Raw genomic sequence first — 101,745 nt, 5'->3', positions numbered from 1 at the left:
ATATCGGGACTACAACAGTGTGGAGGCGAGCATAGGCACAGGTCCCTTTATACTCACCTCCTACACGCGGGGCGTGCAGTATATCTTCAAGAAGAACCCGGACTACTGGCGGAGGGGCCTGCCCTATGTGGACGAGGTGCGGGTAGAGATCGCCGCTGACTACAGCACGCGTGTGGCGCTGTTGCGGACGGGGCGGGTGCATCAGGCCAACTGGGTGCCTACCATAGAGGACGCCGAGTACTTCCAGTTGCAGCGCACGCGCCCTGACCTAGTCTTGGGCACAGGGTATAAGTCTTTGACACTCAACACCATCTACTTCAACACCACCAAGCCGCCGTTCAACGATGTGCGGGTGCGCCAGGCCGTCTCTCTGGCCATTCACCGTCAGGCGTGGATAGACACCCTTCATTATGGTGAGGGGTGCCTCTATCACGGCCCCATCCCCTGCGCCTATGAGGCGTGGCAGCTGCCTATAGAGAAGTATCCTCCTGAGAAGGCCAAGATACTCATTGGCTACGACCCCGACTTGGCCCGGAAACTCCTGGCCGAGGCGGGCTATCCCAACGGCCTCTCTACCTCCCTGCGCTATGCTGCCGTCTTCTATGGGGCGCTGTGGGATTCGCGGTATCAGTTGGCTGCCGACAACCTGACGCGGGTGGGGATTCGGGCGGAACTGCGCCCGCAGGAGTATGGTCTCTACATCTCCACCACCTACCTGGGGCGCTTTGACGATGCTGCCATTGGCCCCGTGACGCCCTACGCCGAGCCTGACTACTTCCTCTACGCCCACTTCTACCCCGGCCAGGCGGGCAACCGCAGTAGCGTGAATGACCCAGCGCTGAACCCCCTGTTGGAGCAGCAGCGAATGGAGATGGATCCCAAGAAGCGCCTGGAGACGGTCTACAAGATTCAGGAATACCTGGCCGACAAGGCCTACTACGTCTACCTGCCCGCACCCATTATTAGGACGGCCTGGCAGCCCAGCCTGCGGGGGATGGTGTTCAAGATTCTCGGCTCCTACGGGGTGGGCAAGATGTATATGTATGCCTGGCTCGCCCAGTAGCCCACTTGCAGCGTGCAGAGGGGGCGGAGGATTCCTCCGCCCCCTCTTGTTTTGGGTGCGGTCAAAGGTTCTATCACCCCTGCACTCGGCTTGACGCTCCCCTGGGGGATGCCTAGCATGAGGGGTAGCACACCACCGGCAGGGCGGCACCTTGGCACAGCGGCAGGTGGAACATCTGGTGTCGGCGGGAGGGGTGGTCTACCGCCGACGGGATGGGCAGATAGAAATTGTCCTGTGTGGCTGGAGGGAGCGGGGGGGCAAGGCGGGGTGGGGCCTCCCCAAGGGCACTCCCAACCCCGGCGAAAGCCTCCCCGACGCCGCCCTGCGGGAGACCGCCGAGGAGACGGGCCTTCAGGTCGTCCTGGAGCGTCCCCTGGGGAAGATTGAGTACTGGTTCATCCGCCCTACCGACAAGGTCCGCTGCCACAAGACCGTCCACTTCTACCTCATGCGGGCTGTGGGAGGCGATGTGGCCCTCCACGACCAGGAGTACGACGAGGTGCGCTGGTTCCCCGTGGAGGAGGCGCTAAAGGTGATGTCCTATAAAAACGAGCAGAAGACGGTAGAGGCCGCCGCCCGCGCCCTGCGGGAGGGGGAGCCGTGAAGACCAGCAAGGTGTGGAAGGGGCAGAAGGTCATCCTGCGGGAGAAAAGCCTGGCCGATGCCGCCGACGACTACCGTTGGCGTAGCGACGAGGAACTGGCCCGTCTGGATGCCGCCCCTCCGTTGCGCATGCCCTTCCAGGATTTCCTGCGCCTCTACGAGGAGGAACTGCGCTATCCCTACCCCTGGTCCCGCCGCTTCGCCATTGATACCCTGGACGGCAAGCACATCGGCAACTGCATGTACTACGACATTGACTACACCACAGGTGAGGCCGAACTGGGCATCATGATCGGCGAGAAGGAGTACTGGAACCGTGGCTACGGCACCGACGCCGTCAAGACCCTCCTGGCCATGATCTTCACCGAGACCACCCTCCAACGAATTTACCTCCACACCCTAGAGTGGAATGTGCGGGCTCAGCGCAGTTTTGCCAAGGCGGGTTTCGTGCCGGTGCGCACCGTGCGCCGTAACGGCCAGGTGTTCCTGCGCATGGAAATCAGCCGGGAGCACTGGCTCCGCCTCCAGCGCGAGGAGCAGGCCCAGCAAGTGCCTTCGACCCCACCCCAGGGGTAAGCCTATGCTGATCCTCGGTATTGAGACCTCCTGCGACGAAACGGGTATCGGGCTGGTGAGCGAGGGGCGCACCCTCCACGCCAACACCATCGCCTCCCAGGTGGAGCTGCACGCCCGCTATGGGGGGGTGGTGCCCGAGGTGGCCTCTCGTCAGCACGTGCTGGCCTTGGTGCCCACGCTCCAGCGCGCCTTGCAGACAGCCAAGGCCACCCTCGCCGATGTGGATGCCATTGCCGTAACCTATGGCCCTGGGTTGGTGGGGGCGCTGGTGGTAGGGGTGAACTTCGCCAAGGGCCTGGCCATGGCCCTGAACAAACCCCTTATCGGCATCAATCACCTGGAGGGGCATATCTACGCCGGGTGGCTGGAGCCAGACCTGCACCCGGAACGGGAGCCGGGCTTCCCCTTGCTGTGCCTGCTGGTGTCGGGGGGGCATACCGACCTGGTGGTGATGCGCGGGCACGGCGACTACACCCTCCTGGGGCGCACGCGGGACGACGCCGCCGGGGAGGCCTTTGACAAGGCGGCGCGGGTGTTGGGATTGGGCTTTCCGGGCGGGCCGGAAATCCAGCGGGAGGCGCAAAAGGCCCAGGCCCCCGAACCCCTGCCCCGCGTGGTGCTGAAGGAGGGGTTGGAGTTCAGTTTCAGCGGGTTGAAGACGGCCCTGGTGCGCCGTGCCCAGGCGGCGGGGGTCTACCCCGCCCAAGAGGGGATGCCTGCCCCCCTTACCGGCCCCCAGCGCCAGCAAAAGGTGGCTGATCTGGCCGCCGGCTTCCAGGAGGCGGTGGTGGAGGCCTTGGTGGAGAAGACCCTGGAGGCGGTGCGTTCCACTCAGGTGCGGGGCATCCTGCTGGGCGGAGGGGTGGCGGCCAACGCCCTTCTGCGCCAGCGCATGCGGGAGCGCAGCCCTGTCCCCGTGCTGATTCCCCGCCCGTCCCTGTGCACCGACAACGGGGCCATGATTGCGGCGGCGGCCTATTACCGTCTGCGTCGCGGGGAGCGCCACCCCTGGAACTTGGATGCCGACCCCTCCCTGCGGGTGGGGTAAGGCTCCGCCTTCGTGCCCACTGCACAGGCGCACACCCGGTGGACTTCCCTACGCCACCAGACGGTACCCTCAAGCCGTGGGGCTATCCCCTGTGCGGAGCAAGGGAAGGGGCTGCAGCGCGTTCCACCCACTCCCCCTGCAGGTGCACCTCCCCCCGCTCCGCCAGCACCTGCACCGCCGCCTCCGCCAGCATACGGGCGCTCCCCACGTCCAGGGAGGGGTCCCGCTCCGCCACCCGACGGGCCAGGTCGCCCAGGGTGCGGGGGCCGTCGGCCACCGCCTCCCGCACCAGGGCATACATGGCAGAGGCGGTGAAGTTGGCGCACATGCTGTCAATCAGGTATTGCAGGGAGGGCATCGCCCCACGCCCCCTTACCACAGATACTTGCGGAAGAAGGCGAAGGTCTTCTGCCAGGCGTCCATGGCCTGCTGGGGGCGATAGGCGGGGCGGTCGTAATACCAGAAGCCGTGCCCAGCCCCATCGTAGCGGTAGAACTCGTAGGTCTTCCCGTAGCGCTTGAGGGCCTCCTCGTGCTGGTTGACCTGGGCAGGGGAGGGCGCCTGGTCCTCGTTGCCGAATAGCCCCAGGAGGGGGCAGGAGAGGTCTTTCGTATAGTCAATGGGGGCAACGGGCTGGGCGGGAGTCAACTCGTGGGGGGCCATGACCACCCGCCCGCCCCAGCAGTCCACGGCGGCGCTGAAGCCCTGCACCCGACACGCCACCAGGAAGGCGTGGCGCCCCCCCGAGCAGGTGCCGATGATGCCCACCTTGCCGTTGCAGTAGGGCAGGGAGCGCAGGAAGTGCAGGGCCGCCTCGCAATCCCCCACCACCGAGTCATCAGGAACACCTCCCGCCGCCCGTACCCGCGCCGCCACCTCCTCGGGGGTGCCGTGTCCGAAGCGGTAGTAGAGGTTGGGGCAGATCACGATATAGCCGTGGCTGGTGAAGCGCCGGGCCGTCTCCCGGTAGAACTCGTCCCAGCCAGGGAGGTGGTGCACCAACACGATGCCAGGATATGGCCCCGGCCCCAAGGGGCGGGTGAAGTAGGCGTTGATCAGGTCGCCCTTATAGCCCCTGTAGGTGATGACTTCGGCCAGCATCCCTTCATAGGCGTCGGTGCGCCACTGGTTCCACATGTGCTATGTCCCCCTTGTGCGTTTCTGCTCGTGGCCTATTATAGCGCCCGTGGGGAGGGCTTCACCCGTGCCTCAGCCTCCCCCGTGGAGGGAATCGGGGGTGTCTCTACCCCTTGTCCTCCTTCAGGAGGCGGCGGAGCACCATGTTCAGCACCCCCCCGTGACGCAGGTAGCCCACCTCCACGGGGGTGTCCACACGGGCGATGACGGTGAAGGTGCGCTCTTGGCCGTCCTTCTGGACGCGCACGGTCAGTTCTTGGTGGGGGCGCAGGGCGTCGGACAGGCCCAGGATGTGGTACACCTCCGTGCCCGTGAGGCCCAGGGTCTGGGCGCTCTCCCCCGGGCGGAACTGGAGGGGCAGGATGCCCATCCCCACCAGGTTACTGCGGTGGATGCGCTCATAACTTTCGGCGATGACGGCCTTGATGCCCAGCAGGGCTGGCCCCTTGGCTGCCCAGTCCCGCGAACTGCCTGAGCCGTATTCTTTGCCGGCGAGCACCAGCAGGGGCACCCCCTCCTTCTGGTAGCGCTGGGACGCCTCAAAGATGCGCATCTGCTGGCCCGAGGGGAAGTGCACCGTCCAATCCCCTTCGGTGCCGGGCACCAGCAGGTTCTTCAGGCGGATGTTGCCGAAGGTGCCCCGCACCATGACCTCGTGGTTGCCCCGCCGTGCCCCGAAGGTGTTGAACTCGGCGGGGGGCACCCCCTTGCTGATGAGATACTGCCCCGCCGGGCTTTTGGGGGAGATGCTCCCCGCCGGAGAGATGTGGTCGGTGGTGATGGAATCCCCCAGCATCACCAGCACGCGGGCATTGCGGATGTCGCGCAGGGGGGGCGGGTCGGTGGGCAAGTCCAAGAAGAAGGGGGCCTCTTGAATATAGGTGGAGGTGGCATCCCAGGCGTACAGGTCGCCGGCGGGGACGGGCAGGCCCTTCCAGCGATGGTCGCCTTCAAAGACCTGGCTGTAGCGCTGGCGAAAGGCCTCAGGGGAGAGGGCGCTGGCCACCGTGTGGGCAATCTCCTCGGGAGAGGGCCAGATGTCCTGCAGGAACACGGGGCGTCCCTGGGTGTCGTGGCCCAGAGGCTCGCGGGTGAGGTCCACATCCATGCGCCCCACCAGGGCGTAGGCCACCACCAGCATGGGAGAGGCCAGGAAGTTGGCCCGCACCTGGGGGTGGATGCGCGCCTCGAAGTTGCGGTTGCCGCTGAGCACCGCTGCAACCACAAGGTCGTGGGCGGTAATCGCGTGGGCGATGGGGTCGGGCAGGGGGCCACTGTTGCCAATGCAGGTGGTGCACCCATACCCCACCACATGGAAGCCCAAAGCCTCCAGATAGGGCAGAAGCCCCGCCCGCTCCAGGTAGTCGGTTACCACGCGGGAGCCTGGGGCCATACTGGTCTTCACCCACGGCTGGCGCCTCAAACCCCGCTCCACGGCCTTCTTGGCCAACAGCCCCGCCCCCACCATCACCGAAGGGTTAGAGGTGTTGGTGCAACTGGTGATGGCGGCGATGACCACGCTCCCGTGGGAAAGGTTGACCTGATGCCCGTTGAGACGCACGGGGACGCTGGCGGGAGCGGGCTTTTTGTAGGTCTTCTCCAGGGCGATGTGGAAGGTGCGCTTCACCTCGGTGAGGGGGATGCGGTCCTGAGGCCGGCTGGGGCCGGCCAGGCTGGGCACCACCTGGGAGAGGTCCAGGGTAAGGGTCTCGCTGTACACCGGGTCGGGGGTAGAGGCGTCGCGGAACAGGCCCTGGGCGCGGCAGTAGCGCTCCACCAGGGCTATCTGGGCCTCGTCCCGCCCTGTGCCCCGTAGGTAGCGCAGGGTCATAGCATCCACGGGGAAGAAGCCGCAGGTGGCCCCATATTCGGGGGACATGTTGGCGATGGTGGCGCGGTCCTCCACGGTGAGGGCATCCAGGCCGGGGCCGAAGAACTCCACGAACTTGTCCACCACCCCCTTCTTGCGGAGCAGTTCGGTAACGGTGAGGACCAGGTCGGTGGCCGTGGCCCCCTGGGGCAGACGCCCTAGCAGTTTTACCCCCACGACGGGGGGCATGAGCATGAAGTAGGGCTGGCCCAACATCACCGCCTCGGCCTCTATGCCCCCCACACCCCAGCCCAGCACGCCCAGGCCGTTGACCATAGTGGTGTGGGAGTCGGTGCCCAGCACCGTGTCCGGGAGGGCGGTGGGACGGCCTTGGACGGGGCGCAGGGCGACCACGCTGGAGAGGTATTCCAGGTTGACCTGGTGGCAGATGCCCGTGCCGGGGGGCACCACGCGGAAGTTTTGGAAAGCCTGCTGGGCCCACCGCAGAAAGGCGTAGCGCTCCCGGTTGCGCTCATACTCCCGCTCCACATTGAAGGCGAAGGCCTCGGGGTGAGCGAATATGTCCACCTGAACGGAGTGGTCAATGACCAGGTCCACGGGCAGGAGGGGGTTGATGCGTTTGGGATCGCCCCCCTTGCGGGCCATAGCCGCACGCATGGCGGCCAGGTCCACCACGGCGGGCACCCCTGTAAAGTCCTGCATCAGCACTCGGGCGGGGAGGAAGGGGATGTCCCGCCCGGAGGGGCGGGCCGCATCCCAACGGGCAGCCTGGGCCAGGTCGTCCTGACTGCACAGTTCCGGTTGGGTCAGGTGCAGGCGCACAAGGCTCTCCAAAAGGACACGAATGGAGAAGGGCAGACGCTCCAGGCGCGTCCACCCCTGCTCTTCCAGGTAGGCCAGGCGGTAGTACTGCACAGGCCCCTGGGGCGTGGGGAGAATGCCCAGGGCCGGATGGGAAGGGTGTGTGGCCATACCACCTCCTTAGCGTGGGGAAAGGTCCGCCTACTATCGTGGCACAAGTGGGGACAGGACGCAACCACAGGGGGAAGGGGGTGCCCTCGGCTGGGGTTGCCTGCCCGGCGGGGATAGGTGCTGGGGTATCCTCGGACGCCTTCCCCTGAAGGTACCCTAGGCCCTGTCCTCCAGGGCACATCCCCCCGTCGCTCCCCACGAAGGTGCCGCTACCCCTAATCTGACGCCCCGAGGTGCATAGTATCATGGGGAGCGGGACAGAGAGGTGGCCTATTCCTGAGGAACGCCTTCCCTATCGCCGTATCCTTTTGCCTGTGAAGGAGGCACGGGCAGACAGTCCCCTTTTCCTGCTGGCCTCCTCCCTGGCGCGCCAGAGTGGGGCGCGGGTGTTTTTGGTGTACATCATCGAGGTGCCCCGGCGCTATCCCGTGGATGCCGAACTGCCCGAGGAGACCCGCCGGGGGGAGCAGGTTTTGCAACAGGCGGAGAGCCTGTTGCGGGGAGCCCGAGTGGAGGTGGAGGCCGATATCCTCCAGGCGCGGGACGCCGGCCCCGCCATCGTGAAGGAGGCGGTGGAGCAGGGGGTCGACCTCATTCTCATGGAACTTCCCTATCGGCAGGAGCATGGGGGCTTCTCCGTGGGCCACACCACCCTCTTCGTGCTGGAACATGCCCCCTGTCCGGTGCTGGTGCTCCGCCAGCCTAAGAGGGAGGAGGCCTCGCCTCCCTCGGACCTGCCTCGTGCTGTATCGTCGCGGAGGCCCGCTTCATGAAGGTGCTCATTATGGGGTGTGGGCGTATCGGGGCGTTGGTGGCTTCTGCCCTGTGGCGGGAGGGGCATCAGGTGCGGGTGATGGACACCGCCCCCCAGCGCTTCCTGGCCCTGCCCCCCGAGATGCGGGAGCAGGAGGGCACCACTTTCTTGGGGGACGGGACACGGGCGAGCGACCTGGTCGCAGCGGGTATTGAAGGGATGGACGCCTTCCTCGCCGTGTCGGACGACGACAACCGCAACGGCCTGGCGGCGCAGAAGGCCAAGTACATCTTCAAGGTGCCCCAGGTGGTGTGCTTAGTGCAGGACCCCGCCCGCACGGACATCTACCGCGCTCACGGCATCGTAACCGTCAGCCCCACCAAGGTAGTGGTGGGTTTGGTGCGGGAGGCTTTGATTCCCGACAGGTCCCCCTCGCGCCGTTCCCCAACCTCATAGAGAGAGGAGGCGACGATGTACGTGGTGATCGTGGGAGGGGGGCGCATCGGCTTCCACCTGGCCCAGGCGCTGCTGAACGCCAAACACGAGGTGGCGGTGATTGAAAAACACCCCGCCAAAGTGCAGGCCCTGAGGCAAGCCCTGGGGAACATCGCCATCCTGGGCGACGGCTCCGACACGGGGGTGCTCCACGAGGCGGGGGCGGAGCGGGCCGACCTGGTCATCGCCACGACCGGCGACGACGAGGTGAACCTGGCCGTGTGCCAAATGGCCAAGCACCTGTGGCATACCAAACGCACTCTGGCGGTGGTGCACAATCCCGAGAACGAGGAGTTGTTCCACATCCTGGGGGTGGACGATACGGTGTCTGCCACGCGCTTGCTGATGGCGGAGATTGAGAAGGAGGTGCCCGCCCACCTGACCATCCAGGTGATGCCGGTGAGCGGGGGCCTGGAGGTCATATCGGTGGAGGTGCCCGCCGAGGCGGGAAGCGCCGGCCGTCCCCTGGGGGCGGTGCATCTGCCCCCAGGCACGGTGGTGGCGGCCATCGTCAACCGGGAGGGGCACCCCAAGCCCGTCACCCCCCACACGGTGGTGGAGGCTTACGACCACATCATCGCCGTGGTGCACCAGGACAAGGCCGAGGCCTTCCTGGAGGCCCTGGCCGGAGAGGGATAGTCCATGCCCAAGCGCTTGGCCTTTTTAGGCCCTCCTGGCACTTTTAGCGAGGAGGCAGCCCTGCTGTATGACGCCTCGGCCGACTTGGTGCCGGTGCCCTCCATCCCCGCTGTGGCCACGGCGGTGCTCACCGGCATGGCCGAGGAGGGCATCGTCCCCATTGAGAACAGCCTGGAAGGCTCCGTCAACGAAACTTTGGACTTGCTCATTCAGGAGCCGCATCTGCGCATCTGGCGGGAGGTGGTGCTGGCCATTAGCCATTGCCTTCTGGTCAAGCCCGGCACCCGCCACACGGACATTCAGGTCATCTACTCCCACCCCCAGGCCTTGGGGCAATGCCGACGCTATCTGGAGTCCCTGTTCCCCAAGGTGAAGCGGGAGCCGGCCCTGTCCACAGTGGCGGCGGTGGAGCAGGCCTTGCAGAGCAGTGTGCCGGCGGGGGCTATTGCCCCAGCGCGGGCGGCGGCGCTGTACCCGGTGGAGGTGCTGGCCCAAGGGATCCAGGACAACCCCAATAACTTCACTCGCTTTGTGGTGCTGGCGCATCACGACCACCCGCCCACCGGGGACGATAAGACCTCCCTAGCCTTCACCTACGATACGGATCGCCCCGGCCTGCTCCACGAGGCCCTGGGGTTTTTCGCCACGCGGGGCATCAACCTGGCCAAGATAGAATCCCGCCCCACCAAGCAGGTGTTGGGGCGTTACATCTTCCTGTTGGATTTGGAGGGGCATCGGGAGAGCCCCCAGGTGAAGGCGGCCCTGGACGACCTGGGGCGTCAGGCGGCGTGGGTGCGGGTGTTTGGGTCGTACCCCCGCTGGCGGGGACCGACGCAGGCTAGACAGGGCTCCCCGGCAGGCCCTGCATCCCCTTGAGGAACCAGATCTCCCCCAGGTGGCCGTAGCCGTGGGTGAGGAAGGTGGTGCCCAAGAAGAAGCGGAGGGGATGCTCGCCCAGGGGCCGCACCAACACCTTGCGCTCCAAGTCAGCATCCGAGAGGCCGGCCACGAACTGCTCCGTCTCCTGGAAGACGAGGCGGGCATAGGCGAGGAACTCGTCCACCGAGGGGAGGCGCACCTGCTCGGCTTGCTGGGGGGTGAAGCCGGTGCCCTGGGATTTGCTGTCCAGGCCGAAGCGCTTATCCCAGCCCCCCTCCATCCAGATGGTGGGCATGCGGCGGAACACAAAACGGACGCAGTTGTCCTCGGTGCGCACATAGTGCCAGAGAATAAAGGCGATGTGGTTGACATGGGGGGCGGGCTTGTAGTGGAGTTGCGCGGGGGTAAGGCCCTGGACGGCCTGGATGAGGTTGCGGTGCAGGTTTGCCAGGTTTTCGGCCAGGAAGGCTTGCAAGGTGGTCATGGGCGCCTCCTCGTAAAGGGTTACGGTTTCCTGGGCGCGTGTTACCCTGGGTATAAAGATATCCCCGTCGCCAGAGCTCCGCTAGACCCGCTCCGCCAGACGGGAGAAGTCCTCAGCACTGTCCACCACCTGCCCGTCTAGGTGGCGACGCATTTGCCCTCATGGTGAGCGCGCAACTCTTTTTATGGGATTCGGGGAAAGCCATCGCCCCCTGAAACTGTGGGATTTCTGTGAGCGCTGGCTTGTGCGCCCCTAGCATATGCAGAGTGTAAGCAGAGTCTGCCTGAAGTCTCTCACCCCATTCCCAAGGATAGCCGTCTAATTTTGTGCCAGGCAGGGTAGTGCTATCTTACCGCGTGGGTGGGGGCAGTGCAACCCCCTGTGGCGGCCAGGGCAGGTCCAGGGGCTTGTCCAATCCCAGGGCGGGGGCCACCTCCTGCGCAAACAGCACCATCCCCTCCACCGCCGGCGCATCGGGGAAGGAGAAGATGAGGTAGTCCAGCCCCGCCTCCAGCAACCGGGCGCACCGTTCGGTTACCTGGGCGGGCGTGCCCATAAGGGGGTTCCACGATGTGAAGTCCACCGCTCGCCCCAGGCGCTGGGCGAGGCGGGCCACCTCCCTCTCCGTGGGGGCGAGGAGGAGGCCTCCCAGGCGGGTCTTGAGCACGGTGGACGGGTCGCGCCCGACGGCCTCACAGTGGCGGGCCAGCACCCCCAGTTTGTGGCGGATGGTGGGCGGGTCGCCGAACAGGTTACACGCTGTGGCGTAGCGCGCCACCAGGCGCAAAGTTACCTGCTCCCCTCCCCCGCCGATGAGGAGGGGGGGCAAGGGCCTCTGCAAAGGCTTGGGTGCGCACAGAGCGTCCTTGACCTGGTAGTAGCGCCCCTGGAAGGTGGCCCGCTCCTGCGTCCACAGGGCCAGGAGCACCTGCACCGCCTCGGCCAGGCGGCGCGCCCGCTCCGAGCGCGGGGGAAAGGGCCACCCGTAGGCGTGGAACTCCGTTTCATACCACCCGGCACCGATGCCCATGAACAGCCTTCCCCCGCTCACCAAGTCCAGGGTGGCCCCCATCTTGGCCAGCAGGGCGGGGTTGCGGTAGGGCGTCCCGCTCACCAGTGTCCCCAAGCGCACCTGACGGGTTACGGAGGCCAGCGCCCCCAGGGTCGTCCACGCCTCGGGCATGGGCGTGTCGGGCGGGGCGACGAAGGGAATCTGGATGAAGTGGTCCATCAGCCAGAAGGAGTCGTAGCCCGAGGCGTCGGCGGTGTGGGCGAGGGTCATCAGAGCGGGGAAGATGCCCTCGGCGGGCACACCCCAGGCGAAGGAGGGTTGCTGAATGCCGAAGCGGGAGCGGAAGCGCACCACGCCAGTCCCCTATGTGGCGGGGGAGGGGGTGGCCTCCAACACGGTGCGCAGGTTGCGTACCAGGGTCTCATACTCCTGGCGCACAGCCTTGCTCAGAAGGACGGTGGGCTTGGAGGTGTCCCTGTAGTCGGGGCGCAAAGCGAACCGCCCCAGGAAGGGGAGGCCCAAACGCTGGGCCAACTCCTCGCCCCCGCCCGAGCCGAACACCTCCCCCGAGAAGTTCTCCACCACCCCCAAAACCCGCTGGTTCAAGCGGCGCACCATATTGATGGAGCGCAGGGCGTCCACCAGGGCCAGTTCCTGGGGCGTGGTAACAATGATGAAGCCGTCCAGGGAGGGGAGGGTCTGCATGATGGTGAGGGGCGCATCGGAGGTGCCCGGGGGCAGGTCAATGATCAGGTAGTCCAGTTCTCCCCACTGGGTCATCTCCAGGAATTGGGTGAGGGCGTTGTGAATCATCGGCCCCCGCCAGATGATGGCCTCGTCCTCCTTCTCTTGGAAGAAGCCCATGGAGAGCACCTTCACCTTCCACTTCTCGGCGGGGAAGAGGTGGGTGCCGTCGGAGGTGGGCTTCTCATCCACCTTCATGGCCTTGACCACATTGGGGCAGTCAATATCGGCATCCAGGATGCCCGCCCGCTGGTTGAAGAAATTGGCCAGGGCCACCGCCAGGTTCACGGCCACCGTGGTTTTGCCCACCCCGCCCTTCCCGCTGTAGACGGCCACCTTGTAGCGGATGGCTTTGAAGGCCTGGGCCATGCGTTTGCGCTGTTCAAACTGGCGCTTCATGGCCTCCAGGCGGGCGCGCTCTTGGGGGGTTGGGGTGTGGGTGGTGCTCACAGGGGCCTCCTCCCCACGCCGCACAGGGCGGGGGACGCCTCACCAGCCGACGACGCTATCACGCCTACTCGAGGCCCAGCAGTTTCTTCCCCTCGGGGCGAATCATCTCGGGCGTCCAGGGGGGGTCCCACACCAACTCCACCTGCACATCCTCCACGCCCTCGATTTCGGCGATGCGCCACTCGGCCTGCTGGGCGATATAGGGCCCCATGCCACAGCCGGGGAAGGTCAGGGTCATGGCCACATACACCCGGTTCTGCTCGTCCACCTGCACATCGTAGACCAGGCCCAGGTCGTAGATGTTGACGGGGATTTCGGGGTCATAGACCTCCCGAAGGGCTTCAATGACCTGCTCGGTGGTAACCTTGGGCTTCTGCTGGGCGGCCGGCTCGGGCATGGCGCCTCCTTTCCCCTCGTTCGGTGCCCATGGTAGGGGATACCTGGGCGGGCGTCAATAGTTGAGAAGCTGACTCGCTTTCCTGCTATTTAGGCGGGAAGGTGGAGGCGATGGCGCGGTCGGCGTCCTCGGGGCGTGGGGCGGCTGCCAGGTAGAAGATGTTGCCCTGCGCCCGCAGACGCATGTGGATGCCGTCCTGTTGGAGGGCGTAGACCGTCTGTCCCTCTACGGTATGGGGCTGAAGGCCTGCTTGACGCGCCACAACGCCCAACGCCGCACGGATGACCACAGCGGGCACGCTCGCCCGCCCCACCGCAAGGGCGACGGCCTTGTGCTGATCCAAGAAGGCCAGGGGGCCACCTTGCAAGGGGCGGTCTAGAGCCAACGGCTGCGATACATACAGGGCAAAGGCGACCACCTCTATGCGCGCCGTGCCCAGGGCCTGTTGGAGGCCCCCCACATCGCCCCCCGTGCGCCGGGACAGGGCCTCCAAAAACTCCCGCGTGGTCAGGGCAAAGCCCGCCGCGACAGGGGTGCCGGGGGGTTTTTCGGGCAGACGGCGCAGGGCGTCCCACGCCTTGGGGTAGGCGTCCTGCAGGCGCACCTGCCGACCGTTTTGGATGGCTTGGCGCAAGGCGTCGGCGGCCGAGCCTTCCCCCCGTACCAGATACACCCTTTGCCCCGAACGGAGCGTCCAGATGGGGGGTTGGACCTCCCGCAAGATGTCCTCCACCGCAGTGGCGTCCTGAGGATTGGGGAAGAGGCCAGAGGCTCCGAAGGTTTGGGCGTCGGGGGCAAGCCACGCCGCCAGGGAAGACAGACGCACTGCCTCCTCATCTTGGGCTTCGGCGGCGAAAGCGCCCGGGTGCAGGCGCAGGGGCTCCTGCTGGGCAAAGTACACATAGGCCGCCACGGGGGCGTCGGGCAGGGGGGCGTCGGCGAAACCCGGGGGCAGGGCGGGGTTGCCCGGGGGCGGGGCGCTCCGACACGCCCCCAGCAGCAAGAGGAGGGGCACGACCCATAGGAACAGCCTTCCGCTGCGCCACACCGCTCCCCTCCACCCTCGGCAAAGAAGGGAGGTTCCTCCAAAATCTTGTGGCGGGGGCACCGACACGACTTTGTTCATGTGCGCACCTTCCGTTGCACCGGGTCGGCGTCGTCCAGTAGGCGGCGCAGGTCGTAAATCTGGTCCCGCAGGAGCGCCGCCTTTTCAAACTCCAAGCGGCGCGCTGCCTCCTTCATCTGGCGCTCCAGTTCCTTGATGAGGCGGGCGGTCTCCTCCTTGGTGAGGGACTGGCGGTGCACTACATAGGGGGCCTTGCTCTCGGCCACCGCCGCCTGGCGCACCCGTTCGGTGATGTCCCGCACCGCCTTGCGGATGGAGGTGGGCACAATGCCGTGCTGGCGGTTGTACTCCTCCTGGATGCGCCGACGGCGCTGGGTCTCCTCTATGGCGCGCCGCATGGACTCGGTGATAGTGTCGGCATACATAATCACATGCCCCCGCTCGTGGCGGGCGGCGCGCCCCATGGTCTGGATGAGGGCCGTTTCGGAGCGCAGGTAGCCCTCCTTGTCGGCGTCTAGGATGGCCACTAGGCTCACCTCCGGCAGATCCAGCCCCTCCCGCAGGAGGTTGATGCCCACCACCACATCGTACACGCCCAGGCGCAGGTCGCGCAGGATTTCACTGCGCTCCAGGGTCTCCACCTCGGCGTGCAGGTAGTGGGCCTTGATGCCCACCTCTTGAAGGTAGTCGGCCAGTTCCTCGGCCATGCGCTGGGTGAGGGTGGTCACCAGCGCCCGCTCTCCCCGCTCCACGCGCTGACGAATTTCGCCAATGAGGTCGTCCACCTGGCCGGCCGTGGGGCGCACCTCCACAGTGGGGTCCAGGATGCCGGTGGGGCGAATAAGTTGTTCCACCACCTGCTCGCTGACGGCCAGTTCGTAGGGGCCGGGCGTGGCAGACACAAACACCACCTGGTTGAGGCGCTCCTCGAACTCCTGGAAGGAGAGGGGGCGGTTGTCCATAGCCGAGGGCAGGCGAAAACCGTAGTCCACCAGGGTCTGCTTGCGGGCGATGTCGCCCCCATACATGCCCCGGATTTGGGGCACCGTCATATGGGACTCGTCTATGAAGCAGATGAAGTCGTCGGGGAAGTAGTCCAGGAGTGTCCAGGGGGGCGCGCCACAGGCGACGGCCAGTTTGCCGTGGACAGGGTGGTGCCGCCCCTGCAGGTGGCAGGAGTAGTTCTCCACGCCGGTGCAGTAGCCCACCTGCTCCAGCATCTCCATATCAAAGCGGGTGCGCTGTTTGAGGCGCTGGGCCTCCAACAGTTTGCCCTGAGCTTCCAGGTCCCGCAGGCGCTCCTCCAGTTCGGCCTCAATGCCCTTGATGGCTTGGAGGAGTTTCTCCCGCCCTGTGACGAAGTGCTTGGCGGGGAAGATTTCTATCTCCTCCAGGTCGGCCAGCACCTCGCCCGTGAGGGGGTCCAGGTGGAGAATCCGCTCCACCTCGTCCCCCCAGAAGGAGATGCGCACCGCCAGTTCCTCGTAGGCGGGGAAGATGTCCAGGGTATCCCCCCGCACGCGGAAGGTGCCCCGGCGGAAGTCCACATCGTTGCGCTCATACTGCATGTCCACCAGGGAGCGCAACAGGCGCTGGAGGGAGCGGCGCTCGCCCTTCTGCACCTTGGCCACGAAGGAGTAGTACTCCTCGGGTGCGCCCAGGCCGTAGATGCACGACACAGACGCCACGATGATCACATCCCGTCGGGTGAGGAGGGCGCGGGTGGCAGCGTGGCGCAGGCGGTCGATCTCCTCGTTGATGTCCGTCTCCTTCTCCACATAGGTATCCGTCTCGGGGACATAGGCCTCGGGTTGGTAATAGTCGTAGTAGGAGACGAAGTACTCTACGGCGTTGTGGGGGAAGAACTCCTTCAACTCGGTGGCCAGTTGGGCGGCCAGGGTCTTGTTGTGGCAGATGACCAGGGCGGGGCGCTGCACCTGGGCGATGACATGGGCCATAGTGAAGGTCTTCCCGCTTCCGGTAACGCCCAGGAGGGTCTGGTAGCGCAGGCCCTTGCGCAAGCCCTCGGCCAGGCGCTGGATGGCCTGGGGCTGGTCTCCCGTGGGCTGGAAGGGGGCGACCACTTGGAAGGGGGGCATGGGGGTGTCCTACCCAGTTCCGACCGTAAGGTAAACTTGCTCTTTGGGCACCGAGCGCTTCTCCACGAAGTCGACCGTCAGCAGGAAGGCTTCCACCGCGGGCGCCCCCAGGAGGGGGACGGAGCCGGGCGGGCCGAAGATGCACAGGATGGTGCGCTCCTGCCCGTCCAGACGGGCCACCACCTCGGCCATGGGCCACTCCCCTTCCTTTCCGTCGGCCACGGCTGGACGCGCACGCCAGCAGAGGCGGACGCCCAGGCGCTTCAGGATGGGTGCGGGGAGGGTGGTAAAGGTTGCGCCCGTGCCCACCCGGGCCTCCAGACGCTCGGTTCGCCCTGTAGGGCCGATGAGGGTGAGAAGATAAGGGAAGGTGCCCATGTCACCTCTATGGTAGCGCAGGAAAACGGCTCCCCGGTTTCGGGGAGGCCTTTCGCCATCATCAGGACGGGCACGGGGACAAGCCGTCGCCCACGGGGTCAACGGCGAGGCGAAAAATCTCCAGGGTTACCACGCCCAGCAGAGGGGTTATCCCTTCTTCCCCGAACACCACCGGGCACATCTGCGACCGCCCCTCTAGGCGCAGGCGCGCCATCCCGATGGCATACTCAGCCTGCCGGCCATCGGCCAGAAGGAAGGGGTGGCGCTCCCACACCTCAACCCCCAGGCGATGCAACACCGACGCGGGCACTACCGTATAGGTTGTGCCTGTGTTCACCAGGGCCTCTACCTTCTCCCGGCGTTGTCCCTGGGGGTTGCCTATCTCCAGGGGGACACGAAAGGCTCCCACGCCCCTATGGTAGCACGGGGGGCACCTCCAGCCATAGGAAGAACTCGCGGTTGCCCTTGTCTCCCAGGATGGGGGAAGGGGTAATCCCCCGCACACGCCACCCCTGCCCAATGGCCCACACGGCGACGGAGGCGATGGCCTGGGCGTGCACTGTCGGGTCGCGCACCACGCCCCCCTTTCCCACCTTCTGCCGTGGTGCTTCAAACTGGGGCTTCACCAGGCAGAGCACCGTTCCCCCTCGTCCCAGGTGGCGGGCCACGCTGGGCAGCACCAACCGTAGGGAGATGAAGGACACGTCCACGGTGATGAGGTCTACGGGTTCAGGCAGGGGGAAGGGGTAGCGGGCGTTGACCCCTTCCATGACTACCACGCGGGGGTCCCGGCGCAAGCGCAGGTCCAACTGCCCCCGCCCCACATCTACGGCATAGACCCGTCGCGCCCCCCTTTGCAGGAGGCAGTCGGTGAAGCCCCCGGTGGACGCCCCCACATCCAGGCACACCTTCCCCTCCACGGAGATGCGGAAGGTGTCCAGGGCGTGGGCCAGTTTGATGCCTCCCCGGCTCACATAGGGCAGGGGGGCCAACACCTCCACGTGGGCCGAGGGGTCTACCGTCTGCCCCGGCTTGCGGGCGGGCTGGCCGTCCACCAGCACCTGGCCCGCCAGCACCAGGGCCTGGGCCTTCTCCCGTGTGGGGGCCAGGCCCCGCTCCACCAGAAGGGTATCCAGGCGCGTGCGGAGGTGGGGCATGGGGGCCTCCCCTCTATCATAGGGGCCCCCGTGCTCCCTTGCGCTGGTATAATGGGCGCTGGTACCCGCGCCAGAGCCTGCGCGAGGAGGGGCTATGGTCCAGGAGCAGGAGCGCCTCTACGAGTGGGAGGTGGCCCGTATTGGGGATGAATCGCCCCCCATCCGCATAGAGGTTACGGCTGATATGATACGGGAGTATATGAAGGTGTGCCGTTACGAGCATATCCCCCCTGCGGATGCCGACCTGGTGGCACCGCCGGGGATGGTGTTCGCCTATGCCCCCATGCGCCGCGACCAGGCCATCGCCGCAGCGGGCTATGTGGCCCCCGAGCAGGCCAAGACCAACCCCCGCGCCACGCCCTATGTCGGCTCCCAGGTTACCCTCTATCGCCCCGTGCGCCCTGGCGATGTCATCACCAGCACCACCAAGACTTACGCCAAATACGAGCGCAAGGGGAACAAATTCATCGACTTCCTTATCACCGCCTACAATCAGCGGGGGGAGAAGGTGGCGGAATACATCTACACTTGCCTGTGGCACTACGCCAAGGGGAAGGTGTCTCCCCCGGGGGGAGACGGGGGACGCTCGGAGGGGCGGTAAAGGCATAAGCCTCCCAGACTACCCATAGGAGGGAAGATATGGTCGTCCAGGCCAAAGGCGTCACTTGGGAATCCATCCGCATTGGGGATGCACTGCCGAGCCAGACCAAACGGGAGACCCAGGAGACGATTGACGCCTTCGGGGCCTTTCGGCGCGCCATTCTGGGCCCTCGGCGGGAGTGGAAGGACCTACACAGCGACCCTGAGTTCGCCCGCGGGGGTATCTTCGGGGCCACGGTGAACATGGGCATCGCCACGGCCGATTACTTCTTCCAGGTGTTGGAGCAGGCCTTTCCCCACCAGGCCCTGTTCAGCCCCCACAGCCGCTACACCTTCAAGGCGGTGGCCCCCATTTACGCGGGCGACACGGTAACCATCACCGGCAAGGTGGTGGACAAGCGCCAGGAGGAGGGGCGCAACCTGGTGGTATGTGAACTGACGGGTGTCAACCAGCGGGGGCAGGTGGTCTATGTGGGGACGGCCACTGTCCATTTCCCCTAATCCCCTGGGCAAGCCCACCCCCTGCGCGCCTCTGTCCCCGTCTTCTCCCGCCAGAGGGGGGCTGGAGCAAAGAGAGGTGTCGGCACACCCTGGAGTGCGTCTATGGCGTTAGGGCCCTTGCACGGCATTCGGGTGGTGGAGCACACCCATATGTACGCCGGCCCCTACTGTTGTGCCCTTTTGGGCGACCTGGGGGCGGATGTGATCAAACTGGAGCCGGTGGAGCGGGGCGACCGCATTCGGGAGTTGCCTCCCTTTACCCCCGAGGGGCGGTTCTCCTACCCCTTCGGGGTGCGCAATCGCAACAAGCGGAGCCTAGCCGTGGACCTGGCCACCCCCGAAGGCCAGGCTATCGCCCACCGCCTGGTGGCCACCGCTGATGTGTTCGTGCACAACATCCGCCCCCAGACTTTAGAGCGCCTGGGGCTGTCCTACGCCCGTCTGCGGGAGATCAACCCCCGCCTCATCTTCGCCGGCATCTCCGGCTTTGGACAGCACGGCCCCTTCAAAGACCTGCCCGGCCAAGACCTGCAGATTCAGGCTATGAGCGGCATTCTGAGCGTAACGGGCTATCCCGACCTGCCTTCTACCCCCATCGGCGACCACATCGGGGATGCCTCGGGGGGTGTGATCACCGCCTTGGCCATCCTGGCCGCCCTGTACCATCGGGAGCGCACGGGCCAGGGGCAGGAGGTGCATGTGTCCCTCTTGGCCAGCCTCATGGCCCTCCAGCACGACCGCTTCTCCATCTTCCTCAACACGGGGATAGTGCCCCCGAAGCGGGGGATGGGATCCCCGGTCAGCCCGCCCCCCTATGGCATCTGGCGGTGTCGGGATGGCCAGGAACTGGCCCTCTCCTCCTCCCGCGACGACCAATGGGCCGATTTCTGCACGGCCATTGAACGCCCCGACCTGGCCCAGGATGCCCGTTTCGCCACCCGGGAGCAGCGGGAGGCCCACCGAAGCCTTTTGGCCGCTATCCTGCGGGAGGTGTTCCTCCAGAAGGACAGGGACACGTGGGTGGCTCTTCTGCGGCGGTATAACCAATGGGTGGTGCCTGTGCGGGATTATGCCCACATCGTGGCCGACGGCGACCTGCAGGCCAATGGACGCATCGTGGAGACGGTGCATCCCCAGGCGGGGCGCATCCGTGCCCTGGCCTTTCCCGCCGATCTCCACGAGTCCCCGGCCACAGTGCGTCGCCCTGCCCCCTTGCTCGGAGAGCACACCCGCGAACTTTTGCGGGAACTGGGCTACACCAACGAAGAGGTGGACGCCCTCTACCAACGGAAGGTGGTGCGGTAAAGGTGGGCTCGGCTGTGTGCTATGCTGGGCATGGCGTGGCTTGGGATGGAGAGGGGCTTGTCCCCCAAGGGTGAGGAGCAAAGGGATGTGCCCCCGCCCGGACTATGCCCTTGTGTGGGCTTCTCGTGTACGCCAAGCCCAGGAGCGCTTGGCTACGGCCACCACGCCCCAGCAATCCGAGGCCGTGCAACGCGCCCTGGAGGACCTCCTGGCGCAGGTGGAGGACCGCGTCATCCTCGCCTACGAGCGGGGGCACCGGGAGATGGAGATGCTGCACGCCCTAGGGGAGGTGCTCGCTTACGCTCTGGAGATGCTGGTGGAGGGGGACAGGGCAAAGGCCCAGCGCGCCCTGGAGCGGGCGGCCCACATGCTCGCCTCTCCGCACAGGCCGACCTCGCCCCGAAAGGAGGGGAGACCCCATGCCACTTCCACTGGAGGGCTACCGCGTCATTGACCTGTCCCGTTTGGCCCCGGGGCCGTTCTGCACGATGGTGCTGGCCGACCTGGGGGCCGATGTGCTGCGGGTGGAGGAGCCGGGCGGGGGACGGCGCACCCGCATGGAACGGGACCTGGGAGGGGCCGATGCCCAGGCCCAGCGCCGACAGGTGGCCTTCAACGCCCTCCACCGCGGGAAGCGCAGTATCGCCCTCAACCTGAAGCACCCCGAGGCCCAACGCATCCTCCACCGCCTGGTGGAGCGGGCCGATGTGTTTGTGGAGGGGTTCCGCCCAGGAGTGGTGAAGCGCCTAGCGTGCGACTACGACACCCTCAAAGCGGTCAACCCCCGCCTGGTTTACTGCTCTCTCTCGGGCTATGGGCAGGATGGCCCCTATGCGGGTCTGGTGGGGCACGACATCAACTACATCTCCATTGGGGGGGCTTTGGGCATCATCGGCCCCCAGGGGGGGCCCCCCGCCATCCCGTACAATCTCCTGGCCGACTATGCGGGCGGGGGCCTGCTGGCCGCCCTGGCCATTGTGGTTGCCCTGCTCCACCGCGAGCGCACGGGCCAGGGGCAATACATTGACATCGCCATGACCGACGGCGTGCTGTACCTTTTGGCGGCGGTGGTCAGCGAGTACCTGCTGGTGGGGAAGGTGCCGGAGCCGGGCACCATGCGCCTCAACGGCGGCGTGCCCTACTACAATGTCTACCCCTGCAAGGATGGGCGCTACATCAGCATCGGGTGCATCGAGCCGTGGTTTTGGGAGAACCTGTGTCGCGCCCTGGGACGGGAGGACTTCATTCCCCACCAGCACAACGAGGCCACCTACCCCGACATCTTCTCCGCCTTCCGCCAGATTTTCCTGACCCGCACCCGGGACGAGTGGTGGGCCTACCTGCGCTCCCAGGGGGACATCGCCGTGGCCCCCGTGTATACCCTGGACGAGGTGATGCGCGACCCCCAGGTGCGCCACCGACAGATGATGGTGGAGGTGGGGCAGGTCAACGGGGAAACCGTGCGCCAGGTGGGCATTGCCCCCAAGTTCTCCGCCACGCCGGGGCGCATCCGGAGTCTGGGAGCATCCCCCGGCCAGCACACCGCGCAGGTTCTGGCCGAGTTGGGCTATACTAGCCAACAGGTTCAGTCCCTGCGGGAGCAGGGGGCGATTGAGTAAACCCCGCAGGATGCGCCTTTGGGGGGATACCCCGCCAGCCCAGAGGTGGAGAGGATGACGATGCAGACCCCGCCCCGCCGCGTGGCGCTGTTCGTAACCTGTCTGGTAGACCAGTTCTTCCCCCAGGTGGGGGAGAGTGTGGTGAAGGTGCTCCGCCACCTGGGGGTAGAGGTGGACTTCCCCCCAAACCAGACCTGCTGTGGCCAGCCCGCCTTCAACAGCGGGTTCCGTCGGGAGGCGCGGGCTGCCGCCCGCCACTTTCTGGATGCCTTCAAGGATGCCCCCCTTATCGTCGCCCCCTCCGGCTCCTGCGCCAGCATGGTGCGGGTGTTTTATCCCTCCCTGTTCCCCGATGACCCCCAACGCCTGTCCCAGGCCCGTGCCCTGGCATCCCGCACTTACGAGTTCAGCCAGTTCCTGGTGCGTGTGCTGGGCGTAACCGATATCGGTGCGCGCTACGCCAATGGCCTCACCGTTACCTATCACGACTCCTGCCACTCCTTACGGGAACTAGGGATACGGGACGAGCCCCGCGCCCTCCTGCAGGCCGTCAAGGGTGTGCGCTTCGTGGAGTTCGCGCACCACGAAGTGTGCTGTGGGTTTGGCGGAACCTTTTCCGTCAAGTATGCCCCCATCTCCTCGGCCATTTTGCAGGACAAACTGGAGAACATCGCCCACAGCGGTGCCCAGGTGCTGGTGGCCACCGACAGCAGTTGCCTGATGCACATGGGCGGGGCCATGCGCCGGCGGGGGATGCAGGTGCGCCCTATGCACATCGCCCAGTTTTTGGCGGAGGGCCTCCCGTGAGAGCGGTGCGCATCGCCATCCTGGACAACGCCAGCGTCTACCGGGAGCACCTGCTTCGCCAAGTGCGCCTGGCCGGTGCCGAGGTAACGGTGCTCCCCCCCAGGACGGATGCCGACTGGAACGCATTTGACGGGGTAGTGGTGAGTGGGGGGTCGTGGGGCACCGACCGCCGCGAGGAGCGCCGCCTCTACATCTTGTGGTACAAGGAGGTCATCCCCCACATCCGCAAGCCCCTCTTGGGCATTTGTCAGGGGGCGCTTTTGCTGGCCTACACCTACGATGGGGGGAGGCGGGCGTTCCTGCGCCTGCCCCAGCGGGTGAAGGGGTATGTGCCTGTGCGTTTTGCCCCCTCCTTCCCCCTGGGGCAGGGGGAGGCCCTCCTGTACCACAGCACCCTGACGGTCATCCAGGCGGTGGACGAGGAGCACCTGGTGCCCTGTGCCACCTCGGCGGTCAGCAAGGTGGAGGCCCTGATGCACCCCACCCGTCCCCATTTCGGCCTCCTCCCCCATGTGGAGGTAACCCCCCAGGGGGAGCCGTCGCCTATCCTCCAACGGTTCGTGCAGATATGTGGTGAGTATGCCGCTACGGAATAGGGAAGGTGCGCCGTGGGCGAAGTATGGACCCAGCAGTTCCCCCACAGTGCCCAAAAGGCGTTGCAGGACGCCTTCATCCAGCGCTCCTTGCGGCGTTTGTCCCACTTCCACGAGGCCCGCGCCCATGCCCTGGCCGAAATCGGCCTGGAGCGCTGGGAAGCCTTGCGGGAGCAGGGCCGCCGAATCAAGGCCCATACCATCCGCCACCTGGACCACTACCTAGAGATGCTGGCCCAGCAGGTGGAGCGCCACGGCGGGAAGGTGTGCTGGGCCTCCACGGCCCAGGAGGCCAACACCTATGTCCTGCAGGTTGCCCGCCGGCACGGGGCGCGCCTCATCATCAAGAGCAAAAGCATGGTCTCCGAGGAGATGGGGCTGACCCAGGTGCTTGAGGCGGCGGGCATAGAAACGGTGGAGACCGACCTGGGGGAGTACATCATCCAACTGGCGGGGGAGCGCCCCTTCCACATCATCGCCCCGGCCATCCACAAGTCCAAGGAGGAGGTGTCCGACCTGTTCGTCCGACGCCTGGGTGCCGAACGGGTGAGCGACATCCCCGCTCTCGCGGGCATCGCCCGGCGCGTTCTGCGCCAGAAGTTCATCCAGGCGGATATAGGCATCACAGGCGTCAACTTCGCCGTGGCCGAGACGGGCACCATCGTCCTCGTGACCAACGAGGGCAATGGGCGCATGTGCACCAGCATGCCCCGAGTGCACATCGCCATAATGGGAATGGAGAAGGTCATCCCCCGCTGGGAGGATCTCGCTGTTTTCATTGCCCTGTTGACCCGCGCCGCCACGGGTCAGCGCATCTCCTCCTATGTAACCTTCGTCACCGGCCCCCGCCGCGCCGACGAGGAGGACGGCCCCGAGGAGTTCCACCTGGTTATCCTGGACAACGGGCGCAGCCGTATGCTGGAGGACCCCGAACTGCAGGAGGCCTTGTTCTGCATCCGCTGTGGGGCGTGTTTGAACGCCTGCCCTGTGTATGGCAAGGTGGGGGGGCATGCCTACGGGTGGGTCTATCCCGGCCCCATCGGCTCCATCGTGACGCCTATGCTGGTGGGCCTGCCCAAGGCCAAAGACCTCCCCAATGCCTCCAGCCTATGCGGGGCGTGTCGGGAGGTGTGTCCCCTGCGCATCAACATCCCGCACATGCTGTTGGCGTTGCGCCAGCGCCTTTCGGAGGGCCCCCCCACAGAGCGCAAGGTCAACCTGCTGGAGAAGGCCCTGATGCGGGGGTGGCTGTTCTTGGTGGAGCACCCCTGGGCCTTCACCTGGGCGGGGCGAGTCGGCTCCCTGCTCCAGCGCCCCTTGGTGCGGGGGGGGCACATCCCCTGGCTCCCGCCCCCTTTGAACGGGTGGACGCGCTCCCGGGACTTCCCGCCTGTGGCCCACCGCTCCTTCCGTCTCCGCTGGAAAGCCCTGGCTCAGGGGAAAGGGGGCCGTCCATGACCACGCGCCAATCTTTCCTGGCCCATGTGCGCCAGGCCCTGCACCGCGCCCAGGGGCGGGAGCACCAGGGGCAGCATGCCCCCGCTGGAGAGGATCCTGCCCGTATCCCCAATACCCTCGCCGCCTGGCAGACGGAGGCCGACCAGGTGCGTCGGCGTCTACAGGCGCGGCGGGAGGACCTCCTCCTGCGTCTGGAGCGCATGGCGGGGCTGATGAACTGGAAAGTGGTGCGAGCGGGCGACCACAAGGGGGCGGCGCAGGCCGTGGCCCAGATTGTGCAACAGGTGGGTGCCCGCTCTGTGGTGCGCACTGCCCATCCCATCTTCACCCGCGCCCCTGTGGAGGACGCCCTGCGTGGCTTAGGCGTGGAATGCACCCTTATGGCCTATGATTCTGACGCCCCCCAGGAGAGCCGACGCCGCCTGCGCCAGACGGCCATCCAAGCCGACATCGGCATCACAGGGGTGGACTACATGGTGGCCGAAACGGCTACGGCCATCCTTCTGCCCCGGCGGGGGGTGAGCCGTTTGGCCAGCCTCACCCCCCCACGCCACATCGCCATCGTGGAAGCCGAGCAGGTGGTGGAGACCCTGGCGGACGCCCTGACCCTCCACAAGGCCCAGTTCTTGGCCCAGGGCGACCCGGGGGGCTATTGGTCGCTCATCAGTGGCCCCAGCCGCACGGGGGACATTGAGCAGACCATCGTCGTCGGTGTGCACGGCCCCCAGGAGGTCTACCTGGTGGCGGTGTGGTAGCCTCACGGGGCACGGCCTTTGCTATACTCCCCTCGGAAACGAGGAGGTGTGCCGTGCCGGTGTCGCCCGATGCCTATGTGCTCCCCGAACCCCTGCGCATGCTTCGGCAGGCGGTGCGCGACTACATCCAGAACGAGATTATCCCCCTGGAACGGCACCTGGACCCCGAGGCGATAGAGATTCCTCCAGAGGACTACCAGCGCCTGTCGCGGAAGGTGAAGGATATGGGGATGTGGTGCCCCACGGTGCCGGAGCATCTGGGAGGTGCGGGGTTGAACTGCTTCTGGGAGGCGGTGGTCCATGAGGAGATGGTCCAGCATCGGGCAGGGCTGTACCTGCCGGGCTATGGCACCTTCGGCACCCCGCCCCCGCCCGTGGCCTGGGAATACGGCACCCCCGAGCAGATAGAGCAGTTCGTGAAGCCCACCATTGAGGGGAAGCGCCACGCCTTCTTCGCCATCACCGAGCCTTCGGGGGGATCCGACCCGGCCCGCGCCATCCGCACCACCGCCCGACGCGACGGCGACGACTGGATTCTGAACGGGAGCAAGATCTTCATCTCGGGGGCGCTCCAGGCCGATTGGGGGCTGGTGTTCGCCCGCACCGACCCCCAAAGCCGACGGGGCATCTCCTGCTTCATCGTGGAGAAGGGCATGCCCGGCTTCACCTGGCAGCCCATCCCCGTCATCCGTCCCTACTATCCCGCCCAACTGTTCTTTGACTCGGTGCGGGTGCCCCACCGCTACCTGGTGGGGGAGGTGCACAAGGGGTGGGACATCTTGGCCAATCGGCTGTTGGCGCGGGGACGCATCCCCTACGCGGCGGCCAACCTGGGAGTGGCGGTGGCTGCCCAGCGCATGGCCGTGGACTACGCCCAGAAGCGGGAGACCTTCGGTGCCCCCCTGTCCACCCGCCAGGCGATTCAGTGGATGCTGGTGGACAGCGAAATGGAGATACGCGCCTGCCGCTGGCTGGTGTGGGAGGCGGCCTGGAAGTACGACAGCGGGGAGGACTTCCGCATGGAGGCGGCCATGGCCAAGGTGTTCTCCTCGGAGGTGCTGATGCGGGCAGTGGACCGGGCGGTGCAGGTGCACGGGGGGTATGGGGTGAGCAAGTGGCTTCCCCTGGAGCGGTGGTATCGGGAGGCGCGGGTGCGCCGTATCGGCGAAGGCCCCTCGGAGGTGATGCGTATGGTTATCGCCCGCTACCTGTTCAGCGGGGGGCACGGGGCACCCGTGGGGACGTGAGGAGGGGAGTTACCGCCTCCCGAGGCTCTCCCTCATCGGCAGGGAGATCCTCCGCCCTCTACGAGCCCCAACGGCCCGCGCCAGGAGGCGGAGGGGCAAACGATGCTGGCCATAGACCATAACTGGTGGCGAACGCCCAAGTAAGGCCCGTCAAACCCGAGGAGGCATGCCATGACCACCAACACCCTCATCTACGAAAAGAAGGGCCACATCGCCTACCTGACCATCAACCGCCCCGAGGTGATGAACGCCATGGACCCCGACACCTATAAGGCCCTGTCGCGGGCGTGGATGGATGTGCGGGACGACCCGAATATCTGGTGCGCCATCATCACCGGGGCGGGGGATAAGGCCTTTTCGGCGGGGGCCGACCTACGCCGCACCATCGGCCGTCCCCAGGAGATGTGGGAGTTCTGGCAGACCCAGGCCGACCCCATCCTCAACCGGGGCCTGGAGGTGTGGAAGCCCATCATCGCCGCCGTCAACGGCTACTGCCTAGCGGGGGGGATGACCCTCCTCCTGGCCACCGACATCCGTATCGCCGTGCCCGAGGCGCGCTTCAGCCTGGCGGAGGTGAAGCGGGGCATCCTCCCCGGCAATGGGGGCACCCAGCGCACCATTCAGCAACTCCCCTACCCCATCGCCATGTACATTTTGCTGACGGGGGAGATGATCGATGCCCAGGAGGCCTACCGCATCGGCCTCATCAACAAGATTGTGCCCCGGGAGCAGTTGATGGCCGAGGCGGAGCGCATCGCCCACCTGATTTGCGAGAACGCCCCCTTAGCCGTGCGGGCCATCAAGGAGTTGGCGGTGCGGGGGCAGTATTTACCCATTGAATATGGCCTCCGCCTGGAGCAGGCGATGGCCAAAATCCTCTCCTTCACCGAGGACGCCAAAGAGGGACCCCGCGCCTTCGCCGAGAAGCGCAAACCCAACTTCCAGGGGCGATAGGGTTTGTCAAGGGTATCCCCAGGATATAGGCGGCTGGCTCGGGGGCCTTCCCGCGCCGTTGACGCCTCCCCACCTGCGGGAACATAATAAGAGGGTGCTGATATCCCTGCATCCGTGGGGGGCACCGTATGCCCAGCATACCCCTCCAAGAGACACCTGCCATGGTGTTCCGTGAGGTAACCCTCGCCCTCATCACCTTCGGGATTGCCCTGGGCATCGCCCTAACGGTGAACTTCGTCCTCCAGCGGGTGGTCTCTCTCTTCACCCGCCGCACTTCCACCACCCTGGACGACCGCCTGGTGGCGGCGGCGCGTCTGCCCGTCGTGCTCATCATCCTCGTCATCGGCTCCTACCTGAGCCTGCTTCACATTGAGTTTCTGGGGCCTTACCTCGGCATCATCCGCAGCGCCACGGTTGTGATCGTTATCTTCAACATCGCCTCGTTGGTCAACCGGGTGGCGGGTGCCCTCCTCACCTGGTACGGCACCGAAATGGCCGCCCGCACCAGGACGGATATTGACGAGAAACTTCTGCCTATCCTGCGCCGTGTCGCCTTTGTGGTCATTTGGGGCATTGCCCTCATCATCGCTTTGGACCGCTTGAACATCAACATCAGTCCCCTGGTGGCGGGCTTGGGCATCAGCGGTCTGGCGGTGGCCCTGGCTCTGCAACCCACCCTGTCCAACTTCTTCGCCGGCACCTATATCCTGACCGATGCCGCCGTGCGCCCTGGCGACTTCATCCAACTGGACAGCGGCGTCATGGGCACGGTGGTGGAGATCGGCTGGCGCACCACCAAGATTCACACTGTAGAGAACAACCTGGTGATTATCCCCAACAACCGCCTGGCCGACTCGGTGGTTACCAACTTCTTCCAACCCAACAAAGAGGTGAATGTTACCGTTACCTGCGGAGTGGCCTACGAGTCCAACCTGGAGCAGGTGGAGCGCGTCGCCCTGGAGGAGGCGCAAAAGATTCAGAAGAGCCATCCCGGTGCTGTGTCTACCTGGACGCCCCTCTTCCGCTTCCGGGATTTCGGCGAGTCTAACATCAACTTCATCGTTGTGCTGCGCGCCATTGACCGGCCCAACAGTTTCCCCCTAGTGCACGAGATGATCAAGGCCCTGCACCGGCGCTTCGCCCAGGAGGGAATCGTCATCAACTACCCGGCCCGCACCCTCTATTTCGCCGACGGGAAGGCCCTGCGCGTCCGCGTGCAGGAGGCGCGCCCCGTGCCCGCCGGCGGGGAGGATGCCTCTCCCCCCAGCACCGCCTAGACCTTTTCCCCCTTCGGGCGGTAGGCCTCGGCACTATCCTGGGGGGCATAGCCCAGCCAACGGCGGGCGTATTCAATATCCCGGTAACGCCAGGGATTGTCGGACAGTCCGTAGAAGATGGCGAAGCGAAGGGTGGGCGGAGCCTCCACACACCGCTCGATCAACTGCCCGATGTCCCGCTGGCTACACCAGTTGGCCCAGTCGGCGGGTAGGCGGGTGGGGCGGTCCTCCGCCGTAACATGCCCGATGCGCAGGCACAGCACTGAGATGCCGAAGGCGTCGGCGTAGTAGCGTCCCAGGATTTCCCCCCACGCCTTGCCGCATCCGTACAGGCTCCGGGGGCGGATAGGTGTCTCGTGGTCCACCAAGCGCCAGGGGAAGGGCACATCCGGGTAGCGCCCCTCTACCAGGGCCTTATAGGGCTCCTCTCGCTCCCACCCCCCGATAACGGCCCCGCTGCTGGCGTAGATAATGCGCCGAACGCCGTGCTGGCGCGCTGCCTCATAGACATGGTAGGTGCCGATGATATTGGTATGGAGGTTGCCCTCCCAGTCCTCCCCCAGGTGCCCTGCCAAGTGGATGACCACTTCTTTCCCTGCAAAGGCGGGCAGGATGGCGCTCAAGTCGGCGATGTCGGCCTGGTGGGTGGGGATGCCCTCCACCGGACGGCGGTTGAGGGCGTAGAGGGTGTGCTTCCCCTCCAGGCGTCGGCGCACGATGCCCCCGATAAGCCCGCTCATCCCCGTTACGAGAATGGTCGCCATATGCCACCTCCGTTGCAGGGGGAGAACAGACACGAAACCCCCCCTGGCGCTAGGATACGCCCGTCACCGTCGCCCAGGGAAGGAACGCGCGGGGGTTTAGAAGTGGAAGTGGCGGAAGAGTTGGATAACCGAGATGACGATAGCGGTGCCCACCGTCATGCCGAAGGCGAAGATGCCCGCCAGAATGGGGGTGTCATACTTGAGGTGCATGTAGAAGGCGGCCACCAGGGCGAACTTGCCCGCCCCTAACAACAGAAACAGGGGCACCAGCACCGGGCGCATCGCCTCAAAGTAAAGGGGGTAGCCGGGGAACATGCCCACCTCAATAAGGGTGATAACGGTCAGCACCAGGGCCACAAGGGCGCAGGTCTTGGGGCCGGCCTTGTGCACCACGTGGCGCTGTTCGGGGGTGTGGGATGGGTGAGCCACAATGCACCTCCCGCCCTAGTAGAGGGCTGCGCCGATCAGGTAGACCACGGCGAAGATGACGATCCACACCACATCCACAAAGTGCCAGTAGAGGCCCGCTACCTCTACCCAAATGGCGTTCTTCTGGGTGATGCCGCCGCGGAAGGACGCCAGGAATAGGGCGAGCAGCCACAACACTCCCACCGTGACGTGCGCCCCGTGGAAGCCCGTGAGGGTGAAGAAGGCCGACCCCACGGGGTTCACCCGGGGCGTGAACCCATCGTGTACGAAGTGGTAGAACTCAAACCCCTGGTTGGCCAGGAAGTGCACCCCCAACAGCACCGTGGCCAGCAGGTAGATGCGCATCAGGCGCATCTTGCCCGCATGGGATGCCCACACCGCCAGCGCCATAGTTACACTGCTCATCAGGAGCACGAAGGCACTCCACGAGGTGAGGGGGATGTTGAACACCTCGTGGAGGGGTGTGTGGGGCACCCGTTGCACATAGGCGACGAAGGTGGCTATCAGGGAGCCAAAGAACAGCACATCCGAGGCCAGGAACAGCCACATCAGGACTTTGCGGTTGTCCTCCCCTGTATTGGTGGGGGGATGCACCGCCTCATGGGGAGCGGGAGACACGGCCCTCTGCATACCCGTCTACTCCTTGCTGCGGATAACGCCGCGGATGGGAGGCTCCAGAACCCAGGCCACAATGGCCCCCACGGTGATGGCCAGCCCCAGGGCGATCAGCGCCCGCGAGTAGATGGTGCCCAGGCCCGCCACCGCCAGGCCCAAAGCCAGGATGAGGGGAATGATAGATGGCTTAGGCAGGTGAATCTCCTCCCCCCCGCTTGTCCCGTGGGCGTGTCCCTGGGCGTGGGTGGGCGTGGGGCCGTGTCCGTTGGAGCCCCCGCCCACAGGGGCGATGCGCCGCTGGCGCTTCTCCTCCCACCAGGCGTCGCGGCTGTGCACCACGGGGATCTTCTCAAAGTTGTATTCGGGCGGAGGTGAGGGGATGGACCACTCCAAAGTGCGCCCATCCCAGGGGTCGTTCCCAGCCGGCTGACCCTTCTGCAGACTGCGGAACAGGTTATAGGCGAAGAACAAAGTCCCCACCGCTGTGATGAACGCCCCGATGGTGATGAGCAGGTTGAGGGTGCCCCAACCCGCCTCGGCCGGGTAGGTGTAGATGCGGCGGGGCATCCCCAGGGCCCCCAGGAAGTGCATGGGGAAGAAGGTGAGGTTGAAGCCGACGAAGGTGAGCCAGAAGTGCACCTTGCCCAGCCCCTCGTCCAGGAGGCGCCCTGTCAGTTTGGGGAGCCAGTAGTAAATCCCCGCGAACACAGCCATCACCAGCCCCCCAAACAGCACATAGTGGAAGTGGGCCACCACGAAGTAGGAGTCGTGTTGTTGGGCGTCAATGGGCGGGGAGGCGTGCATCATCCCGCTCAACCCCCCAACCACGAACAGAAGCACCGCATTCCCCGCAAAGAGCATGGGCGTCTGCCAGCGGATGCGCCCGCCCCACATGGTGGCCAGCCAGTTGAACACTTTCACCCCTGTGGGGATGGCGATGAGCATGGTGGACAAAGAGAAGGCGAAGTTGCCCACCGGCCCCATGCCCACCGTGAACATGTGGTGCGCCCACACGCTGAACCCCAGGAAGGCGATGGCCACCATGGCCAGCACCATCGTGGTATAGCCAAATATGGGCTTGCGGGAGAAGGTGGGGATCACCTCCGAGAGGATGCCGAAGGCGGGCAGAATAAGGATATAAACCTCCGGGTGCCCGAAGATCCAGAACAGGTGCTGCCAGAGGAAGATGTTCCCGCCCGCCGACACATCGAAGAAGCGGGTGCCATAGAAGCGGTCAAACCACAGGAAGATCAGCGCCACCGTGAGCACAGGGAAGGCGAACAGCACCAGAATGAACACAATGGCCAGCGCCCATACGAAGAGGGGCATACGCATCAGGGTCATCCCCGGGGCGCGCATGTTGATAATGGTTACGAGGAAGTTCAAGGCGCTGGCCATGGAGGAGAAGCCCAGCACAATCAGCCCCATCACCCAGAAGTTGGCCCCGATCCCCTCGGTGAAGGGGCGGGTGGACATGTTGGCATAGCCCGTCCACCCCACATCAAAGGCCCCACCTGCCAACCACCCCGCGTTCAACAGCAGGCCCCCGAACAGGAAGATCCAGTAACTCAGGGCGTTCAGACGGGGGAAGGCCACATCCCGCGCCCCGATCATCATCGGCAAAACCATATTGGCGAACACCGAGGCGACAGGGGTGCCCACCAGGAACACCATCGCTGTGCCGTGCATGGTATACAACTGGTTATACACAGCGGGGGTGAGCACCTGGGCATCGGGGCGGGCCAGTTGCAGGCGCATCAGCAGAGCCTGTGCCCCCGCCAACAGGAACCAGACGATCACTGTCCAGAAGTAGAGTATCCCGATGCGCTTGTGGTCCACTGTGGTGAGCCACTCCCACACGGTGGACCAGAAGGTGGCTTCGGCAGGACGACGGACGGCACCAGTGCTGACAGCCATAGGCGCCTCCTACTTGAGGGCGGCCATAAAGGCCACCAGGGCGGAAATTTCCTCATCGGTCAGGTTCAGGTTGGGCATCTTGGCCCCGGCCTTGACGGCTGGCGGGTTGCGCAGCCAGCGCGCCATAGCCTCTGGGGTATTGGGCAGGGCCATGGCGGCAATGCCGTCCCGACTGGCCATGCCCGTCAGGTTGGGGCCGATGATGCCGCGGGCGCTAGTGCCATCGATGGTATGGCAGGCGTTGCATCCCCGTGCCTGGAACACCTCCCAGCCCCGCTGGACGTCCCCGACCAGGGGCGGAAGGGTATGGGCCTGCCGCCGCTGGACCCACTGCTGGAACTCCTCGGCCGGCAGCACCTTCACCCGAAAGCGCATGAGGGCGTGGGAGAGACCGCAGAACTCGGCGCACTGCCCGTAGAAGGTGCCCGTCTCGTGGGGTGTGAAGGTGAGACGGGTGGTAACGCCGGGGTTGGCATCCATCTTCCCGGCCAGGCGGGGCACCCAGAAACTGTGTATCACATCGGAGGAGACCAGGGTCAAAGCAACAGGCTGCCCGACAGGCAGATACAGTTCATTCCCACTCACGATGGGGTTGCCATCGGGGCCACGGTGATTCAGGTAGCGGAACTCCCACCACCATTGGTGGGCCACCACCTGCACCTGCAAGGCGTTAGGGGGCGGGGCTTGTCCGAAGCGGAAGATGGTGCGCCACGAGGGGATAGCCACAATGAGCACGATGATGGTGGGGATAAGGAACCAGGCAATCTCCAGGCGGGTGTTGCCGTGTACCTCTTGGGGTTCGCCGGCACCAGGGCGGTGGCGGAAGCGGAAGAAGGCGTACAGGAGCATGGCGATGACCACCACCCCCACGAACGCCGCCGCCCCAATGAGAAGCCAGTACAGGCCCAGGATGGTGCGGGCCTGGTCGCCTTGCCCAGCGAAGGTGTTCTGGGGGGCAGTGCATGCCGTGAGCAGCAGGGGAATCACCAGGAATAGTCCCACACCCACCAGGCGGGGGCAACGCAGAGGTAGGCGAGAAAACATCTTTTCACGCCTCCAGGGGCGACGGCCCGCCCCAAGGTAGAGGGATTTGCTCCCATTTTCACATAGTAGCACACCCACCCCTCCTTGTCAACTGTACCCCTGGGCGGGGCACCCACAGGCGCCTGGCCTGCGCCTGGCAAGAGTATAGCACTGCTCCCCCGGACTCCACGGGGGGCTCACGCCCGTCCTGGCGGGGCCTGGAGGGGTTCGGCCAGGGGATGGCGGGTGATGCCGTGCACCCGCCGCATCCACAGCAGCAGGGACAAGAGGTGCTTCCCTACCACAGGCAAAGCAAGGAACCAGCGGAGGGTGGCGTTTTCATCGCCCCGCACCAGGCGGTCCCCGCGAAAGCCCACCTTGGCCCGGTAGGAGATGAAGTAGGTGAGGGGGTGCACGGGGTTGGCCACCTGGTCACAGAGCAGGTGCCCCAAAAAGCCGACGCTTGCGCCTATCGCCAGGGGGTTCCAGCCCGACAGCCAGCAGGCCGCCGCCGCCAGGGGGAGCCACTCGTAGGCGTGGAAGGCCAGCCACAGGCGCAGGGGCTTGTCCAGCACCCAACGCCGGTAGAAGTCGGGGGTGTGGTCTATGTCTATGAGGACGCCTACCCCAATGGTGGCGGGGAGGGCCATAGGCTCCCCCGTTACGGCCCACACGCCCCCGCCCAGAACGGCCGAGATGGCCAGGTGCTGGTGAGGCTTCACGGCTTACACCACAAGGGAGAGGGGGTTCTCCAGAAGGGCCTTGATGCGCCCTAAGAACCTGGCTGCCTGGGCACCGTCGGCTACCCGATGGTCCACCGAGAGGGTGGCGGTCAACATTTGGCGCACCACCACCTGCCCGTCGCGTACCACAGGGCGGGGGCGCACCGACCCCACCGCCAGCACCGCCGCCTGGGGCGGGTGGATGATAGCGATGAAACTGTCCACATCATACATGCCCAGGTTGCTGATACTGAAGGTGGCTCCCCCATACTCCTCGGGGGTCAGGTGGCCTCGGTTGGCGCGCTCCACCAGGTCTTTGGATGCACGGGCAATATCGGCCAGGGATTTGCGGGCGCAGTCCAGCAAAGCGGGGACAATCAGCCCCTGGTCGCCCTCCAGGCTGATGGCGATGCCGATGTGGATGTCTTTGTGCATCCGCAACTTCCCGTCCTGGAAGGAGGCATTGAAGGTGGGGAACTCCTTCAGCGCCAAAGCACACGCCCGCACCAGCATGTCGTTGATGCTCACCCGGGTGCCCTGGGCTTCCAGGGCCTTGTTGATCTGCTGGCGGAGGGCCACTGCCTCGGTCATATCTATCTCCACCGAGACATAGAAGTGGGGGGTCTCCTGCTTGGCGCGGGTGGTGAGGCGGGCGATGGCCTGGCGCATCTTGGTAAGGGGCACCTCCTCCTCGGCGGGAGGTGCGGGCGGTGCAGGGGGAGGAGGTGCGGGTGGCGGGGCCTTTGCCCGTTCGGCGGCGCGGCGCACATCCGCCTCAGTGATGCGTCCCCCGGGGCCGGTGCCCGTTACTGTGCGCAGGTCCACCCCCAGTTCCTCGGCCAGACGGCGCGCCAAAGGTGAAGCACGCACCTCCCCGGCAGGAGCAGGCGTAGGGGGAGGGGTAGGCGTCGGTGGAGTGGGGGCAGGCGTGGGTGTAGGGGCGACGACCTCCGCCATCTCGGGCAGGGGTTCGTCGGCGGTGCCGATGATGGCGATGGCCTTCCCTACGGGCACCGTCGTCCCCTCGGCCACCAGGATTTTGCGCACCACCCCCTCTCCGCTAGCGGGCATCTCCACCACCGCCTTGTCCGTCTCAATCTCGGCAAGGGGCTCTCCTCGGCGCACCGTCTCCCCTTCCCGCTTCAGCCATTTCACCACCTTGCCCTCGCGCATGTCGTAGCCCATTTGGGGCATCACTACCGTAACTGCCATGGGTGCTCCTCCCGTCTCTGTTAGAACACCTCTGACAGGGGCACCCGCAGGCCGGGGAGCACATCCTCCCCGTCCAGGGTGTCGTGTTCGCGGAGCAGGCGTGCGGAGCCATCGGGGCGGTAGACGGTGATGGTCTTGGCCCTGGGGGCGACCACCCATACCAGGCGGGTGCCGGCCTCCAGGTAGTCGCGCACCTTCTGCTGGATCTCAATGGGGTTGTCGGAGGGGGAGAGGATCTCCACAGCCAGGTCGGGGGGGCCGTCCAGGAAGCCTTCGGGGAGGCGTCCCTGGGGGAGGCGGTGGGCGGCGAGGAAGGCGATGTCGGGGGCGCGCACCCGTTCGGGGTCATAGGGCAGGCGCAGGATGAACCCCACATCCCCGGAGAGCACCTCCCCGCTTTTGTTGGCGCGAGCAACTTGTGCCATGGCACTGGCTAGACGGGTCACAATACTCCCGTGCACGCCACCTGCTGGGGGCATCTCCACGACCTCCCCGTTGACCAGTTCGCGGCGCGCATCCCCTGCGCCCATACGCCAGAGGTCTTGGGCAGTGAGGCGGGTGTGGCTGGTCATCTGCCTGCTTTCCCCGTGTCGCCTTCCATTGTAAGGCCCGCGCCCTGGGAGGGAAAGGGGCTGTGTGCTGGGGGGCCTAGCCCCCTTGACAGACCCTCTCACCCCCTCTAGGGTCATGGCAGGAGGTGGTGTGGTGCGTTGGCCGGTTCCCCCAGAGGTGGATGGGGAGGGGCGATTCCTTATCCCCCGCAAGGAGTTCGTCCCTGCCTATGTGCGCGCCTACGAGGACGGCTCCCTGAAGCGCAAGGTAGAGGAGGCCCTGGCGTTACTCGGCCCCTCGTGCCGTGTCTGCCCCCGCTACTGCAAAGGTGTAGACCGTCTCGCCGACAAGGCCGGCGTCTGCCGCATCGGGCGCTATGCCTGGGTGGCCAGCGCCTTTCCCCACTTTGGCGAGGAGGATGTGCTGCGGGGATGGAACGGCTCGGGCACCATCTTCTTCTCGGGCTGTAACCTGCGCTGTGTGTTCTGCCAGAACTGGGATATCAGCCAGTTCCGTGTGGGGCAGGAGTGCACCCCCCGCGACCTGGCCCGCCTGATGCTCTCCCTGCAGGAGAGGGGGTGCCACAACATCAACTTCGTCACGCCCGAGCATGTGGTGCCCCAGGTGGTGGAGGCCCTCCCCTATGCGGTGGAGATGGGGGTGCGCCTTCCCCTGGTCTACAACACCAGTTCCTACGATAGCCCCGAGAGCCTACGGGTGTTGGACGGCCTCATAGACGTGTACATGCCCGACTTCAAGTTTTGGGAGCGGGAGCACGCCCGCACCTACCTAATCGCCCCCGATTACCCCGAAGTGGCCCGCCACAGCATCGCCGAGATGCACCGGCAAGTGGGGGTGCTCAGGGTGGACGAGGACGGCCTGGCCCTGCGGGGGGTGCTGGTACGCCACCTGGTGATGCCAGGGATGTTGGAGGACACCGCTTACATCCTCCGTTGGCTGGCGTCCCTCTCCCCCGATACCTATGTCAATGTGATGGAGCAGTATCACCCCGCCTGGAAGGCCGCCGAAGATCCCCGCTTTGCGGCCATCAACCGCCCCGTTACCGATGAGGAGATGCAGGAGGCTTACCGTCTGGCGCGGGAGGCGGGCCTGTGGCGTCTGGACCGGCGGTGGCGTCCCCTGGGACGGGCGCGTCGCCTCCTGCTGGTGGGGGGATAGGCTTCCGAGACCCTGGGAGGCCCAGGGCCGCGCCGCGGACGGCTCACCAGCGCTCGGCGCGATGCCATCCCAAGCCTGGGAGGGTGGGGCGGGGTGCACCTCCACCCCGTTCTACCCAGCCCACACCACATCCCCACACAGGTCGGGCGGGTGGGGACGGCTGGCAAAGACGGCATACTCTGCCCGCGCCCGGCCGATGGTGGTGGCCGCCCCGTGGCCGGGCAGGACGCGGGTGTCTTCGGGCAGGGTCAGCAGGCGCTGACGGATGCTCTCCACAATCTGGCGGAAATCCTGGGGGGTGCGGGTGCGCCCCGGCCCGCCCGGGAACAGGGTGTCCCCACTGAACAGGAACCTCCCCCACAGGAAGCAGGTGGACCCCGGCGTGTGGCCCGGGGTGGCGATGGCCTGTAGGACATGCCTGCCAAAGGGAAAAACCTGTCCATCGGCGATGAGGATGTCAGGAGGGAAGGGGAGGCCCTCCGCATCGGCGGAGCCGATGGCTACAGGCACCCCAAGGGCGCTCTTGAGGGTAGCCAGGCCTGCCCAGTGGTCGGGATGGCGGTGGGTAAGCAGGATGGTGCGCACTGGGATGCCCCCGAGGGCGTCCAGCACCTTGTGAGGTTCCTCTGGGGCGTCAATAAGCAGACCCTCCCCCGTGGCACGACAGGCCAGGATGTAGGCGTTGTTGCTGTAGCGCCCGCACACTACCCGCAGGAGGAGCGCTGTATCGTCCTGGTGTATCGTCTCCACACCTACCCCTGGAAGCGCACAGGGAGCACGGGGTCCAGGATTTCCACTCGTGCCCCTTTCACCAGGCTCTTGAACTTGTGCGGGTCGCCCCCTGTGGCATACCCATAGTGCATGGGGATGGCCACCTTGGGCTTGATGAGGTCGTTGACGGCGGCGGCCGCTTCCGTTTCATCACAGGTATAGGTGCCCCCGATGGGCACCAGGGCGATATCCACCGGGCCCAACTGCCCCATCTCGTCCACCTTATTGGTATCCCCGCAGTGGAGGACGATCTTCCCTCCAATGGTGAACAGGAACATGGTGTTGAAGCCTTGCTCCTTGGGGTGGTACTGGTTATAGCCAGGGAAGGCCTTGATGTGGCTCCCCTTCTGGTCGGTGGACTGGCCAGCCTTGATGGCCACCACCTTCCAGGTGTTCTTGACATCCTCGGGGAGGTGGCCGGCCACCACGGGGTTGGTAACGATGACCGTCTCCTTCTTGGCGCATGCCTTGATGGAGGCGGGATCCAGGTGGTCAAAATGGGGGTGGGTGATGAGGATCAGGTCAGCCTTATCGGCCCCCACCTCCTTCTCGCCGACGCGGTGGGGGTCCACCCAGATGGTCAGGCGGTTGCTCTTGATTTTGAAGGTGGCTTGCACATAGCGGGTGAACTCTACGCCGTCAATGGAGACGGTGCTGGGCACAGAGCACCTCCTCAGGGTAGAGGCTTGTGGCGTTCCTATTATAGCCAATGGGGGGGAGGGTGTGCACAGGGGCGTGGGAGGGGGGATTTGTGCCCCTTGACACAATTCCCCGAGGTGGGTTACCATAGGTGCCTGTGGGCGGGGGGCGGGAGCGGCCCCCCGGGGGATGGTGGGCATGCAGTTCAATGTGGCAACCCTGTTGAAGGAGCCGGTGGGGTCGGCGCGGGTTTATACCCTGGACGAAGAGCAGGTGCGCCTGGATGACCTTTTGGTGGCCCCTTTCCACAGTTGGGTGCGCTTCACCCGCACGGAGAAGGGCATCTGGGTGCAGGCCCGTGTGGATACGGCGGTGGCATCCACCTGCAGCCGATGCTTGGCCGAGTTTTCCCAGCGTTTGCAGTTCACTTTTGACGAAGAGTTTTTCCCAACGGTGGATGTGCATACGGGCGCCCGTTTGCCCCTCCCTCCTCCGGAACAGGAGTCCTTCACTATCGATGCCCATCACCTCCTGGACCTGACCGAGGTGATGCGCCAATATGCTTTGGTGAGCATCCCGATGAAGCCCCTCTGCCGCGCCGACTGCCGAGGCCTGTGCCCCACCTGTGGGGCGGATTTGAACAGTGGCCCCTGCACCTGCCCAGCCCCCGTCTCTGACCCCCGGTGGGAGGCCCTTCGGCGTCTCCTGCCACCCGATGCGGCAGACAAACCCTAAGGAGTGCTATGCCCCCTCTTCCGAAAAAACAACTCTCCAAATCTAAGCAGCGCAAGCGGGCTGCCCATTACCGCTTCCGTGCGATGGCGGTTGTCCCTTGTCCTCAGTGCCGGCGTCCACGCCTGGCCCATCATGTCTGCCCCTTCTGCGGCACCTACAAGGGACGGAAGGTGTTGCAGGGGGAGCACCAGCAGTAGGCAAGGGTGGCGCTCCCATCCCAATACCTGATACCCGGAGGCAACAGAAGCCGTGAGCCAAGGGCTAACGCCAGCACCGTTTGCTTTCCTCTTCCCCGGGCAGGGGACGCAGTTTGTGGGCATGGGGCGGGACCTGGCCGAGGCCTCGCCTGCGGCGCGCGCGCTGTTCCAGCAGGCCGATGAGGCCCTGGGATTTCCCCTTTCCCGTCTGATGTTTGAAGGCCCCCAGGCCGATCTCACCCGCACCGACAATGCCCAGCCTGCCATCCTGGTGGCCAGCCTGGCCTGCCTGGCGGCCCTGGAGGAGGTGGTGGGCAAGGGGGCCCTGCCCCCACCCGCCTACGCCGCCGGCCACAGCCTCGGCGAATACACCGCCCTGGTGGCTGCCCGCTCCCTGACGGTGGAGGACGCCGTGCGCCTGGTGCGCCTGCGGGGGCGCCTGATGCAGGAGGCCTCCGAGCGCTGCCCCGGCACAATGGTGGTGGTGCTGGGGCTGGATGAAATGACGGTGGAGGAGGTCTGCCGGGAGACGGGTGCCCAGATCTCCACCGTCAACACCGAGGAGCAGATCGTCATCGCGGGCGATCATTTGGCGGTGGCCCGTGCGGCCGACCTGTGCGCCCTGCGGGGTGCTCGCCGCTTGGTGCCCTTGCAGGTGGCTGGGGCTTTCCATACCACTTTGATGGCTAGCGCGCGGGAGGGGTTGGCGCAAGCTTTGGCCCAGGTTCCCATCCGCGACCCCCAGGTGCCCATTGTGGCCAACGCCTCGGCCCGCCCCATCACCACCGCCCAGGAGGTGCGCCAGGAACTGGTGGAGCAACTGTGCGCCCCCGTGCGCTGGAAGCACTCCATGCAGTTCCTCCTCTCCCGTGGCATCAAGACCTTTGTGGAGTTGGGGCCGGGGAGGGTGCTGAGTGGCATGCTCCGCCAGATGTCCCGTGAGGTGCGCCTGCTCCCCATCGCCGATGCTCGGAGTCTGGCAGGAGTAACGGCCCCGTGGTGGTAATCTCCCAAGAGCCGGACCAGGAGATAGAAGAAGAGGGTTTGGGGTGCGAGGGGTTCTCCCTGCGCCGCCGGGCCCGCGCCGTGGCCTTCCTGGCCCTGTGTGAGGTGGACTTGGCCCGCCACGACCCCCACAAGGCCCTGGATTGGATCGCCCGGGAGGCAGGTCTGGCCCCGGAGGGGGTCGCCTTCGCCCAGAGGCTCTTGCTGGGCACTCTGGAGCACCTCCCCAGCATTGACCAGACCATTCAGCGGTGTGCTCCTGCCTGGCCCGTGCCCCAATTGGCCACTGTGGACCGTAACCTTTTGCGCCTGGCGATTTATGAACTCACCGCAGACATGCAAACCCCGCCCAAAGTGGTCATCAATGAGGCGGTGGAGCTGGCTAAGGTCTATGGGGGCGATAGTTCCCCCCGCTTTGTCAATGGGGTACTGGGATGCGTGGTAGAGGCCTCCCAGCGCCTCACCTCATCCTCGTAGCAGAGGCGTGCACCGGCCATTCCGCATATACCCGAGGCTTGACCACAGATACGACGCACGGAGGTGAGTGCCCATGCCCGATGTCTACACCCGTGTGAAGCAAATCGTGGTAGACCGCCTGGGCGTGGACGAGGCCCAGGTGCGCCCCGAAGCCTCTTTCCGGGATGATTTGAAGGCCGACTCCCTAGACCTGGTGGAACTGATTATGGCTATGGAGGAGGAGTTCAGCAAGGACGGACAGAAGATAGAGATCTCCGACCAGGAGGCGGAGAAGATTATCACCGTCCAGGATGCGGTGAACTTCCTGAAGGCTAAGGGCATCAAGGATACCCCCTGAGAGGAAAGGCGCGCCCATTCCCCGCCGGTGGGTAGAGTTCTCCCTGACTGTTTCTCCTGAACTGGTAGACCCTCTGCTTGTGGCTTTCGGGCGAGTGGGCGCCCGCACCTGCGTGGAGCAGGAGGGGGGCTGGAACCCCGATGAGGGGGAGTCCCCCCCGCCTCACGCCCCCCTCACCCTCCGTGCCTACCTCCCTGCCGATAGGACCCTCCCCCGACGGCGCGCCCGTCTGGATACTGCATGGCGCCTCCTCTCCCTTATTACACCCCTGCCCCCTTTGGCGGAGCGTCTGGTGGAGCAGGCCCAGTGGGAGAAAGTGTGGAAGGAGGGGTTCCAAATTGTGCGGGTGGGGCGGATCGTGGTGCGCCCTGTGTGGGAAACCCATACCCCCCAGCCGGGCGACTTGGTGCTGAGCTTGGAGCCCGGCTTGGCCTTTGGCACAGGCCACCACCCCACTACCCGTCTCTGCCTGGCGTGGATGCAGGAGTTGCCCGTCGCTGGCCGGCGCATTCTGGACTTGGGGACGGGCTCGGGGATTCTCGCCATTGCGGCGGGTCTGCTGGGGGCGGAGCGGGTAGTGGGTTTGGATATTGATGCGATGGCGGTGCGTGCGGCGCGGGCCAATGTGCGCCTCAATGGTCTGTCGGGTTGCGTGCGGGTGCAGAGGGGGAGCCTGCCGTGGCGTGAGGGGGGGCAGTTCCACGGCATTGTGGCCAACATCTCTGCCAAGGTGGTGTGCCGTTTGGCTGCTGCCCTGTGGGAGGCGCTGTATCCTGGGGGCTGGCTCCTGGCCAGCGGCATCCTCCAGGAGCAGCAGGAGGAGGTGGCACACGCCCTGGGAGGTGTGGGTTTCCCTCCGCCCCAGGTGCGTCGGGAGGGGGAGTGGGTGGCCATGCGGACGGGGCGTCCGTCGGAAAAAAGCACGGGGCAGGGAGGCACCTCCCTGCCCCGAAGGATGGAGTGTGGGCCCGACGCAGGTAAACGCTAGCGGGCGTATTCCACCGCCCGCGTCTCCCGAATGACCACCACCTTCACCTGGCCGGGGTAGACGACGGTCTCTTGGATCTTCTTGGAGATGTCCCGGGCCAGTTTGGTGGCCCCGATATCGTCCACCTCCTGGGGTTTGACCATTACCCGCACCTCGCGCCCGGCCTGGATGGCGTAGCACTTCTCCACGCCGGGGAAGGAGGAGGCTACGGCTTCCAGCGCCTCCAGGCGTTTGACATAGTGCTCCAGGGTGTCCTTGCGGGCCCCGGGGCGGGAGGCGCTGATGGCATCGGCGGCGGCCACCAGGAAAGCCTCCACCGAACTGGGCTGGTCGTTGTGATGCTCCAAGATGGCGCGGCGCACTGGTTCGGGGACGCCATATTTGGCCGCCACCTCGGCACCGATTTCGGCGTGGGGGCCCTCCTGTTCGTGGGTGAGGGCCTTACCGATGTCGTGCAGAAGCCCCCCCACCTTGCAGGTCTCCACATGGGCGCCGATCTCCGCGCCCATCATACTGGCCAGGAGGGCCACCTCTATGCTGTGCTTGAGGACATTTTGGCCGTAACTGGTGCGGTAGTGGAGCACCCCCAGCAGGCGTACCAGTTCGGGATGCAGACCACCCACCCCCACGGCGAACAAGGCCTGCTGCCCCGCCTGGCGGATGGTCTCCTCCACCTCTTGCCGGGCCAGGGCCACCGTCTCCTCAATGCGGGCGGGGTGGATGCGCCCATCCTGAATCAGCTTCTGCAAGGCGATGCGGGCCACCTCCCGCCGCACGGGGTCAAAGCAGGAGATGGTGACGGCGTCGGGGGTGTCGTCGATGATGAGGTCCACACCCGTGGCCTGCTCAATGGCCCGGATGTTCCGTCCTTCGCGGCCGATGAGACGGCCCTTCATCTCTTCGCTGGGGATAGGGATCACGGTTACGGTGGATTCGGCGGTGACATCAGCAGCAAGGCGGTGGATAGCCTGAGCGATGATGCGGCGGGCCTTCTCGTTGGCCTCCTCGTGGAACTGCTGCTCCAATTCCCAGAGGCGGCGGGCGATATCACTTTCGGCCTCGGCCTCCACCCGTTTCAGAAGTAGGGTGCGTGCCTCGTCCACCGACAGGCCCGCCAGGCTTTCCAACTGCTTGAGATATTGAGCCTTGGCTTCCTCGGCGTGCGCCAGGGCTTGCTCCACCTCCTTCTCCTTGTGGGCCACAGCGCGCTCCCGTCGCTCCAACACCTCCGCCCGCCGCTCCAAGGCCTCCTCCCGGTTGTTAAGGCGGGCCTCCAGGCGTTGGAGCTCCCGCCGTTGCTCCCGTAGGTCGGCCTCTGCTGCTGCCCGCGCTTTGAGGGCCTCCTCCTTGGCCTCCAGCAGAAGGCGCTTATGCTCCTCTTGGGCCTGGCGCTGGACCTCCTGGAGCCGGGCCTCCGCCTCGGCCAGGCGTCGGTCGGCGCGGGCCTTGTGCACAAGATAGCCGCCGACAACTCCTATCCCCATGGCCGCTAGGACGGCAAGGACGAGCAACACAAGGGGTATCATAGGCTCACCTTCCTTCCGTCCTATGCTGTTAAGGTGCTTCCCCCGAAGGATGGGGGGACGTTTCCATGCTAGCCCAACGGGGACGGGGGGGTCAAGGGTAGGGGCACCACCACTCGGCGCTGCGGCCCGAGCGCCAATATGACAAGGGCAGAGGCCCCTCGCCCACAGCCTCTGTTGGCCTTGACAGTAAAAGGGGGAGTTTGCTAAATTCGGGGCGAAGTGTCGGCTGGAGGTGGTGGATATGAAAGCGACGAAACTCCTTTTTATTCCCCTCGTCTTTTTAATCGTCTTCGTCGTGATAGCAGGGGGATGTAGACGTCAACCTGAGCCGGCGCGCCAGCCCGCTGCTCCTGCCTCGGTGCCTGGGACCCCTGCTCCAGCAGCACCCCCTCCGCCTGCACCTGCCGCCCCTGCTGCCCCGGCTGCTCAGCCGATTGAGTGGGTGGTGCAGAGCACCTTCCCCACCGGTATCTGGGACTACATGTGGGGGGAGAACTTTGTCAAGCGGGTGAACGAGGCGGCCAAGGGGCGCTTGGTCATTAAGTTGCTCCCTGCGGGGGCGGTGGTGCCCGCCTTTGACGTGCTGGATGCGGTTCACAAGGGAGTCTTGGACGGGGGAATCTCGTGGAGCGGGTACTGGGTGGGGAAGAACACCGCCTTCTCCCTCTTTGCCAGTGCCACGGGGGGGCCCTTCGGGATGAACAACTGGGACTTTACGGCGTGGCTCCTCGCCGGCGGGGGGATAGAGCTCTATCGCGAACTGGTGGCCAAGTTAGGGTATCAGGTGGTCTGGTTCCCTATCTGGGGAGAGATGCCTGAACCCCTGGGATGGTATAAGAAGCCGATTCGCTCGGTGGCCGACCTGCGCGGGGTCAAGATGCGGGCCGCCGGCCTGGCCTCCGAAGTGTTTAAGGAATTCGGGGCGTCGGTTGTTACCCTCCCCGCCGCCGAGATCGTCCCCGCCCTGGAACGGGGCGTCATCGATGGCGCGGAGTACAGCGACCCCCACTCCGACTACCGCCTGGGCTTCCCCAATGTGGTCAAGTATTACCACATCCCCGGTATTCACCAGCCCACGGGGGTGGGGGAGGTGATCTTCAACAAGGCCAAGTGGGACCAACTGCCCGATGACCTCAAGTTGATCATCGAAATGGCTGCCCACGAGGCCTTGGTGCTCAACTGGAGCAAGGCATGGCGCATGAACTATGAGGCGCTGGAGGACCTGCGGACGAAGGAAGGCGTTACGGTGGTGGAAACCCCACGGGAGATCCTTCTGGAGATGCTCAAAGCGTGGGACCGTGTGGCTGCACGGGAGGCGGCACGCAACCCCGACTTCGCCAAAATTTACGAGTCCCAGCGTCAGTTCGCCTCGTGGTTCGTCCCCTACCAGCGTCTGATTAACCCGCCCTACGACCTGGCCGCCGACTACTACTGGCCCCGCAAGTAAGACGCCAGGACACCACACACGCCCGCCCCGGGGGAGGGGGAGTTATCCCCCTCCCACGGGGCGCACAATTTCCAGAACATCCCCATCCTGCAGAACCGTAGTGGCCCACGCCTGGCGGTCCAGCACCTCCCCGTTGTATCCCACCGCCACGATGGCTAGGTTCACTCCTAGGGACTGGAGGAACTCCAGGATGCTCATGGGGCGCTCTAGGGTGCGGGGTTGCCCATTGACCGTCAGGCGCAGCATGCCCACCCCCCTTTCTCCCAAGCCTGGCGTATGGCCTCCTTCAGGCGCTGGGCCGCAGCGCGGGGGTCGGGCTGGCCCAGGATGGCCGTGATGACGGCCACCCCACTGGCTCCCGCCTGAATGCACGCCCCCGCGTTTTGGGGCGTTACCCCCCCAATGGCCAGCACCGGCAGGGTAACCGCCTTCTGCAGGTCTGCCAAGAGGCCTACCCCCACCGCCTCCTGGCCGGGGTGGGAGCGGCTGGGGAAGATGGTGCCGGCGATGAGCAGGTCAGCCCCCTCCTGCTGGGCGCGCAGGGCGGAGGGGACGCTGTGCACCGACGCCCCGATGAGGAGGCGCGCCCCCACCAGGCGGCGCACCCCCCTTGGCGGAAGGCCCGCCTCCGGAAGATGCACCCCATCGGCACCGCACAGCAGAGCCACATCCACCCGCTCATTCACAAAGAGAAGGGCGCGCCCCCGCGTGACCTCCCGCAAGCGCTGGGACACCTCCAGCAAGGGGCCGCCGGGCAGGTCCTTCTCTCGCACCTGGACCAGGTCTACGCCCCCCTCCACCGCCTGGGCCACCGCCTCCACCAGGGTTTCCAGGGTGGGGTAGAGACGACGGTCGGTTACCAGGGCCAGGCACGGCCGGGGCAGGGGCATGGCGGGGGGCTAGGGGCCGCGCCGCACGGGCTGGGGCACCCCCTCCAAGGGGCTGGTGGCCGAGGCGTAGGCCCGCTTGGGGATGCGCCCAGCCAGGTAGGCTTTGCGCCCGGCCTCCACCCCGAGGCGGAAGGCCTCGGCCATCAGCACGGGGTTCTGGGCTTGGGCAATGGCGGTGTTCACCAGCACCGCATCCGCCCCCAGTTCCATGGCCAACGAGGCGTCCGAAGGGGCGCCCAGGCCCGCATCCACCACCACAGGCACCGTCGCCTGCTCAATAATGATTTCGATCTCCTCTTTGGTGAGGATGCCCCGCCCCGAGCCGATGGGCGAGCCCAATGGCATCACCGTGGCGCACCCTATCTCTTGCAACTGGCGGGCCAACACCGGGTCGGCGTGGATGTACGGGAGCACCACAAACCCCTCTTTGATCAACTGCTCGGCGGCCCGCAGGGTGCCCACCGGGTCAGGGAGGAGGTACTTGGGGTCGGGCACCACCTCCAGTTTCACCCAGGGAGAGCCTGTAACCTGGCGCCCCAGGCGGGCGATGAACAGGGCCTCCTCCACCGTGCGGCACCCCGCCGTGTTGGGGAGGATGGTGTAACGCGTCCAGTCCAGGTAGTCCAGGATGGTCTTCTGGTTGGGGTGAGACAGGTCCAGGCGGCGAATGGCCACAGTAACGATCTCGGCACCCGAGGCGGCGATGGCGTCCACCATCTCCTGGGGGGTGCGGAACTTGCCCGTTCCGACCATGAGGCGGGAGCGGAAGGCCTTGCCAGCAATGACCAGCGGGTCGTCCATAGCGCCCCTCCCCGAAACGACAGCGCCGCTGGGCATGCCAGCGGCGCTGTGGTCTCTCGCCCCAGGTCCCTGCGCTGGCATTACCCAGATCAGGTGATGACGGTCGGCAGCGGTATCAGCCACCCTCTCAGCCGGGTTCCCCCAGCTCCCGTCGTGCCCTCTGCGCTTGTCCGCCCCCACTATAGCACAGTCGCCCTGGGGTGTCAACGCGTGCAACCGTTGACGCCCTCCGCCCCCTCTGCTACCCTGGGAACGATACCGTCAAGGAGGGGGCGTGTCCACTGCCGACCTTTTCGCCACCCTGCGCCGGGAGGGGCGCACCCTCCTCACCGAGGTAGAAGCCAAAACCTTCTTGTCTCCCAGTGGCATCCCCATCGTCCCCACGCACCTGGCCCGCTCCGCCCCCGAGGCGGTGCGCATCGCCCGCACCCTGGGATGGCCCGTCGTCCTCAAGATCGTCTCCCCCGACATCGTGCACAAGAGCGACATCGGCGGGGTGAAGGTGAACCTTACCAGCGGGGCGGCCGTTGCCCGTGCGTATCGCGATGTGATGGAGAGCGCCCGCACCCGAGCTCCCCAGGCCCGCCTGCATGGTGTCTCCGTCCAGCGCATGGCCCCGCCCGGCGTGGAGGTCATCCTGGGCGCAGGCAAAGACCCCCAGTTCGGCCACTACCTGATGTTCGGGCTGGGGGGTGTGTTTGTGGAGGTGCTGAAGGATGTCTCCTTCCGTCTGGTGCCCCTGACCCCGCGGGATGCCCGCCAGATGGTCCGGGAGATTCGGGGCTTCCCTCTGCTGGCGGGCTACCGGGGACAGCCCCCCGTAGACCTGGAGGGCTTGGAGAAGGCGCTGTTGGCCCTCTCTGCCTTCTTGGAACAACACCCCGAGGTGCGGGAGATTGACCTCAACCCTGTGTTCGCCTATCCCCAGGGCTGTCTGGCTGTGGATGCCCGCGTGGTGCTGGAGGAGAGCGCTATCCTGACCCCCACAGGAGGGTAGGGATGGGCTGGACCTTTGAGGAGATGGACCGCATGTTCCACCCCCGGGTGGTGGCTGTGGTGGGGGATAAGAGGGATCGGGACTACATGTGGCTCCGCTCGGTCAGCACTATCCGAGGGCGCGTGTACTCGGTGCAGGTGGACCCCCAGGAGATAGAGGGCATCCGCGCCCTGGGCTTCCCCAACTATCCCAGTTTGCGGGACATCCCCGAGGCGGTGGACTATGTCATCGTGGCGGTGCCCCGCCATGTGGCCCCCCGCGTGCTCCAGGACGCCATTCACAAAGGTGTCCACGCCGTGATGTTCTTCACTGCGGGCTTTGCCGAAACGGGCGAGGAGGAGGGCATCCGCCTCCAACAGGTGCTCACCGAGATGGCCCGTGCGGCGCGCATGAAGGTCGTTGGCCCCAACTGCATGGGGCTGTTCAACCCCCGCTGGGGCCTGCGCCACCATGTGGACCAATACTATGGCGAGGGGGGGCCGGTGGGCTTCATCTCCCAAAGCGGCACCCACGCCAACGCCTTCAGCCTGGTGGGCTACCAGCACGGGATCACCATCAGCAAATCGGTGAGCATGGGCAACGGCATCATCCTCCACGCCGACGACTACCTGGACTACCTGGGGCAGGACCCCCAAACCCAGGTGATCGCCATGTATCTGGAGGGGGTGCCCCACGCCCGCAGGCTCTTTCACCTGATGCAGGCGATTAGCCCCCGCAAACCCATCGTGGTGTGGAAGGGGGGGCAGACCAGCGAGGGGGCACGGGCAGCGCAGTCCCACACCGCCTCCTTGGCTGCCTCCACCGCTTTGTGGCAGGGGGCGGTGCGCCAGGCTAACGCCCTCTGGGCCGATTCCTTCGAGGAGACCCTGGATCTGGTCAAAGCCCTCTGCTACCTGAAGGAGCCGGTGGGGCCTCGCCTGGGGCTGGTGGCCATGACCGGGGGGCAATCGGTGGTCATCACCGATGCCTTCGCCAAGGCGGGGCTGCAGGTGCCCCTGCTTTCGTCTGCTTCTTACCAGGAGTTAGCCACCTTCTACAGCACGGTAGGGGGCAGTTACCGCAATCCTATGGACATGACCCCCACCATCCGCAACCTGGACCTGGTGCAGAGGGTGTTGGACATCCTGGCGCGGGATGCCCACATTGACGCCATCTGCTACGAGGTGAACCTGGCGTTTGTGCCACGGGGGGAGAGGGGGTTAGACCGCCTGGTGGACCTGCTGGGGGCGTTTCGGGAGCGGTATGAGCGCCCCTTCCTGTGCGTCCTGACGCCGATGCATCGGGAGGGGGAGGAGCGGGAGGTGCGCCTGGCCCTGGCGCGACGGGGGGTGCCGGCCTTCCCCTCCTTCCTGCGGGCGGCCACCGCCTACCGCAAGGTGTGGGACTACTACAGGGAGCGGCGGGAGCGTCTGGTTACGCCCCAGGCTCCCGCTCTTGCACAACCCGTCCCCCCAGGGTCGTGATCCGGTCCACCCGTATCAGGACGGCCACCCCCTTCCGCTCGGGGTCGCGTTCCAGTTCCTCGGGCACGGTGCGGGCCAGCACCGCTTCCCGCACCGGCCCGGCCTCGTGCACCGTGGCGGTGCCGTAGAACTTCCAGCCAATGCGTTTGACGGGGTCGCGAAAAATGACCAGCACCCGGGGGTTCTGGCGCAGGGCGGCCAACTCCCGCCCGTGGGTGCGTTCCCAATAGGCCAGGTGCTCCTCGTCATAGACCATCATGCTCCCCCGGAAGCCGGCGGCGGGCCACCCATCCTGCCACGCCGTGATGAGCAGGCAGGGCATGCCTCGGGCCAGGGCGGGGTTGATGGCCTCCCGCATCTCCTCGGTCAAGCGAATCACGACGCTCCTTTCCCCTCAGGGAAGTTGGGGGTTTGTACGGAGTCTGGGGCACCCCTGGTGAGGACTATGATAAGGAAAAAGACGGGATCCTGCACCAGGGGGCAAAGGTGAGCGATGATGCCCTGCTGCGAACGGTTATCCTGGACAGCCACACTCCCGGTGCCCTGTCTATGCCCTTCGGGGGGGATGGTCTGATGGACGCATCGGGGGTCTGGCGCATCCTCATCGTGGAGGACCAGGAAGACCTGCGCGACCTGTTGGCCCTGACTTTCTCGGGGGGCCCGTTTGAGGTGCACCTGGCGCGGGACGGCCAAAAAGCCCTGGAGATGGCCTACCACATACGCCCCCACTTGGTCATCACCGATCTGCGCATGCCCCGTATGGACGGTTTGGCTCTTACCCGTGCGCTGCGCCAGGATCCCGTGCTGGGGCGGGTGCCCGTGATTGTGATAACCGCTTGGGCAGACCCGGGTGCCGAGTTACAGGTCTATGGGGCGGGGGGGAATGCCTTCTTCGCCAAGCCCTTCAGCCCCTTGGCTTTGTTAGAGCGGGCAGAGCACCTCTTGCGCGAGTACAGGAGGGGTGGGTAGGGGGTTACACCCCTTCTTCGGCCTCCTCTTCTTCGGGGGTCTCTTCGGCACCCTCGTCTGGGTTTTCCGATTCCTCTGCCACGGGGGATGTGGTCTCCTCCTCCAGGTCCACCTCCTCCAAGGCTTGGGTCAGAGGGTAGTCGCTGAGGGGGAAGGGGGTTTCGCCCGAAGGGGTGGCCACCGCACGCACCAAGACGGTCAGGCGCTGGTCGCCCACCGACGCCACCGCTGCACTGAAGCGGTCGCCCTTCTCCATCAGGGTGCGGATGCGATGGGCGATGCGGGGTTCCAAATACCCCAATGTCAGCCCCTGCGCTGTGGCCACAGATACCAGGTTGCCCTGCACCCGCAGGTCTAGGGGGTCGCCCGGGTCCAGTTGCAGGAGCACCTCCCGAGAAACCTGGGGGCGAACGGCCGTTGTGGTGGCCTTGCCTGCCTCTTCCAGGAAAACGGTGGTGGGGGCGGCGCTAGGGGGCACTTGGGGCTGGGTGCCCTGCAGGTGCTTCAGGCGCTCCAGATTCTTGCGGGCGATGGTGTTGCTGGGGGAGATGTCCAACACCTTCTGGTAAGCCTGGGTGGCCTCCTCGTAGCGCCCCAACTCCATCAGGGCGCGCCCCAAGCGGTTCCACGCCTCCACATCCTCGGGGAAGCTCTGGAGGATTTCCCGATTAATGGCAACCGCCTGCTCCCACTGGCCCCGCAGGGCCAGGTCTATGGCCTCCTTGCTCAACTGCTGCCGCCGACGCGAGAGAACACCTTTCTCCACCGATGCTCCTCTCCGGTGCCCTGGGGATACGGTGCACAGACAAGGTTGGCAAAGGACAAGGATAGCGCATCGTGCCCCCTCTGCAAAGGGGGTACACCACCTTTTGTCTCCCCTCCAAAGAGGTCATGGTAGCATGAAACGAGAGAAAGGAGTGCCTATGCCGCGCAAACGCATCCTTGCCCCCAAAACCCTTATGGCTTTGCGCACCGCCCTGGAGCAGGAGCAGGCCCGCCTACGCACCACGCTGGAACGTGTCCAGCGCGACCTGCAGGCCATGGCCGAGGCCCACGGCGAGGAGAACGGCTACGGCACCCACCTGGCTGATGTCTCCAGCGAGACACACCAGCAGGAGGTGCTTCTGGCCGAGCGCCAAAGCTTGGAGACGGCCCTGGTGCAGGTGCAGGAGGCTCTGGAACGCATGGACGCCGGCACCTACGGCTACTGTGTGGACTGCGGGGAGCCTATTCCCCTCGCCCGTTTGCGCGCCATGCCCACGGCCTTGCGCGATATTCAGTGCCAACGCGCCTACGAGAGCAAGGCCCAGGTTTCCCCTGCCCCCAGCCCCCTCGGACGCTTCCCCAAACCCCTGGTAACCCCCGAACCCGAAGGACGGCCCACCACCCCATCGGAAGAGAAGTAACGCCGGTTGTGTGCACAGGAGTATGCCTATGATCTCCGTGGAAGAGGTACGCGCACTGGAGCATCTGCACCGTCCTGGGGTGTGGGTGCTCTCGGTGTACTTGACCGTGGACCCCACCCACACCGTGTGGCCCGCACCCCGGACGAAAGTCTCCAACGCCATCAAAGCCCTGGAGGCGAGCGCCCCCACCCCCACCTATCGCAAGGCCCTGCTGAAAGAGTGGGAGCGCCTGGACGAGTGGTTCGCCCAGTGGACCCCCCAGGGGCGGGGGCTGGTGCTGTTCACCGCCGAGCCTCTGGACCTCTGGCGCACCTGGCACCTGCCTGTCCCCGTGCCCGACCTGGTGCGCTTCCAGGAGACGGCCTACACCACGCCTCTGCTGAACCTGCTGGATGAGTATGAGCGGTATGGGGTGGTGCTGGTGGAGAAGCAGAGGGCACGCCTGTTCCTGGTGCACCTGGGGCAGGTGGAGGAGGAGGCCCTGGTGCTTACCCCCGTCCCCCAGAAGCACGCCCAGGGGGGATGGTCGGCCCCCCGTTTCCAACGCCACCACGAGGAGTCCGTCAAGGAGCATGTCCGCGCCGTTGTCCAAAGCTTGGAGGAGATGCTCCGCCAACGGCGTTTTGACCGCCTAATTCTAGGGGGGCCGGTGGAGGCCCGCACCGCTTTGGAGGAGGCTCTCTCTCCCGCCCTGCGCCAGCGGGTGGTGGGCACCCTCTCCCTTCACCCCAACCAGACCACTCCCCAAGAGGTGCTGGAGGCATCCCGCACCATTGAGGAGGAGGTGGAGCGCCGCCGCGAGGCCGACCTGGTGGAGGAACTCATCACCGCCGCCGCCAAACGGGGGGCGGCGGTGCTCTCGCCCGAACGGACGCTTTTTGCCCTGCACGCACGTCAGGTGCACCTGCTGGTGGTGGCGCACGGGTGGCATCCCTCGGGGGCGCGGTGCACGGGGTGCGCACTCTTGACCCCCTCCATGCGGGGGCCGTGCCCCCTGTGTGGCGGGAACCTGGCACCCATCCCCGACTTGGCCGACGCCGCCGCTGAGCAGGCCATCGCCCAAGGCGTCGGGATTGAGTGGGTGAAGGGGCCCGCACGGGAGCGCCTGCTGGGTGTGGGGGGGATGGGGGCCTTCCTCACCTGGGAGCCACGCCACAGCTTGCGGGCGCGCCGCCTGGCCCGCCAGCAGAAAGGCGCGGGCTAACCCTGCGGGGGCGGTGCCCCCACTAACCCCACGATGCGCACCATGCTCCTGCTCCCCTTGTAGATGCGGTTGATGTTCAGGAGCAGGGCCACCATCTCCTCCACATAGCGGGCACATTCCAGGCCGTTGGCGTCTACCGCCCGCACACCGGGGATGCGCTCCGCCAGAGCCATAACGGTGCGCTTGGCTTCGGCGTCGTCGGCGCATACCAGCACATCGCAGGGGATGGGCGCAGGGGGGTGGAGAAGGTCGTGGGCGCTAATGGTGTGGAAGGCCGCCACCACCCGCGCCTCGGGCACCACCGCCTGGGCCTGCTGGGCCGCTGACCCCTCGGGCACCAGCACCGCCCGCGCCCGCCCCCGTATGAAGGTCAACGGGGCCACCACATCCACCAGGATCTTGCCCGCTAAAGAGGGGCGTAGGGCTGTCAGCGTCTCCTTCTGCCCCTCGTAGGGGACGGCCACCACCACCACCTCCGCCTGTTGGGCCACGGCGCTGTTGAGCATCCCGTGGACTTTGCCCCCTGGGCAGAGGGCCAACACCTCCTGCACAGCCTGGTGGGCGCGGGTGGCATCCCGCGAGCCGATGAGCACCTCCTCTCCCGCCAGGGCCCAGCGCACCGCCAGGCCTTTCCCCTCGGGGCCGGTGCCTCCCAGAATGCCGATACGCATATGCCTCCTTCGGTCGCCACGGTGCACACCTCTATCCTACCAGGGAGGGGTGCGCTATACTCCCCTTCCGAGGAGGTGCTGTGCAACCCCTGGACGGTCTTCTGGTGGTTGACATGGGCAAGGCGTTGGCCCCCCGGTATACCGCTCTGCTGCTGGGGGATATGGGGGCGCGGGTGGTGCGCCTGGAGCGGGGGGAGCCACCCCCCGCCGGCCTGTGGCACCCCTTTTTGGCCCGCTTTTTTGACCGGGGGAAGGAGAGCGCCTTGCTAGATGTGCACGCCCCCGCAGGACGGGAGGTGCTGTATGGCGTGCTGGGGCGAGCGGATGTGCTCCTGCACGATCTCTCCCTGGCGGAGGCCGAAGCCCTGGGCATCACGGGACCGGCTCTGACCCAGCGCTTTCCGTATCTGGTCGCCTGTCGCATGCCCCCCTTTCCCTGGGGATGGCCCCAGGCCTCCCAGCCTGCCGACGATGCCATCGTTTCCGCCTGGACAGGCATCTATGGCGACCAGGGCGGGGTGGAGAGTCCCCCCGTTTGTGTCTTTCTCCCTCTGCCCAGTTACGGGGCGGCGCTCCAGGCCGCTATCGCCGTTACCGCCGCTCTTTTGGTGCGCCAGCGGTGTGGGCGGGGGCAGGAGGTGGAGGTCTCCCTCGTGGATGGCGCCCTGGCGTTGCAAACGGGCACCATCGTGGCGGGGCCACGCATCCGCCCCCTGGCGGGAGGCAAGCGCTCCCCCCAGGGCATCAACCCCATCTACCGCCTCTACGCGGGGAGCGATGGGGAGTGGTTCTTCCTGGCCTGCGGTAACACCACCTTCTGGAACAAGTTGTGCATCGCTTTGGAGCGGATGGATTGGGCGGCGAATCCCGCCCTGGCCCACGCCCCGTGGGGCTTGCCCCCCGACGCCTATGAACCCCTCACCATTGCCCTGACGGACATCTTCCGCCAGAAGCCCCGTGCCTTTTGGTTGGACCTGTTGCGGCGGCATGACATCCCCTGTGCCCCGGCCCTGACCCGAGAGGAGTTCCTGGAGCACCCACAGGTGGCCCACAACGGCATCCTGCTCGCGGTGGAGGACCCCCTGCTGGGGGCCACGCGCCAGATGGGGGTGCCGGTGGCCCTGTCCCATACGCCGGGGCGGGTGCGGGGGCCAGCCCCCCTGCCCGGCCAGCACACCGCCCAGGTGCGGGCCGAGGCGCACCTGCCTCCCCAGCCTGTGCCCCCTGCCCGTCCCTTCCCCTCTGCGCCCCTGGAGGGCATTCGTGTGGTGGATCTGGCCATGTATATCGCTGGGGCCTACTGTTCCGCTTTGCTGGCTGATCTGGGGGCGGAGGTGGTGAAGGTGGAGCCCCCCACAGGCGACCCCTTCCGCCCCAATGCGGGGGCCTTCCAGGGGTGGAACCGGGGCAAGCGAGGGATGGTGGTGGATTTGACCCGTCCCCAGGGGCGGGAGGTGCTGGCCCGTCTGGTGGGGCGGGCGGATGTGGTGGTGCAGAACTACCGCCCCGGCGTAGCGGAGCGCCTGGGGGCCGACGAAGCCTCCCTGCGCCGCATCAACCCGCGCATCATCTACTGCACCGTCACGGGGTATGGCCCCCACGGCCCCTTTAGCGACCGCCCTGCCTTTGACCCCCTTCTGCAAGCCCAAAGCGGGGCCATGCGCGCCCAGGGGCATCCTCCCGTGTTCCTGCGGGTCGCCATCACCGACTACGCCGCCGCCATGCTGGGGGCGTGGGGGGTAGTGCTGGCCCTGTGGCACCGCGCCCGCACGGGCCAGGCCCAGAGGGTGGACTCCTGCCTCCTCAATGCAGCCTTCGCCATCCAGGCGGGGGAGTTCTTCTTTGCCCCAGCCAAGCCCCGCCCCACGCCGATAGACCAGGTGGGCACAGGGCCGGGCTATCGCCTGTACCAGGCTAGGGATGGATGGCTGTTCGTCGCCTGCACCGAGGCGGCCCAGTGGCGTGCTCTGTGGCGCACGCTAGGGATGGAGCCTCCGCCCCCTGCCGAAGGGGATACCCCCGAGGGGCGGCGCCTGTGCACCCTGCTGGAGGAGCGCTTCCGCCAGGGGGAGGTGGCCCAGTGGCTCTCCCTTCTGACCCAGGCAGGCGTGCCCTGTGCCCCGGCGCGCCTGTCGCAGGACCTCTTTGGCGAGCGGGTGCTGTGGGAGTCGGGGCGTCTGGTGGAGCACATTGCAGCCGAGGTGGGGACGGTGCATCAGGTGGGGTTGACCTTCCACTTCTCCCAGACGCCGGGGCGCTTGTGGGGCGCGGCGCCCGCCCTGGGCCAGCACACCGACGAAGTGCTCAGGGAACTGGGCTATACCGAGGCGGAGGTTCACGCTCTGCGTCAGGGGCGGGCTGTGGCATAATGCTGGTAGGGATGAGCCCCCTCTCCCAGAGGCATAAGCATACGGGGGGATAGCATGGGTGTTGAACGCTACCTCCAAGCGGGCGAAAAGGTATTGGCGTCCTGCGGGGCTTTCCACGCCACCGACCGTCGCCTCATCCGCTACACCGATGACCCCACCGCCTCCGAGCCGGTGCAGTCCCTGACCTATGAGCAGATCACCGGCATTCGCCTGGGGGTGCGGACGCGCTTGGCCCTGCTGTTCGGGGGGCTGGGCCTGGCGTTGGTGGGCCTGCTCTTCCCCCAGCCCGAGGGCCAGCAGGTCTTCCAAACGCTTGCCCTGGTGTTGGTGGTGGCGGGGGCGGGTCTAGTGCTCTACGGCTTCTTCACCCGCAAGTTCTTCCTAGAGTTCCGCAGCCCCACCCTTACGAAGGAGCAACAGGCGCTCTGGCGTCTGGACGACACCCGCAGTGAGGCCGCCCGCACTTTGGCCCGCACCGTCTATGAGCACATCCAGAAGGCCCGCAAAGCCGCCCGGGCGCAGGAGCAAGCCAAACAGAAGAACAAGGACTCCGCTTAACCCCTGCGCTCCCCCCGCCACCGCAGGGCCAGGAGCAGCAGAAGTCCCACCACCGCCCCTGCCCCCAGGATTCCGCCGATGAGCACCACTGCGCTCGCCCCTGTGCGTCTCATCGGGGCTTCGGGAGGGGGTGTTGGGGCGGTCGGCGTTGGGGTGAGGAGGACGGGGAGTGTCTCCGCAGGCGGGGCTGGGTCCGGCACCAGGCGCACCACCTTGTCATCCCCTGGGCGGGGGCTTGCTCGCCCGTCCCGATTGCTGGTGGTGATGTACAGATAGCCGTCCGGCCCCTCCACGATGTCCCGCAGGCGTCCCAAAACACCCGTCAGCAAGGCCTCCTGTCCCAAGAGGGTGCCGGCGTCGTCCAGGTCCAGGCGGCGCAGGTGAGATTGCCCGCCCCCGAATCCCAGGGTTACGAAAAGGAAATCGCCCCGCCACTGGGGGTAACGGGGGCTGGTAAGGAAGGTGGCCCCGGCTGGGGCAATGCTGGGGGTGTAGGCGGCGACGGGGTCCGCAAAGCGGGGGTCGCCCGCTCGTCCCTGCACCCGAGGCCAGCCGTAGTTCGCCCCCGGCGTCAGGCGGTTGACCTCGTCGTTACCTATGGGGCCGTGCTCGGTGATCCACGCCTCCCCCGTGCGGGGGTGAAAGGCCAACCCCTGGGGATTGCGATGCCCCAGGGTATACACCAGGGAGCCGAGGAAGGGGTTGTCCGACGGGGGCGAGCCATCCTTCTGCATGCGCAGAACTTTGCCTGCCAGGGAGGTGGGGTCTTGGGAGAGGTCCGGGCGGCGGGCGTCCCCTGTGGTGGCCCATAGCATCCCATCGGGCCCAAACTTCAGGCGACAGCCGTTGTGGATGTCCGCCCCGGGGATGTTGTCCACCAGCACCTGCTCGTTGATGCCCCGCCCGTCCTGCTCCTGGAGGCGCACGATGCGGTTGGCCAGGGAGCCGTCGGCGCGGCGATAGGTGTAGCACAAGTAGATGAAGGGTTGGGCAGGGAAAAGGGGGTCCAGGGCGATGCCCATCAGCCCCCCTTCGCCGATGGCTGCCACGGGGAGCACCGCCCACGCCTCCTCCCGCAGACGCCCCCCCTCCACCACCCGCACCCGCCCCGGCCGCTCCGTCAGGAAGAGGCGTCCGTCGGGGGCGAAGGCCAACGCCCAAGGCACCTCCAGCCCCTGGGCGACCACCTCTATAGCGAGGGGGGAGGGGGGCTCGGGCTGGGGTGTGCTGTGCGGAGAAAGGGGGACAAGGGCACCGCCTACCACCAGCACCAGCAGGATGAGGCTCCACCACGACCGATGCACACCCCTATCATACCTCGATACCACTCTGGCAAGCCCGTGGGCGCCAATGAAGAGCATTTTGGAGTATAATTGCACTGTTCCCGCCCATGCCGCCCAAGGAGCGCCGTCTCTACAGTTGTGTCCACTGCGGGTGGGAAAGCCCCCAATGGTTGGGCTTCTGTCGGGCGTGTGGTGTTCAGGAGCCCCTGGTGGAGGCTTCTCCTTCCACGCCTCCCCCTTGGGTAACAGCGGGTGGAGCGCCCATAGAACTGGCCCATGTTGAGGGAGAGGGAGCACCTCGCCTCCCCTTGCCGCTTCCCGAGGTCAACCGCGTCCTGGGTGGGGGGATAGTGGCGGGGAGCATCATCCTTCTGGCAGGCGAGCCGGGCATCGGCAAGTCCACCCTTTTGCTGCAGATCGCATCTGCCTTAGCCGCGCAGGGGCGGGTGGTCTATCTAGCGGGCGAGGAATCCCCCCAGCAAATCGCCTCCCGCGCCCGGCGTATGGGCATCCCCGGCCAGGGCATCATCCTGATTTCTGACACCTGCCTGGACACCCTGGGGAGCCACTTGGACACCCTGTCGCCCCGCCTGCTCATCGTGGACTCCATCCAGACCGTGTTCACCCAGGAGGCCGAGGGGTTCCCGGGGAGCATCGTCCAGGTGCGGGAGTGCACGCGCCGCTTTCTGCACTGGGCCAAGCCCCGTGGGGTGCCGGTGCTCCTGGTGGGGCATGTAACCAAAGAGGGGGATGTGGCCGGCCCCCAGGTGCTCCAACACATGGTAGACGCTGTGCTGTTCTTGGAGGGGGAACGGCGCACCGCCCTGCGCCTGCTACGGGCCGACAAGAACCGCTTCGGCTCCACACAGGAGGTGGCGGTGCTGGAGATGACGGCCCAGGGCCTGCGGGAGGTGGCCGACCCCTCCCGCTATCTGTTGGAGGGGCGCTCCCTTGCTCCCGGCTCGGCGGTGGCACCCCTGCTGGTGGGCGACCGCCCCCTCCTGGTGGAGGTGCAAGCCCTTACCAGCCCGGCCAGCGGCTCCTCCCCACGGCGGGATGCAGTGGGGTATGACGAACGCCGCTTGCGGAGCATTGTTGCTACCCTCTCCCAGCGCGCCCATTTCCCCATAAGCGACCAGGACATTACGGTGAAGGTGGTGGGGGGCCTGCGGGTGGATGATCCCGCCGCAGACCTGGCCGTGGCTCTGGCCATCGCCTCCAGTGCCCGGGACACCGCCTTAGACCCGCACACCGTCTTCCTGGGGGAGGTGGGGCTAACGGGGGAACTGCGGGGGGTGCCCCAGACCGAACGCCGTCTGCGGGAGGCGGCCCGCCTGGGATTCACCTCCGCCCTGGTTCCCCCTGGGGAGGGGGGAGCAGTGCCCGAGATGACGGTGCACCGTGTGCGCACCCTGCGCCAGGCTCTGGCGCTGGCCATTCCCCCCAAAAAGCGAGACCCTGTGGATCCCCTTGTTGCCCTATTCCGCAAGGATGCAGAGGCCATGCGCATCGCCCGCAACGCTTTGGCTCTGGAGGAGAGGACGCCAAGGGGCTGGTTGGGATTTGAATGGTATGAGGTGGAGGCGCGGAAAGAAACATTGGAGAAGTTGGTAGGCACACTGGTGGAGGTTACTTTGAAGACCAACTCCTCCACCTACTACCGCCTGAAGGACCCGGAGGCGGTGCGCCGCGCTTTGAAGAAGATGGAGAATCCTATCCAGCCAGAGGCGCACTTTTCATATGGGGAGGGTGCTGATTATGTGGAGGGCGCTCATTCCGGCGATGGTGGGTAGTGAAGGCTCCTCCTTGTCGGAGGATACAGAAAAGAGCACATCTCCGCTCCTCCCACGCCGCCCCACGACCACCGTCATCGTCCCAGCTTATAACGAGGAGCAGGGGATTGGGGTGGTGTTGGAGAAGATTTTCCGGGCGATAGACGAGGGGTATGAGGTCATCGTGGTGGACGATGGCTCCACGGATAACACCGCCGCTGTCGCGAGCAGGTTCCCGTGCCGGGTGATTCGCCACCCCGTCAATCGGGGCAAGGGGGAGGCGCTGAAGACGGGTATCGCTCACGCCCAGGGGGAGAACATTATTTGGATAGACGCCGACGACACCTATCCTGCCGAGCGCATCCCCGATATAGCCGAAGCGCTCCGCAACGGGGCAGACCTGGTCTATGCATCCCGCCAGGGTGGGCGGGAGCACATACCTCTGTTCAATCGTGTGGGCCTGGCCCTTTTCCGTTTTCTGATACGGAACCTGTATGGCTTTACTCCTCAGGACCCCTGCACGGGGTTGTGCGGGGTGAAAGCAGTGCATATCCAGCGCATGGCTTTAGAAGCGCGCCGCTTCGCCATTGAACCGGAGATTGCTATGAAGGCGGGACGCATGCGCCTACGGATGATGGACTTGCCCATCGTTTACCGCCCGCGCATCGGCCGAACCAAACTGAGCGGTATCAAAGCTGGGCTGGAAGATATGGGTGCCATCCTCCGTTTCTTGTTTTGGCGTCCACCCGCCAGGCGATCGCTCCAGGTATCCTCATCTCAGCGCCTGCACAAATTGTAGGATGCGTCTTCTTGTCCTCACCCACCATTGGCTCCCCAATATTGGGGGGCTGGAAATTGTCGCTTGGGAAATGGCCCGTCGCCTTGCCCACCGGGGACACCAGGTAACTGTGGTTACCTCAACCGTTGGTTTGCCCCGCACCGGGGCCATCCCTTTTTCCAGCACCCAGGAAGGAGTTCATATTCTTCGCATCCCCGCCTGGGATGGTCTGGAGCGGTGGTGGGGTATCCCTTACCCCCTTTTTGCCCCCTCCCTGGTGTCCACTCTGCGCCGTCTTGTGCCCCAGTACGACCTGGTTTTGGTGCACACCCATGTCTTCATGAGTTCGGTTGTGGGTGCCTGGATGGCCCGTGGATACGGCAAGCCTCTTGTAGTCTACCAGCACACGCCCTTCATCCGTTACCCTTTCCCCTGGGGTCTAATGGAGCGCGGGGCCGACGCCGTGCTGGGACGCTGGCCCCTCCGATGGGCGGCGGCAGTGGTGGGCGTGAGTCGCACCGTGGCGGACTATGTGCAAAAAGAGAGGGGCCGTCCCGTTGAGGCCGTTATCTACCCTGGTGTGGATACGGAACGCTTTGCACCGATAGCCTCTGTGGAGGAGCGGAAGTCTCTGCGCCGGCGTTTGGGATTGCCTGAGGAGGCGTTTATTGTTCTTGCGGTGGGTCGTTTGACCTTTAAGAAAGGCTTTGATGTTTTAGTGGAAGCGTGCACTATTTTGCGCGCGCAACCTGACTTACAGGTTTTGATAGTGGGGGATGGCCCTGCCCGTCCTGCTCTTGTCAAGCGGGCGTCCGAGCACGGGCTGACAGGTCTGCGCTTTTGGGGTGCAGCACCGATGCAGACAATGTCTGACCTCTACCGTGTCGCCGACGCTTTTGTTCTCCCATCCCGGACGGGAGAGGGGTTCCCGCTGGTCATCCTGGAGGCGATGGCGAGCGGTTTGCCCGTGATCGCCACCCCCCTCGGAGGTGCACGAGAGGTGGTTGAAAACGGGCGGACGGGCTTTCTTGTGCCTCCAGGAGATCCGGAGGCCTTGGCGGCCGTCCTCTCTGATCTCAAGCAGGACCCTTGTCTGGCTCCCCGTCTGGGGGCCGCCGCCCGTGCGCAAGCTCTCAGTATGGACTGGGAACGCTTCACTACCCGCTGGGAACATCTTCTCACTGCCCTTGTGCACAGGGAGAGATTTTAGGATGGCCGGTGTCCATTACCCGGCGACGTTCGCTGTGCCCCTTACGGTGCGTGCTCGGCGTGTGCCGGAGGGGCTCTGGCGCTGGCGCGCTTGGATCGTGGGGATTGCCCTGTGCGTGGGCATTGGGGCATGGCGGTTCGGGTGGATTTTAGCGCAAGGGGGGCCGTCGGGCCCCGACCCGGGCGACTGGCTTGCCCTGGGGCACGACCTGTTCGGGGAACGGGTGCGGGCAGCATATACCGTCGTACCGCCTCTGGTGCCGGCTCTATCCAAGGGGGCGAGTGCTGTGTTGTCCCCCTTGCCTGGGTTGGCGTTGGTGGGGGCATTGGCCTCGGTGGCAGCGGGACCGGCAGTATTTTTTCTGGGTTATCAAGCCGGAGGTATTGTGTGGGGGGGGCTGGTTACGCTGGCGGTGCTCTTTCTCCCCTACAGCGTGGGAGAGGCATTGGGGTGGGGTGGGTATCCTCAGATGCTGGGACAGGGGCTGATGCTGGGGTGTATGGCCACACTGGGCACAGCCCTGGCCCGGGGCGGCTCAAAGACCCTTCTTTTCCTATCTGCACTGTTGGGCGTGCTCGGTTTGTTCACCTCGGTGTGGACTGTAGCCAGCCTCGGCGTCGCTGCCCCTCTTCTGTTTACCTTCGCCATCTGGTATCGTTGGGTGCATCCTAAGGTCTTGCGCTCCATTTTCCAATGGTGGGGTGTGCCTTTTCTGCTCGGTGGAATGCTTTTGGCTCCCATATATGGGATCTACTTCTCCTCCTTTGCTGAGGTGCCCCTCAACCCTGGTGGCCTTGCCTTCGGCGAATCGGTAGCCTTCGTGTTCCGGGAGTGGCCGGGCCATGCAGGATCAGTTTTTTTGGTTATTCCCCTGGCGACAGGGTTGGTCACCTATTGTCTCCTACCATGGGGACGCATAACAGTTCTGCACGCCATCACTGTGCCCATTATTGCAACCGCCTTCGCTCTCTATATCCCTACGGGGGAGTCTCGGTTCCTGGGGTTGTTAGAGGTGGGGATAGTCGTGGGGCTCTGCGCCGTTCTGAATGACTTGTGGGCCTCTCTCCAAGACCTCCAGCCGTTGCACCGGGTGCTGGGGCAAGGTGTAGTGCTTGCTGTAACGCTCACTTTTGTCCTTTTCCTTGTGGTGCGCGGGCACCAGCGCACCGTCGCTGCCCACGAGTGGTATAAGGTGGTTACCCCCGAGGTGCACCAGGCCCTAGAGTGGCTACGAGTGAACGGCGTCCCCCGCAGCGTGGTGGTAGCCTCGGACAACCCCCGGGGTTTCCAATACTTCTGGTGGGTGGAGGGCTATGCCCGCCTCCCTGCCTTTAGCGCCAGCGACCCCAAATGGATGGCTCTCAAGGACGAGGTGTGGCAGAACGCCGTAGCACTTCGCCTTGTCCACAGCACCTCAACGGATGACATCGTCTCCCTGGTGCGGGAGCACCGCATCCGCTACCTGTTTTTGGACAAACGCGTCATTAAGGAGACAAGCCATCTCGTGACGGCGGGGTTCACACCCGCCTTAGAAAACGACACCATCATCGTCCTGGAGTGGCGCGGAGAGTAATGCCTCGCCTTACTCCTGTGCCCGGTGGGGGAGAACCGTTCTACAGCCCCAGGGCCTGCTCTGCCTCTCGCGCCACCTGCCGCATAACCTGCTGCAGGGGCAGGCCCCGCTCCTGGGCGATGCGTTTGCAGGCTTCATACTCGGGGGCCAGCGTAATAGGCCGCCCCTCCCACACCTTCACTTTCACGGGCACCGCCCCCAGGCTGGTGGACACCGTTCGTATCTCTCGCTGGGCCTCGTGGCGGTAGACAGGACGCGTCCGCACCCCCAGGGTGGTGGTCTCCCGAAAGAGCAGGGCCACCGCCTCCGCCTCCAGCGCGGCCGGCACCAACGCCGACAGAAGCACCCCCGGCCGCCCCTTCTTCATCTGCAAGGGTTGCAACCACACATCCCGCGCCCCCAACGCAAACAGGCGCTCCTGCACATACCCGAACAGTTGGGGGTTCATATCGTCTATGTTGGTCTCCAAAAGCACCAGGGGGGGCACCTCCTCCTCCACCGTGCCCATCCATATCGCCAGCGCATTGGGGACGGGGAGCACCTCCCGCGTCCCCAGGCCGTAGCCGTAGCGCTCCACCTGGATAATGGGGCGGGTGAAGGTGGCCAGGGTGGTTACCAGGGCAGCGCCCGTGGGGGTTACAAGTTCCCCTACCTCGGTGGCACTTGGGGGGACCACAGGGGCCTGGGCCATTGCTATAAGGGCCAGGGTGGCGGGCGCCGGCACGGGCAGGAGGCCATGCTCGGAGCGCACCAACCCACTGCCCACCGGCAGGGGCGAGGCGTACACACGCTCCACGCCAAAATGGGCCAGCCCCACTACCACACCCACGATATCCAGCAGGGTGTCCAGATTTCCCAACTCGTGGAGGTGGCTCCTGGGCTGGCGATGAGCGTGGGCCTCGGCCTGTTCCAAACGCTCTAGTGCGGCCAAAGCCTTCTCTACAAGGGGACGGGGCAGGGTGGATGCGGTCAGAATGCGGCGGAAGGCGTCCCACGACTCCACGCGGGCTGAAGAGTCCGTTTGGATACGGAGATGGGTGCCCACCACGCCCCCCCGCTGGGCGCGGGTGGTCTCCAGACGCCATCCCCCGACCCCCAGGGCGCGGAAGGCCCCCTCCAGGACGGACAGGGGCAAACCCGCATCCACCAGGGCCGCCAGCAGCATGTCCCCGCTGACGCCCCCGATGAGGTGCAGATAGGCAGCCCGCACCTTCACCGCAACACCACGCGCACCTTATGGCGCGACCAGAGGTCCAAAAGAATTTCCCGGTCCATCAACCCGCTGGGGTGCACTGCCCCATCGGGGGCATAGCAGAACAGGAAGACGGCGGGATAGGCGGCGGAGAGGACCAGGGCTTTGCCCAGGGCTTCGGCCAGATGGTCGCCAGCGGTGCGCCGGTTGCCCAAAAAGCGCCCCAGGAAAGCCAGGGTCGGACGCCCGGCGATGTCCACCACCAAGTCGGGAATATAGGTCTGCCCGAAGGCGCGGGTGGGTACGATCCCATGGGCACCCGGCTCGGCCACCCCGCTCCACACCGCATAGGGTGTCTGGGCAGAAGCAAGGGAATCTTTCAGAAAGGTCTCCATCAGGGCCTTCAGGTGGCTTTTGAACTCCTCGTGGTCGCTGTAGCGGTCTCTGAGGGGGGCCCGCAGAAGGGTGCGGGCTAGTTCCTCTACAAAGTCGTTGATGCCCATCAAACGGTGTGGTGTGGTCATCGTCTCTCCTCTGTTGGATGAGGATGCAAAACCTCGTTGAGACTTCCCGTGCGATACCCGACCAAGTCCACCGTTACATACCTATATCCCAGGGCTTTCAGGGCCTCCACCACGCGGGTGCGCACCCCCGGCTCCACCAGGCGGGGGATGTCGGCCGGCTCCACCTCTATGCGGGCGATGCTCTCGTGGTGGCGCACCCGCACCTGGCGAAAGCCCAGGGAGCGCACAACCGCCTCCGCTCGTCCAATGCGCTGCAACGCCTCCACGCTCACGGGCGTCCCGTAGGGGATGCGGGACGACAAGCACGCCATAGCGGGCTTATCCCAGGTGGGTAAACCCCGGGCGCGGGAGAGGGCGCGCACCTCCGCCTTGCTCAACCCCGCCTCCGCCAGAGGGGCGCGCACACCGTGCTCCCGCGCTGCCTGCAGGCCCGGACGATAGTCGCCCAAATCGTCGGTGATGGTGCCGTTGAGAATCCATGCCAGCCCCTCCGCCTGGGCCAGTGGGCGCAGCACGGTGTACAGTTCCGTCTTACAGAAGTAACAGCGCAGGGGGCTGTTGGCGCGGTAGCGGGGATCGTCCACCTCGTGGGTCTGGACCAGGCGGTGGCGGAAGCCGAACTGCTGGGCGAGGCGCTGGGCCTCGGCCACCTCCTCGGGAGGTACCGCCGGGGAGACGGCTGTAACGGCCAAGGCCCGCTCCCCCAGCACATCGTGGGCCACCACTGCCAGGTAGGTGCTGTCCACCCCTCCCGAGTAGGCCACCAACACCGACCCCATCTCCTGCAGGAGGGCCTTCAGGCGGCGCTCTTTGCCTTGCGTCTCCGCTGTCAGGTCGGGTAGAGGGTACACGCCCATTTCCCCAGCCGGGCGCACACTCGGCCCCGCACTATGCCCAGTGTGCCCTGGGGGGCCTTTTCCGTCAAGCCTTGGGGGCTTGACGCCCAAGGGCAGAGGGGATATAGTATCTGAGTGCTGGTGTGCCTTCGGTAACTAGAGCGGGGCGGACCCACCCGTTCCCATCCCGAACACGGTCGTGAAACGCCCCAGCGCCGACGATACTGGCCTCGCAAGGGGCTGGGAAAATAGGCCGTGGCCGGGGGCACACCGCAAGCATAAGGGGCCTTCCCCCAAGAGGGCAGGCCCCTTTCCTGTTTAGCGCCCCTTCATGGTATTGGGAAGCCACAGCACGATGTCGGGGAACAACACCACCAGGGCCAGAGTGAGGATGATAGCCACCAAGAAGGGGAGCACCCCAATCCACACATCCACGATGGTCCCCTTGCGCATCCCTATAGCGCGTTTGCGCAACCCGTGCAGAACATACAGGTTCAACCCCTCCGGCGGGCTGATCAGGGCGGCCTCCGTCAGCATCACCACCAGGATGCCGAACCACACCTTGTTGATGCCTAAATCCTGCAGAATGGGCACGAGGATGGGAATAGTAATCACCATCATGGAGAAGCCGTCCATAAAGGTCCCCAGCAGGATATAGAACCCGATGAGGACCAGCACCATCTGCAGGGGAGTGAAGCCCGCATCGGACACTGCTCGCGCTAAGGCTGCGGGCGCTCCCAAATGGGCCAGGATGAAGTTGATGATAAACGCCGCCGACAGGATGAGCATGATCATAGAGGTGGTCATCACCGTAGAGAGGAGCGTCTCCCGCAGCATGGACCAGGACACCCTGCGGTTCACCAGGGCCAGCAGAAACGCCCCCGCCACCCCGAAACTGGCCGCCTCTGTTGCCGTGGCCACGCCGAAATAGATCGTCCCCAGCACCAAAAAGATCAGCCCCACAATGGGGAGCATGCTCACCAGCCCCAACAACCGCTCCCGCCAGGGCACGGGCGGCTCCACCGGAGCCACTCGGGGCCATATCTTGGCGATGACGGCGATCACCCCCATGAACGATAGGGTGAGGAGCAGCCCCGGGAACACACCCCCCATATACAACCGCCCGATAGACTCGTCGGCCAGCAAGGCGTAAACGATCATGTTGATACTGGGGGGGATGAGGATGCCCAAAGTGCCCCCCGCCGCCAGCGACCCGATGACCATCCGTTCGTTATAGTTCTTGGCGCGGAAGTGGGGAAGGGCAACCGACGAGATGGTGGCCGCCGTGGCCACGCTGGACCCCGACACCGCTGCAAAAACGGCGCACGCAGCGATGTTGCTGTGCAACAAGCCCCCCGGCAAGCGCCCCACCCATTTGGACATGGTCTGGTAGAGCCGTTCGCTGAGGCCGCTGCGCAGGAGCAACTCTCCCATCAACACGAACAGGGGGATGGCCACCAGCACTACATTGACATTCACATTCCATGCAATCTGGGCTACACTCTCCCATACGGGGCGATCGCTCAGGAAGAACATCAGGGTAAAGGCGATCAGCCCCAGGGCTACGGCCACATACAGCCCCAGCAGGAAGAATACCAGCATCAGCCCACCCGCCAGGGCCAAGGCCAGGACCGCCATCTACCCCTCCTCCTGTGGCGGGGAGCCGGCGACCTCTTGTCCTCCCAGGAACAGCACAGACACTAGCTTGACGGCGACGAGGAGAACCGCCTCCAGCACCAGCACCGAGAGGCCCCACGCCATCATCCACTGGGGGATATACAAGGGCGCGCCCAACAGCCCCAGGGCCTTCGCCTTCAGGTCCCACGAGACCATAGCCATCCGCCAGGCGTAAAAAGCCAGAATCCCAGCGAAGAGGCCCATCAACAGGGTCGCCACAATGTCCAAGCCCTGGCGCACGGGGCGCGGGAGCACCGGCAGGAGCACATCAATGCGCACATGGGCACCTGTGCGTAAGGCGAAGGCCAGCCCCCACATGGCCCCCGTAACCAGCACATAGGCGCTCACCTCATCGGTAACGCCGGAGAAGGTGCCGAAACGCCGGCCGATGACATCGGCCGTGGTATAGAAAGCGACCAGCAGGAACAATGCCCCGCTGAACAAGGCCATCCCCTCCGCCACATACCCCACCATCCGATAGACACGCATCACCACCTGTGCGAGGCGGGGAGGCGCCTGTGCCGGGGCGAGACGCATGGTCGTGTGCCTACACCGTGGGGAGCCAGCCACCCCCTTAGGGGATGGTATATCCCACTAGGGGGCCCAGCACATTGTTAAACGCCTTCTTCCCGTCGGCGCCGGCCCGTTTCACCCAGGCGGGCACCACTTGCTTCTCCACGATCTCCTTGAAAGTGGCGTACCACTCCGGCTTGGCGGGGATAAACTCCATCCCCTTCTCTATGTTCCCTTTGATGCCCGTCTCGGTGGTTTCGCGCCCCATTTGGAAGCCCCGCCGTATCAACTCAGGCTCCAGGTCTTCAATCACCTTCCGCACATCGGGAGGCAGTTTATCCCATGTCTTCTTGCTGATCACCACCGCCGTCATCTTGGGGCCGACCCCGATATCCACCAAGTACTTGGACACCTCGTAGAGTTTTGCGTTATAGCCCGCGTCGGAGCCTGTGACAACCCCGTCCACTGTTCCCCTCTCCATAGCGGTGTAGACCTCGGCAAACGGGATGGTTACAGGCTCGGCTCCCAAGGCACGCAAGTAGTCCGCCAGCGAGGTGAACCAGATGCGCACTTTCATCCCTTTGAGGTCCGACAGGTCGCGGATGGGTTTACGGCTGAACAGGTATTGGTTGGACCAGGCGTGGGCACCGATGAACTTGCCCCCCATCTTCTCCTCGTTCTCCTTCAGCACCTTCAACCACGCCTGGAAGGCCGGCTGGTAGGTGTCGTAGGAGTGGAACAGGCCGGCGATGTCGGCCCCCTCCAGCAAAGGCAAGTCGCCCGACACATAGCCGGGAAGTACATCGGCCACATCCACCAACCCTGCCCGCATCACCCGCACCATCTCAAACCCCGTCAGCCCCAGTTCGGGGAGGCTGGTATACTCCACTACCACGCGCCCGTTGGTGCGCTTGGTGAGTTCATCCCCCCACCATTGCATCAGTTGGAACTGGGGAAAGGTGCGGTTGGTGCCCACAAACTTCAGGCGAAACTCGGGTTGGACGGGAGCTGGTGTCGGGGTGGGAGCAGGGGTGGGGGCAGCGGCCGGAGCCACCGGCGCAGCGGGCGCGGGACGGGAGGGCGTCGGCGTCGCGGCACGGGCGCACGAAAGCGCAAAAAGAGCGAGCAATACACTAATCACCACACCCACAAGATGCATCCCGCTCCGCTGATTCATGGTCTACCTCCCCCGGCAGTTTGCTCCATCTTATAGCAGTGGCTGCAAGGCTTGTCAAGGAGTGCGGAGCGCACCGCTTGGAGGGCGAAAGGAACGCCCCCTACCGCACCCGAGCGATGGCCAGAGCGATGCCCACGATCAGCCCCGCCAACGAGAACAGGTCGCGCCACAGCATAAAGGAGGGCACCAGCAGGGCAGGCACGAGGAAGGCGATGAGGAAGCCCAGCAGGGCTATGCCCTGCAGCCACGCCCCCCGCTTGCGGTTGGTGGCCAGGCTGACCGCCTCCCCCACCGCAAACCCCGCCCCAATGAAGTACAGGGGCACCAGCCACCCTATCAGCATGAAGGGCATCGGCACCAGGCGCAGGAGGCCGCTGATGCCCAGCCCCACCGTTACCCCCACGCCTACCCCCGCCAGCACCCCCCGCAGGGCATAGGCGGGCGTCAGGGTGTAAGTGGGCAGGCGCCGCACCTGGGCACATTGCCGACAGCGCGCCCCCACAGGGGTATGCACCACGCAGCGGGGACAGATGGGCCGTTCACAGCGCCCACAGCGCAGGGCCGTCTCTACCCCGGGGTGGAAGGCACACTCCAGGCTCATAAATCTGCCTGCCTGTTCCCCATGCCCAGGGCGCGGGCCACCGTCTCCATGTCCTTATCCCCCCGCCCGCTGATTCCAATCACCACCAAGGCCGAGGGAGGTAGGGTGGGCACTAACCGCAACGCATAGGCCACCGCATGGGCCGGCTCCAATGCGGGGATAATGCCCTCCAGGCGGGCAAGGGTCTGCAGGCCCTCCAGGGCCTCCTGGTCGGTAACGGCGGTGTAGGTGGCCCGCCCCGTATCCTTCAGCCATGCGTGCTCGGGGCCCACGCCAGGGTAGTCCAGCCCCGCCGAGATGCTATGGGTCTCCCGCACCTGGCCATGCGCATCCTGCAGCAGGTAACTGTAGGAGCCGTGGAGCACCCCCGGCCGTCCCGCCGTCAGGGAAGCGGCGTGCTGGCCGGTCTCCAGCCCCTTCCCACCCGCCTCCACCCCCACCAGGTGCACCCCCAGGTCATCCAGGAAAGGGTAAAAGAGGCCCATGGCGTTGCTCCCCCCGCCCACACAGGCCACCAGGTAATCGGGCAGGCGCCCCTCGGCCTCCAGGATTTGCTGGCGCGCCTCCCGCCCGATGACCGCCTGGAAGTCCCGCACCATCATGGGATAGGGGTGGGGCCCCACCACGCTTCCCAGGATGTAGAAAGTGGTGCGCACATGGGTAACCCAGTCCCGCATGGCCTCGTTGATGGCGTCTTTGAGGGTGCGGGACCCCCCCTCCACAGGGCGCACCTCGGCCCCCAGCAGGCGCATGCGGAACACATTCAGCCCCTGCCGGCGCATATCCTCGCTCCCCATGTAGATGACACACTCCAAGCCCAAGACGGCGCAGGCGGTGGCAGTGGCCACACCGTGCTGGCCCGCCCCCGTTTCGGCAATGATGCGCCGTTTGCCCATGCGCTTGGCCAGCAAGGCCTGTCCCAGGGCGTTGTTGATTTTGTGGGCACCTGTGTGGGCCAGATCCTCCCGTTTGAGGTAGACCTTCCCCCCGCCCAGGTGGGTGGTGAGGTTGCGGGCGAAGGTAAGGGGTGTGGGACGCCCCACATAGGTGCGGAGGAGGTGGGCCAACTCCTGCTGGAAGGAGGGGTCGTGGCGGACAGCGCGGTAGGCCTCCTCCAGTTCGGCCAGGGCGCTCATGAGGGTTTCGGGGACGAACCGCCCCCCATAGGGGCCGAAGCGTCCACGGGCATCGGGGAGGGACGATAGGGGCGTGTGCACCATCTCCTCTATTGTAGCAAAGGAGCCTCCACTAGACCCTAGACGGGTCAGGACAGGCCTTCGGGCCCCACCCATGGTGCCCAGGGGCGACGGCGGGCTAGGGCGTGCACTAGGCGCTTGTCGGCAGTAGAGAGGGGGTGGACAGACCCTCGGCCAGCGGCGTAGTGCATGTCATACACACGGGGAAGGCCACACTCCTTGTCCAAGCGCCAGGCCCGTATGTGCAGGTCAGGCGGAGAGGCGGTCCGTATCCCCAGGGCGCAGCAGACGCCGAAGGCCGCATCCCTTCTCTTCGGTGAGGCGTTTGTGAAACACGGCCGTGCGCAGGACGGACGGCACCTCCGCATAGGGGAGGGGCGGGGCGATCACTAGGGTGTTGTCTTTCACCCACCCGGTCCAAACGGATTCAGGGAAAGGGGGCTTGGAGATCAGCCCTAGCACGTGGCGCTGGCTTCCCGTGCTGCCCGCACGAAGGCCCGCACCTTGTCGTAGTCCTTGACGCCGTTGGTCTCCACCCCGCTGGAGACATCCACCCCGTAGGGGCGCACAAGGCGCACTGCCTGGGCCACATTGTCAGGGGTGAGACCACCCGCCAGGAAGAAGCGACGCCCCTTCTGGGCCAGAGCCTGGGCCACCGTCCAGTCAAAGGGCTTGCCCAAGCCCCCCGGCTGTGGCCCCCCGCCCCGGTCCAAAAGGGGGGTGATCCCCGCCTCCTCCAGCGCCCGTACCTGCCCCTCCACCTGGGCCACAGAGGTAGGGCCGGAGCCGAGGATATGCACGGCCCTCAGGACGGGCAGGCCCACCTGTAAGGCGAAGGGGATATCCTCGTCCCCGCACAGTTGCACCATATCCAGGCCCACCTGGCGCGCCACGGCCTGCACCTCTTCCAACGGCTGGCGGGCGAACAGGCCCACCACCCGGGGCAGGTGCCCACCCTGGCGCTCGCGGCGGAAGCGCTTTACCATCTCCTCGGCCACATCTGGCTCCACCCGCCGCCGCACCCCCGGCACAAACACGATACCCACCAAGTCGGCCCCCGCCTCGGCAGCGGCGTGGAGGTCCTCCAGTGAGCGCAGGCCGCAGATCTTCACCAGCATCGCCCTAGCGTCGTGTTGACTGTCGCCCCTGGAACACATCGGCTGCCCGCGCCGGGAAGGGGAGGTCCTGGGGGTCTATGGGGATTTCTATCACCGTAGGCACCCGCAGGCGGAGGGCCTCCCGCACTACTGTCGCCTGCCCTGCAGAAAGGCGCATACTCACCACCTTCTCAATCCCCTGTGCCCAGGCTACCCCCACAAGTATACCCCAGCGGGCACAAAGGTAGCGCCCTTCAGCACCCTGGCGGGTAGCTCTTGCGGGAGACCTCGTTCCCCGTTGCATCGTAGAGGGCGGCGGTATCGGGGTTGGTGTTATCCCAGATGGCGCGTCCCCAGTTGAAGGAGAACCCGCCCCACTCGGGATGCACCTGGTTGGTATACACCCGTATACGCCGCCCGGGCTGAAGGACAAAAGAGGGGAAGGTAAAGGAGGGCGAGCCGTCGGAGATGTCTTTGAGCACCCACCCCTGGAGGTTGACGGGGCTCTGCCCTTGATGCTCAATCTCCACATACTCGTCGGCCTCGGTGCGGGGCACCCGCCCATCGTAGAAGATGCAGCGGATGACCACCCCATATCCCTGGGACGGCGGAGGCGTTGGGGTCGGTGAGGGGGTCGGGGAGGGTGTAGGTGTTGCGGTGGGGGTCGGTGTTGGTGTAGGCGTCGGAATGGGGGAGGGAGTTGGCGTTGGCGTGGGAGGGGGCATCGGCGTTGGGGTAGGCGTCGCGGTGGGTGTGGGTGTAGGAGTTGGGGTTGCAGTAGGGGTGGGCGTAGGCGTGGGCAGAGGGGTCGGCGTGGGCGTGGGCGACGGTGTGGGTGTGGCCGTTGGCGTAGGTGTCGGGGTTGCTGTAGGCGTGGGGGATGGTGTGGGTGTGGGGAGCGGGGTGGGCGACGGCGTCGGAGAAGGTGTTGGTGTGGGCGAAGGAGTTGGGGTTACTGTAGGCGTGGGCGAAGGCAGCGGCGTAGGGGTTGGGGTTGGAGTAGGGGTGGAGGATGGTGTGGGCGTTGGTGGTGGAGGGGGCGTAGGTGTTGGCACAGGTGTTGGGGTCGGCGTGGGTGTCAGCGTTGCAGAGGGCATTGGGGTTGCGGTGGGCGACGGCGTCGGAGAAGGCGTTGGTGTGGGCGAAGGAGTTGGGGTTACTGTAGGCGTGGGCGAAGGCAGTGGCGTAGGGGTTGGGGTTGGAGTAGGGGTGGGGGATGGTGTGGGCGTTGGTGGTGGAGGGGGCGTAGGTGTTGGCACAGGTGTTGGGGTCGGTGTGGGCGAGGACGGACTGGCCGGGGCGTGGGGGAGGGTGTAGCCCTCCACCACCGCCCGCATGCCGATGGCGAAGCCATAGGCCTGGGCCAGGCCGGCGTTCATCTCCACCGCATAGAGGGCTGGGGCACGGGGCACATAGACCCGTAACTCCGCATCCGACGCCCCCGGCTGGGGGTGCATGGTCTGGATGTCCACAACCTCCAAGGCGCTGGAGAGCCACAGGATGTCCAGGGGGATAAGGGTGTTCTTCATCCAGAAGGGCCAGTGCCGTTCCTCCTCAAAGACGAACAGCATGGCCCAGTCCTGGGGGAGGCTCTCCCGAAACATCAGCCCCTGCAAACGCCTCTCCCAGGTGTCGGCCACCTCGAGGTAAAAGGTGCGCCCGTTCAGAATGAGGCGGGGGGTGGATGGGGTAGGGGTGGGGTGCACAGGGAGGGGAGAAGGCGAGGGGGCGGGGGTAACAAGGATGGGAGGGGGAGGCGGAGAAGGCATGGGGGTGGGCGTGGGCACCAGCGCGGGGGCAGAATGGGGAGAGGGGGTGGGGCTCAAAACGGAGGCTGCTGGGGCCGTGCACGCCCCCGCCAAGGCCCCCACCAGCCCAAGCAAGAACAGGACGCCACACCCCAGGGTGCGCACGCCCGCCACCCCCCTATGCGAGGTGTGCGGGGCTACACCCGCTCCAGGGCCAGTTTATCCATCTCCAACTGCACATCCACGGGATATGCCCCCGAGAAGCAGGCGTCGCAAAAGCGGTCCCTGGGCAAACCCAAGGCCCGATACAACCCCGGGAGGCTCAAATACCCCAGCGAGTCGGCCCCGATGGCCTGGCGAATTTCCTCCACGCTCTTGTGGGCGGCGATGAGTTCGGCACGGGTGGCCATATCAATACCGAAGGGGCAGGGCCAGCAGATGGGCGGGGCGGTGATGCGCATGTGCACCTCTCTGGCCCCGGCCCGGCGCAAAAGGTTGACCACATGGGGCGTCGTCGTCCCCCGCACAATGGAATCGTCCACCACCACCAGGCGCTTTCCCTCCAACACCTCCCGCAGGGGGTTGAACTTCAGACGCACCCCGAGGTCGCGGATGCGCTGGTCGGGCTGAATAAAGGTGCGCCACACATAGCGGTTCTTGATAAGCCCTTCAGCATAAGGGATCCCCGACGCCTCGGCAAACCCCTGGGCGGCGGGAATGGACGAATCGGGCACTCCGATGACCAGATCGGCATCCACGGGATGCTCTCGCGCCAGTTCTTGCCCCATGCGCCGGCGGGCATTGTAGAGCAGAAGGCCGTCCATACGGCTGTCCGGCCGGGCGAAGTAGATGAACTCAAACACGCACAGGGCGCGCTTGGGGGCGGGGGCCTTGTAAAGGGTGTGGGGGAAGGGGGCGTTCACCTGCACCACCTCCCCTGGCTCCACCTCCCGCAGGAAGGTGGCCCCGATGTGCTCCAGGGCGCAGGTCTCCGAGGCGACCACCCATCCGCCATTGAACCGCCCCAGGCACAGGGGACGCACCCCTAACGGATCCCGAATGGCCAGCAGGGTAGTGGGTGTCAGCACCACCAGGGAATAGGCCCCTTCCAGCGTCCGCATAAGGAAGGCGGCCCGCTCCCCCCAGTCCCGCCCAGGGGCGTTGGCCAACAGGTGGGCAATCACCTCCGAATCGGTGGAGGTGGTGAACCGACACCCCCACTCGGCCTCCAGGCGGGTGCGCCACTGCTTGGCGTTGATGACATTCCCGTTATGCCCCAGGGCCAGGACGCCGTTGGCCCCCTCCACACGGATGGGCTGGGCGTTCTGGGGGCGGCTGGAGCCGGTGGTGGAGTAGCGGGTGTGGCCGATGGCCATATGCCCCCGCAGGCGGTGCAGATCCCCCTCTCGGAACACTTGGGAGACCAGCCCCATATCCTTGTGCAGGAAGAGGGAGACCCCATCAGCCGTGGCGATGCCGGCGCTCTCCTGGCCGCGATGCTGGAGGGCAAACAGGCCGAAGAAGGTGATACGGGCTACATCCTCCCCTGGGGCGTACACCCCAAAGATGCCACACGCCTCCCGGGGAGAGTCGTGCACCCAGTCGCCTCCAGGGGGGAATCCTGTTTTATGCTAGCACAATCCCTCCGGTGGGTCAATGGGGGGTATCCCCTAGACGCCCGCGGGGACAGGGGCTATCCTCTTACCCAGTGAACGGGAGGCACCACTGTGCAGGGACCAGAGACCCGCCCCTTGGCCATTGCCCAGAAGGTGCGCCACGCCATGGAGCAAGGCTCGTGGATTCGGCGCATGTTTGAGGAGGGGGCGCGCCTGAAGGCGCGCTATGGCCCCGATAAGGTCTTTGACCTGTCCCTGGGCAATCCCATTCTGGAGCCCCCCGAGGCCTTCCGACGTCTCCTGCAGGAAGTGGCTCACGCCCCCAGCCCGGGGATGCACCGCTACATGCCCAACGCCGGCTTCCTGGAGACCCGCGCTGCCGTGGCCGCCTACTTGCAGAGGCAGACGGGCCTTCCCTTCACCGCTGAGGATGTGGTGATGACCTGCGGTGCAGGGGGCGCACTCAATGTAGCCTTGAAGGCTCTGCTGGACCCGGGCGATGAGGTGATCATCCTGTCGCCCTTCTTCCCCGAATACCCCTTCTATGCGGACAACCACGGGGGCGTGGTGCGCATCGTGCCCACCGACGCCACCTTCCAGCCCGACCCGGAGCGCATCCGCCAGGCTCTCACCCCCAACACCCGCGCCCTCATTCTTAACTCGCCCCACAACCCCACAGGGGTGGTCTACACAGCCCCGGTTGTGCGCGCCGTGGGGGAAGTGCTCCGCTATGGGGAGGCCCGCTTTGGCCGTCCCCTCTACCTGATTAGCGACGAGCCCTACAGCAAGTTGGTCTACGACGGGGTGCAGGTGCCCAGTGTGTTCGCTGCGCATCCCCGCACCCTGGTGGCCACCTCCTTCTCCAAAGACCTCTCCCTCCCGGGGGAGCGCATCGGCTACTTGGCGGTGCATCCCCACTGCCCCGACAAAAGCGAGGTGGTGGACGCCTGCATCTTCGCCAACCGTGTTTTGGGTTTTGTGAACGCCCCCGCCCTAATGCAGGTGTTAGTGCGTTCCCTTTTGGATGTCACGGTAGACATCGGCTGGTATCAGAAGCGTCGGGACTGGCTCTACACGGCTTTGACGGAGATGGGCTACCAGGTGGTGAAGCCCCAGGGGGCCTTCTACCTGTTTCCTCGCTCCCCCATCCCCGACGACATCGCCTTTGTGCAGAGGCTGCAAGAGGAGCGGGTGCTGGTGGTGCCGGGGAGTGGGTTCGGGACGCCCGGCCACTTCCGCATCGCCTACTGCGTGGAGGAGGGGGTGATTGAAGGGGCACTGGAGGGCTTCCGCCGGGTGGCCCGGGCGCTGGCCCTGCGCTAAAAAGAAACGAGGGCCTGCGCCCCCGTTCCCCGGCACCACACCGTAAGGGAAACCTACTTCTTGGGCTTCCCCTTCTCGGTGGAGGGAGCCTTACCCGCGTGGGCTGCGCACGATCTACACATCGGCTCTCACCTCCCTTCGCTGAGGCTGATGCTACCATATTCCGCCCCTGCCGGCAAGGGGGAAAAAGGGAGGGGTGGGGGCATTGTGCCCCTGTGGGGGCGAGGGTTGCAGGGGGGCTTGCCAACGGCTACACTGGGGCCAGCCCACCCCAGGAGGCGTGTATGGCAACCACCAGCGTGGTGCGCTATGAGATGCGTGGGCCGGGGGCGTGGATCACGTTCAACCGCCCCGAGAAGCGCAACGCCTTCAACCTGGACCTGGTGCAGGAGGCCAGTGCCGCCCTGCGCCGCGCCGAGGACGACCTCGCCATCCGGGCCATTGTGTTCGCCGGGGAGGGGCCAGTGTTTTCGGCTGGCCTGGACTTCCGTATGGCCCTGGAGTTAGACACCGCCGGCTACCGCCGGTATCGGGAGGCCCTGGCGGGGTTGCACGAGGCCATCCGTTGGGGTAGCAAGCCCGTCATCGCCCGCGTGCACGGCGACGCCTACGGCGCAGGGGTTACCCTACTGGGGGTATGTGATGTGGTCATCGCCGTGCGCACCGCTCGCTTCGGCATTCGGGAGGTCAACGCTGGCCTCCAGGCGGGCGGGGCTTTCTTCTTTGACATCGGGCGCCTGCGCTCCCTTGACCTCACCCTCACCGGCCGCATCTTCACCGCCGAGGAGGCCGAACGGTGGGGCATGGTCACGCGTGCCGTGCACCCGGAGGAGTTGGACGCCGTGGTGCAGGAGTATGTGGACACTTTCGCCACCTTGCCCCCCCTTTCCCTTGCCTACACGAAGCGCTCTATGAACACCCTCCTGGACATGGCCGGCTACGGTGCCCACCGCCGTATCTCCGTGGAGTTCAGCACCCTCTTGCACGCCACCGAAGACCGCCGAGAGGCCCAGCGGGCCTTCCTGGAGAAGCGCACGCCCGTCTTCAAAGGGAGGTAGCCCTATGCCCGACCAGATGACCCCCCGCGAGCGCGTCCTGGCCGCCCTGGCCGGCCAGCCGGTGGACCGCCCCCCCGTGAGCATGTGGCGGCACTTCTTCCTGGAGGAGAGCGACCCCTCCCGCATGGCCCAGGCGATGCTGGCCTTCCAGCAGGCGTACCGTTGGGACTTTGTCAAGGTCAATCCCCGCGCCGCCTACCATGGGGAGGACTGGGGGGTGCGTCTGCGCTACCAAAGCGACCCCTTCGCCCAGCCGGAGGTGGTGGACTGGCCTGTGAAGACGCCTCAGGACTGGCTGGCTCTGAAGCCCCTGGATGTCCAGCAGGGGGTGCTGGGCCAGCACCTGGAGGCCCTCAAGACCGTCATCCGCGGGGTGGGCCCCCAGGTGCCCGTGCTCATGACCGTTTTCACCCCCCTTGCTATTGCCGGGCGCCTGGCCAACAGCGACGAGGTGGTGGCCGCCCACCTGCGCCTCTATCCCGAGAAGGTCTCCTACGCCTTGGATGTGATTACCGATACCTTCATCCGTTTCGCCCGCGCCTGCCTAGAGGCTGGCGCCGGCGGCCTGTTTTTCGCCACCACCGGCTGGGCCACTGCCCTGCGCCTGTCTCGCGACGAGTATGCCCGCTGGGGCCGTCCCTACGACCTGCGCCTGTTGCAGTCCCTGCCCCCTGCCCCTTTCCACCTGCTCCATGTGTGTCGCGACTACAACTATCTGGCCGAGTTCCGGGATTACCCGGTGCACGCCGTCAACTGGGATGCCCACGGCGCGGGCAATCCCTCCCTTGCCCAAGGGAAAGCTCTCTTGGGGAAATGCGTGGTGGGGGGCATTCCCCACCGCACCCTGCTGATGCAGGGCACGCCCCAGCAGGTGGCCGAGGCGGTGCACTCCCTGCGGGGGGAGTTGGGGGCAACGGGGTGGATGCTGGGGCCGGGGTGCACCTTCCCCCCTCAAGCGCCCGAGGCCAACCTCCGTGCCCTGCGGGAGGCTATCGCCGCCTAAGGAGGCGGGTATGCCCTTCGTGCGTTACGAGGAGTATGGGGAGCACATCCGTATCATCACCCTCAATCGCCCCGAGCGCCTCAACGCCTGGGGGAGCCAAATGGCCCAGGAGATGGAGGAGGCCTTCGCCCGCTTCGCCGATGACCCCAAGGGGCGGGTGGCTATCCTGCGGGGGGAAGGAAGGGCCTTCTGTGCCGGGGTGGATGTGAAGGAGTGGGCCGAGCGCGGGGAGGCCCCCGCCTTCGGGGGGCACTATCGGCGTGTCTTCACCAGCGAGTGGGGCACCCCCGCCCTCACCAAGCCCGTCATCGGGGCGGTGCACGGCTACTGCTTGGGGGCGGGCCTCAACCTCGTCCTCATGCGGTGCGACATCCGCATCGCTGCAGAGGGCACCAAGTTCGGCCTGCCCGAGGTGGCCCGCGGGATCATGACCTTGAGCACCCCCTTCGGCTACCAGAACATCCCCACCTGCTTTTTGGCCGAACTGTGCTTCACCGCCCAGATGGTGGATGCCCAGCGCGCCCTGCAGTTCGGGATGATCAACATGGTCGTGCCCCTGGAGCGTCTGGTGCCGACGGCCTTGGAGATGGCCCAGCGCATCGCCCTCCACGCCCCCCGCGCCGTCCAAATGACCAAAGAGAACCTCCTGCAGGTGATGGCCCCGTCGGCGCGGGCCTTCCTGCGGGAGCGGACGCTCCGGGAGCAGTCCTTCGCCTCGCCCGACGCCTACGAGGGGATGCGCGCCTGGGTGGAGAAGCGCGCCCCCCGTTGGCAGTCGTCCTAGGAGGTTTGTATGCCCATCCTTGGTCTTGCCGTTGGCACCACCTACCCGTTGAAAACCATCCTGGCGGTGGCGGAGGAGGCCGATCGCCTGGGCTACCACTCTTTCTGGTGCACGGAGGGGGCGGGGAAGGATTCCATCACCCAGCTCACCGCCTGCGCTCTGCACACCCAACACATTCTTCTGGGCACGGGCATCGTGAATATCTACAGCCGCACGCCTCTTCTGCTGGCCATGACCGCCTCGGCCCTGCAGGAGGCATCGGGGGGACGGTTCCTGCTGGGCCTGGGGAGCGGGCACCGGGAGCCTATCAGCCAGGGGCACGGCATCCCCTTTAGCCAACCCCTCGGGCGCATGGAGGATTACCTTGTTATTCTGCGGGGCCTGCTCAAAGGCGAGACAGTGAGCCACGAGGGGAAGGTGGTGCAGGTGCGGGGGGCGCGTTTGCCTGTTCCCCCGCCTATCCCCCCGCGCCTGTTCGTGGCGGCCTTGAGCCCGGGTATGGCCAGCCTGGCCGGCCGCCTGGCCGATGGTGCCCTCTTCTACCTGATGCCCCCCGCCTATGTGCGGGAACTCACCAGTGCCATGCGCCTGGCGGCTCGCGAGGGGGGGCGTCTGGAAGGGGAGGTGGTGTCCGCATGCTACCTGATGGCCGGAGAGGGGGACAGGGCCGGGGAGGAGGTGCTCCGCCGATCGGTGGCGCGCTACGCCACCTTGCCCTTCTACGCCCGCATGCTCCAGGAGTGTGGCTTTGCCCGGGAAGTGGAGGCGATACACAGGGTGCAGGGCGACACCGCCCGTATGGCCCAGGCGGTCAGCGACACCATGCTGGATGCTCTCACCGTGACCACCACCCCCGGGTGGCTCCGACGGGTTACCGCCTACCGCCAGGCGGGGGTGGACTGGCCCATCCTGTTCCTGATGCCCTCCGGCCCGGAGGTGGGGGAATCCTTGCTGGGCATGGCGCGGCGGTTTGCCGAGGGCCTCGCCTAGGAGGCCGTCGCCCGTCCCCACAGGTGCTTGGCGAACAGGCGCAGGTATCCCAGGGTGGTGGCCAGTTTGGGGAGTTTGGAGGCCCCGGAGTGCCTCCGCTGGAAGGCGATGGGCACCTCCACGATGTGCGCCCCCCACTGGGCCGCCTGCAAGATTGTCTCGGCTGCCACGGAAAAGTCGTTGGCGCGGCTGACCTGGGCCAGGCGATCCGTCAGGGCACGGCAGTAGAGGCGATAGTTGGAGGTGATGTCGGTGAGGGGCAGGCCCGCCAAGCGGGGTAAAGCCCGATTGGTCAGACGGCTGGCCCAGCGCTTCCAGAAGGGGAGGGCCTCCACCCGTCCCCCCTGCATGTAGCGGGACCCCACCACCATCTGGGCGCCCGTCTGGCGATAGGCCTCCAGGAAGCGGGGCAGTTCCTCGGGGCGGTGGTTGAGGTCGCAGTCCATAGTGGTTACCAGGGTAACATCGGGGGAGACGAGGTGAAAGCCCTGGCGCAGGGCATTCCCAAAGCCCCGACGCCGAGGCGACCAGAATACCCTGACCCTCCCTGCGGGGAAACCCTGGGCGAACCGTTCGGCCCACTCCTTGCTGCCGTCGTTTCCGTCTACCACCAGCACCACCTCCCAGGGCATGCCCAGGGCCTCCAGAACGGTGCACAGGCGGGGTAAAAGCAGGGCCAAGTTGGCCTGCTCGTTGTAGGCTGCCAGGACAACCGCTATCTTGTCCTCTGGGGACACAGCACAGCGCTCCAGGGTGCTCTGTTTTCCATCATACAATCGGCAGTGTGGTAAGATAGACATGCCTCCACTCCCCCTGTATGCCCCCAGTGGTGTGGCACCTTTGCGTGGGCTAGGGTTTTTGGGTATGATGGAAAGAGGTTGAGGGTGGGATGAACGCACGCTTCATTCGCAACGGGTTTATTTGGCTCCTCATCATTGTTGCCGTTGTGGTCATCATCACCACGGTGCTTCAGCCCAGTTACGGCAACAAAGAGGTGCCGGTCAGCACGGTCATTGACTGGGCGAAGCAGGGGCGGGTCGCCTCCATAGAGGTGCGGCGGGACGACCTCACGGTTACCACCAAGGAGGGGCAGACCTTCCGCTCCCGCAAGGAGGAGGGCTTCAGCCTGTTGGAGACCCTCACCCGGGAGGGGGTGGCCACCGGCGAGGGGGGTGTGAAGGTTACCGTGAAGAGCGGTGGGGGGCTGGGGAGTTTCTTCACCGTGGCCCTGAACTTCCTGCCCCTGCTCCTGTTTGCCCTGTTCCTGTTGTTCATGCTGCGGCAGGCGCAAGGCTCCTCCTCCCAGACCTTGACCTTTGGGCGGAGCCGTGCACGCCTGTTTATGGCCAATCGCCCCACCGTTACCTTTGCCGATGTGGCGGGGGTAGACGAGGCCAAGCAGGAACTGCAAGAGGTGGTGGAGTTTCTGAAGTACCCGGAGCGGTTCGCCTCTCTGGGGGCACGCATCCCCCGGGGCGTGCTCCTGGTGGGGCCGCCGGGCACTGGCAAGACCCTCCTGGCCCGTGCGGTGGCGGGCGAGGCGGGGGTGCCCTTCTTCTCCATCAGCGGCTCCGAGTTTGTGGAGATGTTTGTGGGGGTGGGTGCCGCCCGGGTGCGCGACCTGTTTGACCAGGCCAAGCGCAACGCCCCCTGCATCGTCTTCATTGACGAGATTGACGCCGTGGGACGCCACCGGGGGGCCGGCTTGGGCGGGGGCCACGACGAGCGGGAGCAGACCCTCAACCAAATCCTGGTGGAGATGGACGGCTTTGACACCTCCACCAACATTATCGTCATCGCCGCTACCAACCGCCCCGACATCCTGGACCCGGCCCTGCTGCGCCCGGGGCGCTTTGACCGTCGGGTGGTGCTGGACCTGCCCGATGTGCAGGGGCGGCTGGCGATCCTGAAGGTGCACACACGGGGCAAGCCCCTGGAGAGCGATGTCTCCCTGGACCTCATTGCCCGGCAGACGGCCGGCTTCAGCGGGGCGGACCTAGCCAACCTGGTGAACGAGGCGGCTATCCTGGCGGCCCGCCGCAATAAGAAGACCATCGGCGTACGGGAGTTTGCCGAGGCCATTGACCGGGTAGTGGCCGGCCCCGAGCGCAAGAGCCGGGTCATCTCCCCCAAGGAGAAGGAGATTACCGCCTATCACGAAGCCGGCCACGCCCTGGTGGCCCGCATGCTCCCCCACGCCGACCCGGTGCACAAGATATCTATCGTGGCCCGGGGCATGATGGGGGGCTACACCCGCATGATCCCCCAGGAGGACCGCCACCTGTGGACCCGCAACCAGTTTGAGGCCATGCTGGCCGTGGCCCTGGGCGGGCGTGTGGCCGAGGAACTGGTGTTCGGAGAGGTTACGACGGGGGCCAGCAACGACTTGGAGCAGGCCACGCGCGTGGCGCGGGCCATGGTCACCCGCTACGGGATGAGCGATAAACTCGGCCCGCGGGTCTACGGCAAGCGGGAGGAACTGATCTTCCTGGGGAAGGAGATCGCCGAGCAGAGGGACTACAGCCCCCGCACCGAGGAGCTGATAGATGAAGAGGTGAACACCCTCCTGCGGCAGGCCAAGGAGCGGGCGGAGACTATCCTGCGCACCCACAGGGCCAAACTGGACCAGGTGGCCCGCTACCTGATGCAGTACGAGACGGTGGAGGGGGAGGACTTGGAGCGCCTGTTCAACGCCCCGCCCGATGCAGAGGTCAAGCCCAGCGGGCTCATTGCCCCCACCCCCGAGGCCCCCAAGGTGCCCGCGCCCTCGGCGGGCCCCCTTCCCGCTCCGGCTAAGCCCAAGCCCGCCTCGGAAGGCCCTGCCCCCGCCCCCGCCGGGTAGTGCCCTGAGCCAAGGGGGCGGGCGCCCTACTTCCAGAAGCGCTCCTCTTTCACCTTCCAGCCCTTGGGGATAAAGCGGGCCTTCACATCCTCAATCATCCCCGGGTGGCCACAGGCGTAGAGAAGCGTGTCCTGGGGGGAGAGGCCCCACCGCTGGAGGTAGCCCTCCAGGATGAGGTTCACCCGCCCCGTTTGCCCCCTCCAGCCCTTATTGCGCTCCTCCTGGGGGCGGCTCACCGTGGGGATGTAGGTGAGCCAGTCCGGGTGTTGGCGGGCATACTCCCCCAGTTCCCCATCGTAGCCGAACTCGTCGTGGTAACTGGCCCCCTGCAGGACGAAGAAGCGGTGGCCGGTGCGCCGATGGTAGAGGTAATCCCGCAGGATGCTCACATAAGGCGCCACCCCGGTCACGGTGGCCACCATGACATGGTTGGGCCATTGGGGTTCAAAGGTGAAGATACCCTTGGCCCGGGGGCGGAAGGAGACCTGGGCGCCCTCCCCCAGTTTCCACAGGCGGGGGGTCAACTCCCCGTGAGGTACCAACTCAATGAACAGTTCCACATAGGGCTCGTGGGGGGCGGAGACGATGGAGTAGGCCCGCTCAATGCCCTCCAGCCCGATGGTGCAGTATTGGCCGGGCTTGAAGGTGTAGGGCACCTGCGGCTGGAGCCATATCTTCCAGAGGTCGGGGGTCAGGTCGTGGCGGCGAACGATAGTGGCTTTGGGGAGGGCGATCTGTGGGCGGGAGGGCTTTGATACAGCCACTTCGTCGGCCATCGGCGGTCTCCTTGCACCCAAAACCCCTCGGGGGCCTGACGGGGAAGGCCTCTGGGGTCTGTTCTGCTTTTCACTATAGTGCATGGGGGGCTATCCCGACAAGGTTTTCTCCCCTTTTTTGCCACCCCCCTCCTCTCGCCTTTGCTCGGGAGTGCTCCCACCGTGTTACCATACAGGTGCACGGGGGGTGCTCGGCGAGGCGCTGTGGCCGTGCGGGCGATGCTCTCGGTGCTCGTGGACGCACAGGTGTCCCAACATACAAACGCAAGGAGGCTACCCATGCGCATGTACGTGGCGGGCGAGTGGATCACCAAGCCCCACACCATGCCCATCATTCACCCCTACGACGGGCGGGTGGTGGACACGGTGCCCAAGGCGGACTTGGAGGATGTGGACCGCGCCATCACCTCGGCGGTGCGGGGTGCCCAGGCGATGCGCAAGTTATCGGGATACGACCGCTATAACATCCTCAAGAAGGCGGCCGACCTGATAGAGGGGCGGGCCGAGGAGTTCGCCCGCACTATCACCCTGGAGGAGGGGAAGACCATCGCCGAGAGCCGGTTTGAGGTGAGCCGTGCGGTGCAGACCCTGACCGTCTCGGCGGAGGAGGCCAAGCGCATTGGGGGCGAGGTGGTGCCCCTGGACGGCTCCCCGGGGGCGGGCAATCGGTTCGGCTTCACCATCCGGGTGCCCTGTGGGGTGGTGGTGGCCATCAGCCCCTTCAACTTCCCCCTCAACCTGGTGTGCCACAAGGTGGGTCCGGCCCTGGCGGGGGGCAACAGCGTCATCCTCAAGCCCGCTTCGGACACTCCCCTTTCCGCCCTGAAGTTGACGGAGGTGCTCTTGGAGGCGGGCCTTCCCCCAGAGGCAATTCAGTGTCTCACAGGTCCCGGCGGGCAGATCGGGGAAGCCCTGTGCACCGACCGGCGGGTGCGCAAAATTACCTTCACGGGGAGTCGGGATGTGGGGGAGCGCATCTGCAAGGTGGCGGGGCTGAAGCGGGTAACCATGGAACTGGGGAGCAACTCCCCCCTCATCATCATGCCCGATGCCGACCTGAAGAAGGTGGTGGAGGGCATCGTGGCCACCGGCTACAGCAACGCCGGGCAGGTGTGCATCAGCACCCAGCGGGTGATTCCCCTGCGCCCCATTTACGCTGACCTGGTGAGCGCTTTGAAGCCGGCGGTGGAGGCCATCACCTGGGGGGATCCGCTGAAGGAGACGACGCGCATGGGCCCCCTGGTGCGGGAGCGGGATGCGGTGCGGGTGCACGCTTGGATTCAGGAGGCGGTGCAGAGCGGGGCGCGTCTAGTCACCGGGGGCCAGCGCCAGGGGGCCTTTGTTACTCCCACCGTGGTGGCCGATGTGAGCCCCCAGATGCGCATCTCGTGCGAGGAACTGTTCGGGCCGGCGGTGGCCCTGACCCCCGTCAACTCCATTGACGAGGCCATCGCCCTGGCCAACGATTCCATCTACGGGCTGTCGGCGGGTATCTTCACCCAGAACCTGGAGTGGGCCATGCGCTTCGTGCGGGAGGTGGAGGCGGGCAACCTGCACATCAACTGGGGGCCCCAGTGGCGGGCCGACCTAATGCCCTACGGGGGGCTGAAGGAGAGCGGGTTCGGCAAAGAGGGCCCAAAATACGCCATCCGGGAGATGACGGAAGAGAAGATGGTGGTGTTCCACTTGTAGAAAGTGTGCCCGTTCGGAAAGGCGGGAGGCGCTTCCCCGCCGGGTCAAGCACACGGGGCATTGCAGAAGGGGGAAACGGGTGGGGTGGGCCATCGGCCTGCCCCGCTCGTTTTTGGGTCAGCAAAAAAGGGTTTTTAGGGGATCATCAAGCCCTTGACAAAGACAAAAACTATGTATCAGGATAACCCCCGATGTAAATGCGCAGCTGGCCTGTGGCCAGCGGGACGGAGGACGGCGTGCGTCACGCGCCGGTGCGATGGACGGTCTGCCTACCCCACTACTGCGTGTATGCCTATGCCTGTCCGGTGAAGCCCCCTCGACGGGCGACTCTGCCCACCTCCCACTGCTTGCGGTTTGCGCCGGTGCAGCGTCGCCCCGCCCCGGGCCTCTCGCCCTATGCCCTCGCCTTGCTCCTACGCCTGCGGGGTGAAAGGGTCCTTGCGTCCCCGGGGGCACCGTGATGACAGGGGCTATCCTGGAGCGGGAGACGCTTTACGCCTTGATTCAGGCGTGCCCTCCTCTCCTGGAGGGGTGGGTAGACCTGGACGCCCAACTCCAGCCCCACGGCTTTGACCTCTCCTTGCGGGAGGTGGCGTCCTTCCAGAGGGCGGGATGGGTGGGAGCGGGTGGGGAGCGGGAGGTGGCTCCCACCTCGCCCCTTCCCTTTGGAGCCGACGGGAGCCTGCACCTCCCGCCGGGGGCGTATCTGATGACTTTCAACGAGGTGGTGCGCCTGCCCCGCGACCTGATGGCATTGGCCTTTCCCCGCTCCACGCTGCTGCGGTGTGGGGTGAGTGTGCACAACGCCGTATGGGACGCCGGCTACCACGGGCGCTCCCAGGCCTTGCTGGTGGTGTTCAACCCTGGGGGTTTTCGGGTGGCCCGCAACGCCCGTTTGGTGCACATGGTGTTTTTCCGCCTGGAGCGTCCCACGTCCCAGGGCTATCGCGGGCGCTACCAGGGGGAGAATTTGGGCCGTTAGGCGGGCTTGCCCGTAAGGGTCTGGCGTATCTGGCGGATAGCCTTGCGTCGGTCAATCTGGGCCAAGTCCATGGGGGGGAGGTTCTGGGGATGGCGCACCCGCAGGCACACCAGCACCGGCCCCGGCTGGGACAGGATGCGGGGTAGTTCGGTGGCAAAGGCTTCCAGGTCGTGGAAGTCGTAGGCGGCGCGGTAGCCGGCGGCTTTGGCCATCTCGGCGAAGCGGATGATGGTGGCCCCGGGGATGGGCTGGCCCCCCGTGGTGGTGTAGGCCCCGTCCTGGTAGACGAAGTGGTAGAGGTTGGGGGGGGCCATGTGGCCGATGGTTACCAGGGTGCCCAGGTTGTTGAGGAGGCTCCCGTCGCCGTCCAGGACGATGACCTTGTGCTGGGGTTGGGCCAGGGCTAATCCCAAGCCCACCGAGGACGCCTTGCCCATGGCTCCCACCAGGGGGTAGTCGCGGTCGTGGCGGAAGCCCAGGGCGCGCCAGAGGCGCAGAGCGGTCATGGTGGGGATGACGGAGGCGCTCCCGGCGTGCTGGTGGATAAGGCGCGTGGCTTCAAAGGAGTCTATCATGCTCCCCTCCTGCGGCGCTGGGCGGTGTATTCCGTGCACATGAGCACCGCCACGGGCCCTTGCCGCCGCTGGGCCTCTTGGAAGGCCTGCACGATGCGCCCCGTATCCTCGTCGTTCTCCACCAGGTAGTAGGGAATCCCCCACGCCTGCACGATAGGCTCCAGGTACACCGCCGCCGAGTCGGCCCGTTGGGTGCGGGGTGTCTGCTTCTCATATCCCCGATATCCCACACACATCACCAGCGGCAGGTTCAAGTCCAGCACCACCCCCCGAATGCTATCCCCCGATTCAAAAAAGCCCGTGCTTTGAATCAACACCAGGGGCACTTTCCCCCCCATCCACAGCCCCGCTGCCACCGCCATACTTTCCCCCTCCCGGGCTACGGGCACCAAAGTGATGGATTTTTCCTCCCGCAGGGCTTCATAGAGGAACCCCGTTTCACTATCCGGAAGCCAGACGATATGGGTGACTCCACACTGGCGAAAGGCCTCGACCACACGATCGGCGCTGATGCCTCCTGTCTCCTGCATACATGCCTCCTACTGTGGGCGCAGTGGGTGTGTGGGGGAGCCGAGCATAGTATATCAGACGAGGCTGAAAGGCGGTTGCCCCCAAACAGAACGCCCCGAGCAAAAGGAAGGCCCCTGGAGATCCCAGGGGCCGTGGACCCGTGCCGTAAGAAGGGGTCTAATGGCCCCCGCAGGCGCAGTGCCCCCCGCAGGCGCATCCCCCACCTATGGGGATGTTGGGGTTGCTGATGACGAACCCGGCGCGGGGGAAGTCCTCCACATAGTCGATCTCCGCCCCTTCCAGAAGGGGGGCGCTGTCCTGGTCTACCACGATACGCAGGCCGTCGTGCTCCAGGGTCAGATCGTCCTCTTTCGGCTCCCGCTCCAGGGTGAGCATGTACTGCACCCCGTGGCCGGAGGGGACGATGACCACCCGCACGGCGGCATCTTCGGCGTTTTCCTCTTTGAGCACCTGCTTGAGTTGGGCGATAGCGGAGGGGGTGAGGGTAACCATGCTCCTCCTTTCCCGAACCGTCCCTGCGCCTGTAGGCTCAGGGTAGCACGCCGACAGGGGGGCGTCAAGGGCGCGGGGCGTTGCCACGGGTTCTCCCCCAGAGGGTGCCCTGCGGGCCCCCGCCCCCCTGCACGGGCAAAGGCCGCCCCTGGTCGCTCCCCTGACTCTTTCCCCACAGCCTGGCGCGCCTTGACAGGTTTGACGGGTTCTGGTATAAAAAATGTCCACCCCTCTTGCTCGGAATGGGTAGGAGAGGGGGGCAAAATGATACCTGGTATCAATATTGGGGGGCCTGAGGCCCTGCTGGAGGCCCTGGCTCAGCGGGGGATGCGCCTGACTGGGCCGCGCCGACGTTTGGTCCAGGCCATCGCCGGCCAGAAGGGCCTGTTCACCGCTGAGGCTCTACACAGCCAGGTGCCCGACGTGGGGCGGGCCACAGTGTTCCGCACCCTGAAGGCCCTTGTCAGCGCCGGCCTGGTGTGTCGGGTCTCGTTGGAACACGGTGCACCCCGCTATGGGGTTGCCTCCCGCTTACATCACCACCACCTGGTGTGCGTCGCCTGCGGGGGCGTGCAGGACTTTGTCCCCCCCGAAGTGGAGGCCCTGGTGCACCGCTTGGCCCAGCCCCGTCAGTTCCGCGTGTTGGGGCACCGCTTGGAGATCTACGGCCTGTGCGCATGGTGCCAGGCAAAAGAGAAGGAGGACCTATGCTTGGTGTCGCCGTCGGTTTGACCCTGTTGACTACCCTGGGGAATGTGGTGGGGAGTGTGCTCACCGTCCTGGGGGTGAGAACCGATGCACGGGGGCAAGCCCGCTTGCGCGTCCTGTTGGGGTTTGCCGGGGGGTTTATCCTGGCTGGTGCTTTGGTGGAGGTGTTCCCTCATAGCATAGAGGAGGCCCCCCTTTGGGGCCCCCTGCTGGCCGTGGGGGGATATCTGCTCCTGTTCAGCCTGGAGCGTCTGTTCGCTGCTCGTGCCCATGCCTCCACCCCCGTTTCTCCCCACGAGCATACCTTGCCCCACGAGTTGGAGCATCCTCACTCGCCCCTGACGCCTGTGGCGGGGGTGGTGGCGCTGGCAGGCTTCCTGCTCCACGACTTTGTGGATGGCTTGGGCATTGGGGCGGGCTTCGCTGAAGGGGAGGGGTTGGGGGTGTTCCTCTTGTTAGCCGTTTTGCTCCACGAGGTGCCGGCAGGGGCGGCCGTGGCCTCGCTGATGCTCGGGTCGGGGCGGGGGCGTCTGGCCGCCCTGGCAGCGGGCACGGCCATCGGCCTTGTTACCGTGGCGGCGGTGCCCATCCCCTTCCTGTTGGGCGAAATCGCCCCCGAGGTCCCCGCTGCCCTCCTGGGGCTGGCGGCGGGCTCCTTCCTGTACATTGCGGCCCACTCCCTTATCCCCGTCGCTGTGCGGGAGCGGGGTTTGGGGGGGCTCGTCCCCGTCGTCATCGGCGTCGCCCTGGGAATGGCGACGGCCCTCCTGCTGCCCAACGGCGGGGGGCACACCCACACCCATTGACGCGGGGGGTTGGAGTATAATTGCTCCAGCATCTCTGGGGGGGACGCGGTATGGGTGCCCTGCCTTTGGAAGGCATCAAGGTGGCCGACTTCTCCTGGGTGGGCGTGGGGCCGGTTACCATCAAATATCTGGCCGACCACGGGGCCACGGTGGTGCATATTGAAAGCCTCACCCACCCCGATGTCCTGCGCCTGGCTCCGCCCTTCAAAGACCGGGAGGTGGGCATCAACCGCTCCGGTTTCTTCGCCAACTACAACGCTAGTAAGTACGGCGTGAGCCTCAATCTGGCTCACCCTCGGGGACGCGACCTGGCCCGCCGGCTGATCGCCTGGGCGGATGTGGTGGCCGAAAGTTTCACTCCGGGTGTGATGGCCAAGTTCGGCCTGGACTACGCCAGCGTCCGCCAGTGGAAGCCGGATGTCATATACTTTTCCACCTGCCAACTGGGGCAGGACGGCCCCTGGGCACGCCAGCCCGGCTATGGGGTGCAACTCTCCGCCTTTTCGGGGTTTTACCACCTGGCCCGCTGGCCCGACCGTGCCCCCGCCGGTCCCTATGGAGCCTACACCGACTTCATTAACCCCCGCTTCGGGGCCTTCGCCATCCTGGCTGCCCTGGAATACCGCCGGCGCACCGGCCAGGGGCAGTATATTGACCTCTCCCAGCTGGAGGGGGGCATCCAGTTCCTGGGGCCTCTGCTGATGGATTACCTGAACAACGGCCACGACCCCGAACCCCAGGGCAACCGCGACCCCCTGGCCTGCCCCCACGGGGCCTTCCCCGCCCAGGGCACCGACCGCTGGGTGGTTATCGCCTGCTTCACCGATGCCCACTGGGAGGGCTTGGTGCGGGCTATGGGCTCGCCCTCCTGGGCCACTGACCCCTCCTACGCGACTTTCCTCGGGCGCAAGGCCCACGAGGACGCCTTGGAACAGCGCCTCGCCCAGTGGACACGCCAGTACGACGCCTATGCCCTGATGACCCTCCTGCAGTCTTATGGTGTCCCCTGTGGGGTGGTGCAGAGCCAGGAGGATCTGTTCCGCGACCCCCAATTGGCCCATCGGGGCCACTTTGTCCGCCTGCGCCATACCGAAATCGGGGACCACCACTACGACGGCATCCCCTTCCGCCTCTCCCGCACACCGGGATACCTGCGTAAGGCCGCCCCCTGCCTGGGCGAGGACAACGCGTTCGTGTTCACCCACCTGTTGGGCATCTCCCAAGAGGAGTACGAGGCGTATAAGGCCGAAGGGGCCTTGGCCTAGCGGGGAGAGGTCTATGCCCGATATCGTGGTCATTGGGGCTGGTGTGGCCGGGGCCAGCATCGCCTATTACCTGGCTAAGGCGGGGGCACAGGTAACTCTTCTGGAGCGCCATCAGCCCGGGGGGTATACCACATGGGCGTCCTTCGGGCTGATCAACGCCGCCCGCAAACGCCCCGAGCACTACCACCGCTTCAGCCGTATGGCTATTGACGCCTACGGCCCCCTGGCCGAGGAGGTGGGGGAGGAGGTGCTCATCGGCACGGGCGTGCTCCACTGGCCCGCCTCCCTGGGTGGCCCGGCGGAGACCGAGCGCCTGGCCCAAGAGTTGACCCGTTTCGGTTACCCTTTTCAGCGCCTGTCCCCCCGGGAGGCGGCGGAGCTGGAGCCGGCGGTGCACCCCCTCCACGCTGAGGGGCCTATCCTGTTCTTCCCCCAGGAGCGTTGGACGGACGCCGACCGCTTGGCCCAGGTGCTGGTGCGCCGGGCGCAGGGGCGGGGCGCACAGGTGCACCTGGGATGTGCGGTGCACGAAATCCGTACCACCAACGGGCGTGTGGAAGGGGTGCTCACCAGCGCGGGGTTCATTGCGGCGCGGCAGGTGGTGGTGGCGGGGGGCACTGCCTCGGTGGGCCTTTTGGCCCCCTTGGGCTACCGCCCCCCTGTGGAGCGGGTGATCGGCGTGGTCATCTACACCTCCCCGGTGCCGGGCCTGGTGCGCCGCGCTGTCTACCCCGGCCACTACCACATCCATCCCACCCACGACGGACGGCTGGTCCTTGGGGCCATCCCCTACGACCGCCTCGTGAGCGAGGAGACGGTGAGCACCCCTCCGCCCTCATGGACGCACCGCCTTCTGGGGGAGGCCCAGCGGGATATCCCCGCCCTGCAGGGGGCAACTGTGGCCGAACTGCGCATCGGGGTGCGCCCCGTGCCCAAGGACGGCCTCCCCATCATTGGGCCGGTGCCGGGCGTGGAGGGGGCCTATGTGGCGGTGATGCACAGTGCCGTTACCCTGGCGGCGCTAGTGGGGCAAACGGTGGCTCAGGAGGTGGCCCAGGGGCGTCCCTCCCCGCTGCTGGAGCCCTATCGTCCCTCCCGCTTTCCCGACGCTTTGCTCCGCTGAGAGGGCGCCATCTGCCCCGCTCCTGGGTGGCGCCTTGCCAAGGGGGGGATTTTCAGGCACCATGAGGCCAGCATAAGTACGGTGTGAGGGTGGGTTGGGTTTGCGCCTGCCCCTGCTGGTCTGGCTCACCGCCCGACGCCTCCGCGACTCCTGGCCCCTTCTGGTGGCGGCGTCCGTAGGCGTTTTGCTGGCCGTAACCATGATGACCGCCGCCGGCCTGGCCTCCCGTGCCCTGGCCGAGGGGGGGCTGAAGTATGCCCTGGAGCGGCGGGGGCGGGACCCCCTCAACGGTCAGGTGGTGGTGCGCAATCGCCCCCTAGCCTCCGCCGACTACCAGCAGGCGCGCCAGCGGGTAGAAGGACACCTGACGACCCTGTTAGGGCCGATGGTCAAAGGCATTGGGCGTTCCGGGCACGGGCCGACTATGCCGTTGGGTTTGTCCCCACATGTGTGGCCACCCGAAGGCTCGCCCAGCGGATACCTCATCTTCTATGCCGATTTCCCTGCCCATGCCCGTCTGGTGCAGGGGCGCTGGCCCACTGCGCCTCCCCGCTTCTCCCGGGGCGAGGTGGCCCTGGAGGTTACCGTGGGCGCGCCTGCCGCCCGCCGCATGAACCTCCGCCTGGGCGATACCCGCTACCTTTTCCCCTATAACGACGACACCGACTACCGCATCGCCATCACCGTGGTGGGCCTGGTGGAGCCCCGAGACCCAACGGAGGAGTTCTGGGTGGGCTATACCGGCCACTTCTATGTGCAGGGGCTGGAGGAGGAGGTGGTGGGCTTCTTCGTGCAGGAGGAGCACTTCTTTGGGGGGCTGGCCGAGGCGTTCCCCACCCTGTTGGGCGTGTTCTGGTGGCACGCCTACCTGAACCCCTTCGTTGTGCGCCCGGAGACCGTTCCCTACTGGTTGGACACGCTGACATCCTTGGAGAAAGCCCTCAACCAAGACTACCCCGGCACCCTGTTCCTTTCGGCTTTGGATACCACTTTGCGGGAGTACCAGCGACGCCTCTCTCTGGCGCGGGTGCCCCTGTTCCTGTTCACCTCCCTGGTGACGGCTGTGCTCCTGTACTATTTGTTCCTGGCGGCGGGCCTGCTGGCCTACAACCGACGCAGTGAGGCGGCGGTGCTCCAGAGCCGGGGTGCGACGCCGTTGCAGGCGGGGCTCGTGTTGGCTCTGGGGGACGGCCTATTGATCACCGTACCTGGGCTGGTGCTGGGCCCCCTCGTGGCCTATGGGGTGTTGAAAGCCTTCCCCGCCCTCACGGCTGGCTCCCCTTTGCACATGACCACCCGCGCCTTCCTGTATGGGGCGTCGGCGGCGGTGGTGGCGGTAGGGGTGTTTGTGCTGACGGCAGCGGGGTCGGCACGGCACGGAATCGTCGCCTTCCTGCGGGAGCGGGCGCGGCCTCCGGGGATTCCTCTGATCTACCGCTGGAACCTGGACATTTTGGCCCTGGGAGTGGGGGGGCTGTTGTGGTGGCAGGTGCGGGGGCGGGGGGGGTTCGTTACGGAGCGGGTGCTCGGGGAGGGGGTAACCGCCGACCCCACAACGCTCCTGGCACCGGCGGCGGTGTTGGTGGCCTGTGCCCTGTTGACTCTGCGCCTTTTCCCCCTGTTGGCCCGGGGACTGGCCCGCCTAACGGAGGTCGGCCCCTCGTGGATGGTCGTGGTGGGGCGGCGCATCGCCCGCGACCCCTTCCCTGCGGCCGCCTTGCTGGTGTTGGTGCTATTGACCACTGCGCTGGGGGTGTTCGCCGCTACCTACAGTAGCACCCTGGTGCAGGCCCGTCGGGAGCAGGCGCGCTACGCCATCGGCGGGGATGTGGTGGTGCGCATCCTAGGGCCGAACTTCTCAGCCGACAGCCCCTTCGTCCACGCTGACTTGGCAGGGGTGCGGGGTGTGGAGGTGGTGAGCCCCGTCTATCGCACCGAGGGACGCCTGGGGGCCAGCCCTACCGCTCCGCCCATCCAGGTGCTGGCCATTACTCCCCGCTCCTTCCTGGCCACCGCCTGGACACGCCCTGACTTCGCTGAGAAGGATATGGCGACCCTCCTCTCCGCTTTACGGGGGCCGTCCACGCCCAAGAAGGGCATTGTGCTCCCCGAGGAGGCGACGGGGGTAGGGGTATGGGTGCGCCCGCAGCGCATTATGCCCCTGGTGAACCTCTGGATTCAGTTCAAGGATGCGGGCGGCGGCTACCGCTGGGTGCGGGCGGGTTCCCTGTCCCACCCCGATTGGACTTTCCTCACGGTAGACCTGCCCGAGCGGGGGGAGCGCCCCCTCTCCCTCACGGGCTTTTTCCTGATAGGGATAGGGATGACGGCCGCCGCCACTGGGAACCTGGCGTTGGATGGGGTGGTGGCCCTTCTGCCCCACGGAAAGCAGGTGCTGGTAGAAGGGTTTGAAGGCCCCGGCCCCTGGACCCCCCTGCCCAACCCGGGTGTGGCCCCCGATCAGATGCGTCTGGTGCCCACCGCCGCCCGGGAGGGGCGCCTGGGGCTGGAGTTGGCCTGGACGGAGCCTATTGGCCAGGAGGCGCGGGGAATCTTCATCCCCCAGGTGCCTATTCCGTTGCCTGCTCTGGCGAGCCCCGCCGTAGGGGTAGGGCAGACCTTCCACCTGGGCCTGGGACGCCACCTGGTGCCCGTGGTGGTGCGGGAGCAGGCCCGCTTTTTCCCGACCCTGGACCCCACTTTTACGCCCTTTATGGTGCTGAATATTGAGCAACTGGACGAATACATACGCTCCATGCCTTTGGGCTTCCCGCCCTTCGCCAACGAGTTCTGGCTGGGGCTTGACCCCACGGCCGACCGGAAGGAGGTTTTGGAACGCGTGGGGCAGAGCTTGCCCTTCTTCGCCTCCATTGAGGATCGGGAGGCTTTTGCCCAAGAGGAGGCACGGGATCCCCTTACAGGGGCCGGATGGAGGGGGCTGGGTATCCTGGCCCTGATGGCTCTGGCTGGGGCGCTTCTGCTGGGATGGCTCCTGTCGGTGGCCCTGGCGGTGCACCGTGGACGCACCGATTTGGCCCTCCTGCGGGTGATGGGCTTTTCGCGAAGGCAAGTGGCGTGGGCTTTTGGGGTGGAGCACGGCGTGGTGTTGGTGGGGGGTGTGGCGGGGGGCTTCTTCCTGGGGCTGTGGCTGGCCCGCTGGAGCCTGGGCTTCCTGGCTATCACAAGTGGGGGGCGTCCTTTGGTGCCTCCCCCCTATCCTGTGGGTGACGCCACCCTCCTGGCGGGGATGGCTCTGGCCCTTCTCCTGACCTGGGCGGTCGCCTGGGGGCTTTCCACTCTGTGGACGGTGCGCCTATCCCTGGGGCAGGTTCTGCGGGAGGAGGTGGTGTGAGGATGCCCCCCCGTCTGCCCGGCCCTGGCCCTCTGGCCCTGTTGGAGGCGTCCCTGGGGATGGCCGTGCGTCGTCTGGCGGCCCACTGGCGTTTGACGGCGGCGGCGGGCGGGGGTGTGCTCCTGGCGGTGGCGCTGATGGCCAGTGGGGTGATCTACGGCTCGGCTCTGGAGGAGTCGGCCCTGCGCCACACCTTGCGCACCACACCCCCACGGGAGACCAACCTGGCGGTGCGCATCTTCAACCCCCTGGACCGCGACCTGTACGCCAGCGATAGCCGTTGGGTGCAGGAGACGGTGCTCCGTCCCCTGGCTCCCTATGTCCGAGACAGTGTCCAGTTCGCCCAGACCGCCACCTTTTTCTTCCGGGGGAAGCCCTCCCTGGAGGGGGACGATTCCACCCGCCCGCGGGGGCCTCTGCTGGCGATGGAGAGGATAGAGGCCCACATCCGCATCCGAGAGGGGCGCTTGCCCCAGCCAGGGGCGGGTCTGGAGGTGATGGTGGATGCCCAGGGAGCCCAGGTTTTGGGCCTGCGCCCGGGGGACACCTTTTTCATCTACCCGGCGGTTACCAATCGCCCCCAGGAGGCCCAGCCGGTTACGGTGGTGGGGGTTTTTGAGCCGACAGATCCCAACGAAGAGTTCTGGTACACCCCCACGGATAAGTTCACCCAGGTGGGGGGGACATGGACGACGGTGCCCCTGTGGGTGCATCCCACGGTCCTGCTGGGGGAGGTGGCGACGCGGTGGCACGGCCTTTTCACCGACTTTCTGTGGTATGTCTACTTGAATCGGGAGGGGTTGAAGCCTGCCCAGGTGGCTCCCTTGAAGGCGACTCTGCTGGGGGCCATTGGGGCGGTGCACCATCAACGTGCCAACGGCTCCGTCCAGACGCGCCTGGACCGTATCCTAACCCGCTACCAGGAGCGGGTCGTGGTGGCGCGCATCCCCCTGTTCCTTTTAGTGTTCCTGGTGGTAGGGATCATCCTGTATTACCTGTCCCTAGTGGGGGGGTTTTTGGCTCGCGCCCGTGCGGGGGAGGTGGCCATTGTGCGGAGCCGCGGGGCATCGCGGGGGCAGGTGTTGCTGATGGCGTTCCTGGAGGGGGCGGTGCTGGCGGTGCCGGCGCTGGTGGGGGGGCCTCTGCTAGCCGTGGGGTTCGCCATGGCCGTGGGAACCCTGTTCCCCGCCAGTGGGGTGCGGGAGGTGGTGTGGTCGGCCTTCTCGTGGCGGGTGCTGGGGTTAGGGGTGCTGGGGGCCTTCCTGAGCGCCTTGGTGCTGGCCCTGTCCATGCTCAGCGTCTCCCGTTGGAGCATTGTGGACTTGCGCTTGTCCTTGGCCCGCCCCAATCCCCTGCCTTTCCTGCATCGCACCTTTCTGGACATCCTCCTGCTGGGGTTGATGGGGATGCTGTGGTGGCAGTTGCGGAGCCGAGGCTCCTTCCTGGTGCGCCCGTTGGGGGGCGACCTGCACGTGGATCTGACCCTGCTTCTGGGTCCGGTGTTAGGGCTGGTGGCTGTGGGGCTGTTGGTGCTCCGCTTCTTCCCCCTCTTTGTTGCCCTCTTGAGCACGGTGGCGGAGCGGAGGGGGCCGGTGTGGTTGGTGCAGGGCTTTCGTCGGGCGGCCCGGGATCCCCTGCCCAGTGGGAGCCTGGTGGTGCTCCTCATTCTGGCGGCCAGTTTGGGAGTGTTTGGCACCGCCTTTCGCACCACCCAGGAGCGCAGCCAGCGGGAGCAGGCCCTGTATGAAGTGGGCGCCGACTACCGCATCGCCTATACGGGGCTGGAGCGGTTGCTTTCCCGTCGGCCAGCCAGCCGGGCTTTGCGGGAGGTGCCGGGGGTGGCGGAGGTATCGGATGCCCTGCGGGCCTCGGTGGGGATTATGTCCGAAGGGTTCGGGCGTTCAGCGAGCCTGCTGGCTGTTGACCCCTCCACCATTGGGCTGGTGGCGTGGGATCGGGAGGGGCTGGTAGGCTCCTCTTTGCGCCACAGGGTGCAGGTTCTCTCCACGTCCCCTCCCACAGGGGGGATAACCCTTCCCCCGACGGCGACAGCCATCGGGGTATGGGCGATGCCGGGGCGTCCCCTCCCCTGGGCGCGTCTGGTGGCCCGATTCACCGATGCGCAGGGGCAGTGGTTTGATGTGGTGGTGGGAGGTCTGGGGTATCGGGGGTGGAGGCGTCTGGAGGCCCCCATTGTCCCCACGCGCCTGGGGCGTCTGCCGCGCGAGGAGGTGCTCCCCCTGCACCCCCCCTATACTCTGCAGGCCCTGACCGTTGTGGTGCAGCGCAACGAGAACGAGCCGGGGGCCGTGTTCCTGGATGGTATCGTGGCTCTGGGGCGCGAGGGGGAGGTGCTCCTGGAGGGGTTTGCGGATGTGCAGGGGTGGAGCGTGTTGGAGGACCCGTCCCAGCCGGGGGTGCAGACCCTGAGCATGAGCAGTGCATCGCCCCGCACGGAGGGAAAGCCCACCGCCCTGTTCACCTGGAGTGGGGGGTTCCTGGGGGCGCGAGGCATCCGCCCCGGCCCCCCTGCGGAGCCCATTCCCGCCCTGTTCAGCAGGACGCTGCGGGAGGCGGCCCGTCTGGAGGTGGGGGAACGCGTCACGGCCAGCGTGCTGTCCACGGCGGTGCCCCTGCGCATCGTGGGGCAGGTGGACTACTTCCCCACCCTGTACCCGCAGGAGGAGCCTTTCCTGGTCGTTCCCCTGCAGCCCTTGATCCATTACTTAGCCCTGCACGCCCCGCGCCTGCTGGAAACGACGGTGGAGGCCTGGGTGCGCGCCGAGCCGGGAGCACACCTCTCCCCCCAGGTGCTTCGTCAGGCCCTCGAGCGGGTGGGGATACGCCCCTCGTCCATTATGTCGGCGCGGGAGGCGATGCAGAGGCGGCAGCACGACCCCTTGCTCACAGCGGGGTGGGCGGGTCTGGTGCTGTTGGCCTTCGGCGTAACCGTTATGGCCAGCGCTTCGGCCATCAGCCTCTATCTGTTCCTGGATACCCGCGCCCGGGAGGGGGAATATGCCCTTCTGCGGGCGATAGGCTTCACCCGTCGGCAGTTGACGGGGGTGGTGTGGTTCAACTTTATCCTGGTCGTTGTGGTGGGCATCGGGCTAGGCACCTGGGCAGGGCATCGGATGGCGTCGGGTTTGCTCCCTCTGCTGGAGGTGGCGGAGACGGGGCGGCGTATCACTCCGCCCATGGTGTTGGAGACCCATTGGCTGGGCTTGCTGGCGGTGTATGGAGTGCTGGCCCTGGGGGCAGGTGTGGCGGCGGCTGTCCTGGCGTGGGTCGCTGCCCGTCTGGACCTGCAGGGCGTCCTAAGGAGGGGGGAGTAGAGAAGGAATGCCCACCCTGCACAAGACTTGGGGGGTGGGGTGTCGCTGTGGGCGGCTGGTGGCTCGGGGAAGCGCCGAAGGGGCAGAGCCCCTTCGGGCGGGGGTCTGGGGATGGCCCCCAGGGGTGAGGGCACGGGGCAGGGCGGAGGGGCAACGCCTCCCCGCCTCCCACGCTCCGCCGGGGGTGTCTGGACACAGGGGAAAGGAGAACACCAATGGAAGGCGACGGCAAACCCTTCATCGTCTGCCAAGACCTGTTCAAGATTTACAAGCGGGCCGACTTGGAGGTGGTGGCCCTGCGGGGCGTTGACCTGGTGGTGCATCAGGGGGAGTTTTTGGCCATCATTGGGGCCAGTGGCAGCGGCAAGAGCACCCTCCTGAACATCTTGGCAGGACTTGACCGTCCCTCGGCCGGGAAGGTATGGGTGGGCCAGCGGGACCTGCTGGCTATGACCGAGGCCGACCGTATCGCCTACCGGCGCAAGGAGGTGGGGTTCCTGTGGCAGTCGGCGGGGCGCAACCTGCTCCCCTATCTGACGGCCCAGGAGCAGGTGGAACTGCCTATGGCGCTGGCGGGGGTGGGCATCTTCTCCCGACGCAAGCGGGCGCGGGAACTGCTGGAGCGGGTGGGCCTGGGGGATAAGACCCGTCGCCTCCCCCATCAACTGTCGGGGGGCGAACAGCAGAGGGTGGCCATCGCCGTGGCTATGGCCAATCAGCCCCCTCTGCTTTTGGCCGACGAGCCGACGGGGGAACTGGACACCCGCACGGCTGAAGAGGTGTTCCGCGCTTTGCGGGAGGTGAACACCACCTACGGCACTACCATCGTGCTGGTAACTCACTACCCCGGCGCCGGGCGCTGGGCCGATCGGGTGGTGCGCATCCGCGATGGCCGCATCGCCAGTGAGCGGGTGCATCTCCCCTCCTTCCGCGCCGGCGAGGAGGGGCGGGAGGAGGAGTTCCTTGTGGTGGACCAGGTGGGGCGGATGCAACTGCCCCTGGAGGTGGTGCAGAGTTTGGGTTTAAAGGGGCGCACCCGTCTGACTGTGCAAGAGGGGAGGGCCATCATCGCCCCTGCCCAGGAGGGAAGCCATGCCCCCTAAGAGCCAGCCCGTTGTCCTGGAGGCGCAGGGGGTGTGGCGCGTGTTCCGCAGTGGGGGGCAAGAGGTGGTGGCGGTGCGGGGGGTGGACCTGCAGGTGCGGCGCGGGGAGTTCCTGGCCATTATGGGGCGCTCGGGCTCGGGCAAGACCACCCTCCTCAACATTCTGGCGACTTTGGATCGCCCCACCCAGGGCCGTGTGCTTCTGGATGGGCAGGACTTGACGCGTTTGGGCGAGAAGGAGGTGGTGGAGGTGCGGCGCAAGAAAATTGGCTTTGTGTTCCAGTTTTACGGGCTGTTGCCCTTGCTGTCGGCCTATGAGAATGTGGAATTGCCCCTGCGGGTGAACGGGGTGCCCGCACGGGAGCGACGCCAACGGGTGCTGGACGCCTTGACGAAGGTGGGGCTGGCCCACCGTGCCCAGCATCGTCCCTATGAGCTGTCGGGGGGCGAACAGCAGCGGGTGGCCATTGCGCGGGCCATCGCCACCCGCCCCCTGGTGCTGTTCGCCGACGAGCCGACAGGGGAACTGGATACGGCGACGGGGATGCAGATCGCCACTCTGTTGCAGTCGCTGGCCCACCAGGAGGGGGTGACGGTGGTTACAGCCACCCACGACCCGGTGGTGGCGCGCATGGCCGACCGGGTGGTGGTGCTGGTGGACGGAACCATCGCGGAGGGCACACCGCCCGCAGGACGCGGCGTAGACGCGTGAGAGCCTAACCGCCTCACAGACTCTGGAGGAAGGGGATGGAGCAGGCGCGCATCGTCATAGACCCCGCTATCTGTCATGGGAAGCCGGTGGTGCGGGGGACACGTATTATGGTGGAGAACATTCTCAGCCTGCTGGCTGGGGGCTATACCATTGGGCAAATTCTGGAATACTATCCGGAATTGAGCGAGGAGGATGTGCGGGCGGCTCTAGAGTATGCCCTGCGGGTCGTGCGGGAGGAAGAAATGATTATGGAGCGGTAAGGGGTGCGCTTTCTTCTAGACCAGAACTTGTCGCCCAAGACAACGGCGTTCTTGAAGAGCCTAGGGATTGAGGCATGCGACGTTCGGGAGTTCGGGTTAGCGGGTGCAACCGACGAAAGGATTTATGCCTTCGCCCAGGAGAGAGGTTTCGCAGTGATAACCTGCAATACTGGCTTTGCAGCCCTGTTCCGTGGTCGTGGGGGATTGCCCGCCCTGCTCCTGATACGGGTTTCCCCTCAGACCTTCGAGAATCTCCACCCGGTTCTACAGGACTTCTTTCAGAGAGTGCGTTTGGGGGATCTGCAAGGACATCTCATCATCATTGGGCAGAACCGCTATCGCTTGCGCAAGGTGTGGTAACGCACCCCGCTTTCGCTCGAAGGAAGATTTCTAGAGACAGTGGCAGGCCGACGCCCCGGTGGTGGCGCGCATGGCCGACAGGGTGGTGGTGCTGGGGGACGGGGCCATCGCGGAGGG

The 101,745-nt window shown here is 66.0% G+C and carries 107 protein-coding genes, 1 rRNA gene and 1 riboswitch; of the genes, 59 read left to right on the top strand and 49 right to left on the bottom strand.

The features are described from left to right. The 4 genes from NZ951_04185 to tsaD form a co-directional block, all read left to right on the top strand. A partial coding sequence (locus NZ951_04185; GenBank protein ID MCS7207120.1) for an ABC transporter substrate-binding protein occupies positions 1-1,063 on the top strand: 1,063 nt, incomplete at its 5' end. A gap of 151 nt (positions 1,064-1,214) precedes the next feature. After that, positions 1,215-1,667, top strand: a complete 453-nt coding sequence (locus tag NZ951_04180) for an NUDIX hydrolase (protein MCS7207119.1) — start codon at positions 1,215-1,217, stop codon at positions 1,665-1,667. Beyond that, positions 1,664-2,242 carry a GNAT family N-acetyltransferase gene (locus NZ951_04175; GenBank protein ID MCS7207118.1) on the top strand — a complete coding sequence of 193 codons (579 nt, stop codon included), beginning with the start codon at positions 1,664-1,666 and terminating at the stop codon, positions 2,240-2,242. Before NZ951_04180 ends, NZ951_04175 begins: the two co-directional genes overlap by 4 nt. A 4-nt stretch (positions 2,243-2,246) precedes the next feature. Beyond that, the gene (gene tsaD, locus NZ951_04170; protein ID MCS7207117.1) at positions 2,247-3,290 is read left to right on the top strand and encodes a tRNA (adenosine(37)-N6)-threonylcarbamoyltransferase complex transferase subunit TsaD; all 1,044 of its coding nucleotides are present in this window, start codon (positions 2,247-2,249) and stop codon (positions 3,288-3,290) included. 82 nt (positions 3,291-3,372) lie between these two features. Here tsaD and NZ951_04165 read toward each other — a convergent pair whose 3' ends face one another. From NZ951_04165 to acnA, 3 genes are all read right to left on the bottom strand, one after another. Continuing rightward, the gene (locus tag NZ951_04165; protein ID MCS7207116.1) at positions 3,373-3,648 is read right to left on the bottom strand and encodes a hypothetical protein; all 276 of its coding nucleotides are present in this window, start codon (positions 3,646-3,648) and stop codon (positions 3,373-3,375) included. A gap of 14 nt (positions 3,649-3,662) precedes the next feature. Further along, the gene (locus tag NZ951_04160) at positions 3,663-4,427 is read right to left on the bottom strand and encodes a dienelactone hydrolase family protein (GenBank protein MCS7207115.1); all 765 of its coding nucleotides are present in this window, start codon (positions 4,425-4,427) and stop codon (positions 3,663-3,665) included. A gap of 106 nt (positions 4,428-4,533) precedes the next feature. Continuing rightward, positions 4,534-7,230, bottom strand: coding sequence for an aconitate hydratase AcnA (gene acnA, locus NZ951_04155; GenBank protein ID MCS7207114.1), 2,697 nt, complete (start codon positions 7,228-7,230; stop codon positions 4,534-4,536). 245 nt (positions 7,231-7,475) lie between these two features. On the opposite strand from acnA, the gene NZ951_04150 reads away from it, so the two are divergent. Genes NZ951_04150 through pheA form a run of 4 tightly spaced genes read left to right on the top strand, consistent with a single transcriptional unit; the run spans position 7,476 to position 9,994 of the window. After that, complete coding sequence (locus NZ951_04150; GenBank protein MCS7207113.1) at positions 7,476-8,003, top strand: universal stress protein; 528 nt, start codon at positions 7,476-7,478, stop codon at positions 8,001-8,003. Then, positions 8,000-8,440, top strand: a complete 441-nt coding sequence (locus NZ951_04145; protein MCS7207112.1) for an NAD-binding protein — start codon at positions 8,000-8,002, stop codon at positions 8,438-8,440. The genes NZ951_04150 and NZ951_04145 overlap by 4 nt, the downstream gene beginning before the upstream one ends. Positions 8,441-8,455: 15 nt before the next feature. Then, positions 8,456-9,118, top strand: a complete 663-nt coding sequence (locus tag NZ951_04140; protein ID MCS7207111.1) for a TrkA family potassium uptake protein — start codon at positions 8,456-8,458, stop codon at positions 9,116-9,118. 3 nt (positions 9,119-9,121) lie between these two features. Then, positions 9,122-9,994 (top strand): prephenate dehydratase, encoded by an 873-nt coding sequence (gene pheA, locus NZ951_04135; protein MCS7207110.1) that lies wholly within the window; start codon positions 9,122-9,124, stop codon positions 9,992-9,994. Here pheA and NZ951_04130 read toward each other — a convergent pair. The 9 genes from NZ951_04130 to NZ951_04090 all read right to left on the bottom strand — a co-directional run bounded on the left by NZ951_04130 (position 9,957) and on the right by NZ951_04090 (position 17,784). Continuing rightward, positions 9,957-10,481 (bottom strand): DinB family protein, encoded by a 525-nt coding sequence (locus tag NZ951_04130; protein ID MCS7207109.1) that lies wholly within the window; start codon positions 10,479-10,481, stop codon positions 9,957-9,959. The two genes, pheA and NZ951_04130, sit on opposite strands and share 38 nt — an antisense overlap. A gap of 349 nt (positions 10,482-10,830) precedes the next feature. After that, on the bottom strand, positions 10,831-11,847 hold the full coding sequence (locus tag NZ951_04125) for a TIGR03560 family F420-dependent LLM class oxidoreductase (protein MCS7207108.1): 1,017 nt from the start codon (positions 11,845-11,847) through the stop codon (positions 10,831-10,833). A gap of 9 nt (positions 11,848-11,856) precedes the next feature. Further along, positions 11,857-12,687 (bottom strand): Mrp/NBP35 family ATP-binding protein, encoded by an 831-nt coding sequence (locus NZ951_04120; protein ID MCS7207107.1) that lies wholly within the window; start codon positions 12,685-12,687, stop codon positions 11,857-11,859. A 64-nt stretch (positions 12,688-12,751) separates the two neighbouring features. Then, complete coding sequence (locus NZ951_04115) at positions 12,752-13,084, bottom strand: metal-sulfur cluster assembly factor (protein MCS7207106.1); 333 nt, start codon at positions 13,082-13,084, stop codon at positions 12,752-12,754. An 85-nt stretch (positions 13,085-13,169) separates the two neighbouring features. Next, on the bottom strand, positions 13,170-14,132 hold the full coding sequence (locus NZ951_04110; protein ID MCS7207105.1) for a hypothetical protein: 963 nt from the start codon (positions 14,130-14,132) through the stop codon (positions 13,170-13,172). A gap of 74 nt (positions 14,133-14,206) precedes the next feature. Beyond that, positions 14,207-16,249 carry an excinuclease ABC subunit UvrB gene (uvrB, locus tag NZ951_04105; GenBank protein ID MCS7207104.1) on the bottom strand — a complete coding sequence of 681 codons (2,043 nt, stop codon included), beginning with the start codon at positions 16,247-16,249 and terminating at the stop codon, positions 14,207-14,209. Between the two features lie 9 nt (positions 16,250-16,258). Next, positions 16,259-16,627, bottom strand: a complete 369-nt coding sequence (locus NZ951_04100) for a hypothetical protein (protein ID MCS7207103.1) — start codon at positions 16,625-16,627, stop codon at positions 16,259-16,261. 61 nt (positions 16,628-16,688) lie between these two features. Next, positions 16,689-17,036: an aspartyl protease family protein gene (locus NZ951_04095; protein MCS7207102.1), complete on the bottom strand. Its 348-nt coding sequence runs from the start codon at positions 17,034-17,036 to the stop codon at positions 16,689-16,691. A gap of 4 nt (positions 17,037-17,040) precedes the next feature. Continuing rightward, positions 17,041-17,784, bottom strand: coding sequence for a TlyA family RNA methyltransferase (locus NZ951_04090; protein ID MCS7207101.1), 744 nt, complete (start codon positions 17,782-17,784; stop codon positions 17,041-17,043). 94 nt (positions 17,785-17,878) lie between these two features. Between NZ951_04090 and NZ951_04085 the strand changes: the two genes are divergently transcribed. The 12 genes from NZ951_04085 to NZ951_04030 all read left to right on the top strand — a co-directional run bounded on the left by NZ951_04085 (position 17,879) and on the right by NZ951_04030 (position 28,900). Beyond that, positions 17,879-18,385 (top strand): MaoC family dehydratase N-terminal domain-containing protein, encoded by a 507-nt coding sequence (locus tag NZ951_04085; GenBank protein MCS7207100.1) that lies wholly within the window; start codon positions 17,879-17,881, stop codon positions 18,383-18,385. A 38-nt stretch (positions 18,386-18,423) separates the two neighbouring features. Further along, positions 18,424-18,885, top strand: a complete 462-nt coding sequence (locus NZ951_04080) for a MaoC family dehydratase (protein ID MCS7207099.1) — start codon at positions 18,424-18,426, stop codon at positions 18,883-18,885. Between the two features lie 102 nt (positions 18,886-18,987). Then, on the top strand, positions 18,988-20,190 hold the full coding sequence (locus NZ951_04075; GenBank protein MCS7207098.1) for a CoA transferase: 1,203 nt from the start codon (positions 18,988-18,990) through the stop codon (positions 20,188-20,190). An 85-nt stretch (positions 20,191-20,275) separates the two neighbouring features. Further along, complete coding sequence (locus NZ951_04070; GenBank protein ID MCS7207097.1) at positions 20,276-20,644, top strand: hypothetical protein; 369 nt, start codon at positions 20,276-20,278, stop codon at positions 20,642-20,644. Then, positions 20,610-21,809, top strand: a complete 1,200-nt coding sequence (locus NZ951_04065; protein ID MCS7207096.1) for a CoA transferase — start codon at positions 20,610-20,612, stop codon at positions 21,807-21,809. The genes NZ951_04070 and NZ951_04065 overlap by 35 nt, the downstream gene beginning before the upstream one ends. A gap of 54 nt (positions 21,810-21,863) precedes the next feature. After that, positions 21,864-22,616: a (Fe-S)-binding protein gene (locus tag NZ951_04060; GenBank protein ID MCS7207095.1), complete on the top strand. Its 753-nt coding sequence runs from the start codon at positions 21,864-21,866 to the stop codon at positions 22,614-22,616. Further along, the gene (locus NZ951_04055) at positions 22,613-23,212 is read left to right on the top strand and encodes a hypothetical protein (GenBank protein ID MCS7207094.1); all 600 of its coding nucleotides are present in this window, start codon (positions 22,613-22,615) and stop codon (positions 23,210-23,212) included. Before NZ951_04060 ends, NZ951_04055 begins: the two co-directional genes overlap by 4 nt. A gap of 12 nt (positions 23,213-23,224) precedes the next feature. Beyond that, positions 23,225-24,667, top strand: coding sequence for a LutB/LldF family L-lactate oxidation iron-sulfur protein (locus NZ951_04050; protein MCS7207093.1), 1,443 nt, complete (start codon positions 23,225-23,227; stop codon positions 24,665-24,667). After that, positions 24,664-25,422, top strand: a complete 759-nt coding sequence (locus NZ951_04045) for a lactate utilization protein (protein ID MCS7207092.1) — start codon at positions 24,664-24,666, stop codon at positions 25,420-25,422. The genes NZ951_04050 and NZ951_04045 overlap by 4 nt, the downstream gene beginning before the upstream one ends. A gap of 53 nt (positions 25,423-25,475) precedes the next feature. Beyond that, on the top strand, positions 25,476-26,669 hold the full coding sequence (locus NZ951_04040; protein MCS7207091.1) for an acyl-CoA dehydrogenase family protein: 1,194 nt from the start codon (positions 25,476-25,478) through the stop codon (positions 26,667-26,669). Between the two features lie 171 nt (positions 26,670-26,840). Next, positions 26,841-27,623, top strand: coding sequence for an enoyl-CoA hydratase-related protein (locus NZ951_04035; GenBank protein MCS7207090.1), 783 nt, complete (start codon positions 26,841-26,843; stop codon positions 27,621-27,623). A gap of 128 nt (positions 27,624-27,751) precedes the next feature. Next, on the top strand, positions 27,752-28,900 hold the full coding sequence (locus NZ951_04030) for a mechanosensitive ion channel family protein (GenBank protein MCS7207089.1): 1,149 nt from the start codon (positions 27,752-27,754) through the stop codon (positions 28,898-28,900). Here NZ951_04030 and NZ951_04025 read toward each other — a convergent pair. The 8 genes from NZ951_04025 to NZ951_03990 all read right to left on the bottom strand — a co-directional run bounded on the left by NZ951_04025 (position 28,897) and on the right by NZ951_03990 (position 36,154). Beyond that, complete coding sequence (locus tag NZ951_04025; GenBank protein ID MCS7207088.1) at positions 28,897-29,664, bottom strand: NAD(P)-dependent oxidoreductase; 768 nt, start codon at positions 29,662-29,664, stop codon at positions 28,897-28,899. The two genes, NZ951_04030 and NZ951_04025, sit on opposite strands and share 4 nt — an antisense overlap. A gap of 96 nt (positions 29,665-29,760) precedes the next feature. Beyond that, complete coding sequence (locus tag NZ951_04020) at positions 29,761-30,093, bottom strand: cytochrome C oxidase subunit IV family protein (protein MCS7207087.1); 333 nt, start codon at positions 30,091-30,093, stop codon at positions 29,761-29,763. Positions 30,094-30,108: 15 nt separating this feature from the next. Then, positions 30,109-30,723, bottom strand: coding sequence for a cytochrome c oxidase subunit 3 (locus NZ951_04015; GenBank protein MCS7207086.1), 615 nt, complete (start codon positions 30,721-30,723; stop codon positions 30,109-30,111). A 6-nt stretch (positions 30,724-30,729) separates the two neighbouring features. After that, positions 30,730-32,625, bottom strand: a complete 1,896-nt coding sequence (ctaD, locus tag NZ951_04010; protein MCS7207085.1) for a cytochrome c oxidase subunit I — start codon at positions 32,623-32,625, stop codon at positions 30,730-30,732. A 9-nt stretch (positions 32,626-32,634) separates the two neighbouring features. Further along, the gene (coxB, locus tag NZ951_04005; protein ID MCS7207084.1) at positions 32,635-33,669 is read right to left on the bottom strand and encodes a cytochrome c oxidase subunit II; all 1,035 of its coding nucleotides are present in this window, start codon (positions 33,667-33,669) and stop codon (positions 32,635-32,637) included. A gap of 176 nt (positions 33,670-33,845) precedes the next feature. Continuing rightward, entirely contained in the window at positions 33,846-34,370 is a 525-nt protein-coding gene (locus NZ951_04000; protein MCS7207083.1) for a hypothetical protein, read from the bottom strand. 3 nt (positions 34,371-34,373) lie between these two features. Further along, positions 34,374-35,582 carry a 2-oxo acid dehydrogenase subunit E2 gene (locus NZ951_03995; GenBank protein MCS7207082.1) on the bottom strand — a complete coding sequence of 403 codons (1,209 nt, stop codon included), beginning with the start codon at positions 35,580-35,582 and terminating at the stop codon, positions 34,374-34,376. Positions 35,583-35,602: 20 nt separating this feature from the next. Further along, positions 35,603-36,154 (bottom strand): Uma2 family endonuclease, encoded by a 552-nt coding sequence (locus NZ951_03990; GenBank protein ID MCS7207081.1) that lies wholly within the window; start codon positions 36,152-36,154, stop codon positions 35,603-35,605. A gap of 130 nt (positions 36,155-36,284) precedes the next feature. On the opposite strand from NZ951_03990, the gene NZ951_03985 reads away from it, so the two are divergent. Beyond that, entirely contained in the window at positions 36,285-37,313 is a 1,029-nt protein-coding gene (locus NZ951_03985; GenBank protein ID MCS7207080.1) for a radical SAM protein, read from the top strand. A gap of 111 nt (positions 37,314-37,424) precedes the next feature. On the opposite strand, the gene NZ951_03980 is transcribed toward NZ951_03985, so the two are convergent. Both NZ951_03980 and NZ951_03975 read right to left on the bottom strand, forming a co-directional pair. After that, positions 37,425-38,063, bottom strand: coding sequence for an MBL fold metallo-hydrolase (locus tag NZ951_03980; GenBank protein MCS7207079.1), 639 nt, complete (start codon positions 38,061-38,063; stop codon positions 37,425-37,427). Positions 38,064-38,065: 2 nt separating this feature from the next. Beyond that, a complete protein-coding gene (locus NZ951_03975; protein MCS7207078.1) occupies positions 38,066-38,746 on the bottom strand; it encodes an MBL fold metallo-hydrolase in 681 nt (226 codons plus the stop codon). A 175-nt stretch (positions 38,747-38,921) separates the two neighbouring features. Here NZ951_03975 and NZ951_03970 point away from each other — a divergent pair, with 175 nt between their 5' ends. From NZ951_03970 to NZ951_03945, 6 genes are all read left to right on the top strand, one after another. Beyond that, positions 38,922-39,458, top strand: a complete 537-nt coding sequence (locus NZ951_03970) for a DUF177 domain-containing protein (protein ID MCS7207077.1) — start codon at positions 38,922-38,924, stop codon at positions 39,456-39,458. 8 nt (positions 39,459-39,466) lie between these two features. After that, a complete protein-coding gene (gene rpmF, locus NZ951_03965; protein ID MCS7207076.1) occupies positions 39,467-39,655 on the top strand; it encodes a 50S ribosomal protein L32 in 189 nt (62 codons plus the stop codon). 52 nt (positions 39,656-39,707) lie between these two features. Beyond that, a complete protein-coding gene (fabD, locus tag NZ951_03960; protein ID MCS7207075.1) occupies positions 39,708-40,661 on the top strand; it encodes an ACP S-malonyltransferase in 954 nt (317 codons plus the stop codon). Next, the gene (gene nusB / locus NZ951_03955; protein ID MCS7207074.1) at positions 40,652-41,137 is read left to right on the top strand and encodes a transcription antitermination factor NusB; all 486 of its coding nucleotides are present in this window, start codon (positions 40,652-40,654) and stop codon (positions 41,135-41,137) included. The genes fabD and nusB overlap by 10 nt, the downstream gene beginning before the upstream one ends. Positions 41,138-41,210: 73 nt before the next feature. Next, positions 41,211-41,474, top strand: coding sequence for an acyl carrier protein (locus tag NZ951_03950; protein ID MCS7207073.1), 264 nt, complete (start codon positions 41,211-41,213; stop codon positions 41,472-41,474). Positions 41,475-41,553: 79 nt separating this feature from the next. After that, positions 41,554-42,462 carry a 50S ribosomal protein L11 methyltransferase gene (locus NZ951_03945; protein ID MCS7207072.1) on the top strand — a complete coding sequence of 303 codons (909 nt, stop codon included), beginning with the start codon at positions 41,554-41,556 and terminating at the stop codon, positions 42,460-42,462. Here NZ951_03945 and rny read toward each other — a convergent pair. Next, positions 42,459-43,988, bottom strand: coding sequence for a ribonuclease Y (gene rny, locus NZ951_03940; GenBank protein MCS7207071.1), 1,530 nt, complete (start codon positions 43,986-43,988; stop codon positions 42,459-42,461). The two genes, NZ951_03945 and rny, sit on opposite strands and share 4 nt — an antisense overlap. A 241-nt stretch (positions 43,989-44,229) precedes the next feature. Here rny and NZ951_03935 point away from each other — a divergent pair, with 241 nt between their 5' ends. Beyond that, positions 44,230-45,435 (top strand): TRAP transporter substrate-binding protein, encoded by a 1,206-nt coding sequence (locus NZ951_03935; protein MCS7207070.1) that lies wholly within the window; start codon positions 44,230-44,232, stop codon positions 45,433-45,435. Positions 45,436-45,477: 42 nt separating this feature from the next. Here NZ951_03935 and thiS read toward each other — a convergent pair whose 3' ends face one another. Genes thiS through NZ951_03920 form a run of 3 tightly spaced genes read right to left on the bottom strand, consistent with a single transcriptional unit; the run spans position 45,478 to position 47,126 of the window. Beyond that, positions 45,478-45,681, bottom strand: coding sequence for a sulfur carrier protein ThiS (gene thiS / locus NZ951_03930; GenBank protein ID MCS7207069.1), 204 nt, complete (start codon positions 45,679-45,681; stop codon positions 45,478-45,480). Beyond that, entirely contained in the window at positions 45,669-46,325 is a 657-nt protein-coding gene (gene thiE / locus NZ951_03925) for a thiamine phosphate synthase (GenBank protein ID MCS7207068.1), read from the bottom strand. The genes thiS and thiE overlap by 13 nt, the downstream gene beginning before the upstream one ends. A gap of 9 nt (positions 46,326-46,334) precedes the next feature. Then, positions 46,335-47,126 carry a thiazole synthase gene (locus NZ951_03920; protein ID MCS7207067.1) on the bottom strand — a complete coding sequence of 264 codons (792 nt, stop codon included), beginning with the start codon at positions 47,124-47,126 and terminating at the stop codon, positions 46,335-46,337. Positions 47,127-47,175: 49 nt separating this feature from the next. Further along, positions 47,176-47,288: riboswitch (TPP riboswitch) on the bottom strand. Positions 47,289-47,400: 112 nt separating this feature from the next. Between NZ951_03920 and NZ951_03915 the strand changes: the two genes are divergently transcribed. Next, positions 47,401-48,123: an acetate--CoA ligase family protein gene (locus NZ951_03915; protein MCS7207066.1), complete on the top strand. Its 723-nt coding sequence runs from the start codon at positions 47,401-47,403 to the stop codon at positions 48,121-48,123. Positions 48,124-48,125: 2 nt separating this feature from the next. After that, positions 48,126-49,586 (top strand): CoA-binding protein, encoded by a 1,461-nt coding sequence (locus NZ951_03910; protein MCS7207065.1) that lies wholly within the window; start codon positions 48,126-48,128, stop codon positions 49,584-49,586. On the opposite strand, the gene NZ951_03905 is transcribed toward NZ951_03910, so the two are convergent. Beyond that, the gene (locus tag NZ951_03905; protein ID MCS7207064.1) at positions 49,537-49,965 is read right to left on the bottom strand and encodes a pyridoxamine 5'-phosphate oxidase family protein; all 429 of its coding nucleotides are present in this window, start codon (positions 49,963-49,965) and stop codon (positions 49,537-49,539) included. The two genes, NZ951_03910 and NZ951_03905, sit on opposite strands and share 50 nt — an antisense overlap. A gap of 107 nt (positions 49,966-50,072) precedes the next feature. Between NZ951_03905 and NZ951_03900 the strand changes: the two genes are divergently transcribed. Beyond that, positions 50,073-50,555, top strand: coding sequence for a response regulator (locus NZ951_03900; protein ID MCS7207063.1), 483 nt, complete (start codon positions 50,073-50,075; stop codon positions 50,553-50,555). Between the two features lie 4 nt (positions 50,556-50,559). Here the strand turns inward: NZ951_03900 and NZ951_03895 are convergent, their stop codons facing one another. Next, positions 50,560-51,321, bottom strand: a complete 762-nt coding sequence (locus tag NZ951_03895) for a tetratricopeptide repeat protein (protein MCS7207062.1) — start codon at positions 51,319-51,321, stop codon at positions 50,560-50,562. A gap of 157 nt (positions 51,322-51,478) precedes the next feature. On the opposite strand from NZ951_03895, the gene NZ951_03890 reads away from it, so the two are divergent. Next, positions 51,479-51,961, top strand: coding sequence for a TraR/DksA C4-type zinc finger protein (locus NZ951_03890; protein MCS7207061.1), 483 nt, complete (start codon positions 51,479-51,481; stop codon positions 51,959-51,961). 28 nt (positions 51,962-51,989) lie between these two features. Further along, on the top strand, positions 51,990-53,165 hold the full coding sequence (locus NZ951_03885) for a Vms1/Ankzf1 family peptidyl-tRNA hydrolase (GenBank protein MCS7207060.1): 1,176 nt from the start codon (positions 51,990-51,992) through the stop codon (positions 53,163-53,165). Here NZ951_03885 and npdG read toward each other — a convergent pair. Then, a complete protein-coding gene (npdG, locus tag NZ951_03880) occupies positions 53,162-53,836 on the bottom strand; it encodes an NADPH-dependent F420 reductase (protein ID MCS7207059.1) in 675 nt (224 codons plus the stop codon). The two genes, NZ951_03885 and npdG, sit on opposite strands and share 4 nt — an antisense overlap. 80 nt (positions 53,837-53,916) lie before the next feature. Between npdG and NZ951_03875 the strand changes: the two genes are divergently transcribed. Together NZ951_03875 and NZ951_03870 are read left to right on the top strand one after the other, a co-directional pair. After that, on the top strand, positions 53,917-56,205 hold the full coding sequence (locus tag NZ951_03875; GenBank protein MCS7207058.1) for a CoA transferase: 2,289 nt from the start codon (positions 53,917-53,919) through the stop codon (positions 56,203-56,205). A gap of 54 nt (positions 56,206-56,259) precedes the next feature. Then, a complete protein-coding gene (locus tag NZ951_03870) occupies positions 56,260-56,763 on the top strand; it encodes a hypothetical protein (protein MCS7207057.1) in 504 nt (167 codons plus the stop codon). Here NZ951_03870 and NZ951_03865 read toward each other — a convergent pair. Further along, positions 56,760-58,067, bottom strand: a complete 1,308-nt coding sequence (locus NZ951_03865; protein ID MCS7207056.1) for a PQQ-dependent sugar dehydrogenase — start codon at positions 58,065-58,067, stop codon at positions 56,760-56,762. The two genes, NZ951_03870 and NZ951_03865, sit on opposite strands and share 4 nt — an antisense overlap. An 86-nt stretch (positions 58,068-58,153) precedes the next feature. Here NZ951_03865 and radA point away from each other — a divergent pair, with 86 nt between their 5' ends. The 4 genes from radA to NZ951_03845 are packed head-to-tail and all read left to right on the top strand — an operon-like array spanning position 58,154 to position 63,379. Next, positions 58,154-59,839, top strand: coding sequence for a DNA repair protein RadA (radA, locus tag NZ951_03860; protein MCS7207055.1), 1,686 nt, complete (start codon positions 58,154-58,156; stop codon positions 59,837-59,839). After that, positions 59,805-60,617, top strand: coding sequence for a glycosyltransferase family 2 protein (locus NZ951_03855; GenBank protein MCS7207054.1), 813 nt, complete (start codon positions 59,805-59,807; stop codon positions 60,615-60,617). Before radA ends, NZ951_03855 begins: the two co-directional genes overlap by 35 nt. 1 nt (position 60,618) lies before the next feature. After that, complete coding sequence (locus tag NZ951_03850; GenBank protein MCS7207053.1) at positions 60,619-61,806, top strand: glycosyltransferase family 4 protein; 1,188 nt, start codon at positions 60,619-60,621, stop codon at positions 61,804-61,806. A 1-nt stretch (position 61,807) separates the two neighbouring features. Beyond that, positions 61,808-63,379 (top strand): hypothetical protein, encoded by a 1,572-nt coding sequence (locus tag NZ951_03845; GenBank protein ID MCS7207052.1) that lies wholly within the window; start codon positions 61,808-61,810, stop codon positions 63,377-63,379. A 40-nt stretch (positions 63,380-63,419) separates the two neighbouring features. Here NZ951_03845 and larC read toward each other — a convergent pair whose 3' ends face one another. From larC to larE, 3 genes are read right to left on the bottom strand one after another with little or no spacing between them, the layout of a single operon-like run. Next, positions 63,420-64,595, bottom strand: coding sequence for a nickel pincer cofactor biosynthesis protein LarC (gene larC, locus NZ951_03840; protein ID MCS7207051.1), 1,176 nt, complete (start codon positions 64,593-64,595; stop codon positions 63,420-63,422). Continuing rightward, positions 64,592-65,095, bottom strand: coding sequence for a hypothetical protein (locus tag NZ951_03835; GenBank protein ID MCS7207050.1), 504 nt, complete (start codon positions 65,093-65,095; stop codon positions 64,592-64,594). Before NZ951_03835 ends, larC begins: the two co-directional genes overlap by 4 nt. Continuing rightward, the gene (gene larE, locus NZ951_03830) at positions 65,092-65,952 is read right to left on the bottom strand and encodes an ATP-dependent sacrificial sulfur transferase LarE (protein MCS7207049.1); all 861 of its coding nucleotides are present in this window, start codon (positions 65,950-65,952) and stop codon (positions 65,092-65,094) included. Before larE ends, NZ951_03835 begins: the two co-directional genes overlap by 4 nt. A gap of 127 nt (positions 65,953-66,079) precedes the next feature. Between larE and rrf the strand changes: the two genes are divergently transcribed. Beyond that, positions 66,080-66,196: ribosomal RNA gene (rrf, locus tag NZ951_03825) — 5S ribosomal RNA — on the top strand. Positions 66,197-66,249: 53 nt separating this feature from the next. On the opposite strand, the gene NZ951_03820 is transcribed toward rrf, so the two are convergent. From NZ951_03820 to purF, 11 genes are all read right to left on the bottom strand, one after another. Continuing rightward, positions 66,250-67,569: a TRAP transporter large permease subunit gene (locus tag NZ951_03820; GenBank protein ID MCS7207048.1), complete on the bottom strand. Its 1,320-nt coding sequence runs from the start codon at positions 67,567-67,569 to the stop codon at positions 66,250-66,252. Beyond that, positions 67,570-68,145, bottom strand: a complete 576-nt coding sequence (locus NZ951_03815; protein ID MCS7207047.1) for a TRAP transporter small permease — start codon at positions 68,143-68,145, stop codon at positions 67,570-67,572. A 37-nt stretch (positions 68,146-68,182) separates the two neighbouring features. Then, entirely contained in the window at positions 68,183-69,298 is a 1,116-nt protein-coding gene (locus tag NZ951_03810) for a TRAP transporter substrate-binding protein (protein ID MCS7207046.1), read from the bottom strand. A 100-nt stretch (positions 69,299-69,398) separates the two neighbouring features. Further along, positions 69,399-69,899, bottom strand: a complete 501-nt coding sequence (locus NZ951_03805; protein MCS7207045.1) for a hypothetical protein — start codon at positions 69,897-69,899, stop codon at positions 69,399-69,401. Beyond that, complete coding sequence (gene trpB, locus NZ951_03800; protein ID MCS7207044.1) at positions 69,896-71,119, bottom strand: tryptophan synthase subunit beta; 1,224 nt, start codon at positions 71,117-71,119, stop codon at positions 69,896-69,898. Before trpB ends, NZ951_03805 begins: the two co-directional genes overlap by 4 nt. Before the next feature lie 225 nt (positions 71,120-71,344). After that, positions 71,345-71,503, bottom strand: a complete 159-nt coding sequence (locus NZ951_03795) for a hypothetical protein (protein ID MCS7207043.1) — start codon at positions 71,501-71,503, stop codon at positions 71,345-71,347. Positions 71,504-71,550: 47 nt separating this feature from the next. Next, positions 71,551-72,213, bottom strand: coding sequence for a phosphoribosylanthranilate isomerase (locus tag NZ951_03790; GenBank protein MCS7207042.1), 663 nt, complete (start codon positions 72,211-72,213; stop codon positions 71,551-71,553). A 4-nt stretch (positions 72,214-72,217) separates the two neighbouring features. Next, positions 72,218-72,370, bottom strand: a complete 153-nt coding sequence (locus NZ951_03785; protein MCS7207041.1) for a hypothetical protein — start codon at positions 72,368-72,370, stop codon at positions 72,218-72,220. Between the two features lie 76 nt (positions 72,371-72,446). Then, positions 72,447-72,782, bottom strand: a complete 336-nt coding sequence (locus NZ951_03780) for a lamin tail domain-containing protein (protein ID MCS7207040.1) — start codon at positions 72,780-72,782, stop codon at positions 72,447-72,449. Further along, entirely contained in the window at positions 72,712-73,689 is a 978-nt protein-coding gene (locus NZ951_03775) for a hypothetical protein (GenBank protein ID MCS7207039.1), read from the bottom strand. Before NZ951_03775 ends, NZ951_03780 begins: the two co-directional genes overlap by 71 nt. Positions 73,690-74,137: 448 nt before the next feature. After that, a complete protein-coding gene (gene purF, locus NZ951_03770) occupies positions 74,138-75,538 on the bottom strand; it encodes an amidophosphoribosyltransferase (protein MCS7207038.1) in 1,401 nt (466 codons plus the stop codon). Between the two features lie 153 nt (positions 75,539-75,691). Between purF and NZ951_03765 the strand changes: the two genes are divergently transcribed. From NZ951_03765 to NZ951_03745, 5 genes are all read left to right on the top strand, one after another. After that, positions 75,692-76,879 carry a pyridoxal phosphate-dependent aminotransferase gene (locus NZ951_03765; protein ID MCS7207037.1) on the top strand — a complete coding sequence of 396 codons (1,188 nt, stop codon included), beginning with the start codon at positions 75,692-75,694 and terminating at the stop codon, positions 76,877-76,879. Between the two features lie 284 nt (positions 76,880-77,163). Continuing rightward, on the top strand, positions 77,164-77,937 hold the full coding sequence (locus NZ951_03760; protein ID MCS7207036.1) for an enoyl-CoA hydratase/isomerase family protein: 774 nt from the start codon (positions 77,164-77,166) through the stop codon (positions 77,935-77,937). 4 nt (positions 77,938-77,941) lie between these two features. Further along, positions 77,942-78,940: a uroporphyrinogen decarboxylase gene (locus NZ951_03755; protein ID MCS7207035.1), complete on the top strand. Its 999-nt coding sequence runs from the start codon at positions 77,942-77,944 to the stop codon at positions 78,938-78,940. 10 nt (positions 78,941-78,950) lie between these two features. Next, entirely contained in the window at positions 78,951-79,724 is a 774-nt protein-coding gene (locus NZ951_03750; protein ID MCS7207034.1) for an enoyl-CoA hydratase/isomerase family protein, read from the top strand. A 9-nt stretch (positions 79,725-79,733) separates the two neighbouring features. After that, positions 79,734-80,714 carry an LLM class flavin-dependent oxidoreductase gene (locus NZ951_03745; protein MCS7207033.1) on the top strand — a complete coding sequence of 327 codons (981 nt, stop codon included), beginning with the start codon at positions 79,734-79,736 and terminating at the stop codon, positions 80,712-80,714. Here NZ951_03745 and NZ951_03740 read toward each other — a convergent pair. Then, positions 80,711-81,514 (bottom strand): glycosyltransferase, encoded by an 804-nt coding sequence (locus NZ951_03740; GenBank protein ID MCS7207032.1) that lies wholly within the window; start codon positions 81,512-81,514, stop codon positions 80,711-80,713. The two genes, NZ951_03745 and NZ951_03740, sit on opposite strands and share 4 nt — an antisense overlap. 89 nt (positions 81,515-81,603) lie before the next feature. Between NZ951_03740 and ftsH the strand changes: the two genes are divergently transcribed. After that, positions 81,604-83,556 (top strand): ATP-dependent zinc metalloprotease FtsH, encoded by a 1,953-nt coding sequence (gene ftsH, locus NZ951_03735; protein ID MCS7207031.1) that lies wholly within the window; start codon positions 81,604-81,606, stop codon positions 83,554-83,556. Between the two features lie 26 nt (positions 83,557-83,582). Here ftsH and NZ951_03730 read toward each other — a convergent pair whose 3' ends face one another. Continuing rightward, the gene (locus NZ951_03730) at positions 83,583-84,332 is read right to left on the bottom strand and encodes a ferredoxin--NADP reductase (GenBank protein MCS7207030.1); all 750 of its coding nucleotides are present in this window, start codon (positions 84,330-84,332) and stop codon (positions 83,583-83,585) included. A 279-nt stretch (positions 84,333-84,611) separates the two neighbouring features. Here NZ951_03730 and NZ951_03725 point away from each other — a divergent pair, with 279 nt between their 5' ends. The 3 genes from NZ951_03725 (at position 84,612) to NZ951_03715 (ending at position 87,006) form a co-directional block, all read left to right on the top strand. After that, positions 84,612-86,024: an aldehyde dehydrogenase family protein gene (locus tag NZ951_03725; protein MCS7207029.1), complete on the top strand. Its 1,413-nt coding sequence runs from the start codon at positions 84,612-84,614 to the stop codon at positions 86,022-86,024. Between the two features lie 236 nt (positions 86,025-86,260). Then, positions 86,261-86,485 (top strand): hypothetical protein, encoded by a 225-nt coding sequence (locus tag NZ951_03720; protein ID MCS7207028.1) that lies wholly within the window; start codon positions 86,261-86,263, stop codon positions 86,483-86,485. After that, complete coding sequence (locus NZ951_03715; GenBank protein ID MCS7207027.1) at positions 86,485-87,006, top strand: deoxyuridine 5'-triphosphate nucleotidohydrolase; 522 nt, start codon at positions 86,485-86,487, stop codon at positions 87,004-87,006. Before NZ951_03720 ends, NZ951_03715 begins: the two co-directional genes overlap by 1 nt. Here NZ951_03715 and NZ951_03710 read toward each other — a convergent pair. The 3 genes from NZ951_03710 to NZ951_03700 form a co-directional block, all read right to left on the bottom strand. Continuing rightward, the gene (locus tag NZ951_03710; GenBank protein ID MCS7207026.1) at positions 87,003-87,581 is read right to left on the bottom strand and encodes a thiamine pyrophosphate-dependent enzyme; all 579 of its coding nucleotides are present in this window, start codon (positions 87,579-87,581) and stop codon (positions 87,003-87,005) included. The two genes, NZ951_03715 and NZ951_03710, sit on opposite strands and share 4 nt — an antisense overlap. Further along, a complete protein-coding gene (locus NZ951_03705; protein MCS7207025.1) occupies positions 87,578-88,111 on the bottom strand; it encodes a thiamine pyrophosphate-binding protein in 534 nt (177 codons plus the stop codon). Before NZ951_03705 ends, NZ951_03710 begins: the two co-directional genes overlap by 4 nt. Positions 88,112-88,268: 157 nt before the next feature. Further along, positions 88,269-88,604, bottom strand: coding sequence for an iron-sulfur cluster assembly accessory protein (locus NZ951_03700; protein MCS7207024.1), 336 nt, complete (start codon positions 88,602-88,604; stop codon positions 88,269-88,271). A 264-nt stretch (positions 88,605-88,868) separates the two neighbouring features. Here NZ951_03700 and NZ951_03695 point away from each other — a divergent pair, with 264 nt between their 5' ends. From NZ951_03695 to NZ951_03650, 10 genes are all read left to right on the top strand, one after another. Beyond that, a complete protein-coding gene (locus NZ951_03695) occupies positions 88,869-89,336 on the top strand; it encodes a transcriptional repressor (protein MCS7207023.1) in 468 nt (155 codons plus the stop codon). Then, positions 89,312-90,118: a ZIP family metal transporter gene (locus tag NZ951_03690; GenBank protein ID MCS7207022.1), complete on the top strand. Its 807-nt coding sequence runs from the start codon at positions 89,312-89,314 to the stop codon at positions 90,116-90,118. Before NZ951_03695 ends, NZ951_03690 begins: the two co-directional genes overlap by 25 nt. A 50-nt stretch (positions 90,119-90,168) precedes the next feature. After that, positions 90,169-91,383, top strand: a complete 1,215-nt coding sequence (locus NZ951_03685; GenBank protein MCS7207021.1) for a CoA transferase — start codon at positions 90,169-90,171, stop codon at positions 91,381-91,383. A 13-nt stretch (positions 91,384-91,396) separates the two neighbouring features. Beyond that, on the top strand, positions 91,397-92,506 hold the full coding sequence (locus tag NZ951_03680; protein ID MCS7207020.1) for an FAD-binding oxidoreductase: 1,110 nt from the start codon (positions 91,397-91,399) through the stop codon (positions 92,504-92,506). Positions 92,507-92,606: 100 nt separating this feature from the next. After that, positions 92,607-95,858: a hypothetical protein gene (locus tag NZ951_03675; GenBank protein MCS7207019.1), complete on the top strand. Its 3,252-nt coding sequence runs from the start codon at positions 92,607-92,609 to the stop codon at positions 95,856-95,858. A gap of 2 nt (positions 95,859-95,860) precedes the next feature. Beyond that, entirely contained in the window at positions 95,861-99,193 is a 3,333-nt protein-coding gene (locus tag NZ951_03670) for an FtsX-like permease family protein (GenBank protein ID MCS7207018.1), read from the top strand. 215 nt (positions 99,194-99,408) lie between these two features. Next, on the top strand, positions 99,409-100,296 hold the full coding sequence (locus NZ951_03665; protein MCS7207017.1) for an ABC transporter ATP-binding protein: 888 nt from the start codon (positions 99,409-99,411) through the stop codon (positions 100,294-100,296). Next, positions 100,286-101,008, top strand: a complete 723-nt coding sequence (locus tag NZ951_03660) for an ABC transporter ATP-binding protein (protein ID MCS7207016.1) — start codon at positions 100,286-100,288, stop codon at positions 101,006-101,008. The genes NZ951_03665 and NZ951_03660 overlap by 11 nt, the downstream gene beginning before the upstream one ends. 35 nt (positions 101,009-101,043) lie before the next feature. Beyond that, positions 101,044-101,268 (top strand): DUF433 domain-containing protein, encoded by a 225-nt coding sequence (locus tag NZ951_03655; protein ID MCS7207015.1) that lies wholly within the window; start codon positions 101,044-101,046, stop codon positions 101,266-101,268. A gap of 3 nt (positions 101,269-101,271) precedes the next feature. Continuing rightward, positions 101,272-101,628, top strand: coding sequence for a DUF5615 family PIN-like protein (locus NZ951_03650; protein MCS7207014.1), 357 nt, complete (start codon positions 101,272-101,274; stop codon positions 101,626-101,628). Positions 101,629-101,745: the final 117 nt, after the last annotated feature.

Source organism: Dehalococcoidia bacterium (assembly GCA_025060295.1).
Lineage (GTDB): Bacteria > Chloroflexota > Dehalococcoidia > Lucifugimonadales > HRBIN23 > HRBIN23.
This window is presented reverse-complemented; position numbering and strand designations above follow the sequence as displayed.

Coding starts and splice junctions, on each gene's coding strand:
- tsaD (MCS7207117.1), top strand. CDS start 2,247: ATGCTGATCCTCGGTATTGAGACCTCCTGCGACGAAACGGGTATCGGG.
- NZ951_04165 (MCS7207116.1), bottom strand. CDS start 3,648: ATGCCCTCCCTGCAATACCTGATTGACAGCATGTGCGCCAACTTCACC.
- NZ951_04160 (MCS7207115.1), bottom strand. CDS start 4,427: ATGTGGAACCAGTGGCGCACCGACGCCTATGAAGGGATGCTGGCCGAA.
- acnA (MCS7207114.1), bottom strand. CDS start 7,230: ATGGCCACACACCCTTCCCATCCGGCCCTGGGCATTCTCCCCACGCCC.
- NZ951_04150 (MCS7207113.1), top strand. CDS start 7,476: ATGGGGAGCGGGACAGAGAGGTGGCCTATTCCTGAGGAACGCCTTCCC.
- NZ951_04145 (MCS7207112.1), top strand. CDS start 8,000: ATGAAGGTGCTCATTATGGGGTGTGGGCGTATCGGGGCGTTGGTGGCT.
- NZ951_04140 (MCS7207111.1), top strand. CDS start 8,456: ATGTACGTGGTGATCGTGGGAGGGGGGCGCATCGGCTTCCACCTGGCC.
- pheA (MCS7207110.1), top strand. CDS start 9,122: ATGCCCAAGCGCTTGGCCTTTTTAGGCCCTCCTGGCACTTTTAGCGAG.
- NZ951_04130 (MCS7207109.1), bottom strand. CDS start 10,481: ATGACCACCTTGCAAGCCTTCCTGGCCGAAAACCTGGCAAACCTGCAC.
- NZ951_04115 (MCS7207106.1), bottom strand. CDS start 13,084: ATGCCCGAGCCGGCCGCCCAGCAGAAGCCCAAGGTTACCACCGAGCAG.
- uvrB (MCS7207104.1), bottom strand. CDS start 16,249: ATGCCCCCCTTCCAAGTGGTCGCCCCCTTCCAGCCCACGGGAGACCAG.
- NZ951_04100 (MCS7207103.1), bottom strand. CDS start 16,627: ATGGGCACCTTCCCTTATCTTCTCACCCTCATCGGCCCTACAGGGCGA.
- NZ951_04090 (MCS7207101.1), bottom strand. CDS start 17,784: ATGCCCCACCTCCGCACGCGCCTGGATACCCTTCTGGTGGAGCGGGGC.
- NZ951_04085 (MCS7207100.1), top strand. CDS start 17,879: ATGGTCCAGGAGCAGGAGCGCCTCTACGAGTGGGAGGTGGCCCGTATT.
- NZ951_04080 (MCS7207099.1), top strand. CDS start 18,424: ATGGTCGTCCAGGCCAAAGGCGTCACTTGGGAATCCATCCGCATTGGG.
- NZ951_04075 (MCS7207098.1), top strand. CDS start 18,988: ATGGCGTTAGGGCCCTTGCACGGCATTCGGGTGGTGGAGCACACCCAT.
- NZ951_04070 (MCS7207097.1), top strand. CDS start 20,276: ATGTGCCCCCGCCCGGACTATGCCCTTGTGTGGGCTTCTCGTGTACGC.
- NZ951_04065 (MCS7207096.1), top strand. CDS start 20,610: ATGCCACTTCCACTGGAGGGCTACCGCGTCATTGACCTGTCCCGTTTG.
- NZ951_04060 (MCS7207095.1), top strand. CDS start 21,864: ATGACGATGCAGACCCCGCCCCGCCGCGTGGCGCTGTTCGTAACCTGT.
- NZ951_04045 (MCS7207092.1), top strand. CDS start 24,664: ATGACCACGCGCCAATCTTTCCTGGCCCATGTGCGCCAGGCCCTGCAC.
- NZ951_04035 (MCS7207090.1), top strand. CDS start 26,841: ATGACCACCAACACCCTCATCTACGAAAAGAAGGGCCACATCGCCTAC.
- NZ951_04030 (MCS7207089.1), top strand. CDS start 27,752: ATGCCCAGCATACCCCTCCAAGAGACACCTGCCATGGTGTTCCGTGAG.
- NZ951_04025 (MCS7207088.1), bottom strand. CDS start 29,664: ATGGCGACCATTCTCGTAACGGGGATGAGCGGGCTTATCGGGGGCATC.
- NZ951_04015 (MCS7207086.1), bottom strand. CDS start 30,723: ATGCAGAGGGCCGTGTCTCCCGCTCCCCATGAGGCGGTGCATCCCCCC.
- ctaD (MCS7207085.1), bottom strand. CDS start 32,625: ATGGCTGTCAGCACTGGTGCCGTCCGTCGTCCTGCCGAAGCCACCTTC.
- coxB (MCS7207084.1), bottom strand. CDS start 33,669: ATGTTTTCTCGCCTACCTCTGCGTTGCCCCCGCCTGGTGGGTGTGGGA.
- NZ951_03995 (MCS7207082.1), bottom strand. CDS start 35,582: ATGGCAGTTACGGTAGTGATGCCCCAAATGGGCTACGACATGCGCGAG.
- NZ951_03990 (MCS7207081.1), bottom strand. CDS start 36,154: ATGACCAGCCACACCCGCCTCACTGCCCAAGACCTCTGGCGTATGGGC.
- NZ951_03970 (MCS7207077.1), top strand. CDS start 38,922: ATGCAGTTCAATGTGGCAACCCTGTTGAAGGAGCCGGTGGGGTCGGCG.
- rpmF (MCS7207076.1), top strand. CDS start 39,467: ATGCCCCCTCTTCCGAAAAAACAACTCTCCAAATCTAAGCAGCGCAAG.
- NZ951_03950 (MCS7207073.1), top strand. CDS start 41,211: ATGCCCGATGTCTACACCCGTGTGAAGCAAATCGTGGTAGACCGCCTG.
- rny (MCS7207071.1), bottom strand. CDS start 43,988: ATGATACCCCTTGTGTTGCTCGTCCTTGCCGTCCTAGCGGCCATGGGG.
- NZ951_03935 (MCS7207070.1), top strand. CDS start 44,230: ATGAAAGCGACGAAACTCCTTTTTATTCCCCTCGTCTTTTTAATCGTC.
- thiS (MCS7207069.1), bottom strand. CDS start 45,681: ATGCTGCGCCTGACGGTCAATGGGCAACCCCGCACCCTAGAGCGCCCC.
- thiE (MCS7207068.1), bottom strand. CDS start 46,325: ATGCCCCTGCCCCGGCCGTGCCTGGCCCTGGTAACCGACCGTCGTCTC.
- NZ951_03920 (MCS7207067.1), bottom strand. CDS start 47,126: ATGGACGACCCGCTGGTCATTGCTGGCAAGGCCTTCCGCTCCCGCCTC.
- NZ951_03910 (MCS7207065.1), top strand. CDS start 48,126: ATGGGCTGGACCTTTGAGGAGATGGACCGCATGTTCCACCCCCGGGTG.
- NZ951_03890 (MCS7207061.1), top strand. CDS start 51,479: ATGCCGCGCAAACGCATCCTTGCCCCCAAAACCCTTATGGCTTTGCGC.
- NZ951_03885 (MCS7207060.1), top strand. CDS start 51,990: ATGATCTCCGTGGAAGAGGTACGCGCACTGGAGCATCTGCACCGTCCT.
- npdG (MCS7207059.1), bottom strand. CDS start 53,836: ATGCGTATCGGCATTCTGGGAGGCACCGGCCCCGAGGGGAAAGGCCTG.
- NZ951_03870 (MCS7207057.1), top strand. CDS start 56,260: ATGGGTGTTGAACGCTACCTCCAAGCGGGCGAAAAGGTATTGGCGTCC.
- radA (MCS7207055.1), top strand. CDS start 58,154: ATGCCGCCCAAGGAGCGCCGTCTCTACAGTTGTGTCCACTGCGGGTGG.
- NZ951_03855 (MCS7207054.1), top strand. CDS start 59,805: ATGTGGAGGGCGCTCATTCCGGCGATGGTGGGTAGTGAAGGCTCCTCC.
- NZ951_03850 (MCS7207053.1), top strand. CDS start 60,619: ATGCGTCTTCTTGTCCTCACCCACCATTGGCTCCCCAATATTGGGGGG.
- NZ951_03845 (MCS7207052.1), top strand. CDS start 61,808: ATGGCCGGTGTCCATTACCCGGCGACGTTCGCTGTGCCCCTTACGGTG.
- NZ951_03835 (MCS7207050.1), bottom strand. CDS start 65,095: ATGACCACACCACACCGTTTGATGGGCATCAACGACTTTGTAGAGGAA.
- larE (MCS7207049.1), bottom strand. CDS start 65,952: ATGGGCGTGTACCCTCTACCCGACCTGACAGCGGAGACGCAAGGCAAA.
- NZ951_03820 (MCS7207048.1), bottom strand. CDS start 67,569: ATGGCGGTCCTGGCCTTGGCCCTGGCGGGTGGGCTGATGCTGGTATTC.
- NZ951_03815 (MCS7207047.1), bottom strand. CDS start 68,145: ATGCGTCTCGCCCCGGCACAGGCGCCTCCCCGCCTCGCACAGGTGGTG.
- NZ951_03810 (MCS7207046.1), bottom strand. CDS start 69,298: ATGAATCAGCGGAGCGGGATGCATCTTGTGGGTGTGGTGATTAGTGTA.
- NZ951_03805 (MCS7207045.1), bottom strand. CDS start 69,899: ATGAGCCTGGAGTGTGCCTTCCACCCCGGGGTAGAGACGGCCCTGCGC.
- trpB (MCS7207044.1), bottom strand. CDS start 71,119: ATGGTGCACACGCCCCTATCGTCCCTCCCCGATGCCCGTGGACGCTTC.
- NZ951_03790 (MCS7207042.1), bottom strand. CDS start 72,213: ATGCTGGTGAAGATCTGCGGCCTGCGCTCACTGGAGGACCTCCACGCC.
- NZ951_03785 (MCS7207041.1), bottom strand. CDS start 72,370: ATGCGCCTTTCTGCAGGGCAGGCGACAGTAGTGCGGGAGGCCCTCCGC.
- NZ951_03760 (MCS7207036.1), top strand. CDS start 77,164: ATGGCAACCACCAGCGTGGTGCGCTATGAGATGCGTGGGCCGGGGGCG.
- NZ951_03755 (MCS7207035.1), top strand. CDS start 77,942: ATGCCCGACCAGATGACCCCCCGCGAGCGCGTCCTGGCCGCCCTGGCC.
- NZ951_03750 (MCS7207034.1), top strand. CDS start 78,951: ATGCCCTTCGTGCGTTACGAGGAGTATGGGGAGCACATCCGTATCATC.
- NZ951_03745 (MCS7207033.1), top strand. CDS start 79,734: ATGCCCATCCTTGGTCTTGCCGTTGGCACCACCTACCCGTTGAAAACC.
- NZ951_03740 (MCS7207032.1), bottom strand. CDS start 81,514: ATGTCTATCTTACCACACTGCCGATTGTATGATGGAAAACAGAGCACC.
- ftsH (MCS7207031.1), top strand. CDS start 81,604: ATGAACGCACGCTTCATTCGCAACGGGTTTATTTGGCTCCTCATCATT.
- NZ951_03730 (MCS7207030.1), bottom strand. CDS start 84,332: ATGGCCGACGAAGTGGCTGTATCAAAGCCCTCCCGCCCACAGATCGCC.
- NZ951_03725 (MCS7207029.1), top strand. CDS start 84,612: ATGCGCATGTACGTGGCGGGCGAGTGGATCACCAAGCCCCACACCATG.
- NZ951_03715 (MCS7207027.1), top strand. CDS start 86,485: ATGACAGGGGCTATCCTGGAGCGGGAGACGCTTTACGCCTTGATTCAG.
- NZ951_03710 (MCS7207026.1), bottom strand. CDS start 87,581: ATGATAGACTCCTTTGAAGCCACGCGCCTTATCCACCAGCACGCCGGG.
- NZ951_03705 (MCS7207025.1), bottom strand. CDS start 88,111: ATGCAGGAGACAGGAGGCATCAGCGCCGATCGTGTGGTCGAGGCCTTT.
- NZ951_03700 (MCS7207024.1), bottom strand. CDS start 88,604: ATGGTTACCCTCACCCCCTCCGCTATCGCCCAACTCAAGCAGGTGCTC.
- NZ951_03695 (MCS7207023.1), top strand. CDS start 88,869: ATGATACCTGGTATCAATATTGGGGGGCCTGAGGCCCTGCTGGAGGCC.
- NZ951_03690 (MCS7207022.1), top strand. CDS start 89,312: ATGCTTGGTGTCGCCGTCGGTTTGACCCTGTTGACTACCCTGGGGAAT.
- NZ951_03685 (MCS7207021.1), top strand. CDS start 90,169: ATGGGTGCCCTGCCTTTGGAAGGCATCAAGGTGGCCGACTTCTCCTGG.
- NZ951_03680 (MCS7207020.1), top strand. CDS start 91,397: ATGCCCGATATCGTGGTCATTGGGGCTGGTGTGGCCGGGGCCAGCATC.
- NZ951_03670 (MCS7207018.1), top strand. CDS start 95,861: ATGCCCCCCCGTCTGCCCGGCCCTGGCCCTCTGGCCCTGTTGGAGGCG.
- NZ951_03665 (MCS7207017.1), top strand. CDS start 99,409: ATGGAAGGCGACGGCAAACCCTTCATCGTCTGCCAAGACCTGTTCAAG.
- NZ951_03660 (MCS7207016.1), top strand. CDS start 100,286: ATGCCCCCTAAGAGCCAGCCCGTTGTCCTGGAGGCGCAGGGGGTGTGG.
- NZ951_03655 (MCS7207015.1), top strand. CDS start 101,044: ATGGAGCAGGCGCGCATCGTCATAGACCCCGCTATCTGTCATGGGAAG.